66 protein-coding genes and 12 pseudogenes (1 of these 78 cut by a window edge) are annotated in these 111536 nt (G+C 69.5%); 34 read left to right on the top strand and 44 right to left on the bottom strand.

Translation table 11 applies throughout. From position 1 onward, the window contains the following. Positions 1-300: 300 nt before the first annotated feature. The 3 genes and pseudogenes from BJ965_RS40280 to tap all read right to left on the bottom strand — a co-directional run bounded on the left by BJ965_RS40280 (position 301) and on the right by tap (position 3309). On the bottom strand, positions 301-435 hold the full coding sequence (locus BJ965_RS40280) for a hypothetical protein (protein ID WP_313667821.1): 135 nt from the start codon (positions 433-435) through the stop codon (positions 301-303). A gap of 63 nt (positions 436-498) precedes the next feature. Continuing rightward, positions 499-1050 (bottom strand): annotated as a pseudogene (gene tpg, locus BJ965_RS39780) (telomere-protecting terminal protein Tpg); the annotation flags it as partial. Between the two features lie 12 nt (positions 1051-1062). Beyond that, positions 1063-3309, bottom strand: a pseudogene (gene tap / locus BJ965_RS38585) (telomere-associated protein Tap). A 758-nt stretch (positions 3310-4067) separates the two neighbouring features. Between tap and BJ965_RS39775 the strand changes: the two are divergent. The 7 genes and pseudogenes from BJ965_RS39775 to BJ965_RS38560 all read left to right on the top strand — a co-directional run bounded on the left by BJ965_RS39775 (position 4068) and on the right by BJ965_RS38560 (position 9522). Beyond that, positions 4068-4685, top strand: a complete 618-nt coding sequence (locus tag BJ965_RS39775) for a hypothetical protein (RefSeq protein ID WP_246546283.1) — start codon at positions 4068-4070, stop codon at positions 4683-4685. Next, positions 4661-4945 carry a hypothetical protein gene (locus BJ965_RS39770; RefSeq protein ID WP_246546280.1) on the top strand — a complete coding sequence of 95 codons (285 nt, stop codon included), beginning with the start codon at positions 4661-4663 and terminating at the stop codon, positions 4943-4945. The genes BJ965_RS39775 and BJ965_RS39770 overlap by 25 nt, the downstream gene beginning before the upstream one ends. Before the next feature lie 160 nt (positions 4946-5105). After that, entirely contained in the window at positions 5106-5861 is a 756-nt protein-coding gene (locus BJ965_RS38575) for a TnsA-like heteromeric transposase endonuclease subunit (RefSeq protein ID WP_184906738.1), read from the top strand. Beyond that, a complete protein-coding gene (locus tag BJ965_RS40275; protein ID WP_313666662.1) occupies positions 5858-6106 on the top strand; it encodes a hypothetical protein in 249 nt (82 codons plus the stop codon). Before BJ965_RS38575 ends, BJ965_RS40275 begins: the two co-directional genes overlap by 4 nt. Before the next feature lie 76 nt (positions 6107-6182). Then, on the top strand, positions 6183-7982 hold the full coding sequence (locus tag BJ965_RS38570) for a Mu transposase C-terminal domain-containing protein (protein WP_313666663.1): 1800 nt from the start codon (positions 6183-6185) through the stop codon (positions 7980-7982). 86 nt (positions 7983-8068) lie between these two features. Next, positions 8069-9036: pseudogene (locus BJ965_RS38565) on the top strand (TniB family NTP-binding protein). A gap of 252 nt (positions 9037-9288) precedes the next feature. After that, positions 9289-9522 carry a hypothetical protein gene (locus BJ965_RS38560; RefSeq protein WP_184916553.1) on the top strand — a complete coding sequence of 78 codons (234 nt, stop codon included), beginning with the start codon at positions 9289-9291 and terminating at the stop codon, positions 9520-9522. Between the two features lie 270 nt (positions 9523-9792). On the opposite strand, the gene BJ965_RS38555 is transcribed toward BJ965_RS38560, so the two are convergent. From BJ965_RS38555 to BJ965_RS38540, 4 genes are all read right to left on the bottom strand, one after another. Beyond that, positions 9793-13449 carry an ABC transporter ATP-binding protein gene (locus tag BJ965_RS38555; RefSeq protein WP_184918040.1) on the bottom strand — a complete coding sequence of 1219 codons (3657 nt, stop codon included), beginning with the start codon at positions 13447-13449 and terminating at the stop codon, positions 9793-9795. A gap of 83 nt (positions 13450-13532) precedes the next feature. Beyond that, the gene (locus BJ965_RS38550; RefSeq protein WP_184916550.1) at positions 13533-36761 is read right to left on the bottom strand and encodes a non-ribosomal peptide synthetase; all 23229 of its coding nucleotides are present in this window, start codon (positions 36759-36761) and stop codon (positions 13533-13535) included. Further along, positions 36761-52804, bottom strand: coding sequence for a non-ribosomal peptide synthetase (locus BJ965_RS38545; RefSeq protein ID WP_184916547.1), 16044 nt, complete (start codon positions 52802-52804; stop codon positions 36761-36763). Before BJ965_RS38545 ends, BJ965_RS38550 begins: the two co-directional genes overlap by 1 nt. A gap of 155 nt (positions 52805-52959) precedes the next feature. After that, positions 52960-53175: an MbtH family protein gene (locus BJ965_RS38540; protein ID WP_313667698.1), complete on the bottom strand. Its 216-nt coding sequence runs from the start codon at positions 53173-53175 to the stop codon at positions 52960-52962. 407 nt (positions 53176-53582) lie between these two features. On the opposite strand from BJ965_RS38540, the gene BJ965_RS38535 reads away from it, so the two are divergent. After that, positions 53583-53891, top strand: coding sequence for a hypothetical protein (locus BJ965_RS38535; protein WP_184916544.1), 309 nt, complete (start codon positions 53583-53585; stop codon positions 53889-53891). Here BJ965_RS38535 and sbnA read toward each other — a convergent pair. The 6 genes from sbnA to BJ965_RS38505 form a co-directional block, all read right to left on the bottom strand. Next, entirely contained in the window at positions 53873-54871 is a 999-nt protein-coding gene (sbnA, locus tag BJ965_RS38530) for a 2,3-diaminopropionate biosynthesis protein SbnA (RefSeq protein WP_184916540.1), read from the bottom strand. The two genes, BJ965_RS38535 and sbnA, sit on opposite strands and share 19 nt — an antisense overlap. 14 nt (positions 54872-54885) lie before the next feature. Further along, on the bottom strand, positions 54886-55923 hold the full coding sequence (sbnB, locus tag BJ965_RS38525; protein WP_184916537.1) for a 2,3-diaminopropionate biosynthesis protein SbnB: 1038 nt from the start codon (positions 55921-55923) through the stop codon (positions 54886-54888). A 29-nt stretch (positions 55924-55952) separates the two neighbouring features. Next, positions 55953-56942 carry a TauD/TfdA family dioxygenase gene (locus BJ965_RS38520; protein WP_184916534.1) on the bottom strand — a complete coding sequence of 330 codons (990 nt, stop codon included), beginning with the start codon at positions 56940-56942 and terminating at the stop codon, positions 55953-55955. Positions 56943-56948: 6 nt separating this feature from the next. Continuing rightward, a complete protein-coding gene (locus BJ965_RS38515; protein ID WP_313667696.1) occupies positions 56949-59537 on the bottom strand; it encodes a non-ribosomal peptide synthetase in 2589 nt (862 codons plus the stop codon). A gap of 84 nt (positions 59538-59621) precedes the next feature. Then, complete coding sequence (locus BJ965_RS38510) at positions 59622-61574, bottom strand: AfsR/SARP family transcriptional regulator (RefSeq protein WP_281402964.1); 1953 nt, start codon at positions 61572-61574, stop codon at positions 59622-59624. Between the two features lie 128 nt (positions 61575-61702). After that, entirely contained in the window at positions 61703-62860 is a 1158-nt protein-coding gene (locus BJ965_RS38505) for a cytochrome P450 (protein ID WP_184916528.1), read from the bottom strand. Between the two features lie 427 nt (positions 62861-63287). On the opposite strand from BJ965_RS38505, the gene BJ965_RS38500 reads away from it, so the two are divergent. The 7 genes and pseudogenes from BJ965_RS38500 to BJ965_RS38470 all read left to right on the top strand — a co-directional run bounded on the left by BJ965_RS38500 (position 63288) and on the right by BJ965_RS38470 (position 69663). Then, on the top strand, positions 63288-63536 hold the full coding sequence (locus tag BJ965_RS38500; RefSeq protein WP_184916525.1) for an acyl carrier protein: 249 nt from the start codon (positions 63288-63290) through the stop codon (positions 63534-63536). After that, positions 63533-64762: a beta-ketoacyl-[acyl-carrier-protein] synthase family protein gene (locus tag BJ965_RS38495; protein ID WP_184916521.1), complete on the top strand. Its 1230-nt coding sequence runs from the start codon at positions 63533-63535 to the stop codon at positions 64760-64762. Before BJ965_RS38500 ends, BJ965_RS38495 begins: the two co-directional genes overlap by 4 nt. 60 nt (positions 64763-64822) lie before the next feature. Next, positions 64823-65662, top strand: coding sequence for a phytanoyl-CoA dioxygenase family protein (locus tag BJ965_RS38490; RefSeq protein ID WP_184916518.1), 840 nt, complete (start codon positions 64823-64825; stop codon positions 65660-65662). A gap of 29 nt (positions 65663-65691) precedes the next feature. Beyond that, complete coding sequence (locus BJ965_RS38485; protein ID WP_184916515.1) at positions 65692-66903, top strand: cytochrome P450; 1212 nt, start codon at positions 65692-65694, stop codon at positions 66901-66903. A gap of 195 nt (positions 66904-67098) precedes the next feature. Further along, positions 67099-68022: a thioesterase II family protein gene (locus BJ965_RS38480; RefSeq protein WP_184916510.1), complete on the top strand. Its 924-nt coding sequence runs from the start codon at positions 67099-67101 to the stop codon at positions 68020-68022. A gap of 70 nt (positions 68023-68092) precedes the next feature. Continuing rightward, positions 68093-68539: pseudogene (locus tag BJ965_RS38475) on the top strand (helix-turn-helix domain-containing protein); the annotation flags it as partial. A 314-nt stretch (positions 68540-68853) separates the two neighbouring features. Then, complete coding sequence (locus tag BJ965_RS38470; protein ID WP_184916506.1) at positions 68854-69663, top strand: hypothetical protein; 810 nt, start codon at positions 68854-68856, stop codon at positions 69661-69663. An 882-nt stretch (positions 69664-70545) separates the two neighbouring features. Here the strand turns inward: BJ965_RS38470 and BJ965_RS38460 are convergent. From BJ965_RS38460 to BJ965_RS38445, 4 genes and pseudogenes are all read right to left on the bottom strand, one after another. Next, positions 70546-70902: pseudogene (locus BJ965_RS38460) on the bottom strand (leucine zipper domain-containing protein); the annotation flags it as partial. Positions 70903-71029: 127 nt separating this feature from the next. Beyond that, positions 71030-71434 (bottom strand): annotated as a pseudogene (locus tag BJ965_RS38455) (ATP-binding protein). 29 nt (positions 71435-71463) lie between these two features. Then, positions 71464-71796 (bottom strand): hypothetical protein, encoded by a 333-nt coding sequence (locus BJ965_RS38450; RefSeq protein WP_184916502.1) that lies wholly within the window; start codon positions 71794-71796, stop codon positions 71464-71466. Positions 71797-71804: 8 nt separating this feature from the next. Next, entirely contained in the window at positions 71805-73679 is a 1875-nt protein-coding gene (locus BJ965_RS38445) for a polymorphic toxin-type HINT domain-containing protein (protein WP_184916499.1), read from the bottom strand. Between the two features lie 649 nt (positions 73680-74328). Between BJ965_RS38445 and BJ965_RS39765 the strand changes: the two genes are divergently transcribed. Beyond that, on the top strand, positions 74329-74604 hold the full coding sequence (locus BJ965_RS39765) for a hypothetical protein (protein ID WP_246546270.1): 276 nt from the start codon (positions 74329-74331) through the stop codon (positions 74602-74604). A gap of 266 nt (positions 74605-74870) precedes the next feature. Here the strand turns inward: BJ965_RS39765 and BJ965_RS38435 are convergent, their stop codons facing one another. After that, positions 74871-75320 carry a hypothetical protein gene (locus BJ965_RS38435; RefSeq protein WP_184916496.1) on the bottom strand — a complete coding sequence of 150 codons (450 nt, stop codon included), beginning with the start codon at positions 75318-75320 and terminating at the stop codon, positions 74871-74873. A gap of 178 nt (positions 75321-75498) precedes the next feature. On the opposite strand from BJ965_RS38435, the pseudogene BJ965_RS40575 reads away from it, so the two are divergent. Then, a pseudogene (locus BJ965_RS40575) lies at positions 75499-75735 on the top strand (AbiJ-related protein); the annotation flags it as partial. 26 nt (positions 75736-75761) lie between these two features. On the opposite strand, the gene BJ965_RS39760 reads toward BJ965_RS40575, so the two are convergent. After that, a complete protein-coding gene (locus tag BJ965_RS39760; protein ID WP_246546269.1) occupies positions 75762-76190 on the bottom strand; it encodes a hypothetical protein in 429 nt (142 codons plus the stop codon). On the opposite strand from BJ965_RS39760, the gene BJ965_RS39755 reads away from it, so the two are divergent. Further along, positions 76189-76449, top strand: a complete 261-nt coding sequence (locus BJ965_RS39755; RefSeq protein ID WP_246546268.1) for a hypothetical protein — start codon at positions 76189-76191, stop codon at positions 76447-76449. The genes BJ965_RS39760 and BJ965_RS39755 overlap by 2 nt on opposite strands. Before the next feature lie 66 nt (positions 76450-76515). Here the strand turns inward: BJ965_RS39755 and BJ965_RS38425 are convergent, their stop codons facing one another. The 6 genes and pseudogenes from BJ965_RS38425 to BJ965_RS38400 form a co-directional block, all read right to left on the bottom strand. Next, on the bottom strand, positions 76516-76806 hold the full coding sequence (locus BJ965_RS38425; RefSeq protein ID WP_184916490.1) for a hypothetical protein: 291 nt from the start codon (positions 76804-76806) through the stop codon (positions 76516-76518). After that, a complete protein-coding gene (locus BJ965_RS38420) occupies positions 76794-77543 on the bottom strand; it encodes a hypothetical protein (protein ID WP_184916487.1) in 750 nt (249 codons plus the stop codon). The genes BJ965_RS38425 and BJ965_RS38420 overlap by 13 nt, the downstream gene beginning before the upstream one ends. Positions 77544-78093: 550 nt before the next feature. Then, positions 78094-80307 carry a tetratricopeptide repeat protein gene (locus tag BJ965_RS38415; RefSeq protein WP_246546267.1) on the bottom strand — a complete coding sequence of 738 codons (2214 nt, stop codon included), beginning with the start codon at positions 80305-80307 and terminating at the stop codon, positions 78094-78096. A gap of 313 nt (positions 80308-80620) precedes the next feature. Further along, positions 80621-81001, bottom strand: a complete 381-nt coding sequence (locus BJ965_RS38410; RefSeq protein WP_184916480.1) for a hypothetical protein — start codon at positions 80999-81001, stop codon at positions 80621-80623. Between the two features lie 262 nt (positions 81002-81263). Continuing rightward, a pseudogene (locus BJ965_RS38405) lies at positions 81264-81431 on the bottom strand (mycothiol transferase); the annotation flags it as partial. A gap of 38 nt (positions 81432-81469) precedes the next feature. After that, positions 81470-81850 (bottom strand): hypothetical protein, encoded by a 381-nt coding sequence (locus BJ965_RS38400; protein ID WP_184916474.1) that lies wholly within the window; start codon positions 81848-81850, stop codon positions 81470-81472. Positions 81851-82073: 223 nt separating this feature from the next. On the opposite strand from BJ965_RS38400, the gene BJ965_RS38395 reads away from it, so the two are divergent. Then, a complete protein-coding gene (locus BJ965_RS38395) occupies positions 82074-82217 on the top strand; it encodes a hypothetical protein (protein ID WP_014677538.1) in 144 nt (47 codons plus the stop codon). Positions 82218-82655: 438 nt separating this feature from the next. Further along, a complete protein-coding gene (locus BJ965_RS38390) occupies positions 82656-83069 on the top strand; it encodes a DUF6086 family protein (protein ID WP_313667687.1) in 414 nt (137 codons plus the stop codon). A gap of 41 nt (positions 83070-83110) precedes the next feature. On the opposite strand, the gene BJ965_RS38385 is transcribed toward BJ965_RS38390, so the two are convergent. Further along, positions 83111-84652, bottom strand: coding sequence for an ISL3 family transposase (locus BJ965_RS38385; RefSeq protein ID WP_221513315.1), 1542 nt, complete (start codon positions 84650-84652; stop codon positions 83111-83113). Positions 84653-84847: 195 nt separating this feature from the next. On the opposite strand from BJ965_RS38385, the pseudogene BJ965_RS38380 reads away from it, so the two are divergent. Then, positions 84848-85276: pseudogene (locus BJ965_RS38380) on the top strand (transposase family protein); the annotation flags it as partial. 556 nt (positions 85277-85832) lie between these two features. On the opposite strand, the gene BJ965_RS38375 reads toward BJ965_RS38380, so the two are convergent. Both BJ965_RS38375 and BJ965_RS38370 read right to left on the bottom strand, forming a co-directional pair. After that, on the bottom strand, positions 85833-86405 hold the full coding sequence (locus BJ965_RS38375) for a hypothetical protein (RefSeq protein WP_184916471.1): 573 nt from the start codon (positions 86403-86405) through the stop codon (positions 85833-85835). Positions 86406-86693: 288 nt separating this feature from the next. Further along, positions 86694-87227 carry a DUF7822 domain-containing protein gene (locus BJ965_RS38370; RefSeq protein ID WP_184916468.1) on the bottom strand — a complete coding sequence of 178 codons (534 nt, stop codon included), beginning with the start codon at positions 87225-87227 and terminating at the stop codon, positions 86694-86696. 241 nt (positions 87228-87468) lie between these two features. On the opposite strand from BJ965_RS38370, the gene BJ965_RS38365 reads away from it, so the two are divergent. Together BJ965_RS38365 and BJ965_RS38360 are read left to right on the top strand one after the other, a co-directional pair. After that, positions 87469-87723, top strand: a complete 255-nt coding sequence (locus BJ965_RS38365) for a hypothetical protein (protein WP_184915845.1) — start codon at positions 87469-87471, stop codon at positions 87721-87723. A 641-nt stretch (positions 87724-88364) separates the two neighbouring features. Then, positions 88365-88445: pseudogene (locus tag BJ965_RS38360) on the top strand (IS5/IS1182 family transposase); the annotation flags it as partial. A 655-nt stretch (positions 88446-89100) separates the two neighbouring features. Here BJ965_RS38360 and car(A) read toward each other — a convergent pair. Continuing rightward, positions 89101-90756 (bottom strand): ABC-F type ribosomal protection protein Car(A), encoded by a 1656-nt coding sequence (gene car(A), locus BJ965_RS38355; protein ID WP_184916465.1) that lies wholly within the window; start codon positions 90754-90756, stop codon positions 89101-89103. Between the two features lie 345 nt (positions 90757-91101). Continuing rightward, positions 91102-91281, bottom strand: a pseudogene (locus BJ965_RS39750) (GTPase HflX); the annotation flags it as partial. A gap of 187 nt (positions 91282-91468) precedes the next feature. On the opposite strand from BJ965_RS39750, the gene BJ965_RS38350 reads away from it, so the two are divergent. Next, positions 91469-91864 (top strand): hypothetical protein, encoded by a 396-nt coding sequence (locus BJ965_RS38350; protein WP_313667684.1) that lies wholly within the window; start codon positions 91469-91471, stop codon positions 91862-91864. Between the two features lie 669 nt (positions 91865-92533). Here the strand turns inward: BJ965_RS38350 and BJ965_RS38345 are convergent. The 4 genes from BJ965_RS38345 to BJ965_RS38330 form a co-directional block, all read right to left on the bottom strand. Beyond that, positions 92534-92920: a DoxX family protein gene (locus BJ965_RS38345; RefSeq protein ID WP_184916462.1), complete on the bottom strand. Its 387-nt coding sequence runs from the start codon at positions 92918-92920 to the stop codon at positions 92534-92536. 82 nt (positions 92921-93002) lie between these two features. Then, a complete protein-coding gene (locus BJ965_RS38340) occupies positions 93003-93452 on the bottom strand; it encodes a carboxymuconolactone decarboxylase family protein (RefSeq protein WP_184916459.1) in 450 nt (149 codons plus the stop codon). Positions 93453-93559: 107 nt separating this feature from the next. Further along, entirely contained in the window at positions 93560-94441 is an 882-nt protein-coding gene (locus BJ965_RS38335; protein WP_184916456.1) for a sigma-70 family RNA polymerase sigma factor, read from the bottom strand. Next, positions 94438-94878, bottom strand: coding sequence for a hypothetical protein (locus BJ965_RS38330; protein ID WP_184916453.1), 441 nt, complete (start codon positions 94876-94878; stop codon positions 94438-94440). The genes BJ965_RS38335 and BJ965_RS38330 overlap by 4 nt, the downstream gene beginning before the upstream one ends. Here BJ965_RS38330 and BJ965_RS40570 point away from each other — a divergent pair. Further along, the gene (locus BJ965_RS40570; RefSeq protein WP_376777967.1) at positions 94784-95332 is read left to right on the top strand and encodes an AAA family ATPase; all 549 of its coding nucleotides are present in this window, start codon (positions 94784-94786) and stop codon (positions 95330-95332) included. The two genes, BJ965_RS38330 and BJ965_RS40570, sit on opposite strands and share 95 nt — an antisense overlap. Positions 95333-95515: 183 nt before the next feature. Then, entirely contained in the window at positions 95516-96145 is a 630-nt protein-coding gene (locus tag BJ965_RS38320) for a class I SAM-dependent methyltransferase (protein WP_184916444.1), read from the top strand. A gap of 116 nt (positions 96146-96261) precedes the next feature. Here the strand turns inward: BJ965_RS38320 and BJ965_RS38825 are convergent, their stop codons facing one another. The 3 genes from BJ965_RS38825 to BJ965_RS38310 all read right to left on the bottom strand — a co-directional run bounded on the left by BJ965_RS38825 (position 96262) and on the right by BJ965_RS38310 (position 98392). Continuing rightward, a complete protein-coding gene (locus BJ965_RS38825; RefSeq protein ID WP_313667682.1) occupies positions 96262-96510 on the bottom strand; it encodes a hypothetical protein in 249 nt (82 codons plus the stop codon). 148 nt (positions 96511-96658) lie between these two features. Next, the gene (locus BJ965_RS38820) at positions 96659-97519 is read right to left on the bottom strand and encodes a site-specific integrase (RefSeq protein WP_221513314.1); all 861 of its coding nucleotides are present in this window, start codon (positions 97517-97519) and stop codon (positions 96659-96661) included. A 48-nt stretch (positions 97520-97567) separates the two neighbouring features. Continuing rightward, the gene (locus BJ965_RS38310) at positions 97568-98392 is read right to left on the bottom strand and encodes an IS5 family transposase (RefSeq protein WP_184907242.1); all 825 of its coding nucleotides are present in this window, start codon (positions 98390-98392) and stop codon (positions 97568-97570) included. Between the two features lie 334 nt (positions 98393-98726). Between BJ965_RS38310 and BJ965_RS38305 the strand changes: the two genes are divergently transcribed. Then, on the top strand, positions 98727-99062 hold the full coding sequence (locus BJ965_RS38305) for a hypothetical protein (RefSeq protein ID WP_246546266.1): 336 nt from the start codon (positions 98727-98729) through the stop codon (positions 99060-99062). Between the two features lie 929 nt (positions 99063-99991). Here BJ965_RS38305 and BJ965_RS38295 read toward each other — a convergent pair. Next, positions 99992-101083, bottom strand: a complete 1092-nt coding sequence (locus BJ965_RS38295; protein ID WP_246546264.1) for a tyrosine-type recombinase/integrase — start codon at positions 101081-101083, stop codon at positions 99992-99994. Between the two features lie 358 nt (positions 101084-101441). On the opposite strand from BJ965_RS38295, the gene BJ965_RS38290 reads away from it, so the two are divergent. The 4 genes from BJ965_RS38290 (at position 101442) to BJ965_RS38815 (ending at position 103691) form a co-directional block, all read left to right on the top strand. Then, a complete protein-coding gene (locus BJ965_RS38290; protein ID WP_246546262.1) occupies positions 101442-101762 on the top strand; it encodes a hypothetical protein in 321 nt (106 codons plus the stop codon). A gap of 655 nt (positions 101763-102417) precedes the next feature. Next, positions 102418-102945 carry a hypothetical protein gene (locus BJ965_RS40270; RefSeq protein ID WP_313667680.1) on the top strand — a complete coding sequence of 176 codons (528 nt, stop codon included), beginning with the start codon at positions 102418-102420 and terminating at the stop codon, positions 102943-102945. Then, positions 102942-103295, top strand: a complete 354-nt coding sequence (locus BJ965_RS38280; RefSeq protein ID WP_184916439.1) for an ASCH domain-containing protein — start codon at positions 102942-102944, stop codon at positions 103293-103295. The genes BJ965_RS40270 and BJ965_RS38280 overlap by 4 nt, the downstream gene beginning before the upstream one ends. A gap of 84 nt (positions 103296-103379) precedes the next feature. Then, positions 103380-103691 (top strand): hypothetical protein, encoded by a 312-nt coding sequence (locus tag BJ965_RS38815; protein WP_221513313.1) that lies wholly within the window; start codon positions 103380-103382, stop codon positions 103689-103691. Here BJ965_RS38815 and BJ965_RS38275 read toward each other — a convergent pair. Together BJ965_RS38275 and BJ965_RS38270 are read right to left on the bottom strand one after the other, a co-directional pair. Beyond that, entirely contained in the window at positions 103684-104016 is a 333-nt protein-coding gene (locus BJ965_RS38275; protein ID WP_184916436.1) for a hypothetical protein, read from the bottom strand. The genes BJ965_RS38815 and BJ965_RS38275 overlap by 8 nt on opposite strands. A gap of 335 nt (positions 104017-104351) precedes the next feature. Further along, positions 104352-104738 (bottom strand): hypothetical protein, encoded by a 387-nt coding sequence (locus tag BJ965_RS38270; RefSeq protein ID WP_184918018.1) that lies wholly within the window; start codon positions 104736-104738, stop codon positions 104352-104354. Between the two features lie 864 nt (positions 104739-105602). On the opposite strand from BJ965_RS38270, the gene BJ965_RS40265 reads away from it, so the two are divergent. After that, positions 105603-105917 (top strand): hypothetical protein, encoded by a 315-nt coding sequence (locus BJ965_RS40265; protein WP_184916432.1) that lies wholly within the window; start codon positions 105603-105605, stop codon positions 105915-105917. A 475-nt stretch (positions 105918-106392) separates the two neighbouring features. Here the strand turns inward: BJ965_RS40265 and BJ965_RS38260 are convergent, their stop codons facing one another. Then, positions 106393-107076, bottom strand: coding sequence for an NADPH-dependent F420 reductase (locus BJ965_RS38260; RefSeq protein WP_184916429.1), 684 nt, complete (start codon positions 107074-107076; stop codon positions 106393-106395). 74 nt (positions 107077-107150) lie between these two features. On the opposite strand from BJ965_RS38260, the gene BJ965_RS38255 reads away from it, so the two are divergent. Next, the gene (locus BJ965_RS38255) at positions 107151-107531 is read left to right on the top strand and encodes a winged helix-turn-helix transcriptional regulator (RefSeq protein WP_184916426.1); all 381 of its coding nucleotides are present in this window, start codon (positions 107151-107153) and stop codon (positions 107529-107531) included. A gap of 5 nt (positions 107532-107536) precedes the next feature. Here the strand turns inward: BJ965_RS38255 and BJ965_RS38250 are convergent. From BJ965_RS38250 to BJ965_RS38240, 3 genes and pseudogenes are all read right to left on the bottom strand, one after another. Further along, a pseudogene (locus BJ965_RS38250) lies at positions 107537-108330 on the bottom strand (IS5 family transposase). A 177-nt stretch (positions 108331-108507) separates the two neighbouring features. Then, positions 108508-109737 (bottom strand): IS110 family transposase, encoded by a 1230-nt coding sequence (locus BJ965_RS38245; protein WP_184916423.1) that lies wholly within the window; start codon positions 109735-109737, stop codon positions 108508-108510. 452 nt (positions 109738-110189) lie between these two features. After that, positions 110190-110951, bottom strand: a complete 762-nt coding sequence (locus tag BJ965_RS38240; protein WP_184918015.1) for an IS5 family transposase — start codon at positions 110949-110951, stop codon at positions 110190-110192. A gap of 254 nt (positions 110952-111205) precedes the next feature. Here BJ965_RS38240 and BJ965_RS38235 point away from each other — a divergent pair, with 254 nt between their 5' ends. Continuing rightward, on the top strand, positions 111206-111536 hold the 5' portion of the coding sequence (locus BJ965_RS38235) for a VOC family protein (protein WP_184916421.1). The gene runs 98 nt beyond the window's last position; the window shows 331 of its 429 coding nt (coding positions 1-331); its start codon is at positions 111206-111208; its stop codon lies beyond the right edge, outside the window.

Raw genomic sequence — 111536 nt, 5'->3', positions numbered from 1 at the left:
CGGTGGGTGCGGGGGGTCCGCTCGGCTGGGACAAGCTCACCACCGTGCAGCAGTGGATGTGCGAGCACATCCTCGCATCGAGGCCGCCCTGACGACGAGAAGCCGAATGTCGCGCACCTCGCAGGCCGACAAGTGGGCCCTCATACTACGCCGCCGCCAAGCAGTACTACGAACGCGAAGGGCACCTGCGCGTACCCCGCAAAACATCGAACAGATCGTCATCCACGGGCGACAGGAACATACGGCAACGACGAGGACCAGGAGCAGCGCCAGCTCCGACTCGGCGCATGGGGTCGGGAATCAGAGATCCAGAGCCGCGACGCTGTCGCCGGACCGGATCGAACAGCTGTCCGCCATCGGCATGCGCTGGACATGATCTGTCCCTTTGCTGGCGATGCCATGTTCGCTCACCGAAAGTTTTTCGGCACGGATCATCCTGCGGAGGATGGTGCGGGCGGCGGTCAGGTCGTCTTCGAGGGCGGTGATGCGAGATCTACAGTCGAACTCGAGGTGCTCGATGTCGGTGAACCGGACCTCCTCCAGCTGTCCGGCCGGCGGCCGTTGTCCTGGAGTACACCTCCTTGAGCGCTTCGGCGGCGATCTGCTGAAGCTGCTGGTCGCTGGGCGCCGGCTTCCTGGGCGTCGAGAGGCGGGCGGCGTACTGCGGCGGCAGCGCCCACGGTCAGATGCCGGAGGCGGTTCCTGGTCCGTCGAGCCGATGGGCGCGGTGTAGCCGAGGCGGGCGCGGGTTGTCGATGACGATGCCGCCGGTCGTCGGCCGCCCGCTGCTTGGCCTTGGCGCGGATTGCGGCTGCCAGCGGGCCTTCACCTCGCGCTCAGGCGGGCGGCCGAGGTCGGGGCGAGGCTTTTTGATCTGGTCCTTCACGTACCGCCTCGACGGTGCGCTGGGAGAATGCGCAGCAGCTGGGCGACCGCTGGTGCTCTTGAGCTGCTTGACCAGGTACCGCATCTGCGCGGGTGCGCTCTGGGCGCTGGGCGGGTGAACGCCTTGTGCACCGCGGCTTCCAGGCGCGTCCCGAACAGGCTCATCGTCGCCCTCTCCTATTCTCCGTTGTCGACGTCGGTGACGGTGCCGTCCTTGATGTACCGGCGAGGTTGAGTTCGGGGGCGTTGAACCGCTCGCGGACCTCCTCGCCCCACAGGACGCTCTGAGTGGCCCTCCCACTTGACCAGGCCCGGGTTGATGCCGAGCTTGAACCCGCCTGGCAGCGGCTTGCCCTCCCGGTAGGGCAGGAAGTCCAGCGGCGACGGCCCGTTGGCCGCGTAGACGACGCAGTCGGACAGGATCGCGACCGGTACTGCCCGGTGGACGCCGCGTGCTTGACGATCTTGCGGTGCAGGTTGATCCGGGTGCGGGAGATGACCGCCGCGCGGATGTCCGGCCGCCATGTCGGACGGGACAGCGCCGCCACGGCTGCCCGGGCTTCCAGCCCTCACCGCGCGGGCGCTCGCGCAGCTTGCCCAGGCCGCCCTTCACCGTCGCCTTGACCGCCGAGACGACGATCGCCAGCTCCGGGGGCACGCTCCTTGTAGCCGTCCATCGCCGCCAGGAAGTCGGCCGGCTCCATGTCGGCGTGCACACCGAGGTCGGCCATCGTGGCGAGATAGGCGTCGCGCAGCCGTTGTACCAGCCGTCCAGGTAGCGGCCGTTGTCGTACCGGACGTACGCCTCGATCGGGCGCACCTCGTAGCCGAGCTCCACCGCGTACGCGACGGTGGGCGTGGCGTACCAGGCCGGGCCCTCGGTCGCTCGCCCTTCGGCGTGAACGGGCTGGGTAGCAGACTGGCGTCCAGGTCCGCCCATTTGTCCTTGCCGACCTTCACCCGGACAGGTCGACGTGGGACAGGTCGACCAGCCACGAGCCGGGCAGCTTCGGGTCGAACACCGGCGCCTTGACGTGCGTCGGCGCACCGAGGCCGACGATCAGGCCGTTGGCGCCCGCCGCGAAGGCCACGTTCACGTCGATGCCGACCAGGTGCAGGAGGGTGCACTCAGCATCCGTCATCGGCCGCGCCCAGTCGTACGCCTCCTCGAACAGCTTCTCCGCAGGTCCCCGCACGTGGAACCGCGGCAGATCTTTGAGCAGCGGGTGCCCGTCGGGGGCCTCGCACGGCGCGCAGTCCACCGGGTCCTTGCCCAGCGAGCCGGGGTTGTGCTCGGAGTGCCGCTTACCCGTCGCGTCGGGCTCGGAGGCGCGGGTCGGCGGGTGCAGCGCCGTCATCAGCTCCAGGCCGGTCACGGCCGTTGAGCCGCGCGGCGTCATCACCCTCGATGCGTACATGCCAGGACGCGGGCGAGTTCGGCTGGCGGGAGCTGTGCGGCGTGGCCCCAGTGCCGGGTGTCCAGCGCGTTCCACGACGGGATGCACAACTGCACACAGGCCCCGCTCCGAACCGTGGGCCGGGCGGTAGATCCTCGCCCACGGCCCGAACCCGCGCTTCGTGAGCCTCCAGTCGGCGCGGGTCAGTTGCTTGATGACCTTGTGGGCTCGGGAATCCGCCCGGCATGCCGCTCCTCTTCGGTGAGGGCGACGGGGAGGCCGTAGCGCTCGAGGGCGGCCTCGGTGAGCACGAGCAGCGGGTCGGCGTCCTTGCCCGGCCCGGACAACTTCGGCGCCCGAGCCTGGCTTCCTTGAGCGTCCACTCCACCAGGGAGGGGATGCCCTTGGCGGGCACGTCCAAGACCAGGCCGCCGACGCAGTACGCGTATGCCTGGCCGTCGGCGTCGACGTCGACGACCGCCAGCGGCCCGTTCTCAAACCGCGAGTCGCTCTCTCTCGCCGGGGGTCGCGGCCGGGGCCGCCTTCCTCGCGGCCGGGCGTCGCGACGCGGACGACGTCGTCCTGGTGGTGCGCGCCGGACGCGATGTCGCAGCCGGAGGCAGGCGTTGTCGGCGGAGCGGGTCCGGGTCGTCTGCCCGGTCGTCATGGCCGCAGCCTCGGGCGCCGCGTCTGTGGGCACAGGCTGCGCCTGCGGAGCCGGGGCGGGCGCGCTCACAAACGTCTCGGGAACGGCCGTGTCCTTCGCGGGCGCCGCAGGGTTGGGGTCAGCGGGGTAGAGCTCCGCGAGCTTGCCGAGCAGTCGCGCGTACGCCTCGCGTTCCGGCGGGCGGGGCTCGGTCTTACCGGCCTCCCAGCCACTGACGGTTGCCCGTCGAACGTCCAGGGCTGAGGCCACTTCGTCCAGCGTCAGACCGTGTGCCTGGCGCAGCCGCTTACGTTCCGCCGGCGGCGGCAGCACAGACCGGGACGCAACCAGCGCATCGACCGCGTCGAACAACTCGGACATGGAACACCTCCGAGCAACACCCTAGCCCATGACCGTACAGATACCGTACGTTTGGCGTGCGAAGCACGTACCCATCGCGTACGAAGTGCGTTTGAGGTAGACGCCGATGCTGGAGTCCTGCCCTGCGCCCCCCGTCCTCGCGCGGCGGGGTCCGTGCGCCGCAGCCGATGGGGGGACTAGCAGAGACAGCTCCGTGCGAAAGCGCCCGCCGAGACGGCGAACACGAGACCGTGGTGGAGTGACCCCTCACTCCCGCCGCCTACTGCGGCCCGCTCCCCTACGGGGGAGAGACGACCTCGTCGCTGATCTGCCGCATCGCGAGCCGCTACGGGATGGAAGCGAAGGTGCTGCGGGCATGCTGGAAGTGGCGCAACTACCCGCCTGGGGCACGAGGGCGGAGGCGCACGGGCCGACGCCGAGGTGCTGCTGAACGCAGCCGGACGCCAGCTCCTGGCAGGCATATGCGGCGTCGAGGAAGACGTGCTGGCACGGGCGTTGCCGTCCTGGGAAGAAGGGGACACCAAGCTGCGCGCCGAGGATGGCGATCCGGTGGGGCTGTGGCGGATCGGTGGCGCGGTGGCCGGGCCGGTGGCGTTTGGCTGCCGGCTGTGTACGGCCCGGCGTACGGGGACGGCTCTGCGGGCGGTGCGGTACGCGCCGCGGTGGGAGCGGGCGTGTGTTCGGCATGGGCGGTGGCAGCTGGACGCGGACGCCAACCAGCCTCTGAGCACCTCGATCTGCGTGGTCTGCCGGAGGTTGTGGCGGCGCAGCGGCGGTGGGCCGGTGTGGCGCGGCGGGCGGTGCGGGCCGGTGCGGAGTCGGAGCGGGTGTTCTCGCTGGCGCAGGCGGTGGTGGCCCGGTGGTGGGAGCAGGCCCTGCAGTGGGAGCGGGAGACGATCTGGCCGCGGCGCCTGCACCAGGTCGCGGGCGGGGATGCAGGCGGTGCTCTGGAGCGGTGGCGGATCGTGGGGCGGGACGCGGTCGTCTTCCCGGAGGTGGTGGCGGTGGCCGACGCTTTGCTGGACCCGGCCATGGCCGAGCTGGTGTGGGCTGACAGCGGTGCCGGGCGGCCGCGGGCGCTGCCCGCCGAGGGGATGTTCTGCCGCAGGCTCGGTGAGCGGCTGGGGCGGGGGTGGCTGGGGCCGCTGGCCGCGACGGACCACGGCGGGCCGCTCATCGCGTGGATGGGCAGCGTGATCCGCCTTCGCCGCGGCGCCGGCGGGCCGCCCGGGTACGACAACGACCCGTGGTGGCTGCGGCAGGAACACCAGAGCGCGACCATGGCCGGGCAGCTGCGGGTGCTGGGCAAGGAGAAGAAGGCGCCGGTTCGGGGACGATGTGGCGGGCTGCGGTGCCCGCCGAGCAGCGCAGGCTGATCACCAGCGCTATCGACAGCGCCGAGGAGCAGCTGCTGCAGCTGCGCGGGGTACAGACCGGTCCGACCGCCGAGGTCGCCCGGCGGCTGCTGCGCGGGCTCGGTCACAGTGCCGGCCTGATCGAGAACGCCTGGAAACGGACCGCCCTGGCGGCGGTGAACGGCGGGGTGCCGCTTGAGGAGGTGGCCCGGTGGGTTGACGTGCCCGTTGAGGTGCTCAGGCAGATGCTGACGGCGGGCAGGCAGGAGACCGGCGGCTGAGAGCGATGCGTCGACGGGCAGGTCGGCTGTTAGCTGATACGGCACTCGTTCGTGGCAGAAATACTGAAAACGGGAGCCTGTGCCGGCGGGAGCGGCTTGGCTGGCGCGGGTGACCAGCACAGGAGCGGCCCGGCCCCGGAGCCGGGCAGGGCGGGCAGACGTGGACCAGGGCAGCGGGTTCGAGGCGGTGTTCCTTGACCCAGTGGGGCAGGCGGTCCAGCAGCGGTGGGCGGATGCCGCCATGACCGTGGCGTTCGAGGAACTGCCGCCGGTATCGGCGTTCCCGGTGGTCCCGGGACGCCGCTGGGGGCCGGGACTTTGGTGGTCGGCGACCACCGGGCGGCACGTAGCCGCCGGGTCCAACGCGATGCGCGCCCAGCTGATGGTCCTGGACCGCGACCCGGACGTGACCGGCCTGGCGGGGCGGCCGGTGCGGCTGCTGTGGCGTAATCCCCGCGGGCAGGTGCGCTCCTGGGTGCCGCAGCTCTTCGCCCGTCGTACCGACGGCACCGCGCTGCTCGCCGACTGTCCCAGCCACGCGGGCGCCGACGGCGAACGCGCCCGGGGCGCCGCCAAGGCCGTCGCGGAAGCGTGCGCGCACATCGGCTGGAGCTACCGGCGCCTGACACCGCTCGACGACGTACTGGCCGCCAACCTGAAATGGCTGGCCGGCTACCGCCATCCCCGCAACGCCGGCCAGCCCGGCCTGATGCCCGCTGTCTTGGAGGCGTTCACGCGGCCGCGGCCGCTGATCGAAGGCGCCAGCGCGGCCGGCGACCCCATCAAGGTCCTGCCCGCCGTCTTTCACGCCCTGTGGCACGGACAGCTGACGGCCGGCCTGGACACGCCGCTGCACGAACGCGTCCCCGTCGGCCCGCGGGACTGGAGCGGCCCCCAGACCGGAGATGCCGGGTGAGCGCGCGGCGCCATGCCCGGCCGGCCGTGAAGGTCGGTGCTCACATCCGCTTCCGTGGCACGAAGTGGCAAGTGGTCGCCCTGTCGGGACAGGACATCCACCTCGTCGGCCCGGACGGCGGCGGCCAGGCCGTGCTCGCCGGGCACCTGTTCGCCGACCCCGGCTTCACCGTCGTCGGGGCCGATGCGCCTCAGGCGGCACCGCAGTGGGGGCTGTTCGAGACCGCCCCCTGCCGCGGCGCGTGAGAAGGCGCTGGCCTGGCAACGACACGTCAGGAAAGTCGAATGCGGCCTGCCTGGCGGGCCCGGCAGCGAAGGAGCAGTGCGCGAGCAGTACGACCCCGAGCGGTACACGCTGGCCGAACGGGAGCAGGCCAAGGCCCAGGAGCTGACCGCGCTCGGATTCGGCCGGGTCTCGCGCACCACGGTGCAGCGCATGCGGCTCGCCTACCGCAAGCAAGGCCTGTGGGGGCTGCTCGACCACCGCACCACCCGCGCCTCCAGCCCCACCGGCCGGGCCGACGAGCGGGTCGTCGCCGCCGTCCGCGAAGCGCTGCGCCGCCGCCGCGGCCGCTCCAAGGGCACCATCAACGGCCTGTTCCCGCTGATCAACCAGATCCTCGAGGACCGGCACGGCCCCGGCACGGTGCCCGCGCCGTCCCAGGCCAAGCTGTACCGGCTCGTCACCAATCTCGCCCGGCCCGGCGAACTGCCCTCCGGACCCGTCCGGCACGTACCGGCGAGCGTCGACGGGCGGGCGTTCACCCCGGCTACGGCACTGCGGCCCGGCGAGCAGGTCCAGGTCGACACCACCCGCCTGGACGTCCTGGCCCTCTTCGACGACGGGCATCTGGCCCGGCCCGAACTGACCATTGCCGTCGACGTCGCCACCCGTGCCATCCTCGCCGCCGTGCTGTGCCCGAGTGCGACCAAGGCCGTGGACGCCGCCCTGCTGCTGGCGGAGATGGCCGTCCCGCACCCCGCCCGCCCCACTTGGCCGGACATCCTGCGCATGGACCACGCCCCCGCACTCCCCCACCAGCGGCTGGCCGCGCTGGATGCGCGACTGGCCGCCGCGGCGGCCCGGCCCTTCGTCCTGCCCGAGACGATCGTCGTCGACCGCGGCGAAGTTTTCGTCTCCGCCGCGTTCACCGCCGCCTGCGAACACCTCGGCATCAGCGTCCAGCCCGCCCCGCCGCGCGCTCCCACCGCCAAAGGCATCGTCGAGCGGACGTTCGGCACCATCAACGCCCTGTTCTGCCAGCACCTGCCCGGCTACACCGGATCCGACGTCACCCGCCGCGGCCCCGACACCGAGAAAGACACCTGCTACAGCGTCCCCCAGCTCCAGGACCTGCTCGACGAATGGCTGGTGCACTACCACCACCGGCCCCACGAAGGCCTGCGCCAACCGATGATGCCGAAAAAGGCCCTCACCCCCAACCAGATGTGGGCCGCGCTGGTCGCCGTCGCCGGGTACGTGCCCGTCCCGCTCACCGGCAGCGACTACCTCGAGCTGCTGCCCGTGCGCTGGCAGGCCATCACCCCCGCCGGCATCACCATCCACCACCGCACCTACGACCACGATCTCCTCGCCCCCTACCGCGGCCAGGCCTCCCCCGTTGCCGGCCGGGGCAGGAAATGGGAAATCCACTACAACCCCCACGACGTCCGCCAGATCTGGATCCGCCTGCCCGACGGCGAGCTCACCGAAATCCCCTGGATCCACCGCGACCACGTCCACCAGCCGTTCAACGACCACACCTGGCAGCACATCCGCACCCACGCCCACCACAACAACCACGACGACAGCCAGCAGCATGAAGCCGGCCTCGCCGACGCCCTCGACCAGCTCATGCGCCGCGTCCACAGCGGCCACGCCACCACCACCGAACAAGCCCTCCTCGCCCGCGCCACCACACTGCCCATTGCCGCCGCACGGCACCCGCAATACGCCACCGGCCCCATAACCGGCGAGCCGGCGCAGCACGGAGAGTCGGCGCAGCACGGCGAGGACGACAGCACCGACGACCTCGACGACCTCCCCGAGGACGACACCCGCCCCGCCGCGGCCGAAGGATTCGGGCTCTACGACGCACACGAGGAAGCCGACAAGTGGTGAACACCCGCCCCCACCCCGCAGCGCAGTACCCGAGCAGCGCACCCGCCGACGCGGGCAGCGAGGGTACGGCCGAGCCGTCCTGGCCCCTGACCACCTGGCGGGGCTGGCACCGCTTCGCCACCACCAACCCGCCCGCCCCGCCCCAGCCCGACGACCCGCCCCGCAGCCTTGAGGAACGCCTCGCCTACCACTCCGCGTTCGTCACCATCCGCACCCCGCCATCAGCCAGCTCGCCACCCAGGTCCGCACCCTGATGATCCTCGGCCGCCACCAGCAGACCACCGCACGGCCCTCCCTCATCGTCACCGGACCCGCCGCAGCCGGGAAAACCACCGCCCTGCTCAACGTCGGCCGCGCCTGCCACCTCGCCCACACCCGCAAAAACCCCGCACCGCCCGGATCAGCCCACGCCGCGGCCCCCGTGGCGTACGTCCTGGTCCCTCCCGGCGCCACCGCGAAAACCCTCATCACCGAATTCGCCCGCTACCTCGGCATCCCCGTCACCACCCGCATGACCCAGACCCAGATCACCGACGCCGTCAGCCACACCTACACCACCGCGGGCGTCCAACTCGTCCTCATCGACGAAATCCACCGCCTCAACCCCCGCACCACCACCGGCGCCCAAACCGCCGACCTGATCAAAGACCTCACCGAACGCCTCCCCGCCACCTTCGTCTACGCCGGCATCAACGTCACCGACACCCCCCTGTTCAGCGGGACGCGCGGCGCTCAGCTCGCCGGACGGGCCACGCTCATCACCTGCGGCCCCCTCCCCGCCCGCCACGGCACCCGCCAACCCTTCCGCGACGTCATCACCGACATCGAAAACGCCCTCGACCTCCACCACCACAAACCCGGCACCCTCCTCCGGCACGCCCCCTACCTCCACCAGCGCACCGCCGGCCGCATCGGATCCCTCACCCGCCTCATCCGCCAAGCAGCCATCACCGCCATCTGCGACGGCACCGAACGCATCACCAAAACCACCCTCGACGCGCTACAACTCGACCACCTCGCCGAACAACACAACCGCCCCACCCGCAACCGCTAACCCCGACCCACCAACCAGGCAAAACAGCGCTGACCAGCACAAACACCAACCGAGTCTTTACACGCTAGAACTACCTACAAACCAACCGAGCCACCCCCCACACACACAACACATAAGCCCAGCTCACACACCCCGCCCACCCCGCCCCAACCACCCACCCCGCCTCTCAACAAACCCACAACACCCCAGGCCAACAAACACCCGACCCACCAACAAACCCCCCTCCGAGCGTTAGGGCCCTCCACATACTTCGTGACGTGCCCCGCCTGCACACGGGCCCAGTGGACCACCCTGAAGCGCCCATGGCGCTGCCGCGCCTGCCGCGCACTGCTGGAGAAAGAACAGGTACACCGGCCCGTCGACCGGTTCGTCAGGTTCATCGAGACCACCACCCGAACAGGACTCTTCGCGATGCCCGACCTGGGCGAGCCCCTCACCGACGCGGAACTCGGACTCACGGACGGTCCTGAGGACGACTGGTCATGATGGCACGTCCCGGGTGGGGCGCGGGGATGGGCCAGCCCCAGCGGTGACCAGCGCAGCCAAGGTGTCCCGGCTGGGCAAGCGCCCGCCTAAGACCGCGTAGATGGTCGATTTCGGCAGTCCCTGCACATCAGCGATCTGTTCGAGCCGTCGGAGGCACAGGTCTCGGTCAAATGCGTGACGATCCCCTTCTGGCGGGTGATCTGCCGGCGTAGTCAGCCGTCGGGCCGTAGGGGGGACAACGGGCAGGACGAGAGCGGCGGTCCGCCCCCGTCAGTGCGCCAGCCACAGACGGGCGTAGGGGCCGTTGCGAGCGAGGAGGTCCGTGTGGGTGCCCTCCTCAGCAATGGCGCCATCCGCCAAAACGACTATGTAGTCCGCGCGGGCGGCGGTGGTGAGTCGGTGGGCAACAATCAGGGAGGTGCGACCCTCGGTAAGTCGGGCTACAGCATCGGAGACAGCTGCTTCGGTCACCGGGTCCAGGGCCGAGGTAGCTTCGTCGAGGAGGAGCACATCTGGCAAGATCAGCTGGGCGCGAGCGAGGGCTATGAGTTGGCGCTGGCCTGCGGACAGGGTGCGGCCGCCCTCCCCGACGGGGTGCCGGTAGCCACCAGGGAGCCGGGAGAGCAGCTCGTGAGCTCCGACGGCGCGCGCCGCGGCCTCCACCTCGCCCTCGGCCGCTCCAGGACGACCGTACGCGATGGCGTCGTAAACCGTGCCACCCGTCAGGTGCGGCTCCTGCGGAACAATGCCGAGGCGCCGCCGGTAGTCCCCGAGTTCCAGCGTGCGCAGGTCATACCCGTCCACGCGTACGGCACCCGCAGTGACATCGTAGAACCGGCCAACCAGCTTCACGAGTGTCGACTTGCCCGCGCCAGTCTCTCCGACCAGAGCCACGGTCCGGCCGACCGGGATGCTCAGGCGCACCCCGTCCACCGCGTCGCGCGTCGCACCGGGGTAGCGGAAGCGTACGTCTTCGAAGTCGATCGCACCCTTCAACTGGGTTACGGGGAGTGGCTGTGAGGCTCGGGGAGTGCCGGTAGGGGTACCGAAGAGGTCCAGGATGCGGCTGAGCCCGACCGACGCCTGCTGATAGCCGTCGAAGACCTGGGAGAGTTGCAGGACGGAGGAGAACAGGACATCCACGTAGAGGAGAAACACCACGAGCATGCCCATGGTGAGGCCGCCGTCACGGGCTCGGTCCGCGCCGAAAGCCAGGACGCATGCGGCGGTCGCGCCCGGCAGGAGTTCCACGAAACCGAAGTAGCCCGCCGCGTGCCGCTGGGCGCGCAATCGGGCCGTGCGGTAGGCGGCACTCTTGTCGGCGAACCGGTCGGCGCCGCGCTCCGTCTGGCAGAAGACCTGGGCGATGCGCAGGCCCGCGACGTGCTCCTGCAGCTCCGCGTTGACCGCGCCGGACGTGTCGCGGGCGGCACCGTATGCTCCCGCGGCCACCCACCGGAACAGCGCCGTCGCGCCGACCAGGGCCGGCAGGCCCGCGCACACCACCAGGCCGAGCCGCCAGTCCAGGACGAGCAGCACGGTCAGCACGGAGAGGGTGGAGATCACGCTGACGGCCGCGGTGGCGAAGCCGGTCTGGGCGAACGCCGCGACCGACTCCACGTCCGCGGTCATCCTGGTCATGATCCGGCCGGACAGCTCGCGTTCGTAGTACGCGAGGTCGAGGCGCTGCAGATGGGCGAAGCCGCGCAGCCGCAGCACGTAGCGGAGGCGCTCGCCGAGGAGGCCGTTCGTCCTGATCTGGGCCATGCTGGCCGCCCAGCCGACCAGCACGATGGCGACGGCGGCCACGGAGGTCGCCAACACCACGCGGGACGCGGCCTGTTGGATGCCGTCGTCGATGCCCGTGCGGATGAGCAGCGGAACGAACACGCTCACCAGGGCGTCGAGCAGGACGAACACCGCCCCCAGGACGAGCGCGCGCCGGAAGGGGCGCAGCAGACCGCGCAGGCCGAAGCCGGGCTCCGCTTCGGGGGCGGGCGCGGTGGCGGTGGGAGCGAGTGCGGCGAGCTGCGGCGGGGCGGCGGCGTCCCGCTCCAGAGCTTCCGTGGCAAGGGCCGGGCCGGTGTCGAAGGGCAGCAACTCGTCGTACGGAGCGGCCGTGTGGGCTGCTGCGTCGTGGTGTCCGGCTGCCTCCTCGTCGTTCGGGGCGGCGGCGGACGCGAACAGGTCCCGGTACGCCGCCGAGCGAGCCATGAGTTCGTCGTGCGTGCCGGTGTCGCCGACCCTGCCGTCCTCCAGGAGTGCTATGCGGTCGGCGAGTTGGAGGGTGGAGCGGCGGCGGGCGACGAGCAGGGCGGTCCGGCCCCGCATGACCTGCCGGAGCTCGGCGTGGATCGCCTCCTCGGTGCGGGAGTCGACGGCCGAGGTGGCGTCGTCGAGCAGCAGGACGCGGGGGTCGGTGATCAGAGCCCGGGCCAGTGCGACCCGCTGCCGTTGGCCGCCGGAGAGGGTGAAGCCCCGTTCGCCGACCGTGGTGTCGTAGCCGTGGGGCAGTTCACGGATGAAGCCGTCGGCGCCAGCCGCCGTGGCCGCCGCCGTGATCTGGGCGTCCGTGGCGTCGGGGCGGCCGTAGGCGATGTTGTCGCGCACGGTGCCGGAGAACAGGAAGCTGTGTTCCGGGACCAGGCCGATTGCAGACCGCAGCGAGTCCAGGGCCAGGTCCCGCACGTCGCTGCCCCCGACGCGCACCGCTCCGCCCCGCACGTCGTAGAAGCGCGACAGCAGCAGCGAGACCGTGGACTTGCCGGAACCGGGCGCACCGACCAGGGCGAGCGTCTCGCCCGGCCGGACGGTGAGGGAGAGCCCGCTCAGCACGGGGCGTGCGTCCGCGTGTGTCTCCCCGTCGTGGTGCGCCTCGGCCCCCTCGTATCCGAACGTGACGTCGGCCAGCTCGATACCGAGAGGACCCGGCGGCAGCTGTCGCGCGTCGGGGCGGTCCGTGATGCCGGGGCGGGTGTCGATCACTTCGAAGACCCGGACGACGCTGGCCCGCGCCTGGTGGAGGCTGGTCACCACGGTGGCCAGGCCGCGCAGCGGCGAGACGATCTGGGCCACATAGGTGGAGAACGCGACGAACGTGCCAAGGGAGATGGCGCCGCGCGAGGCCATCCAGCCCCCGGTGGCGAGGATGCCGACCTGGCCCAGGAGCGGCAGGGCCTGCAGGGTCGACCCGTACAGAGCGTTGAGGCGTACGACCCCCTGCCGCGCGGTGAACAGGGCGTTCGCGACGGCACCGAGCCTGCGCAGCTCACGGTCCTCCTGCCCGAACCCCTTGACCACGCGGACGCCGGCGACCGCGTCGTCGACGACCGAGGCGACGGCCGCCTCGCGCTGCCGCGCCTCCAACGTGGCTGGGTACAGGCGTCTGCTGCTGTGCCAGGCCGTGTAGAGCAGCGGCGGCAGGACGAACAGCATGACCAGGGTGAGCAACGGCGACAGGGCCAGCATGACGGCGAGGGACAGGACGAGGAGCAGAACGCTGCCGAGGATGGTGGGCAGCATCGCGAGCAGCCCCTGCGCCATGGACAGGTCGTAGATCGACCGGCTGACGACCTGGCCCGTTTGCAAGGCGTCCTGGCCCGCGCCGTCCAGGCGGGAGAGCGCGGTGAAGGTGCGCATCCGCAGGTCGTGCTGGACGTCGCAGGACAGTCGCGCCGCCAGACAGCGCTGGGCGGCGCCGGCGCCGAAGCGCGCGCAGCCGGCCGCCAGGAGCACCAGCAGACAGGGCAGCAACGGGAGTTCGTCCGCGAGGATCACCCGGTCGACGATGGCCCGGGAAATCAGCGGCACGGCCGCCGCGGCCACGATGGCGGCCACGGTGGCGCCGAGGGTGAGGGCGACGGTGCGTGGGTAGCGGCGGCAGCAGCCGAGGAGGCGCCGTATCGGCGTACCGGAAGCGGCGGACATGTCAGGCATGCCGGAAGTGCTGGGTGTGCCAGACGTGCCGGACACGTCGCTGCGGCGCGGCTCCCGCCGTTGAGTGGAGGAGGTCACCGGCCTTCCTCGTTCCCGGCAAGCCCCTGAGCCTCGCCCGCGAGCCGGTCGGCGCCCGCCGCGAGTGCGCCGAGCTTCGCCGCCACCGCGCCGGAGATCTCCTTGAGCGGACCCGACATGACCATTTCGAGGTGCGTGCAGTCCACGGAGTGGTCGGTGATGTGTCCCTCCACGTACGGGGCCCACAGGGCGTGGGCGTCGAGCCGGTCGGGGCGGCCATGGGCCGCCGTGAAGAACTCCATGTCGCCGCGGAAGACCGCGGGGCGGAAGCGGGCGGAGACCCTCATGCCGTTGGCGCAGACGGCCACGACCCGGGCGAGCGTCTTCTCGTCGAGTCCGGCGAGCGCGCCGCCCTGGCGGCGCAGCAGCTGCGCGGCCTTGGCGAGCGGCGGCACGGTGTCGTCGCGCAGGTCGTCGTCAATGCCCATGTCGTGCAGGAGTCCTTGCAGAATGGTCACCTCGTCCAACCCGTCCAGCTCATCCGGCTCGTCGTCGCGCGGCCCGTCCGGCTCGTCGTCGCGCGGGTAGCCGTCGAGAAGTCCCAGGTAGGCGACCGTCGCACCCTGCTCCTGTAGGGCCGTCGCGACGGCGTACGCGGCGAGCGCTCCGAAGGACCAGCCGAGGAGGTGGTACGGACCCGAGGGCTGGACCTTGCGGATCTGCTCCGCGTAGTCGGCGGCCATCTCCTCTAGGGAGCCCGGCAGCCGCTGCTCCTCCGCGATACCGCGCGCCTGCAGTCCGTACACCGGCTGGTCGGGGCCGAGGTGCTGCAGCATGCCCACGTAGGCCCAGCTGAGACCGCTCGCGGGGTGGACGCAGAACAGCGGAGGCCGATTGCCGTCGGCACGCATAGGCATCAGCACGGCCAGGCCGTCGCCCATGTCGTCGCCGTCGAACCGCTGGACGAGGCGCGCAACGGTGGGTGCCTCGAACAGCGCCCGCAGCGAGACCCGCACGCCGAACACCGTTCTGATGCGGTTGAGCAGGCGAATGGCGAGCAGCGAGTGGCCACCGAGGTCGAAAAAGCTGTCGTCGATCCCGACCCCGGTCACGCCGAGGACCTCCGCGAACAGGCCGCACAGGGCCTCTTCCTGAGGGTTGCGCGGGGCGCGCCCGGTGCCGGCCCGCACCTCGGCGGCGGGCAGCGCCCGCCGGTCGAGCTTGCCGTTCGGGGTGAGGGGGAAAGCGTCCAGGGCCACCAGGGCCGCAGGCACCATGAAGTCCGGCAGGGCGGAGGCGAGGCGACCCCTCAGCTCGGCGAGGTCGAGCGCCGTGCCGTCGGCGGGCACGACGTACGCGACCAGACGCCGGTCACCGGGCCTGTCCTCGCGGACCACGGCGGCGGCGCGGGCGATCTGCCACTGCGCTGTCAGCACCGCCTCGACCTCGCCGAGTTCGACCCGGAAGCCCCGCAGCTTGACCTGCTCGTCGACGCGCCCCAGGAACTCCAGGTCGCCGGCGCGGCGCCAGCGCATGAGGTCACCGGTGCGGTACATGCGAGCGCCCGGGGGCCCGTACGGGTCGGCCACGAACCGTACGGCCGTCAGGCCGGGGCGGCCCGCGTATCCGCGCGCCAACTGGTCCCCGGCGAGGTAGAGCTCGCCGGGAACGCCCACGGGCACCGGCCGCAGCCGGTCGTCGAGGACATACGCGCGGACGTTGCGCACGGGGCGTCCCACCGGCAGGTACGCGTCACCGCGGCCGTCGGCGCCCGGGGCGGCGATCCGCGCCTCGTGGTGGGTGACCTGGACCGTGGACTCGGTGGGTCCGTACAGGTTGACGCACGGTACGTGCCACGTTTCCTGGGCGAGCTCTGCCAGGGCGGCGGGCAGTGGTTCGCCGCCCACGAACAGCCGCCGCAGCACGGACGTGCCGCCCGCCGCGACGGCGGCGGCGCACAGCTCGGACAGCAGGGAGGGCACGACCTGGACGACGGTGATGCCGTGGTCACTGATGTGATCGGCCAACTGGTGGGCGTCCGTGGCCACTTCGTCGGACACCATGTGGGCGGCGGCCCCAGTCAGGAGCGGCAGCCAGGTCTCCCACACCGCCGCGTCGAAGCTGAACGCGGTCCGGACGAGCACGCGGTCCGTGCCGTCCAGCGGGTATTCCTCGGCCATCCAGCGCAGATGGCCGGTGACCGCCGCGTGTGTGACCGTGACGCCCTTCGGCTGGCCCGTGGAGCCCGAGGTGTAGATCACGTACGCGGGGTGGCCGGGCAGGAGGGGGCGCGGCCGGTGCGCGTCCGACACGTCCGATCCGGACTCGCGGGCGACCGCCGCGGCCACGTCCTCCAGTACAGATGCAGCGCGCGGTACGCGGTCCCGCTCGGCCGCTGTAGTAAGCACCACCGCGGGCTGGGCGTCCGCCAGCATGTGCGCGATGCGCTCGGCCGGGTACCGCGGGTCCACGGGCAGATAGGCCGCCCCCGCCTTCAGCACCGCCAGCATCGCCACGAGGGTGTCCGCGGAGCGCGGCAGCACCAGGGCCACCGTGGCCTCGGGTCCCGCGCCCTGCCCGATCAGGTACCGAGCCAGGCGGTTCGCGCGCACGTTCAGCTCCGCGTAGCTGAGTTCAACTCCCTCAAACAGTACGGCCGTTGCTCCAGGTGTCCGCGCCACCTGGTCCTCGAAGAGGTCGACCAGGGTCCGCTCCGTGACGTCCTCGCTAGCACCCTGCCAGCCGGTCAGCAGTTCCTCGTGCTCCTGGGCGGACAGGATCTCCAGCTCCCCGACTAGCCGGTCGGGGTCGGTCACCGCGGCGGACAGCAGCCGCCCGAACCGCTCAGCGATCCCCTTGACCGTCACCCGGTCGAACAGGTCGACCGCGAACTCGAAGGCGCCGTTGAGCCCTGCTTCCCCGCCGTCCGCATCCTGCGTCTCGTACACGCTCAGCGACAGGTCGAACTTCGCCGTGTCGGCGGGTGTGCCCTGCTGCTCCAGTGTCACATCGGACAGCTGCATGTCGGCACGGGCGTTGTTCTGGAAGGTCAGCATGACCTGGAACAGGGGGTGCCGGGAGGTGGAGCGGGTGGGATTGACGACCTCGACGAGGTGCTCGAAGGGTACGTCCTGGTGTGCGTACGCGGCCAGGTCGGTCTCGCGGACTCGCTCCACCAGTTCGCGGAAGGTGGGGTTGCCGGAGACGTCGGTGCGAAGCACGAGAGTGTTCACGAAGAACCCGACCAGGTCGTCGAGCGCCTCGTCCGTACGGCCTGCCACCGGAGAACCGATGGGAATGTCTGTGCCCGCGCCGAGCCGCGACAGCAGCGCGGCGAAGGCTGCCTGCACCACCATGAACACGCTGGCGCCCGACGCGCGGGCCAGCTCGGTGAGGCGCCCGTGCAGCTCCGCGTCGAGGGCGAACTCCACGAGCTCGCCCCGGTACGAAGACGCCGTGGGCCTGCTCCGGTCGGTGGCCAGGTCCAACTGCTCGGGCAGATCGGCCAGTTGGGTCTGCCAATACGCAAGCTGTCGGCTCAGCAGGCTGTCCGGGTCGGACTCGTCGCCGAGCAGCTCGCGCTGCCACAGCGTGTAGTCGGCGTACTGCACCGGCAGCGGCGTCCACTCCGGAGCGCGGTCGGCGCTCCGTGCCTCGTACGCCTCGGCGAGATCCCGCGCCAGGGGTGCCAGGGACCAGCCGTCACCGGCGATGTGGTGCAGTACCACCACGAGGACGTGCGCGGCACCGTCCACCGCGAACAGGCAGGCGCGCAGCGGCGGTTCGGACGTCAGGTCGAAACCGCGCGACGTCTCGGTGGCCACCGCCTCGGCGAGCTCCGCCCCGGGGACCGGTACCGCCATCAGGGGCGGGCAGGCATCGCCGGCGTCCAGGAGGTGCTGGTACGGGGTGCCGTCGGCTCCCTCGGGGAAGACGGTCCGCAGCGGTTCGTGGCGGGTGATGACATCGCGCAGAGCCGCGGCGAGGGCATCACGGTCCAGAGTTCCGGCCAGACGCAGGGCGATCGGGAGGTTGTACGTCGATGACGCCTCGCCCTCCAGACGGTTCAGGAACCACAGCCGACGCTGGGCGAACGACAGCGGGACCTCGGCCGGGCGCTCCATCGCCACGAGCGCGGTGCGGGCCGCGCCCGCCTGCGCCACGCGCTCGGCGAGCTGGACCACCGTGGGCCCCTCGAAGAGCGTGCGCAGAGGCAGTTCCACGCCCAGGCGGGTGCGGATGCGGCTGATCAGCCGGGTCGCCAGCAGGGAATGGCCACCCAGGTCGAAGAAGCCGTCGTCGATCCCGACCTTCTCCACGCCGAGCACCTCGGCGAAGGCCGCGCACAGCACCTGCTCGTGGCCGTTACGCGGACCACGGCCCACACCGACCGCCCCGTACTCGGGGGCGGGCAGGGCACGGCGGTCCAGCTTGCCGTTCGCCGTCAGCGGCAGCGCGTCCAGCACCACGACCGCCGCCGGGACCATGAACTCCGGCAGACGGCCGCTCAGGAAGCCGCGTACGTCGGTGGCGTCGGCCTTTTCGCCTTCGCGGGGCACGACGTAGGCGACGAGGCGTTTGCCGCCGGGCTGGTCCTCGCGGGCCACGACCACGACCTGGGCGACATCCGGGTGCGAGGCGACGACTGCTTCGACCTCGCCGAGTTCCACGCGGAAGCCACGAATCTTGACCTGGAAGTCGGCGCGGCCCAGGAACTCCAGCGTGCCGTCAGCCCGCCAGCGGGCCAGGTCACCGGAGCGGTACATACGCTCACCCGGACCCGCGAACGGGTCGGCGGTGAACCGCTCCGCCGTCAGACCCGGACGATTGAGGTAACCGCGCGCCAGCTGCGCACCCGCCAAGTACAGCTCACCCGCCACACCCACCGGGACCGGGCGCAACCACTCATCAAGTACGTAAACGCGACTGTTGGCCACCGGGGTGCCGATCGAGGGCAGCACCGGCCACTCCGCCGGATCACCCTCCAACGACAGGGCCGTCACCACGTGGGTCTCGGTCGGACCGTAGTGGTTGTGCAGCCGCCGCCCCGGCACCGACGCGAAGAACTCCCGCACCGCACCATGCAACGCCAGCGCCTCACCGGCCTGCGCCACATCCGTCAGCTCAGGGAGCGACAGACCGAGTTCGCACGACGCCTCCGCGACGGCCTCGATCACCAAGTTCGGCGCGTACAGCTGGTTCACGCCGTGCCGGTCGAGCCAGCGGACCAGCTCGGCGGGGTCCTTGCGGACGTCCTCACACGGCAGCGCGAGGATTCCGCCCGACCACAGGGCCGTGAAGATCTCCTGTGCCGCGACGTCGAAGCTGATGGAAGTGAAGTGGGCGGTGGTCACCCCAGACGTCACGCCGGACGTCACCCCGGGCACGCGGCCTCGGTGGTGCCAGGCAAGGAGGTTGGCCATCGCCCCGGCACGGAACATCACGGCCTTCGGCCGCCCGGTCGATCCGGAGGTGTACATCACGTACACCGGGTGCTCCGGCCGCAGCCGTACGCCACCGCGCTCCGCCGCCGACAGATCGGCATCCGCGTACCCGGTCACCGTCTCCGTCGCGACCTCGACGCCCCGACCCGCCAGGCACTCGGGCAGCCGCGCCAGCGTCTCCTCCGAGCCCAGCACACACACCGGGTCGGCGTCCTGGAGCATGTAGTCGATGCGCTCGGCCGGATAGGCCGGGTCGACCGGCACGTATGCCGCCCCCGACTTCACCACCGCCAGCAAAGCCACCGGCAGCCACTGCGAACGCGGCAGCATCAACGCCACCACACGCTCCGGACCGGCACCCCGCTCGACCAGCAAACGCGCCAGACGATTCGCCCGCGCGTTCACCTCGGCATACGACAGCTCCACGCCTTCAAACACCACGGCCGTCGCCTCAGGAGTCCGCGCCACCTGCGCCTCAAAACCCTCCGGCAACGACACCCACGGAACCTCGACCTCCGTGGCGTTCCGAACCTCCAGCAGCTCACGCCGCTCGACGTCCGACAGCACCTCCAGCTCGCCCACCGGGCGGTCGGCATCGGCCACCGCCGCGGCGAGCACCCGACGGAACCGCTCCACAAGGCTCTCCGCCGTCGCCCGGTCGAAGAGGTCGGTGGAGAACTCCAGGACGCCGGCAAGGCCGTCGGGCCGTCCATCGGAGGCGGTGCGCTCGGCGACGCTCAGGAACAGGTCGAACTTGGCGGAGCCTATGGCCGTGAGGCTCTTCACATCGAGGCCCGGCATGGTGAGCTGGGCCTTCTCGTTGTTCTGGAAGGTCAGCATCACCTGGAACAGCGGGTGACGCGACATCGAGCGTTCCGGGTTGAGAACCTCAACGAGGTGCTCGAACGGCACGTCCTGATGGGCGTACGCGGCCAGGTCGGTCTCGCGGACCCTCTCCACCAGCTCGCGGAAGGTGGGAGCGCCGGAGAGGTCCGTCCGCAGTACGAGGGTGTTCACGAAGAAGCCGACGAGGTCGTCCAGCGCTTCGTCCGTACGTCCGGCGATCGGGGAGCCGATCGGGATGTCCGTCCCGGCCCCGAGCCGCGACAGGAGCGCGGCGAAGGCCGCGCGCACCACCATGAACACACTCGCGCCGGACCCCCGGGCCAGCTCTGTCAGGCCCGCGTGGACCTCCGCGTCCACGTCCAGCGCCACCTGGTCGCCCCGGAAGGACGCCACCGCCGGACGGGGGCGGTCGGCTGGGAGTGCCAGCTGCTCGGGCAGATCGGCCAAGTGGCTCTTCCAGTAAGTGATCTGACGGTTCAGCAGGCTGTCGGGGTCGAACTCGTCGCCGAGCAACTCCCGCTGCCACAACGCGTAGTCGGCGTACTGCACAGGCAGCGACAGCCACTGCGGAGCGTGCCCGGCGACCCGTGCCTCGTACGCCTCCGCCAGATCCCGCGCCAGCGGAGCCATCGACCAGCCGTCACCGGCGACGTGGTGCAGCACCACGACCACCACATGGGCTCCGTCGGGCAGGGCGAACAGGGCGGCCCGGAGCGGCGGTTCGGACCTCAGGTCGAAGCCCTGTCCGGCCATCGCCGCGATCGCGCCGTCGACGTCCTCCTCGCCCATCTCCCTGACCGGCATGTCCACCGTGGCGTCCGTCGCGTCGAGGACATGCTGGACCGGCACGCCGTCCTCGCCCTCGGGGAAGACCGTGCGCAGCGACTCATGGCGCACGACGACGTCCCACAGCGCGGTCCGCAGCGCCTCCCGGTCCAGCGCGCCCGCCAGGCGGAAGGCGAGAGGCACGTTGTACGTGGCGGCCTCAGCGCCCTCGAAACGGTTCAGGAACCACAGACGCGACTGGGCGAAGGACAGGGGCACTGTCTCCGGGCGCACGGCCGGCGCAAGGGCGCGCCGTGCCGCTCCGGCGCCCGCGATGCGCTCCGCGAGTTGCGCCACCGAGGGTGCGTCGAAGAGGTCCCGCAGCGGCACCTCGACGCCGAGGACGGTGCGGATCCGGCTGACCACGCGGGTCGCGAGGAGCGAGTGCCCGCCGAGGTCGAAGAAGCCGTCGTCGATCCCGACCCGGTCCAGGCCGAGCGCCTCGGCGAAGATCGCGCAGAGGGCTTCCTCGCGGCCGTCGCGGGGGCGGCGCTCCGAGGCCACGTACCGCGGTGCAGGCAGCGCGCGCCGGTCGAGCTTCCCGTTGGGGGTCAGCGGCAGCTCGGGCAGGGGCACGACTGCGGCCGGGACCATGTAGTCGGGCAGAAGCGCGGCGACGGAGCGCCGCAGGTCGCCCGGTTCCACTGACGCCTCGCCGTGTGCGGGCACGACGTACCCGACCAGGCGCCTATCTCCCGGGCGGTCCTCACGGACCACCACGGCCGCCTGGGAGACGTCCGGGTGGCGGGTGAGGGCGGCCTCGATCTCGCCCGGCTCGATGCGGAAGCCGCGCACCTTGACCTGGCCGTCCGCACGTCCGGCGTACTCGAGGCTGCCCGCGGCGTTCCAGCGGGCGAGGTCGCCCGTGCGGTACATCCGCGAACCGGCGGGACCGTAGGGGTTGGCCACGAAGCGTTCGGCGGTGAGGGCCGGGCGGCCGAGATAGCCGCGGGCCAGGCCGTGACCGGCGATGTACAGCTCTCCGGTGGTGCCGGAGGGCACCGGCCGCAGGGCCGCGTCGAGGACATAGGCCCGGGTGTTCGCGAGGGGGCTCCCGATGGGCGGAGTGGCGATGGGCTGGGTGCCGGGGCCGGTGGGCGCGGTCACCTCGGCCAGGGTGGAGACAATGGTGGCCTCGGTCGGGCCGTACTCGTTGACGACGGCGGCGGCATGCGCGCACAGCATCTCGGCGAGGTCGGCGGACAGCGGCTCACCGCCGGTCACCACCCGCAGCCCGCGGACCATGCCCGGATCGTGCGTCACCAGCATCTGCCACAGCGACGGCGTCGCGTTCAGGACGGTGGCTCCGGCATCGCGGATCAGCCGACCCAGCACCGCGGGGCGGGACACGTCGTCCCGGTCGGCCAGCACCAGGCGGGCACCGGAGACCAGCGGCAGCAGCACCTCCATGGTGGCAACGTCGAACGCCGCCGTCGTCACGGCAAGGAGCCGGTCGTCCGGTGTCAGGGGAAGCCGTTCGCGCAGCGCGACCAGCTGGTTGGCAAGGGCCGCGTGCGCAACGACCACGCCCTTTGGGGTGCCCGTCGAACCCGAGGTGTAGATCACGTACGCCGCGTCATCGGGCACCGGTCCGTACACCTGCGGCTCGCCGTCCGCATGGTCGGCAAAGCCGCCCGCCATCTCGTCGGGGCCGAGCACCAGCTGCGGTGCGGCGTCCTCACTCATGAACTCCACGCGCGAGGACGGGTGTTCAGGGTCGATGGGAACGTAGGCGCCCCCGGCCTTCAGCACGCCGAGAAGGGCCACGACCAGGTCCACCGACCTCGGCAGGGTCAGCGCCACGCGCCGCTCGGGTCCGACGCCACGCTCGACGAGCCAGTTGGCGACCCGGTTGGCTCGGACGTTCAACTCAGCGTACGAAAGGGCAACTTCGCCGTGCACCACGGCCGTGGCGTCCGGTGTCGCGGCGGCCTGGCGTGCGAAGAGAGCGGGCACGGTGAGGTCCGGGACCGGGGCCGCGGTGTCGTTCAGGCCGTGCAGCAGCCGCTCACGCTCGCCCGGCCGGAGTACGTCGGCGGTGCCGATCCGCAGCCCGGGGTCGCCGACCACCTGCCGGAGCAGGCCGTGGAACCGCTCGGCCATGGCCTCGACGGTCTCGTGGTCGAACAGGTCGGTGGCATAGCGGAAGGCGCCCATGAGCCCGTCCGCGGCGCCGTCGACCGTGCGCCGCTCGCCGAGCGTGACGGCCAGGTCGAACTGAATGACGTCCATGGGCGTCGCGGTGGCGGACACGGTGAGTCCCGGCAGGGCCAGTTCGGCCTGCTCGTTGTTCTGGAAGGCGAACATCACCTGGAACAGCGGGTGGTGGGACATCGACCGGACGGGGTTGAGGACCTCAACCAGCTGCTCGAAGGGCACGTCCTGGTTGGAGTGGGCCCCCAGATCGGTCTCGCGCACGCGGTCGATCAGTTCACGGAAGGTGGGATCGCCGGACAGATCGGTGCGCAGCACGAGGGTATTGATGAAGAAGCCGACGAGATCGTCGAGCGCTTCGTCCGTACGTCCGGCGATCGGCGAGCCGATCGGGATGTCCGTCCCGGCCCCAAGGCGCGACAGGAGCACCGCCAGGGCCGCCCGCACGACCATGAACTCGCTGGCGCCGCAGGCACGGGCGAGATCCGTGATTCCCCGGTGAAGATCCGCGTCCAGCGTGAACGGCACGAGGCCGCCGCGGTTGGTGGGGACGGCGGGGCGAGGCCGGTCGACCGGCAGCTCCAACTGCTCGGGCAGGGCGTCCAGTTGCTGCTTCCAGTAGGCGATCTGACGGCCGAGCGGGCTCTCCGGGTCGGACTCCTCGCCGAGGGCGTCCCGCTGCCAGAGCGCGTAGTCGACGTACTGGACCGGCAGGGGCTCCCACTCCGGGGCACCGCCCGTGGCCCGGGCGGCGTAGGCGGTGGCCAGGTCGCGCGCGAGGGGGACCATGGACCAGCCGTCACCTGCGATGTGGTGGAGGACGACGACCAGGACGTGGGTGGTGTCGTCGATCGCGAACAGCTCGGCGCGGAAGGGACGTTCGGCGGTCAGGTCGAACCCTCGTTGCGCCGCCCGGGCGATCGCTTCGGCGACCTCGTCTTCGCAGATCGGCCGGGTCGGGAGCGTGATCCGCGTGTTCTCGGAGACTCCCTCGGCGGCGCTCCCAGGTACGGGGAGCACGTTCTGGTAGGGGGTGCCGTCGGGTGCCTCCGGGAAGACGGTGCGCAAGGTCTCGTGGCGGGCCGTCAGGTCGTCGATGGCCGCGCGCAGAGCGTCCCGGTCCAGTGTCCCGGTGAGCCGCAGGGCGATGGGGATGTTGTATGTGGCGGCCTCGGCGCCTTCGAGACGGTTGAGGAACCACAGGCGCCGCTGGGCGTACGACAGCGGGACGCGGGCGGGACGCACGGCGGGACGCAGCGCGGCCCGTGCGGTGTCCGCCTGCTCGATGCAGCGCGCCAGCCGCTCGGCCGTGGGGCCTTCGAAGAGGGCACGCAGCGGCAGTTCGACGTTCAGGACGGTGCGGATGCGGCTGATGACGCGGGTGGCGAGCAGGGAGTGCCCGCCGAGGTCGAAGAAGCTGTCGTCGATGCCGACGCGGTCCGCGCCAAGCACCTCGGCGAAGATCTCGCACAGGGCGCGTTCACGTTCCGTGCGCGGGGCACGGAAGGCCACGACCGTCGCGTAGTCGGGGGCGGGCAGGGCGCGCCGATCGACCTTGCGGTGGGCGGTCAGGGGCAGCTCGGGCAGGGTGACCACGGCGGCCGGGACCATGAACTCGGGCAGCAGCTCACCTACGTACTGCCGGATCTGGCCCGGTTCAACGGTGGCACCCGACGTCACCGGCACGACGTAGGCGACCAGGCGTTTGTCGCCCGGACGGTCCTCACGGGCCATCACCGTGGTCTGAGCGACCTCGGGGTGGGACAGCAGCGCCGCCTCGATCTCGCCCAGTTCAATGCGGAAGCCGCGGACCTTGACCTGCTCGTCGGCACGGCCGACGTATTCGAGCTGGCCGTCGCGGCGGCGGCGCACCACGTCGCCGGTCCGGTACATCCGCTCCCCCGGGCCCGCGAACGGGTCCGGCACGAACCGCTCCGCCGTCAGAGCCTGACGGTTCAGGTAGCCGCGGGCCAGTTGCGCGCCCGCCAGGTACAGCTCGCCGGGGACGCCTGCGGGGACGGGACGCAGGCGGTCGTCCAGGACATAGGCGCGGGTGTTCCACACCGGCCGCCCGATCGGCGGCACACCGGTCATGTCTGGCGTCAGCGGCTCACTGGACGTGGACGCCACCGTCGCCTCGGTCGGACCGTAAATGTTCACCATCCGACGCCCACGCGACCATGTGCGGGCCACCTCCGCCGAACACGCCTCACCCGCCACCACCAGCGTCAACCCCGACGGAAGCCCGCCGGACTCCCCCAGCACCGGCAACGTCGCCGGCGGCAGCGTCGCATGCGTCACCCCGAACTCCGAGATGAGATCCGAGAGTTGTGCACCCGGGACCAGCCGCTCCGCCGACCCCAGCACGAGAGCCGCACCGGCCAGCCACGCCGGCCAGATGTCCGCCACCGCAGCGTCAAAGCTCGGCGACGCGAACTGCAACAACCGGCTCCCGCCGTCCACCCCCAGCCGCATGATGTGATCCCGGGCCAGATTCACCACACCCGCATGCCCGACCACCACACCCTTCGGCCGACCCGACGAACCCGACGTATAGATCACATACGCCGGGTGATCGGGCCGCAGCGCGGCACACCGCTCCCCCTCCACCAGATCCGCACCGGACTCGGACACCACCGCATCTGCGACGTCCTCCAGGAGGAGCATCTGGCAGTTCTCCGGCACGACGGCACGTACGGACGCGTCGGTGATCACCACTGCGGGGGCGGCGTCCGCAAGGACGTACGCGATGCGCTCCGCCGGGTACTGCGGATCCACCGGAACGTACGCGGCACCCGCCTTCAACACCGCCAGCAACGCCACCAACAACTCCGGCGACCGCGGCAACACCAACGCCACCAGACCCTCAGGCCCCACACCCCGGCTGATCAGGACTCGGGCGAGGCGGTTCGCCCGTGTGTTCAGCTCGGCGTAGGTGAGGTCGACGTCCTGGAAGAGCACGGCCGTCGCCTCCGGCGTCCGCGCCACCTGCTCCTCGAACGCCACCGGCAACGACACCCACGGAACCTCAACCCGCTCCCCCTGCCAACCCGACAGCAACTCCCCGCGCTCGGAAGAGGACAGGACCTCCAGCTCGCCGACCGGTCGGTCGGGGTCGGTCACCGCGTTGGACAGCAGCCGCCCAAAGCGCTCGGCGATCCCCTCGACCGTCACCCGGTCGAACAGATCCGTGGCGAACTCGAAACCGCCCACCAGACCGGCCGGCGCACCCTCACCGTCGAACCGCTCTGTCAGCCCCACTGAAAGGTCGAACTTCGCAGCGGCGCCGTCGCTCTGCTCCGTGCTCAGCGAGAGGCCGGGCAGCTGGAGATCGGGCTGGTCCTGGTTCTGGAAGGCCAGAGCCACTTGGAAGAGAGGGTTCCTGGCCATGGAGCGGACCGGGTTGAGAACTTCGACGAGGTGCTCGAAGGGCACGTCCTGGTTCGCGTAGGCCGCCAGATCTGTCTCGCGGACGCGGTCGATCAGCTCACGGAAGGTGGGGTCGCCGGAGAGGTCGGTGCGAAGGACGAGGGTGTTCACGAAGAAGCCCACGAGGTCGTCCAGGGCCTCGTCCGTGCGACCCGCCACGGGCGTGCCGATCGGGATGTCCGTCCCCGCGCCCACCCGCGACAGCAGGGCCGCGAACGCCGCCTGCACCACCATGAACACACTCGCGCCGGACTCGCGGGCCAGCCCGGCGAGACGGCCGTGCAGCTCCGCGTCCAGCGTGAACGCCATGCTGTCGCCACGATAGGAGGCGACGGCGGGGCGTCGACGGTCCGTTGGCAGGTCCAACTGCTCGGGCAGATCGGCCAGTTGGGTCTGCCAGTAAGTGATCTGCCGGCCGAGCAGGCTGTCCGGGTCGGACTCGTCGCCGAGCAGCTCGCGCTGCCACAGCGCGTAGTCGGCGTACTGCACCGGCAGCGGCGTCCACTCCGGAGCGCGGTCGGCGCTCCGTGCCTCGTACGCCTCCGCCAGATCCCGCGCCAGCGGCGCCATCGACCAGCCGTCACCGGCGATGTGGTGCAGTACCACGACGAGGACGTGAGCGGCGTCGTCTACGGCGAACAGCCGTGTCCGCACCGGCAGATCGACTGTCAGGTCGAAGCCGCGCGAGACCTCGGCTGTCACCAGCGACGGCAGGTTCCCCTCCGACACACTGGTGACCACCAGGCGCACGGATGCCTGCTCGGGGTCGACGACCGCCTGGTACGGGGTGCCGTCGGCTCCCTCGGGGAAGACGGTCCGCAGCGGTTCGTGGCGGGTGATGACATCGCGCAGAGCCGCGGCGAGGGCATCACGGTCCAGAGTTCCGGCCAGACGCAGGGCGATCGGGAGGTTGTACGTCGATGACGCCTCGCCCTCCAGACGGTTCAGGAACCACAGCCGACGCTGGGCGAACGACAGCGGGACCTCGGCCGGGCGCTCCATCGCCACGAGCGCGGTGCGGGCCGCGCCCGCCTGCGCCACGCGCTCGGCGAGCTGGACCACCGTGGGCCCCTCGAAGAGCGTGCGCAGAGGCAGTTCCACGCCCAGGCGGGTGCGGATGCGGCTGATCAGCCGGGTCGCCAGCAGGGAATGGCCACCCAGGTCGAAGAAGCCGTCGTCGATCCCGACCTTCTCCACGCCGAGCACCTCGGCGAAGGCCGCGCACAGCACCTGCTCGTGGCCGTTACGCGGACCACGGCCCACACCGACCGCCCCGTACTCGGGGGCGGGCAGGGCACGGCGGTCCAGCTTGCCGTTCGCCGTCAGCGGCAGCGCGTCCAGGGCCACGATCGCGGCCGGGACCATGAACTCCGGCAGACGGCCGCTCAGGAAGCGGCGTAGGTCGGCGGCGTCGGCCTTTTCGCCTTCGCGGGGCACGACGTAGGCGACGAGGCGTTTGCCGCCGGGCTGGTCCTCGCGGGCCACGACCACGACCTGGGCGACATCCGGGTGCGAGGCGACGACTGCTTCGACCTCGCCGAGTTCCACGCGGAAGCCGCGGATCTTGACCTGGAAGTCGGCGCGGCCCAGGAACTCGACCGTGCCGTCGGCACGCCAGCGGGCCAGGTCACCGGAGCGGTACATGCGTTCACCCGGACCCGCGAACGGGTCGGCGGTGAACCGCTCGGCTGTTAGGGCCGGGCGGTTGAGGTAGCCGCGGGCCAGTTGTGCGCCGGCCAGGTAGAGCTCACCGGCTACGCCGACCGGGACCGGGCGCAACGACTCGTCCAGTACGTAGACGCGGCTGTTGGCCACCGGGGTGCCGATCGACGGCAGCACAGGCCACTCCGCCGGATCACCCTCCAGGGAGAGTGCCGTGACGACATGGGTTTCTGTGGGGCCGTAGTAGTTGTGCACCCGCCGCCCCGGCACCGACGCGAAGAACTCCCGCACCGCACCATGCAACGCCAGCGCCTCACCGGCCTGCGCCACATCCGTCAACCCAGGCAGGCCCACGCCGAGTTCAGCCGCCGCCTCGGCGACCGCCTCCACCATCGGCATCGGAGCGAACAGCTCGCCCACCTCGTGCTGGGCGAACCAGCGGACCAGCTCCGCCGCGCCCCGCCGAGTCTCGTCACGCGGCACCATCAGCGTCTTGCCCGACCACAGCGCCGAGAACATCTCGTGTGCCGCCGCATCAAAGCCCAGGGCGGCGAACTGGCCTGTGCGTCGTCCCGCTCCGCCGGGGAGCACCTGGGCGTGCCAGGCCAGCAGGTTCACCATCGCGCCCGCCGGGAACACCACACCCTTCGGGCGTCCCGTCGATCCGGAGGTGTACATCACGTACACCGGGTGCTCGGGCCGCAGAAGCACACCACCGCGCTCCGCATCGGACAGATCGGCATCCGCGTACGCGTCCGAGGCCCCGGCGAGCGCCTGGGTCGTGGGCTCGTCCAGTACCACCTGCGCCCGGCCCCCCAGCACCGCCTCGTCCAGCGCCCCGGCCGACACCACCGCCACCGGATCCGCATCCTGGAACATGTACGCGACCCTGTCCGCCGGGAAGGCCGGGTCCACAGGCACATACGCCGCCCCCGACTTCACCACCGCCAGCAAAGCCACCGGCAACCGCTCCGAACGCGGCAGCATCAACGCCACCACACGCTCCGGACCAGCACCCTTCTCCACCAGCACACGCGCCAGACGATTCGCCCGCGCATTCAGCTCCGCGTAGGTGAGCTGAATGTCCTCGAACACCACCGCCGTCGCCCCAGGCGTCCGCGCCACCTGCCGCTCAAAACCCTCCGGCAACGACACCCACGGAATCTCAACCCCGGTCGCATTGCGAACCTCCAGCAGCTCACGCCGCTCAGCCTCCGACAGCACCTCCAGCTCGCCCACCGGGCAGTCGGCATCGGCCACCGCCGCGGCCAGCACACGACCGAACCGCTCCACCAGCCCCACAGCCGTCCGCCGGTCGAACAGGTCGGTGGAAAACTCCAGGACTCCTGCCAGACCCGCGGGCTCGCCGTGGGCATCGCGCAGCTCGGTAATGTTCAGAATCAGGTCGAACTTGGACGACCTCGTCTCCGTCATCTCGCTGGTGAGCGTGAGCTGCGGCAGACGGAGTTCGGCCTGGTCGTTGTTCTGGAAGGCGAGCATCACCTGGAACAGCGGGTGACGCGACATCGAGCGTTCCGGATTGAGGACCTCCACCAAGTGCTCGAACGGCACATCCTGGTGCGCGTACGCCGCCAGGTCCGTCTCCCGCACCCGCTCCACCAGCTCACGGAACGTCGGATCACCTGACAGATCCGTCCGCAGCACCAGCGTGTTCACGAAGAACCCGACCAAATCGTCCAGCGCCTCATCCGTACGCCCCGCGATCGGCGTACCGATCGGGATGTCCGTCCCCGCGCCCATCCGCGACAACAGTGCCGCGAACGCCGCCCGCACCACCATGAACACACTCGCACCCGACTCGCGCGCAAGGCGGACGAGGCCCTGGTGCAGTTCCGCGTCGACGGCCACCGGGACGGCGCCGCCACGATGCGAGGTGACCGCCGGGCGGGGGCGGTCCGCCGGCAACTCCAACTGCTCTGGCAGAGCGGATAGTTGCTGCTTCCAGTAGGTGAGCTGACGGCTGATCATGCTGTCGGGGTCGGACTCGTCGCCGAGTACGTCCTGCTGCCACAGTGCGTAGTCCGCGTACTGCACAGGCAGCGGCTCCCAACCCGGAGTGCGGCCCGCGGTGCGTGCCTCGTAGGCCAGCGCGACGTCACGGGCCAGCGGTGCCATCGACCAGCCGTCGCCCGTGATGTGGTGCAGGACGACGACCAGGACGTGCGTGGTGTCGCTGAGTCCGAACAGCGATGCGCGCAAGGGGGTTTCGGCGGTCAGGTCGAACCCGTGCCGCGCGGCCTGGGCGATCGCTTCCGGGACCTCCTCCTCGCCGATCTGCCGTACCGGCATCTCCACCATGTAGTCCGTCGCGTCGAGGACACGCTGGACCGGCACGCCGTCCTCGCCCTCGGGGAAGACCGTGCGCAGCGACTCATGGCGCACGACGACGTCGGACAGGGCCGCGCGCAGGGCGTCGCGGTCCAGCGGGCCGGTGAGCCGCAGGGCGATGGGCATGTTGTACGTGACGGACTCAGGGCCCTCGAAGCGGTTGAGGAACCACAGGCGGCGCTGCGCGAACGACAGCGGGATCTTCGCGGGGCGGCGCGCCGGGACCAGCGCCGTGCGGGCGCCCTGCGCGTCTGCCATGCGCGCGATCAGCTGCGCGACGGTCGGCGCCTCGAACATCGCGCGGGGCGGGACCTCCATGCCGAACACCGCACGGATGCGGCTGATCACACGGGTGGCGTGCAGCGAGTGGCCGCCCAGTTCGAAGAAGCTGTCGTCGATACCGACCCGCTCCACGCCGAGCACCTCGGCGAAGACCGCGCACAAGACTTCCTCGCGGGCGTCACGCGGGCCACGTACGCGCCGCGCCTCGACGTAGTCGGGGGCGGGCAGGGCACGCCGATCGACCTTGCGGTGGGCGGTCAGGGGCAGCTCGGGCAGGGTGACCACGGCGGCCGGGACCATGAACTCGGGCAGCAGCTCACCTACGTACTGCCGGATCTGGCCCGGTTCAACGGTGGCACCCGACGTCACCGGCACGACGTAGGCGACCAGGCGTTTGTCGCCCGGACGGTCCTCACGGGCCATCACCGTGGTCTGAGCGACCTCGGGGTGGGACAGCAGCGCCGCCTCGATCTCGCCCAGTTCAATGCGGAAGCCGCGGACCTTGACCTGCTCGTCCGCCCGCCCGACGTATTCGAGCTGACCGTCGCAGCGGCGGCGCACCACGTCACCCGTCCGGTACATCCGCACCCCCGCCCCCGCGAACGGGTCGGGGATAAAACGCTCCGCCGTCAGCGCGGGACGGTTCAGATAGCCACGCGCCAACTGTGCGCCGGACAAATACAGTTCACCGGCCACTCCGGTTGGCACTGGCCGCAACGACGCGTCCAGCACATAGGCGCGGGTGTTCCACACCGGCCGCCCGATCGGCGGCACGCCGGTCATGTCTGGCGTCAGCGGCTCACTGGACGTGGACGCCACCGTCGCCTCGGTCGGACCGTAGATGTTGACCATCCGGCGATTACGCGACCACGTACGAGCCACCTCCGCCGAACACGCCTCACCCGCCACCACTAGCGTCAACCCCGACGGAAGCCCGCCGGACTCCCCCAGCACCGGCAACGTCGCCGGCGGCAGCGTCGCATGCGTCACCCCGAACTCCGATATCAACTCCGAGAGTTGTGCACCCGGAACCAGCCGCTCCGCCGACCCCAGCACCAGCGCCGCACCGGCCAGCCACGCCGGCCACACATCCGCCACCGCCGCATCAAAACTCGGCGACGCAAACTGCAACAACCGGCTCCCGCCGTCCACCCCCAGCCGCATGATGTGATCCCGGGCCAGATTCACCACACCCGCATGACCGACCACCACACCCTTCGGCCGACCCGACGAACCCGACGTATAGATCACATACGCCGGGTGCGACGGCGACAGGGCACAGCTCCGCTCCTCATCCCGGACATCCGCACCCGACTCCAAAGCCACCGCATCCGCTAGGTCCTCAAGGACCAGGCTGTTCAACCCATTTGGTACGACATTGGAGACGGCCTGCGAGGTCAACGTCACCGCGGGGCGGGCGTCGCCGAGCATGTACGCGATGCGCTCCGCCGGGTACTTCGGATCCACCGGAACGTACGCAGCACCCGCCTTCAACACCGCCAGCATCGCCACCAACAACTCCGGCGACCGCGGCAGCACCAACGCCACCAGACCCTCAGGCCCCACACCCCGACCCGCCAAAACTCGGGCCAGACGATTCGCCCGCGCATTCAGCTCCGCATACGACAGCTGAACGTCCTCGAACAGCACCGCCGTCGCCTTAGGCGTCCGCGCCACCTGCTCCTCGAACACCACCGGCAACGACACCCACGGAACCTCAACCCGCTCCCCCTGCCAACCCGACAGCAACTCCCCGCGCTCCTGGGCGGAGAGGACCTCCAGCTCCCCGACGTGGCACTCGGGATCCGCCACCACCGCGGCCAGCACACGGCTGAACCGCTCCACCAATCCCTCGACCGTCACCCGGTCGAACAGATCCGTGGCGAACTCGAAGGCACCGACGAGCCCCGCCGGGCCGCCGTCGTCCCCGTGCTGCTCGTGCACGCCCAGTTGGAGGTCGAACTTCGCGGCGCCGTCCCCCGTCGACTCGCTCGTGAAGGTCAGCCCGGGGAGCCGGAACTCGGCCTGCTCGTTGTTCTGGAAGGTCAGCATCACCTGGAACAGCGGGTGGCGGGACAGCGACCGCTCAGGGTTGAGGATCTCGACGAGGTGCTCAAAGGGCACGTCCTGGTGCGCGTACGCGGCCAGGTCCGACTCGCGGACCCGCTCCACCAGCTGACGGAACGTCGGGTCACCGGACAGATCGGTACGCAGCACTAGGGTGTTGATGAAGAAGCCGACCAGATCGTCCAGCGCCTCGTCCGTACGGCCGGCGATCGGCGAGCCGATCGCGATGTCCGTCCCGGCTCCGAGCCGCGACAACAGCGCGGCGAACGCCGCCTGCACCACCATGAACACACTCGCACCCGACTCGCGCGCAAGGTCGACCAGGCCCTGGTGGATCTCCGCGCCCACCTCGAAGACCAACCGGTCGCCACGGTGCGAGGCCACCGCCGGGCGGGGCCGGTCGGTCGGAAGCTCCAACTGCTCGGGCAGGAATGCCAGTTGGTTCGTCCAGTACGCGAGCTGCTGACCGAGCAGGCTGTCGTGGTCGTTCTCGTCGCCCAGCAGCTCCCGCTGCCACAGTGCGTAGTCCGCGTACTGCACCGGCAGCGGCGCCCACTCCGGAGCCCCGCCGGCCGCCCGCGCCTCGTACGCCGCCGCCACGTCCCGCCCCAGCGGCGCCATCGACCAGCCGTCGCCAGCGACGTGGTGCAAGACGACCACGAGGACGTGCTGGTCCTCGCCCAGCGCGAAGAGCCGGGCCCGGAAGGGGATCTCGGCGCTCAGGTCGAAGCCCTGGTTCGCCACGGCCGCGACGGCCGTCCGGACCTCCGCTTCGGCGATCTCCGCGACGGGCAGGGGCAGGCTGACCTCTTCGGGGGCCACGATCTTCTGGTACGGAGTGCCTTCCGCGTTCTCCAGGAGGAGCGTCCGCAGGCTCTCGTGCCGTGCGACGACGTCCTGGAGCGCGAGTCCGAGCACCTCCCTGTTCAGCTCGCCGGAGAGGCGGAGCGCGATGGGCACGTTGTACGTGCCCGACGCCGGTCCCTGGATGCGGTTCAGGAGCCAGAGCCCGCGCTGGGCGGGTGACAGGGGGATCTCCGCGGGGCGCGGCCGAGGTGTCAGCGCGGCACGGGCGGCTGCGGCGTCCTCGACCCGGCCCGCCAGTTGGAGCACGGTCGGGCCTTCGAAGAGGGCACGCAGCGGCAGTTCGACGTTCAGGACGGTGCGGATGCGGCTGATGACGCGGGTGGCGAGCAGGGAGTGCCCGCCGAGGTCGAAGAAGCTGTCGTCGATGCCGACGCGGTCCGCGCCAAGCACCTCGGCGAAGATCTCGCACAGGGCGCGTTCACGTTCCGTGCGCGGGGCACGGAAGGCCACGACCGTCGCGTAGTCGGGGGCGGGCAGGGCGCGCCGATCGACCTTGCGGTGGGCGGTCAGGGGCAGCTCGGGCAGGGTGACCACGGCGGCCGGGACCATGAACTCGGGCAGCAGCTCACCTACGTACTGCCGGATCTGGCCCGGTTCAACGGTGGCACCCGACGTCACCGGCACGACGTAGGCGACCAGGCGTTTGTCGCCCGGACGGTCCTCACGGGCCATCACCGTGGTCTGAGCGACCTCGGGGTGGGACAGCAGCGCCGCCTCGATCTCGCCCAGTTCAATGCGGAAGCCGCGGACCTTGACCTGCTCGTCCGCCCGCCCGACGTATTCGAGCTGGCCGTCGCGGCGGCGGCGCACCACGTCGCCGGTCCGGTACATCCGCTCCCCCGGGCCCGCGAACGGGTCCGGCACGAACCGCTCCGCCGTCAGAGCCTGACGGTTCAGGTAGCCGCGGGCCAGTTGCGCGCCCGCCAGGTACAGCTCGCCGGGGACGCCTGCGGGGACGGGACGCAGGCGGTCGTCCAGGACATAGGCGCGGGTGTTCCACACCGGCCGCCCGATCGGCGGCACACCGGTCATGTCTGGCGTCAGCGGCTCACTGGACGTGGACGCCACCGTCGCCTCGGTCGGACCGTAAATGTTCACCATCCGACGCCCACGCGACCATGTGCGGGCCACCTCCGCCGAACACGCCTCACCCGCCACCACCAGCGTCAACCCCGACGGAAGCCCGCCGGACTCCCCCAGCACCGGCAACGTCGCCGGCGGCAGCGTCGCATGCGTCACCCCGAACTCCGATATCAACTCCGAGAGTTGTGCACCCGGAACCAGCCGCTCCGCCGACCCCAGCACCAGCGCCGCACCGGCCAGCCACGCCGGCCAGATGTCCGCCACCGCAGCGTCAAAGCTCGGCGACGCAAACTGCAACAACCGGCTCCCGCCGTCCACCCCCAGCCGCATGATGTGATCCCGGGCCAGATTCACCACACCCGCATGCCCGACCACCACACCCTTCGGCCGACCCGACGAACCCGACGTATAGATCACATACGCCGGGTGCGACGGCGACAGGGCACAGCTCCGCTCCTCATCCCGGACATCCGCACCCGACTCCAAAGCCACCGCATCCGCTAGGTCCTCAAGGAGCAGCACCTGGTGGTTCTCCGGCACGACGCTTCGTACGGACGCGTCGGTGATCACCACGGCGGGGGCGGCATCACCCAGGACGTACGCAATGCGCTCGGCCGGGTACTTCGGATCCACCGGAACGTACGCAGCACCCGCCTTCAACACCGCCAGCATCGCCACCAACAACTCCGGCGACCGCGGCAGCACCAACGCCACCAGACCCTCAGGCCCCACACCCCGACCCGCCAAAACTCGGGCCAGACGATTCGCCCGCGCATTCAGCTCCGCATACGACAGCTGAACGTCCTCGAACAGCACCGCCGTCGCCTTAGGCGTCCGCGCCACCTGCTCCTCGAACGCCACCGGCAACGACACCCACGGAACCTCAACCCGCTCCCCCTGCCAACCCGACAACAGGCCATCGCGCTCCGCGCCGGACAGGATCTCCAGCTCCCAGACCGGGCGGTCAGAGTCGGCGACCACGGCGGACAGCAGCCGCCCGAACCGCTCCACCAATCCCTCGACCGTCACCCGGTCGAACAGATCCGTGGCGAACTCGAAACCACCCTCCAGGCCCGCCGGCATACCGTCACCGTCGAACCGCTCGGAGAGCCCCAGCGAGAGGTCGAACTTCGCAGCGGCGCTGTCGTTCGGCTCGACGCTCAGCGCGACGCCGGGCAGCTGGAGATCGGGCCTGCTCTGGTTCTGGAACGCCAGCGCCACCTGGAAGAGCGGGTGGCGCGACATGGACCGGGCCGGGTTGAGCACCTCGACCAGGTGCTCGAAGGGGACGTCCTGGTGTGCATAGGCGTCGAGGTCCACCTCGCGTACACGATCGATCAGTTGACGGAACGTCGGGTTGCCGGAGAGGTCCGTCCGGAGCACGAGCGTGTTGATGAAGAAGCCGACCAGGTCGTCCAGCGCCTCGTCCGTGCGCCCGGCCACGGGCGTGCCGATCGGGATGTCCGTCCCCGCGCCCATCCGCGACAGCAGCGTCGCGAACGCCGCCTGCACCACCATGAACACACTCGCACCCGACTCCCCCGCCAGGGCGGCGAGACCACGGTGCACGGCGGCGTCCAGCGTGAACTCGACGTTGTCGCCCCGGTATGTCGCGACGGCGGGCCTGGCGCGGTCCACGGGCAGCTCCAGCTGCTCCGGCAGACCGGTCAAGGTACCTTTCCAGTAGGCGATTTGACGGCTCAGCAGACTGTTGGGGTCGTTCTCGTCGCCCAGCAGCTCCCGCTGCCACATCGCGTAGTCGGCGTATTGCACCGGCAGCGGCTCCCAGCCCGTAGCGCCACCACCAACCCGCGCCTCGTACGCCTCCGCCACATCCCGCGCCAGCGGCGCCATCGACCAGCCGTCACCGGCGATGTGGTGCAGCACCACCACCAAGAGGTGCTCGTCCTCGCTCAGCACGAACAGGCGTGCCCTCATGGGGGCGTCGACCGTGACGTCGAAGCCCTCGCCCCGAAAGGCCGACGCGGCGGCGGCGAGCTCCGCCTCGCCTTCGCCCGTCGACACGGAGTCCATCCCTGCCCAGGCCTGGTCCGTGTCGAGGATGCGCTGGTACGGGGTGCCGTCGGGGCCCTCGGGGAAGACCGTGCGCAGCGACTCGTGGCGCTCCATGACGTCCCTCAGCGCGGCGGCGAGCGCGTCCCGGTCCAGGGTGCCGGTCAGACGCAGCGTGACGGGCAGGTTGTACGTGGCGGCCGCGGCGCCCTCGAGCCGGTTGAGGAACCAGAGCCGACGCTGGGAAAAAGACAGAGGAATCATCAGTTCTCCTTGGGGCGCGGCATGCGCCGCAGTGCGGGCCGCTGCGACTTCTGTGCGGTTCCCAGCTGTTCGGTCAACGTGGCCACGTTCGGTGCTTCGAAGACGGCGCGCAGTGGCAGCTCGGCGCCGAGGCGGGTGCGGATGCGGCTGATCAGGCGGGTGGCGAGCAGGGAGTGTCCGCCCAGCTCGAAGAAGCTGTCGTCGATGCCGACGCGCTCCACTCCGAGCACTTCGGCGAAGATCTCGCACAGGGCGCGTTCACGTTCCGTGCGAGGCGCGCGGAACGCCGCGACCGTGGCGTAGTCGGGGGCGGGCAGGGCACGCCGGTCCAGCTTGCCGTTCGCCGTCAGGGGCAGGGCGTCCAGGACCACGACCGCCGCCGGGACCATGAACTCCGGCAGCCGCTCACCGACGTACCGGCGCATCTCCCTGTTCACCAGCTCCGTGTCGCGGACCTGCTCGGTGGAGTCGGTGTTCGACGGGACGACGTAGGCGACGAGGCGTTTGCCGCCGGGCTGGTCCTCGCGGGCCACGACCACGACCTGGGCGACATCCGGGTGCGAGGCGACGACTGCTTCGACCTCGCCGAGTTCCACGCGGAAGCCGCGGATCTTGACCTGGAAGTCGGCGCGGCCCAGGAACTCGACCGTGCCGTCGGCACGCCAGCGGGCCAGGTCACCGGAGCGGTACATGCGTTCACCCGGACCCGCGAACGGGTCGGCGGTGAACCGCTCGGCTGTTAGGGCCGGGCGGTTGAGGTAGCCGCGGGCCAGTTGTGCGCCGGCCAGGTAGAGCTCACCGGCTACGCCGACCGGGACCGGGCGCAACGACTCGTCCAGGACGTAGACGCGGCTGTTGGCCACCGGGGTGCCGATCGACGGCAGCACAGGCCACTCCGCCGGATCACCCTCCAACGACAGGGCCGTCACCACATGGGTCTCGGTCGGCCCGTAGTAGTTGTGCACCCGCCGCCCCGGCACCGACGCGAAGAACTCCCGCACCGCACCATGCAACGCCAGCGCCTCACCGGCCTGCGCCACATCCGTCAACCCAGGCAGGCCCACGCCGAGTTCAGCCGCCGCCTCGGCGACCGCCTCCACCATCGGCATCGGAGCGAACAGCTCGCCCACCTCGTGCTGGGCGAACCAGCGGACCAGCTCCGCCGCGCCCCGCCGAGTCTCGTCACGCGGCACCATCAGCGTCTTGCCCGACCACAGCGCCGAGAACATCTCGTGTGCCGCCGCATCAAAGCCCAGGGCGGCGAACTGGCCTGTGCGTCGTCCCGCTCCGCCGGGGAGCACCTGGGCGTGCCAGGCCAGCAGGTTCACCATCGCGCCCGCCGGGAACACCACACCCTTCGGGCGTCCCGTCGATCCGGAGGTGTACATCACGTACACCGGGTGCTCGGGCCGCAGAAGCACACCACCGCGCTCCGCATCGGACAGATCGGCATCCGCGTACCCGGACACCGCCTCGCTTGTGACCTCGACGCCCCGACCGGACAGTTTGTCGGGCAGCCGCGCCAGCGTCTGCTCCGAGCCGAGCACACACACCGGGTCGGCGTCCTCGAACATGTACGCAATCCGGTCCGCGGGATACGCTGGGTCGACCGGCACGTACGCCGCCCCCGACTTCACCACCGCCAGCAAAGCCACAGGCAACCACTCCGAACGCGGCAGCATCAACGCCACCACACGCTCCGGACCGGCACCCTTCTCCACCAACAAACGCGCCAGACGATTCGCCCGCGCGTTCACCTCGGCATACGACAGCTCCACGCCTTCAAACACCACGGCCGTCGCCTCAGGAGTCCGCGCCACCTGCGCCTCAAAACCCTCCGGCAACGACACCCACGGAACCTCGACCTCCGTGGCGTTCCGAACCTCCAGCAGCTCACGCCGCTCAGCCTCCGACAGCACCTCCAGCCCACCCACCGGCCGGCCGGCATCAGCCACCACCCCGGCCAGCACACGACCGAACCGCTCCGCCAACCCCTCGACCGTCCCCCGGTCGAACAAGTCGGTGGAGAACTCCAAGAGGCAGCCCATGCCCCCGGCGTTCGCCTCCCGCTCGGTGATCCTGAGGAGGAGGTCGAACTTGGACGACGCGGTCTCTGCGAGTTCTGCGGTGAGGGTGAGCCTGGGCAGATCGAGGACGGCTTGTTCGTTGTTCTGGAAGGCGAGCATCACCTGGAACAGCGGGTGACGCGACATCGAGCGTTCCGGATTGAGGACCTCCACCAAGTGCTCGAACGGCACATCCTGGTGCGCGTACGCCGCCAGGTCCGTCTCCCGCACCCGCTCCACCAGCTCACGGAACGTCGGATCACCTGACAGATCCGTCCGCAGCACCAGCGTGTTCACGAAGAACCCGACCAAATCGTCCAGCGCCTCATCCGTACGCCCCGCGATCGGCGTACCGATCGGGATGTCCGTCCCCGCGCCCATCCGCGACAACAGTGCCGCGAACGCCGCCCGCACCACCATGAACACACTCGCACCCGACTCCCGGGCCAGCTCGGCCAGGCCCGCGTGGATCTCAGGGGCGACCTCAAAGGCCACTTCCTCGCCCCGGAAGGACGCCATCGCCGGGCGGGGGCGGTCCGTGGGCAGCTCCAACTGGTCTGGCAGGCCGGCTAGTTGACGCTTCCAGTACGCGAGCTGGCGGGCCAGCAAGCTGTCCGGCTCGGACTCGTCGCCGAGCAGCTCGCGCTGCCACAGCGCGTAGTCCGCGTAGTGCACCGGCAGCGGCTCCCACTCGGGAGCGCGGCCCTCGGCCCGTGCCTCGTACGCCTCCGCGACGTCACGCGCCAGCGGTGCCATCGACCAGCCGTCGCCCGCGATGTGGTGCAGCACGACCACTAGCACGTACACGTCCTCGGCCAGGGTGAAGAGCCTGGCGCGCAGAGGGACGTCGGCCGTCAGGTCGAAGCCTCGCTCGACCTGCTCCATCACCAGATCCTGGAGGTGCTCCTCCGTCACCGGGGTCACGTCGAGGGCCGGCCAGGCACCCTCGCCATCGGTGATCTCGTGGAGTTCGCGGACCTTCTGGAACGGGACGCCGTCCGCGCCCTCGGGGAAGACCGTGCGCAGCGACTCGTGCCGGACGACGACGTCCCGCAGCGCCGCCGCCAGCGCCTCGCGGTCCAGTTCGCCGGTGAGCCGCAGGGCGACGGGCATGTTGTACGTGGCGGCCTCGGCGCCCTCGAAGCGGTTGAGGAACCACATCCTGCGCTGGGCGAAGGACAGCGGGACCTCGGCGGGGCGGTCCATGGGGGCCAGTGGCGCCCGCGCGTCGCCGGCCTCCGCCAGCCACTCCGCGAGCCGGGCGACGCTCGGCGCTTCGAACAGGGCGCGCAGCGGAAGCTCCACGCCGAGCACCGTGCGGACCCGGCTCACCACGCGGGTGGCGAGCAACGAGTGTCCGCCCAGGTCGAAGAAGCCGTCGTCGATGCCGACCTTCTCCACGCCGAGCACCTCGGCGAAGACCGCGCACAAGACTTCCTCTCGGCCATCGCGGGGCGCGCGGCCCGATCTCCCTCGCAAGCCCTTGAGGTCGGGGGCGGGCAGGGCCCGGACGTCGAGCTTGCCGTGGGCGGTCAACGGGAGGTCGGCGAGGACCACGACCGCGGCCGGGACCATCTGGTCGGGGAGGCGTCCGGCGAGGGACTTCACGACGGCGTCGGGGGACGGTGCCGTGCCGGGTGCGGGGACGGCGTAGGCGACGAGGCGCTTGTCCCCCGGCTGGTCCTCGCGCAGCAGGACCGTGGCGTGGTCGATGTCCGGATCCTGGGTGAGGGCGGCTTCGATCTCGCCGGGTTCGATGCGGAAACCGCGCAGCTGGATCTGCGCGTCCGCGCGCCCCACGTAGGCGAGGGTGCCGTCCGTCCGCCACTTCACGAGGTCGCCGGTGCGGTACATGCGCTCGCCGCCGGCCGTGAACGGGCAGGCCACGAACCGCTCCGCCGTGACGGCGGCGCGCGCGGCGTAGCCGCGGGCCAACTGAGCCCCAGCGACGTAGAGTTCGCCGACCACGCCGACCGGCACCGGGCGCAGCCCTCCGTCCAGGACGAAGGCACGGGTACCGCCCTGAGGGCGGCCGATCGGCACTCCGGACGGCGGCAGTGCCTCGCCGGGGCTCACGCGGTGTTCGGTGACGTTCACGGTCGTCTCGGTCGGCCCGTAGGCGTTAACGACGTGGGCCTGCGGGTGGCGGCGGCGCCACTCCGCCACGTCCGACCCGGCCAAGGCCTCGCCGCCCAGGACCAGTTCGGCCGTCGGCGAGAACTCGTCCGGCAGGGTCAACAGCAGCGGTACGTGGCTCGGCGTCGCCTTCATGAAAGTCGGGGCCTGGCGCCGGCGCGCCGGGTCCGAGGCCTCCGGTGTCCGCAGCAGGTCGGTCACGCGGGCACGTCCGCCCGACACCAGGGGCAACAGCACGGACGCCACCGTCATGTCGAACGTGACCGGTGACTGCCAGGCCACCACGCCCGACGCCTCCGGGTGGGCCGCCCGCGCCCAGCCCAAGTAGGCGGTCAGCGAACGGTGTTCAACGACCACGCCCTTCGGCTGGCCCGTCGATCCGGAGGTGTAGACGACGTACGCTGCGTTTTGCGGGCGCGGGCCGAAGCTGCCCGTGTCGCCCAGGTCAGCCGTGTCGGCAGTGTCGGCGGTCTGCTCGTCCACGAGGACACGCGCCAGGCCGCTCGGCAGCGGCGCCGTTGTCCCGGCTGTCGTCACCGCGCACACCGGCCGCATGTCCTGGCACATCAGGGCGATGCGCCGCGCCGGATACTCCTCGTCGACGGGCAGGAAGACCGCTCCCGCCTTCCACACGGCCACCATCGCCACCACGAACTCCGCCGAGCGGGGCAGCGCCACCGCCACCGCGCGCTCGGGCCCGGCTCCCCGGGTCACGAGGACCCGCGCCAGTTGCTCGGCCCGCGCGTCCAGTTCCGCGTACGACAGGGCGTCGTCCCCGCACTCGACCGCCACGGCGTCCGGCACCCGCGCCACCTGCTCGGCGAACAGGTGGAGCGCCGTGGCGCCCGCCGCCAAGTCACCGCAGGGCCCGGTCAAGGGCTCGCCGTCCGCCCCCGCGCTCCACTCGTCAAGGACCAGGCGCCGCTCGCGCGGCGACAGCAGCTCCGCCGATGTCACCGGGCGCTCCGGATCCGTGACGAACGCACGCAGCAGGCGCTCGAACCGGCGGGCGATGCCGTCGCCGGTGTCGCGGTCGAACAGGTCGACGCAGTAGGTGAGTTCGCCGGTGATGCCGTCAGGACGGCGGTTCGCGTCGAAGGACTCGTTGAGGCTGACGGACAGGTCGAATTTGACCGCTTCCAGTTCTGCGGGCTCGCTGGCGAGGACGAGGCCGGGGAGTTCGAGGCGAGGGGGGCTGGTGTTCTGGAAGGCCAGCATCACCTGGAACAGCGGGTGCCTCGACAAGGAGCGGACGGGGTTCAGGACGTCCACGAGGTGCTCGAACGGCACGTCCTGGTGGGCGTAGGCCCGCAGGTCGGCTTCCCGTACGCGCTCGACCAGTTCGCGGAAGGTGGGGGCACCGGACACGTCCGTGCGCAGCACCAGCGTGTTGACGAAGAAGCCGACCAGGTCATCCAGCGCCTCGTCCGTGCGGCCCGCCACCGGCGAGCCGATCGGGATGTCCGTGCCGGCGCCGAGGCGCGACAGGAGGGCCGCGAACGCCGCCTGCACCACCATGAAGACGCTCGCGCCGCTCTCGCGCGCGAGAGTGGTGAGGTCCTGGTGGAGCCGTGCGTCGAAGTGGACGGGCACATGGGCGCCGCGGTGGGTGGCCGCGGCGGGGCGGGGCCGATCCGCCGGAAGCTCCAGTTGTTCGGGGATTCCGGACAGGTGGTGCGTCCAGTACGCGACCTGCCGGCCCAGCACGCTCGTGGGGTCGGAGCCGTCGCCGAGCAACTCCCGCTGCCAGATCGAGTAGTCGGCGTACTGCACCGGCAGCGGCTCCCACTCCGGGGCGCGGCCGTCGGCCCGCGCCTCGTAGGCCTCCGCGACGTCCCGCGCCAGCGGCGCCATCGACCAGCCGTCTCCCGCGATGTGGTGGAGCACCACGAACAGGACGTGCGTGGTGTCGTCGAGGGTGAACAGCTGGGCGCGCAGCGGTAGTTCGACGGTGACGTCGAAGCCGCGGGCGGTCTCCCGGGCCAGGGCCTCGGAGAGCACCGCCTCCGTGACCCGGGTCAGCGGAAGCTCGACGCCGGCGTCGGCCGGGTCGACGATCCGCTGCCGGGGGGTGCCGTCGGGGCCCTCGGGGAAGACCGTGCGCAGGCACTCGTGGCGGGCGACGACGTCGCCGAGCGCCGCCGCTAGGGCGTCGCGGTCCAGGGCACCGGTCAGGCGCAGCGCGATGGGCATGTTGTATGTGGCGGCCTGGGCGCCTTCGAGACGGTTGAGGAACCACAGCCGCTGCTGGGCAAAGGACAGGGGCAGGTCCGCCGTGGGGGTCCTGCGGGTCAGCACGGCGCGGGCGCCGTCGGCGTCGGCGAGGCGGCGGGCCAGCCGGGCCACGCTCGGCGCCTCGAACAGGGCGCGCAGCGGCAGCTCCACGCCGAGCACCGTGCGGACCCGGCTCACCAGGCGGGTGGCAAGCAGCGAGTGGCCGCCCAGGTCGAAGAAGCTGTCCTCGGGGCCGACCCGGTCCAGGTCGAGGACTTCGGCGAACAGTCCGCACAGCACGTCCTCGTGCGCGGTGCGCGGTGCCCGGCCGTGCGGGGCGGCGGAGAAGTCGGGGACCGGCAGGGCCTTGCGGTCGAGCTTGCCGTTAACGGTCACGGGCAGCGCGGCCAGGACGACGACAGCGGCGGGCACCATGTACTCCGGCAGCCGGGCGCCCACGAACTGTCGCAGGTCGGCCGGTTCGACGGTGGTGCCAGCGGCGGGGACGACGTACGCGACGAGGCGAGGGTCGCGGCCCTCGCCTGTGTGGACGGTGACGACGGCCTGTGCGACGGCCGGGTGGGCGGCGACGGCCGACTCGACCTCGCCGAGCTCCACGCGGAAGCCGCGGATCTTCACCTGGAAGTCGGTGCGCCCGAGGAACTCGATGTTCCCGTCGGCCCGCCACCGCACCAGGTCCCCGGTGCGGTACATGCGCCGCCCAGCGGGGTCGTACGGGTTCGCGACGAACCGGTCCGCGGTCAGCCCAGGCCTGCCCACATAGCCGCGGGCCAACTGCACGCCGGATACGTAGAGTTCGCCGGGCACGCCCGCCGGGACCGGCCGCAGCCGCTCGTCCAGGACATAGGCGCGGGTGTTCCACACGGGCGCGCCGATCGGCACGCTCGGGGCCCCGGGCTCGTGGCGGACCACCCAGCGGGTGACGTCGATGGACGCCTCGGTGGGGCCGTACAGATTGAACAGTCCCGAGTCCAGGGTCTCGCGGAACTTCTCCGCGAGTTCGAGGGAGGTGGCCTCGCCGCCGAGGATCACCGTGTGCAGCGTCGTGCACGTGGAGGCGGTCGGCTCCGCGAGGAACACGGCGAGCATGGACGGCACGAACTGCAGCGTCGTGACCCGCTGGGCGCGGATGACCTCGACGAGATAAGCGGGGTCGCGGTGCCCGCCCGGATCGGCGACTACCAGGGTCGCGCCGACCTGCAGGGCCCAGAAGAACTCCCAGACGGAGACGTCGAAGCCGGTCGGCGTCTTCTGCAGGATGCGGTCGCCGGCCCGCTGCGGATGTTTGGCCTGCATCCACGCGAGGCGGTTCACGATGGCGTCGTGCGGGATCAGTACGCCCTTGGGGCGGCCGGTGGAGCCGGAGGTGTAGATCACGTACGCGGGGTGCGAGAGCTCCAGGGGCGCGGCCCGGTCGGCGTCGCCCAGGTCGGTGGCGGGCCGGTCGGCGAGCGAGGCACGAAGGCCTGGATCGTCGAGGACGAGGACGGGCAGGTCGCACGGCAGCAGGTCCATGGTGTCGGCCGCGGTGAGGACGCACACGGGGCGCGCGTCGTCGAGCATGTACGCGATCCGGTCGGCCGGGTATTCGGGGTCGACGGGAAGGTAGGCCGCGCCGGCCTTCACGGTGGCGTACACCGCGACGACCTGGTCGACGGACCTGGGCAGGGCGAGCGCGACGAGCCGCTCCGGGCCCGCCCCCTGCTCGACGAGCAGGCGAGCCAGCCGGTTGGCGCTGGCGTTGAGTTCCGCGTAGGTCAGTTCGATGTCCCCGTGGACCACGGCCGTCGCGTCCGGGGTGCGCGCCACCTGCGCCTCGAACAGGACCGACAGGGGCGCCTGCCGCACCGGGGTGTCGGTGCTGTTCCACTCCTCGACGATCCGCCGCCGCTCCTCGGGCGCCAGTACGTCGAGGGCCGCGACGGGCCGGTCCGGGTCATGGACCACACTGCGCAGGACACGCTCGAAACGGGCCACCAGTTCCTCGGCCGTGTCCCGGTCGTACAGGTCGGTGGCGAACTCCAGTACGCCCGCGAGGCCCGCCTCGGCGCCGGTGTCCGTGCGCGACTCGTCGAGATAGACGCAGAGGTCGAAGCGGGCGGCCGGGGCGGCGGCCGGTTCGGGGGCGACGGTGAGGCCGGGGAGCCGCAGCTGTGGTTCCTCGACGTTCTGGAAGGCCAGCATCACTTGGAAGAGCGGGTGCGCCGCCATCGACCGGACCGGGTTGAGCACCTCTACGAGGTGCTCGAAGGGCACGTCTTGGTGCGCGTGCGCGGCCAGGTCGGTCTCGCGGACCCGGTCGAGCAGTTCGCGGAAGGTCGGGTCGCCGGACAGGTCGGTGCGGAGCACGAGCGTGTTCACGAAGAACCCGACGAGATCGTCGAGCGCCTCGTCCGTGCGCCCGGCCATCGGCGAGCCGATCGGGATGTCCGTCCCGGCCCCGAGCCGCGAGAGCAGCGCAGCGAACGCCGCCCGCACCACCATGAACACACTCGCGCCGGACTCACGGGCCAGGTCGGCGAGGCGTGCATGCAGCTCGGCGTCCAGCGTGAACGTCACGCTGTCACCGCGATAGGAGGCGACGGCGGGGCGCTGACGGTCCGTGGGGAGCGTCAACTGGTCAGGCAGATCGCTGAGTTGGGTCTTCCAGTAGGCGAGCTGACGACTGAGCAGGCTGTCGGGGTCGCGCTCGTCGCCGAGCAGCTCGCGCTGCCAGAGTGCGTAGTCGGCGTACTGCACCGGCAGCGGTTCCCACCGCGGGGCCCGGCCGGCAATACGCGCCACGTACGCGGCCTCCAGGTCGCGTGCCAGGGGTGCCATCGACCAGCCGTCACCGGCGATGTGGTGGAGCACGACGGACAGCACGTGCGTGGTGTCGTCGAGCGTGAAGAGCCAGGCTCGCAGGGGCAGTCCGTCGGTCAGGTCGAACCCGCAGCCCGCGGCCTCGGCCATACGCGCGGGCAGTTCGGCGGCAGTCACGGGGAGCACGTCCAGCCGCACGGTGGCCCGGTCGACGTCGAGGACGCGCTGGAAGGGGGTGCCGTCGGTGCCCTCGGGGAAGACGGTCCGCAGCGATTCATGGCGGCTGATGACATCACGCAGAGCCGCGGCGAGGGCATCACGGTCCAGGGTTCCGGTCAGGCGCAGGGCGATGGGCAAGTTGTACGTGGAGGTGGCCGAGCCCTCGAATCGGTTGAGGAACCAGAGCCGACGCTGGGCGAACGACAGGGGCACCTCCGCAGGGCGTGCGGCGGGCGACACCGCGACACGAGCGGCCGCGCCGTCGGCCTCGATCCGCTCGGCGAGCTGGACCACGGTGGGCCCCTCGAAGAGCGAGCGCAGGGGCAGCTCCACGCCCAGCCGGGTGCGAATGCGGCTGATCAGGCGGGTCGCCAGCAGGGAGTGGCCGCCCAGGTCGAAGAAGCTGTCGTCGATCCTGACCTTCTCCACGCCGAGCACCTCGGTGAAGGCCGCGCACAGCACCTGCTCATGACCGTTACGCGGACCACGGCCCTCATCGGCTGCCCCGTACTCGGGGGCGGGCAGAACGCGCCGGTCCAGCTTGCCGTTCGCCGTCAACGGCAGCGCGTCCAGGACCACGACCGCCGACGGCACCATGAACTCCGGCAGCCGCTCACCGACGTAGCGGCGTATATGCGGCGTATCCACGGTGGCCGTGGCGGCGTTCGACGGGATGACGTAGGCGACGAGGCACTTGCCGCCGGGCTGGTCCTCACGGGCCACCACTGCGACCTGGGCGATGTCGGGGTGGGTGGCGAGGACTGCTTCGACCTCACCGAGTTCCACCCGGAAACCGCGGATCTTCACCTGGAAGTCGGCCCGGCCCAGGAACTCCACCGTCCCGTCAGCCCGCCAGCGGGCCAGGTCACCCGAGCGGTACATACGCTCACCCGGACCCGCAAACGGATCCGCCACGAAACGCTCCGCCGTCAGGGCCGGGCGGTTGAGGTAACCGCGCGCCAGCTGCGCACCCGCCAGGTAGAGCTCACCGGCCACGCCGACCGGGACCGGGCGCAGCGAGGCATCCAGGACGTAGACACGGCTGTTGGCCACCGGAGTACCGATCGACGGCAACACCGGCCACTCCGCCGGATCACCCTCAAGGGAGAGTGCCGTCACCACGTGGGTTTCGGTGGGGCCGTAGTAGTTGTGCACCCGCCGCCCCGGCACCGACGCGAAGAACTCCCGCACCGCACCATGCAACGCCAGCGCCTCACCAGCCTGCGCCACATCCGTCAACCCAGGTAGATCCAGGCCGAGTTCGGCGGCTGCTTCGGCGACCGCCTCCACCATCGGCATCGGAGCGAACAGCTCACCGACCTCATGCTGGGCGAACCAGCGCACCAGCTCCGCCGCGCCCCGCCGTGTCTCATCCCGCGGCACCACCAGCGTCTTGCCCGACCACAGCGCCGAGAACATCTCATGCGCCGCCGCATCAAACCCCAGGGCGGCGAACTGACCCGTCCGCTTACCCACACCGCCAGTGAGAATCTGCGTATGCCAGGCCAGCAGGTTCACCATCGCGCCCGCCGGGAACACCACACCCTTCGGCCGCCCCGTCGACCCAGACGTGTACATCACATACACCGGGTGCTCCAGCCGCAGCACACCACCACGCTCCCCAATGGACAGATCCGCATCCGCGTACGCGTCCGAGGGCCCGGCGAGCGCCTGGGTCGTGGGCTCGTCCAGTACCACCTGCGCCCGGCCCCCCAGCACCGCCTCGTCCACCGGCCCGGCCGACACCACCGCCACCGGATCCGCATCCTGGAACATGTACGCGACCCGGTCCGCCGGATAGGCCGGGTCCACCGGCACGTACGCCGCCCCCGACTTCACCACCGCCAGCAAAGCCACCGGCAACCACTCCGAACGCGGCAGCATCAACGCCACCACACGCTCCGGACCAGCACCCTTCTCCACCAGCACACGCGCCAGACGATTCGCCCGCGCATTCAGCTCCGCGTAGGTGAGCCGGACGTCCTCGAACACCACCGCCGTCGCCTCAGGCGTCCGCGCCACCTGCGCCTCAAAGCCCGCCGGCAACGACACCCACGCAACCTCAACCCCGGTCGCATTGCGAACCTCCAGCAGCTCACGCCGCTCGACGTCCGACAGCACCTCCAGCCCACTCACCCGAACATTCGCATCAGCCACGGCCCCGGCCAGCACACGGCCGAACCGCTCCACCAGCCCCTCGACCGTCCCCCGGTCGAACAGGTCGGTGGAGAACTCCAGGAACCCCGTCAGACCGGCGGGCACGCCGTCGCCGTGCTGCTCGGTGATGTTGAGGAGCAGGGCGAACTTCGCCGTCCGGGTGTCAAGTTGGTCGATCTTTGTGGTGAGGCCGGGGAGTTCGAAGTGGGGCGCAGCGTTGTTCTGGAAGGCGAGCATCACCTGGAACAGCGGATGGGAGGCCATGGAGCGGACCGGGTTGAGCACTTCCACGAGGTGCTCGAACGGCACATCCTGGTGCGCGTACGCCGCCAGGTCGGTCTCGCGGACCCGCTCCACCAGCTCACGGAACGTCGGGTCGCCCGACAGGTCGGTCCGCAGCACCAGCGTGTTCACGAAGAACCCGACCAGGTCATCCAGCGCCTCATCCGTACGCCCGGCGATCGGCGTACCGATCGGGATGTCCGTGCCTGCGCCCATCCGCGACAGCAGAGCGGCGAATGCGGCCTGCACCACCATGAAGAGGCTGGCGTCGCTCTCCTGGGCCAGGGCGGCCAGAGCCCGATGCGTCTCGGGGCCGATCTCGACCGGCACGCTCTCGCCCCGGTGGGAGGACAGGGCCGGGCGGGGCCGGTCCGCGGGCAAGTCGAGATGCTCGGGAATGGCCTCCAAAGCCTTTGCCCAGTAGGCGAGTTGATGTGAGAGCCGACTCTTGGGGTCGTTCTCGTCGCCGAGGATGCGGTGCTGCCACAGGGTGTAGTCCGCGTACTGGACCGGCAGCGGCTTCCAGTCCGGGGACTTTCCCGCCACCCGCAGCTCGTACGCCGTCACCAGGTCCCGTGCGAGCGGGACCATCGACCAGCCGTCGCCCGCGATGTGGTGCATCACCAGGAGCAGCACGTGCTCGGTCGCGCCGAGGGTGAAGGCCGTTGCACGCAGTGGCAGTTCGAGGGTCAGGTCGAAGGTGTCGGCGGCGGCGCGGGTGAGCAGGTCCGGCAGGTCGTCGGCGGTCGCGGAGGCTGTGGCCAGGAGGTCGGCGGGGATCTCGTCGGGGTCCAGGATCTTCTGGTAGGGCGCTTCGTCCGGCCCTTCCGGGAAGACGGTGCGCAGCGACTCGTGCCGGACGACGACGTCGCGTAGCGCGGCGGCCAGCGCCTCGCGGTCCAGGTCGCCGGTGAGGCGTACGGCGAACGGCATGTTGTACGCGGTCGACGCCGGTCCTTCGAGGCGGTTGAGGAACCACAGCCGACGCTGCGCGAAGGAGAGCGGGAGCCAGTCGGGTCGTTGCGCGGGGACGAGGCCGACGCGGGTGGCCTGTTCGGCCGCGTCGACGCGCCGCGCGAGGCGGGCCACGGTGGGCGCCTCGAACAGGGCGCGTACCGGCAGTTCGACACCGAGTTCGGTGCGGACCCGGCTGAGCAGCCGGATCGACGTCAGGGACTGGCCGCCGAGCTCGAAGAAGCTGTCGTCGATGCCGGGCGTGTCGACGCCGAGGACCTCGGCGAACGCTCGGCAGAGGGTTTCCTCGCGTGGGGTGCGCGCGGTGCGCCGGGCCGTTGCTGCCGCGGGGGCCGGGAGCGGCAGCGCCGCGCGGTCCAGGGTGTGCCGGGCGGTGACGGGGAACGCATCGAGCACGACCACGGCCGTCGGCGCCTGTGCCTCGGGCAGGCGTTCGGCGGCGTGGAGCCGGATCGCCTCCGGGTGGGCTTCGGTCCCGGCCGGCGGCACGACATAGGCGGTGGTGACGGCGGTCCGGGCCGTGTCCTCGCGGACGACGGCCACCGCCTGACCGACGTGCGGGTGAGCGGCGACGGCGGCGGCGACCTCCGTATGCCAATCGGCGACGCTTCCGAACTCCACTGCGCGGCCTACGAGCTCGAGGCTTCCGTCGGCACGCCAGCGCGCGAGGTCGCCGCTGCGGTACATCCGCTCCCCCCGCGCGCCGTGCGGGTCGGCGACGAGGCGCTCGACGGTCCGCCCGGGACGGCCCGCGTAGCCGCGCGCCGACTGCTGCCCGGCCACGTACAGTTCACCGGTCACGCCGACGGGTGCCGGGCGCAGCGAGGCATCCAGGACGTACACCCGGGTTCCGGGCACGGGCCTGCCGATCGAGGCGCTACCGGGCTGAGCCGCGGTCTCGGCGTCCCCGGCCGTGGCGTGCACGGCGGTTTCCACCGGCGCGTACCCGGTGCACAGGGTGGCGCCGCCCAGTACGTCACCGAAGCGTGCGGCGAGATGAGGTGAAAGGGGTTCGCCGTCGCAAACGACGGTGCGCAGGGAGGGGTACGTCTCCGTGCCCGGCTCGTCGAGGTGGGCGAGGAGGGCGGCGAGCACGGTCGGGGTGGTGTGCAGGGCCGTGATCTGCCGGGTGGCGATGTCCGCGGCCAGGTCGGCGGCGACGCGGGCCGAGTCGCGCGGGGCCGCCGCGCGGTCGGGGACGACGAGCGTCGCACCGCCGCCCAACGCCCAGTGGCACTCCCACAGCGGCGAGGTCCCCTGCAGGACGCGGTCGCCGGGGCCCTGCGGGTGGCGGGTTCGCAGCCAGGCGAGTTGGTTGGCGAGTGCCGCGTACGTGGTGATCAGGCCCGTCGAACGGCTCACCTGCGCGGGGTGTGAGGGCAGCAGCGGCGCGGTGCGGTCCGCGTCGGTGACGTCGGCGTCCGACCGGTCGGCCAGCGCCTCCTCGGTGCGGGGCTCGCCCAGGCTGATGCGGGGCCGGGTCGGGGCCACCGGCCCTGGCGCGTGTGCGGAGGTGAGCACGCACACCGCCCGCGCCGCCTCCAGGACGTCAGCGTACGCGTCGGTCCCCCCGTCGGCCTCCGGGTCCAGCACCAGGCACGCCGCCCCCGCCTTCGCTACCGCGAGCAGCGTCACGGGCCAGTCTGCGGACCGGTTCCTGACCACGGCGACGGTGCGCTCCGGGCCCGCGCCGTGCTCGATGAGGAGCTGGGCGACCCGGTTGGCGCGGGCGTTCAGCCGCCCGTACGAGAGGACAGCGTCCTGCGCGAGCACCGCGGGCGCGTCCGGGGTGCGCTGCGCCAGCTCGGTTATCCGCTCCGCCGGCGCCGCGGTCCACTCCTGCGCGGCCGTGGCGTTCCAGGCGTCGAGGAGCAGCTTCCGTTCCTGGGCTGGCACCACGTCCAGCTCGCCGACGGCGCGGGCCGGCTCGGCCAGGGCCGCGGCCAGGGTGTGCTCGAACCGGGCGAGGTGCCAGGTGAGTTCGTCGGTGGTGTACAGGGTCTCGTTGCCGTCGAGGTGGATGACGAGCTGTTCGCCGCGTGCCGTGCCGTAGATGTCGAAGGCCAGGTCGTCGAGGGGGCCGTTGCCGAGGTTGAGAAGCTGGCCGGGGTGCCCGTCGAAAGTGAGACCGTCCTGGAGGCCCATGATGTTGACCAGCGGCCCGAAGGAACCGGTGGGGTCGGGGGACGGCGCGAAGTGGCGCTGGAGGTCCTCTTGGCGGTACCGCTGGTGGCGCAGCGCCTCCTTAACTGCCTGGGTGGTGCGCCCGATGAGCTGCCCGAAGTCGTCATCCGCGCGGACGACGAGCCGGAGCGGCACGACGTTCGCGGTCATGCCGGGGGTGCGGCGGGCAGTGAGGGTGACGCGGGCGGTGACGGGGAAGCCGAGCGTGACGTGGTCGGCGCCCGTCATGCGGTGCGCGTATAGCGCGACGGCGGCCGTGAGGACCACGGACCAGTGGGTGCGGGCGGCGCGGGCGGCGGCGACGAGGTCGTCGTTCAGGTCCGCGGCGAGGCGGATGGTGGCGCGCAGGGAGGAACCGCGCGAGGTGGCGGTGCGGCGCGACAGGCTGAACCGCGCGGGGCGGTCGGCCAGTTGGGTTTCCCAGTACGCCCGGTCCTCGGCGAAGTCCGGTGAGGAGCGGTACTCCTCGTCCTCCTCGACGAGTCCGGCGAGGGTCCCGAACGTCGGTTCGCCGCAGGGACGTCGTTCCGCGAGGGCGGTGTAGATCTGCGCGACACGGCGGGTGAACAAGGAGGCGCCGTAGCCGTCGATGACGGCGTGGTGGGCACGCGTGTACCAGAGGTGGCGGTCAGGCGAGAGGCGGAACAGGGCCAGGTCGTAGAGCCGGTCGGCGAGCAGGTCGACGGACCGGGCGCGGTCCTCGCGCATCCAGCGCAGGGCGGTCTCGGCAGGATCGGGCTCCGCCGACACGTCGTGGCACGTCAGGGCATCATGAGGGACGGGCATGGGTGTCTGCCACACGCCGTCGGCGTCCTCGGTGAAGCGGACGCGCAGGGCCTCGGCCTCGGTCAGGGCCGAGCCGACGGCGGCCCTGAAGAGGTCCGCGTCGACCGCGCCACGGATGTCGATGCACTGCGCGAGGCTGAAGTCCAGGTCGGTGAGCCCCTGCTGGTGGGCGAACCAGACACCGTGCTGCGCGGCGGACAACGGTCGACGAGTGGCTTGAGCGTCAGACACCTGCTACCTGCCCCATGAGTTGTGAACGACGGAAAAGGGAGGAACGGAAGGAAGGGGGAGGAAAGAGAATCAAGCCAGGGCGGGCGCCACCGCACGGGTGGCCCGCCCTGGCTCGGCTTCCTTCCTCAGGCGTGCGTGTCCATTGCGTCCCGGAGGGATTTGGGCCGCATATCCGTCCAGTTCTTCTCGATGAAGTCGACACAGGTGTTCCGGTCTGTCTCGTCAAGCACGGTCCGCCAGCCCTTGGGCACCTCGATGAAACTGGGCCACAGCGAGTACTGTTCCTCCTCGTTCATGAGGACGAGGAACTTTCCCTCGGTGTCGTCAAAGGGGTTCGTCACACCACAACCTCGATTTCGATAGTGGGGCCGGTGACGTGGAGAACGCGGCCCCGCAGCTGGCTCGACAGTGTTCACAAGCCCGAGGAGCCCACCCCATCACGGGCTTTCATCACTTCGATATCGTGTGGTCATTCCTGGATTCTCACGTGCGATCGAGGGTCTTCTCCGGGGCCTTCGGAAGCTATCCTTTAGCCTCCATCACACGAACTGCCCTGAGACCGAGGGGAGCATCAGTGAAGCTGCACGACCTTCTGGGAACATCAGATGGGTGCGCAGTACCCGATTCCTTTGCCCTGTACGAGATCGCGGTCGGCCACTCATCGGCCGCGTCCTCCGTCAAAGCGGCCATGAGCGCCGGAGAACTCCGCCTCGTGATACCCGCAGTCACATTTGCGGTTTCCTGTGCCATGCGCACTTGTTGGGACGAATACTGCACGAAATCCCATCAGTCGGGCGTCGGTACGGCCGTGCAGGGGCTGCTCGGCCCCGGCGGCGTCGAACTGCTGGAGCTGACCCCGCAGGACGCGGCGTCAGCAGGCAAGCTGTACGCCAGATCGGTGGACCGGCACATCGAGGGTCCGGAAGTCCTCGCGGCCTGCCACTCCTCGTACGCGGCGGGCGTGCGCAACGCGCCGCTGCTCTCCACGGGCCGCGCCTCGTACTGCTACGCGGCCACCCTGGGCGAGGACGAACGGAGTCAGATCCGGTTGATCTGACGCACGGTCGGATCCGGCCGCCCGGCCCCCAGCGCCTCGCGGCCGTAGATCCCTTCCACCCAGTTCTCCTGGTAGACGGTGTCGAGATAGCGCTCGCCCATGTCCGGTGAGATCGCCACGCAGGTGAGTCCGGTGCGCCTGTGCTTCGCATCGAGCCACTGTCTGGCGCCGCTGACCACGGTGCCGGTGGACCCGCCGAAGACGAATCCGCCCCCGGCGAGGCGATGGCACATCCGCACCGTCTCCCGCTCCGGCACGAGGATCACCTCGTCGACGAACTCCTCGTCCAGCAGGGGCGGTCGGACACCGGAGCCGAGCCCGGGAATCATGCGCGGCCCCGGCGGATGCCCGAACGCCACGGATCCCACGCTGTCCACGGCCACGATGCGTACGTCCGGGCGGTGTTCCCGGTACCAGCGCGCGCACCCCATCAGCGTGCCCGTGGTGCCCGCCCCGACGAACAGCACGTCGAGGTCCGGGAAGGCGCGGTCGACGGCCGGCGCGGTGTGCCGGTAGTGCGCTCGCCAATTGGCCGCGTTCTCATACTGGTTGAGCCACACGTACCGGTCGTCCGCCGCGCACAGGCCGCGCACGTGACGGATGCGGGCGGCGAGGAATCCGCCTTCGTCGTCTGGTTCGGTGACGGTGTGCACCGTGGCGCCGAGCACCGTCATGAGGCGCTTGGCCGCCAGGTTGCAGCGGGAGTCGGTGACGCAGACGAAGCGGTGGCCTTTGGCAGCGGCGATCACGCTGAGCGCGATGCCGAGGTTTCCCGACGAGGACTCGACCAGGACGGAGTCCGGCGCGATGACGCCGTCCCGTTCGGCGGCCTCCACCATCTCCACGGCGGCCTTCTGTTTGATGGATCCGGTGAAGTTGAAGCCCTCACACTTGAGGAACAGGGGCATTCCGAGTACGGCACCGAGATCGACGTACAAGTCGTCCTGGTAGAACTCCTGGGGCGCCGAGATGACCGGCACGTGGCCTCCCTGCCTCAGCCGTAGCGTCGCATCTCGTGGAAGAAGCCGTCGACGACGTGCAGTTCGCCGGCCGCCGCGATCGTGTCGTAGATGTGCCTGCCGAGCACCAGGTCGAGCACCCCGAGGCCGAACGGCGAGAATACGACGGGTCGTTCGGTGCCCGGCCGCAGTGTGCCGGTCAGGACGTCGTGGAGCGTTCCGTCGATGAACTCCCGGTTGCCCACGCCTTGTTCGGCCAGGTGCGGGGAGGTGTCGGCCTTGAGGCAGTGGTCGATGTCGTCGACGATGTTGGTGGCCGCGAGCACCACCTCCGGTGCCAGGTCGCGCAGCGACAGATGCAGCACCAGCGGGTTGTGCGCGAACCAGTCGGGTTCGGTGACGTGCGGTGTCCCGGCCACCGTCGCGAAGACCACCAGGTCCGAGGAGCGGATCAGCGACTCGGCGTCGTCGTGCATCGTGACCGGCCCGGTCTCGCCGGCGCGGCGCAGATAGTCCCCGAACCCGGCGGCGTGCTCCGGGGAGAGGTCGTGCACGCCGATCTCGTCGAACGACCAGCCCGTGCCCGCCAGATACGCGTGGACGTAGCGGGCGATGAGGCCGGCGCCGAAAAACCCGATCCGGGCGGGGCGGCCGCCGCGGGCCGCCGCGATCCGGTCCGCGGCGAGCGCCGCGGAGGCCGCGGTGCGCGCGGCGCTGATGATGGAGCTCTCCAGGCAGGCGAGCGGGTAGCCGGTGTCGTGGTCGTTGAGGATGAGGACCGCGGAGGCCCGGGGGATGCCCCGCTCGACGTTCGCCGGGAAGCTGGAGATCCACTTCAGGCCGTCGGTGGGGACGTCGCCGCCCACCGAGGCGGGCAGGGCGATGATGCGGGACGACGGCCGGTCGGGGAAGCGGAGGAAGTACGAGGGCGGGTTCACAGTCTGTCCTTCGCCGTGCCACCGGTAGGCGGCCTCGATGAGGTCGACCACCTCCCGGTGCCGGCCGTCGAGGATGTGCTGCACCTGGGCCCCGGAGATCACGGAGAACGACGGTGTCGCGTACTGCTCGGGCATAGAGAAGCTCCCTGAGGGTCCCTGGGGTGTCAGCCGGTCGTCGCAGGCCGCGCGTGGCCGGGCAAGCGCGTCGGGTCGCCGAAGAGTGCGACGACGTCGCGTTCGCCTTCGTAGGCCTCGCGGCTGTGCGCCATGCGCAGGTTGTCCACGACGAGCACGTCGCCGGTCTGCCACGGCTCGCGCGCGGTGGCCGCCGTGTACGTGGCGTTGATGGTCTCGATCACGGATTCCGGGATGGCCGTGCCGTCGCCGTACCGGGTGGTGAAGGGTAGCGCGTTCGGGCCGTAGAGGGAGAGCAGGTACTCTCTGACCGCCGGGTCCATCGTCAGCTCGTTGAGGAACGCGATCTGGTTGAACCAGAGGCGCTCCTCCGACGCGGGGTGCCGCACGACGGCCGACCTGCGCTGCACCGTGTGCAGCGAGCCGTCCGCCATCCACCGGTGGTCCAGGGCGTGCTGCCGGCAGTAGGCCGACACCTCGTCGGCGTCCTCGGTGCCGAACGCCTGAGGCCAGCCGAGGCCGACGTCTCCGTAGTGCCGGGCGAGCAGCCAGCCGTCCCGTTCGAAGGGCTCGACCAGTTCGGCGGGCAGGGCGTCGAGGACGGCCCGCGCGTCGGCCACGCCGGTGGCGCCGCCGCTGCGGGGTGCCCGCAGACAGCCGAAGAGGGCGGTGCCGGGGACCTCGGCCGCGTAACTCAGCTCGTGGTGCATGCACATCGGCTCGTCGACCGGCCACAGCGACGCCGAGTACACGCCGTGCCCCAGGTCGTCGCGGGCGGCGAAGCTCTCGCGTTCGCGCATCGGCGTCACGTCGAGGGCGTGCGCCACGGCGGCCAGGTCGGCCGGGGTGGCCAGGCCGAGGCCGCGGACGAGGACCGCGCCGTGCCGGCCGAGCGCTTCGCGTACATCCTTCGCGGGCACGTCGCGGCCGGGTGATTCGAGAATCGGCGTGCGCCCCTCCCCGAGGACGAGGCGGGAGCCGTCGGGGAGTGTTTCGCCGTGCGAAGTGGTGTCGGTCATAGGGGGTCAGCCGTCCGTCCTCGTGCTGTCGGGCGCTGCGTCCGCGGCCTGGTGCGTCGCGGCCTTGGCGCCACGGCCGTCGAGGAGCGCCGCGATGTCGGCGAGCCGCGGGGTGTCCCGCAGTTCCCGGGGGGAGAGCGCGCGGTCGAGCGCGATGGCCAGGCGGACGAGGGAGAGCGATGTGCCGCCGAGGCCGAAGAAGTCGGCGTCGCGTCCGATCCGCTCGGCGGGCACCTTGAGGACCTCGGCCCACAGCGCCGCGAGCCTCCGCTCGGCCGCTGTCTGCGGTGCCGTGCCGACGGTGTCCCCGGTGCCCGGCTCGCCGTCGTCCGTGGCCCGTTCACCGGCGACGCGGGTCAGGGCCTTGCGGTCGGTCTTGCCGTTGCCGGTCAGCGGCAGCTCGGGCAGGCGGTGGAAGCGGCTCGGCACCATGTACGCAGGCAGAGTCTCGGCGAGCGCCGCCACGAGCGCGTCCGCGTTCAGTTCCGTGGAGCCGGTCCAGAAGGCCACGAGTCGGCTGGCGCCGCCGGTGCCGGTCACGACGACGGCGCTGTCGCGCACGCCGGGTATCGTCAGCAGTCGGTTCTCGATCTCACCGATCTCGATGCGGAAGCCCCGGATCTTCACCTGCGCGTCGCGGCGTCCGAGGAACTCCAGGCGCCCGCCGATCAGCCAGCGCCCGATGTCGCCGGAGCGGTACAGGCGCGCGCCGGGGACGTACGGGTCGGGGACGAAGGCGGCACGGGTGCGCTCCTCGTCGTTGACGTAGCCGCGGCCCACGCACACACCGGAGAAGACGATCTCGCCGGGCGAACCGAGCGGGACGGGCCGCAGCGACTCGTCGACCACGTACACGCGTACGTTGGCGACGGGCCTGCCCAGGGGCACCGACGCGGCGTCCGGGACGCCCGTCATCACCTCGTGGTTCGTGTCGTCCGATGTCTCGGTGAGCCCGTACGCGTTGACCAGCGCCTTGTCCGGGAAGGCCGCGAACCAGCGCTCGGTCAGCTCCTTCTTGAGCGCCTCGCCGGTCGCCGACACACAGCGCAGCCGCGGCAGCGGGCGCGGTGCGTGGTCGAGTTCGGTGAGCATCGTCTCCAGGTAGGAGGGCACGACCTGGAGGACCTCGACGCGCTCCTCGGCGAGGGTCTCGACGAGGCGCGCGACGTCCTCGACGGCCGACTGATCGACGACGACGGTGCGCCCGCCGACCGTGAGGGCCGCCACGAGCTGCCACAGGGAGATGTCGAAGCACTGGGGTGCGGTCTGCGCCACCGCTGTGCCCGCCATGATGCCGAGGTCGTCGATCTTGGCGAGGACGTGGTTGAGGAAGCCCGCGTGCTCGCACACGGCGCCCTTCGGCGTTCCGGTCGAGCCGGACGTGAAGTAGATGTACGCGCTCTGGTCCGCGGCCACCGGTACGCCGGGGTCGGTGTCCGGACCGGCGCGGAGGGTGTCGAGATCGTCGACGCGTACGCCGGGCAGGCGTGCCGACGCCTCGTCGAGGCCGCGGGAGACGCCCCGCCGGGTGAGCGTGTGGCGGCAGCCGCTGCGCTCCAGCATGTCGGTGACACGGTCGGCGGGGAACTGCGGCTCCACGGGGAGGTAGACACCGCCCGCCTTGAAGACGGCGAGGACGGCCGCCAGCCACTCCAGGTCTCGCTCGGCCACCACGGCGACCACGTCCTCGGTGCGCAGCCCGGCGTCGAGGAGGGCGTGGGCGACCTGATTGGCGCGCTGGTTGAGCCGACGGTACGTCCACGGTGTGCCGTTGTGAACGGCCGCGACGTCGTCGGGGCGCTGCCGCACCTGCTCCTCGAAGAGCTCGTGGACGCGCAGGTCGGGCAGTTCCCTCGCGGGACCGGCCAACCCCACTGTCTGGTAGGCGACTTCGTCGGGAGTGAGGGGGCTCCACGCATGGTGGTCCGTGTCCGGTGCGCTGCTCAGCGCGTCCAGGGCGGCGAGCAGATATCCCGCGATCCGGCCGGCCTGGTCGGCACCGACGGACTCGGTGCGGTGGCGGAGCACGAGCGCCGGCTGGTCGCCGTCCTGGGACAGGCCCACCGCGAGGACGGTGTCCGGTGCGAGGTCCCCGGCCGCAGGGGCGCGGCCGGGCACGAACAACGCGTCGTAGAGCGGGCCGCTCCCGCCGGTCCGGCTCTCCTCGGGGAAGTCGAGGAGGTGGCGCAGGACATCGGCCCGGGTCCGGGCCGTGTCGTCGAAGATCCGGGCCCAGGTGCCGTCGTTGACGGACACCCGGCAGGGCACCGCGTCCCCGGCGTCGGCGGCCGACGGCGGCAGCAGGCCGATGACCACCACCTGGTCGGAGGTGACCTGCGCCAGGACCTTGACGCAGGCGGTGAGGACCGCGGTGTCCAGGGACGCCCCGGACCGCTCGCATAGGCGCCGCAGCGCGTGCACGACCGGCTCGGGGACCGCGGCCCGCCAGACGGCGGTCGCCTCCGGGCCGTCATGCGGCACGGGGTCGCCGACGGCTCCGACAGGGTCCGATGAGCGCTCCGGCCACCGGGGCAGAGCGGTGAAACCGCCGCCGGTGAGCACACGCTGCCAAAACGCCAGAGGCGCAGTCTCCACACCAGTACCTTCCGTGCGCGCAGCCACTCCTGCGGAACCGTCGCTTCCTTCACAAGACGCGCAAGACGCTAGATGCCGCCTTTATCAGTGGGATATCGACAGACCCGTCAGATGCATCCCGGAGAGGCGGTTGAGCGCGGCCTGCCGGGTCTGGTCGGACTCCTCGGCCAGCGCCCGCTCGCGGGCGAAGGGCCGCACCAGCCCATGGAAGGCGTAGCGCAGCGCCCCGCTGGCATCCGTGCCGACCACGGTCAGCAGATGCATGTCGAAGAGCTGCTCCATCGCGTCCTCCGCCGCCACATGGTCGACGGCGAGCAGCACGGCTCCGGCGTGGGCCGTGAAGTCCGGCGCGTCCAGCAGGCCCAGCATGCGGCACATGCGGGCCGCCTCCTCGGGCAGCCTGCGATAGCCGCGCTCCAGGCCCTGCCGCACCTCGAGGCCGCCGGCGCTGAGTTCGTCGAGACGGCGGCTCCCTTTGGCCAGCCGGTGCACCAGATGCCGTACGGACCAGTGGGGTTTGACAGCGAGCCGGCCGGCGGCCGCCCGCAGTGCGAGGGGCAGCCTGCCGCACAGGCGGCCCAACTCGTACACGGCCGAGGTGTCTTCGAGGACGCGCCGCTCACCGATGATCCGTGCCACGAGCTCCACCGCCTGCGCGTCGGGCAGCGGGCCGAGGTCGACGCGGACCGCGCCGATGCCCACGGCCATCGGGTCCTGCCGCCCACCGGTGGTCGCCACGACCCGCGAGGGGCCGCAGCCGGGCAGGAACGGCTGGATGTGCACCAGGCTGCAGGCATTGTCGAGGACCACCAGGACGCGCCGGTCGGCCAGCAGGCTGCGGTAGAGCGACACGCACTCATCGGGGCGGTCCGGGACCAGCTCCGCCGCGACGCCGAGGACCCGCAGGAAGCGGCCGAGCAGCGCGTGCACCGTGGCGGTCGGCTGTGTCCACTCGTACTGGGACAGGTCGGCGTAGAGCTGCCCGTCGGGGAAGTGCCGCAAGACGCGGTGCGCCCAGTACGCGACGAGGCTCGTCTTGCCTACTCCGGCGGCGCCGGCGACGACGCCCGCGCGTGGCCGGGAGGTGCTGGAGGGCCCTCCGTCGCCCGCGTCGGCCACCAGGGTGTCCAGAACGGCGAGTTCCGCCTCGCGTCCCAAGAACTCCGGTACAGCAGCGGGCAGTTCCGCTGGCAGGGCGCGCCGCCCGGACCGAGGCTCGCCGTCGCCGCGGAGGGAGAGTTCGGGAGCGTCCTGGAGGACGGCACGGTGCAGCTCGTGGATGGACGCGCTCGGCTCTATCCCTATCTCCTCGACGAATCGTCTGCGCCAGTTGCGGAAGCCCTCCGCCGCCTCCGCCCGGCGCCCGGAACGGTATTGTGCGAGCATCAGGGTGTGCCGCAGCTTCTCGTGCAGGGGCTGGTCGTCGGCTAACGCCGAGAGTTCGGGCAGCACCTCCTGGTGGCGGCCGAGCGCAAGCTCCGCGTCGAACAGTGCTTCGTAGGCGGCTAGGCGCTCCGCCTCTAAGCGCGTCGCCTCGTCCTCGACCACCTGCCCCGCGACACCGGACAAGGCGGGCCCGGTCCACAGGTCCAAGGCCTTCCGGTACAGCCCGACGCCCTCGTCGACGCGGCCCAGACGGATGCTCTCGGCGGCCTCCGCGCAGACGGCAGCGAAGTCGCGGGCGTCGAAGGTGCACACGCTCGTCAGGATCCGGTATCCGGGGTGGGTGGTCTCTATGACCGGGTCGTCGAAGAGCGCCGACCGGAATGCCTTGCGTAACGCCCCGACACAGATGGCCACTTGGGTCCGGGCCGTGTTCGGCGGCCGGCCCCCCCACACCGCGTCTACGAGGCTGTCCACGGAGACGACACGGCCCCCTGCCAGCACGAGCATCGCGAAGATAGTGCGCTGCCGTGGGCCGGCTATCACAACAGGATGTCCATTGACGGTCGCCGACAGAGCGCCCAGAACCCTTATTGCGATTGTTTCGTGCGTGACTTCGTCCGCGGCCTCGTGCGCGGCATCGGAAGAAGTCATGCAATCACTCCCCAAATCCACCCTGTTACCCCCGTCGCAAGTGGAACTACCTGATCACTATAGGCACACCGTTCATCCGGGACGGGGGTGGGTTTCGCGTATGCGCGGCAGGCCCTTCAGCGGGCCGTTCACCAGTGCACCCGAAGGGACTTGAGGCCTCGGGTCGCAGCGGCGGGCTTCCAGTCGAGACCGTCGATGTCTTCGGCGAGCTCGAGGTGCGGGAAGCGGTCGAGGGTCAAGCGGATGACCGTCGCCAGCTGCAGTCGGGCCAGCGGGGCGCCGAGGCAGCGGTGCACTCCGCGACCGAAAGTAAGGTGGGGGTTTCCGGCGGGGTTTCCGGAATCGTCGCGGGTTCGGTTTGCGCCCATGAGGAATACCAGGACCGGTTCTCCCGGTGAAATGGTGACATCCGCCAACTGGACGGGTTCGGTGACCGCGCGACTGAAGCTGAGGGGCGCCGAGGGGTTGGTGCGCAGAAGTTCCTCGACCTCGGCGGGGACGAGATTCGGGTCGTCACGCAGGGCGGCGGTGCGAGCAGGGTCGTGCAGCAGGCTGAGGAAGGCGAGGGTGATCTGGTCGGCGGTGGAGTCGTAGCCGGCCATGAGGAGCGCCAGGGAGAGGGTGACGAGCTCACGGTTCGTCAGCTTCCCTTCCTCGTCAGCCGCTTGGATCAGGGCGCTGATGAGGTCGCCGCCGGGCTCCCGGCGTTTGCTGCCGATGAGTTTCGTCATGTAGTGGGTGATGAGGAACGCCCGGGTGCGGTTCTCGGCGCCCTCTCCGTCGAGGTCGAAGAGGACTGGCACCCACTCCCGGAAGCTCTCGCGGTCGGCCTCGGGGACGCCGAGCATGTGGCAGAGCACGCTGAGCGGGAGCGGTGCGGCAAGACCGGCGACCAGGTCAGCCGGCTGCCCGCCTGCGGCCATGGCGTCCAGGAGCTCGCTGGCGCGGGTCTCGATGAATGGGCCGAGAGCGCTGATGCGGCGCCCGGTGAAGGCCCCCGCCACGATTCTGCGCAGCCGGGCGTGCGCCCTGCCGTCGAGGCTGACTATGGAGTCGGGTGACGGGTCGATGCTGGCCACCTTCGGCACGTCGGGCGCGACGGCGGCCGCGCGGCTGAACCGCGGGTCGGCGAGCACTTGGCGGGCGAGGCGGTAGTCGGAGACCGCCCAGACACCCACGCCGTTCGGCATGTGCATCCACTGGACGGGGGATGCGCCCTCGGGGTCACAGGGAATGGGCAGCGGGCCGACCGGCAGCCCGTCGAGCACATCTCTGGAATTCGACATCCCTGCACATCCCCCCATCGTGACACGTCGCTGGGCACGATGCACCCGCCATCTATCACTTCGTTTTCATTCATATATCGCTGGATGAAACCGGAACAACCCTGAAGCCGGTCAGGCCTGGTGAAAGGAGCTGGCGACCGATAACGCCGAATACTTCGGCACATTGCCGCTTGCCACGACGGAGATCCGTGGCCTAGGGTCGCGATTACCGTGACCGGACCAGGTCTGAGGCGGCAGGATACGACCGAGCGCAATTTCATGGTTGCACAAAGACTCGTGCGCGAATTGTCGCGGCTGCCCCATACCCGTGCCCATTTCCGTCCACATCACGGAATGCTGGAGTTCCATCGAAATTCCAACCGGAACCCGCATGCACCGGAAGTCGATGACGCGCATCCTGTCGGACCATTCTCGGAAGGAACCCCCGATGTCCAGTACCCATGACGAGATCGTCCAGCGCCTTTCGGATGCGCTGGGCATTGACAAATCGCTCATCACCCCCGACATCACCTTCGTCGAGCTCAAGATCGACTCGTTGGCGCTCGTCGAGTTCTCCGTGATCCTGGACGAGGAGTACGGCGTGCCGCCGCTGCAGCTGACGCCGGACAGCACCATCGGGGAGGCGGTGGCTCTCGTGGAGGCGGCGATGAGCAGCCGGACCGAGGCCTCCTCATGAACGCCTCCTCAGCAGTGGCCGTGACCGGCCTCGGCCTGGTCTCCCCGCTCGGCATCGGTGTCGAGGCCAACTGGGCAGGGCTGCTGGCCGGCGCATCGACCGCCGCCACCGACCCCCTTCTGGAAAGCCTGTCCGTCGACTTCTGCTGCGCCGTGCCCGGCTTCGACGGGGACGCCCTGCTCGGCCGCGCGCTCTCCTGGCGCCTTGAGCCCTACGCGAAGATGGCTCTCGTCGCCGCCCGGCAGGCCGTGGCCGACGCCGGGCTCGCCCCGGAGTCCTGGGACGGGGCGCGGGTCGCGGTGATCCTCGGCGTGGGCGGCACCAGCACCCAGCACTGGGACAGACAGTCCAGGCACTTCGCCGCCGAGAGTCACTCCCGTGTGTCGCCGCTGTTCATCTCCCGTTGCCTGACCGGCATCACGGCCGGCGAGATCAGCACGGACCTGGGCGCGTTCGGCCCCAGCCTGAGCGTCAGCACGGCCTGTGCCTCCGGCGCCACGGCCATTGGCCTCGGGCGGGATCTGCTGCGGGCCGGCAGTTGCGACATCGCCGTCGTCGGTGGCGCCGAATCCGGCCGGGCGCGGATCGCCAGCATCGGCTTCAGCCGCATGGGCGCGCTGTCGACGCGCGGCGCGGCTCCCGCCGAGGCCTCCCGCCCGTTCGACGCGGAGCGGGACGGCTTCGTGCTCGGCGAGGGCGCGGGCATGCTCGTCCTGGAGCGGGCCGAGGACGCGCGGGCCCGCTCGGCGCGCGTGCGGGGCCATGTCGCCGGGTACGGCGCCTCCGCCGACGCCCACCACTACACGACGCCCGATCCCGAGGGCCGCGGCACGGAACTCGCCACGCGCACGGCCCTCGCCGATGCCGGTCTGACGGCGGCCGACATCGGGCACATCAATGCCCACGGCACCGCGACGCCGCTCGGTGACGTCGCGGAGGCGGGCATGCTCACCCGCGTGTTCCCGCACGCCCCGCCGGTGACGGCCACCAAGAGCCTGACGGGACACACCCTGGGCGCGGCCGGAGCCCTGGAGGCGGCCTTCACCCTGCTGACCTTGGCGAACCAACAGGTGCCGCCCACCGCCAACTTGGAGCGGGTAGACGACGCGGCGGCCGAGCTCGACCTGGTGGCCGACAAGCCCCGGGACGTGTGCACCACCAGCGCCCTCAGCACGTCCTTCGGCTTCGGCGGTCAGAACGCCGCCCTCGTCCTCACCTCGGCCTGACGCGCACCGGCCCCGCACGGCCCGCGCCCCTTCCCTCTGTCACCCAGGAGATTCGTGTCCATGGCCAGCACCGCGGCAGACACTGCCGTCACCTCGCTCGCCGACCTCAAGTCCGCCTATGAGAAGGACGGCTGGTGCGAGCCGCCGTTCCGCTTCAGCGACGACGCCGTCGCGCTGCTGCGGGAGCGCGTGCTCTCCATCAGCCGTGAGCAGCGGCCCGAGGTCGTGCACGAGAAGGACAGCGGCACGGTTCGTGCCATCCACGGCTGCCACGCCTTCGACGAGGTGTGTGCGGCCCTCGTCCGCCTGCCCCGGCTGGTGGAACTCGCCGAGGAGCTCACCGGCGGGCCCGTCTACGTCTACCAGTTCAAGGTCAACCTCAAGCAGGCGCACGAGGGGGCGGCCTGGCCGTGGCACCAGGACTTCGCGTTCTGGCACGAGGAGGACGGCATGCCGAGCCCCGACGCCGTCAACATCGCCGTCTCCCTGGACGATGTCCACGCGGGCAACGGACCGCTCACCGCCATACCGGGCTCGCACCGGCTGGGTCTGCTCGACCTTCCCGAGGGCCGCACGGACGGCGCGGAGTCCGACTGGCGCTCGCATGTGTCGGCCGACCTCGCCTATACCGTGAACGACGACCGGGCGCAGGCCCTGGCCGACGAGAGCGGCCGCAAGGTTTTCACGGGGCCGCGCGGCTCCGTCCAGGTCTTCCACCCGAGCATCGTCCACTCCTCGTCCAACAACCTGTCGGCAGACCGCCGGGCGCTGCTACTCATCACGTACAACGCCGTCGCCAACTCCCCCGCGCGCCCCACCCGCCCCACCTTCCTGGTCTCCCGGGACACCACACCGGTGGAGCACCGCGCCGACGAGCGCCTCGACTTGGTGTCGTACTGAAGCGCCGAGCAGAATTGCGAGACATCCGCATGGCGACCGAACCGATCCGACCAGCCGAGCAGCAGCCGCAGATCAACCTCGTGGACCCGGACCTCTACGCGACGGGCGACCCGTTCATCCAGTGGCGCTGGCTCCGCGCCCACGCGCCCGTGTACTGGCACGAGCCGACCGACCTCCCCGGCTTCTGGGCCCTGACGACGTACGACGACGTCCGTACCGCCTACCGGGACGCAACCACGTTCAGCTCCGCCCAGGGCATTCTGCTACGCCCCGACAGCCACGGCGCCGACCCCGGCGGCGGGCGCACCCTCGCGCTGACCGACCCGCCTCGCCACAAGCAGCTGCGCGGACTCGTAGACGAGTGGTTCTCGGTCCGGTCGGTGCGCGCCATCGAGAAGGACATCCAGGAGGTGGCGCATCGTGTGGTGGGCGAGGCCCTCGAACGGGGCACCTGCGACTTCGTCACGGACATCGCCGCCCGCGTCCCGCTCTATGTGATCTGCAAGATGATGGGGATCCCCAGCGCCGACTGGGAACGGCTGTTCACTCTGACCAGCGACGCTTTCGGGGCCAGCGACCCACTGACGCAGCGCCTCGCGCACCTGGACATCCTCGGGTACTTCGACGCCCTGCGGGCGGACAAGGCGAAGAACCCCACGGACGACCTGGTGAGCGTCCTCGCAACAGCCGAGATCGACGGCGAGCCCCTGACCCCGGACGACGTGATCCTCAACTGCGACAACCTTCTCGTCGGCGGTACCGAGAACACTCGCATCGCCGCGTCCGGGGGCATGCTGGCGTTCTTGCACCACCCCGGCCAGTGGCATGCCCTCAGAGATGATCCAGCCCTGTTGCCCTCCGCGGTCGAGGAGGTGCTGCGCTGGACCTCGACCGCGACGCACATCATGCGCACCGCGACGAGGTCGGTGGAGATCCACGGACGACACATAGCCGCCAACGACCGCGTTACGCTCTGGCTGCCCTCAGCCAACCGCGACAAGTCGGTATTCCCCGATCCCGACCGCTTTGACATCCGCCGCAGCCCCAACCGCCACCTGGCACTGGGCTTCGGGGAGCACTTCTGCGTCGGCAGCATGCTCGCTCGCGTCGAACTACGTCACCTCTACAACGAGTTGCTTGCTCAGTCAATCAACGTCGAGCTTGACGGCGAGCCGACCCTGCTGAGCTCCATCGTAGTCAATGGCCCTGAACAACTGCCCGTCTCCTTGACCTCAACGTGACAGGAACGCCACCGCCGCTGCCGCCTTGCCCAACTTGACAAATGTTGATGGCGGGAGCGACGCCGACCCCCGTAGCCCTATCACCAGACTTATCTTCCGGTCCCGGTCAAGCGGCTGCGGGAGAGCCCGCCCTCACTCCAGCAGCGGTTCGCGAAATGGATCAGCAAGGCGGATCCTTCTCCGACATGCTGATCGATGTCGGCGGAGCGGGCCTCGATCACGCCGCCCTACACAAACCGCGAGACCAAAAGGGAGGACGCACTCGTGGGCGACTGGATACGTCGCTTCCATCCCGCACCCAACGCTGGAAGCCGTCTGCTCTGCTTTCCACACGCAGGAGGTTCGGCCAGCGTCTACCACGCGCTCTCGGCCGCCGTCGCCGGCAACATAGAGCCGCTAATCGTGCAGTACCCAGGCCGCCAGGAGCGGCTCGGAGAGCCATTTGCCGAGCGAGCCGAGGAGGTGGCCGCAGCCGTGCTCGCCGCGCTTCCGGCGCCTGTCGATGGAACGCCGACGATCCTGTTCGGGCATAGCATGGGCGCGCTCTTGGCATTCGAGACCGCGCGACGCCTGGCGGCCGAGGGACGAGCGCCGGCCGCCCTGTTCGTCTCCGGTCGGCGCGGCCCCTCGCTACCGCAGTGGCCCGTGAGGAGGAAGCCAGTGAGCGAGATGTCCGACGCCGAACTCATCGAAAAGATAAAACAATTGTCCGGGACGGCCGGCGAACTGCTGTCCTCCCCCGACTTCCTGCCCCTCTTCCTTCCGCCAGTACGCGCCGACTACCGGATCGTGGACAACTACGTCTACCGGAGCGCGCCCCGGCTCGACTGCCCTGTGACGGTCCTGGCCGGTGACAAAGACCCAGGTGTCACAGTCGAGGGCGGACGGGCCTGGGAGAGCGAAACACGGGCTGCTTTCTCCTTTCACTTGTTGGCAGGGGGCCACTTCTTCCTCGACGATCACCTGCCGTACCTCGCCGACCTCATCGCCTCAGTGCTGCCGGAACGGAACGCTGGACAGCGCGCCTGCTCCACGTCCAGGTCCGATCGCGCGGACTCCCGCAAGGGTTCGACCAGATCCACAACCGCTCGGACCGCCGCTACGGACGGTGGAGTCTGAAGGCATGCGTAGTTACCTACTGCCGCAGCAGGCAGTTTGACCTGTTGTGATGTGACGCGCTGTCCCAGTGCTGTGCCGGGCGGCGCGTGGCCGCCACCCTGTCCGAACGGCCGAACGAGTACGTGTACGCGACATCGGCGATGACGAAGACAGGCGGCTGCTTCGGATCATCCGCCGGGGAACCGGGTCGGTAGTGACCTGGCGGTATGCCCAGATGGTCGTGCTGTCCGCCCAGGGCATGCCGGTGGCGAAGATCGCCGAGGTCACCTTCACCAGCGCGGAGCGGATCCGGGATGTGATTCCACAATTCAACGCCGACGGCCTCGACTCGCTGTATCCGAAGTACAAGGGCGGCCAGCCCAAGACCTTCACCCTGCCCGAGAGCCGCGAGATCAAGAAGATCGCGAAGTCCAAGCCGCCCGAACACGACCTGCCTTTTTCGACTTGGAGCCTGACTAAACTGGCGGACTTCCTGGTCGCAGAGGGGATGCTCGACGACATCAGCCATGAGGGCCTGTGCATCTGCTCCGCAGCGCCGACGCGAGCGCACCCCTCAGAGCTGACGCCCCAGGCGGTTACCGGGCAAACGTTGCCTGCTACGGCAGCAGCTATCCGGACCACGCAGTCATAGCAAAATCCCATACCGATCACTACATTCCGAGACGATCACTAAACCTGCACCTCAGATCCTCTCCGGATCCCGAAGCTCCCCCTGAAACCCAGCTCAGAGCTGCTCCACACCACAGCAAAAAATCCTGAAACGATCACTAAATTCCCAGGTCAGCGCATCATCCATCTAGTGATCGTTAGCGGATTTGTCACAGTGGCGGGATGCTTGCATCTGCCGATCAGAGGGCCCTGGACTTGCTGGACGCCCATCTGGAGGCGCTGTGGGACGCGACGGGCGACGCGCTTTCGCCGGATCCGTTCAGCCTCGCGGCGGGAGAAGGGGGCGAGCTCGTCCATTGGACCCTGGACCGGCTCCGGAGCGTGCCGCGCGAGCCGAAGGACGCCTTCTCCCGTGAAGTCGGCGGCCTGCTCGCAGAGTTCCGCTCCCGTCGCAGCCCCTGGAACGCGGCGGCGCTGCGGCTGCTGTACGACACGTACACCTTCGTGTCAACCGGCCCTCGACGGCGCGAGGCCTGGGCGCACGACGTCCACGCCGTGTTTCACCGGACGGTCACCGATCCCCGCGGCTGGGTCCGGCTGGACCGGGACCGCGCCAACCCCGCGCGCCGGACGGTGCCCGCCCACCCCTTCGCCCCGCTGGACCCAGCGAATCTTCCGGCCCACCTGTACCCCCTGGAGGCAAAGTCGGCGGTCACCGCGCTGGCCATCATGGCCGAGGAATGGCAGGCGGAGCCGGCCCCCGTCCGCTTCCGCCCGGACCGGGACACCCTGTTGGCGGATGCCCGGTGCCTGCTCGAGCGGTACGGGCCCGGTGCGCGCTACTGGACCAACGCGACGGCCGCCGCATCCGATCCGGCCCCGGACTTTCTCGCGTCGGGCCTCCAGAACACCACGTCCCACTGCTTCCACACCTGCGAGTACATCGCCGGCCTCGACATATTCGAAGACCTGGGCGTGATCGCGGTGAACGAGGAAGAGGTAGGCGTCTTCTGGTCCTTCGGGGCGTACTGAGACCATCACGCTGCTGCGACGCGGCAGCTTGCTCATGACCGGCGGAGCGATCGCGGGCCTGTGCGACGACAAAGGTGGCAGGGCGCAAAGCCCGGTGGCGGCGGCTTCAACCGGCGCATGATCAACGGAAAGCAGAACGAAGGAGGCGACAGAACTCTCGGTTGCTTCTACCTGTACAACCGCCCGAACCCAGACCGCCAGGTCAGGCTGAATTGCCGAGAGGCCGCCGTGCTTCAGCCCACAGCCGCTCGAACTCCTCCGCTGAGATCTCGGCCGCCTGCGGCTGGTTCCGCCAGCCGTCCACGGGGTCTTCAGCGAGAACTCCGTACTACCGTTCATAGCGGCCCATCGCTGCGAGATCGGCATGATCATGCAAGTGCAGAACTTCTTCCAGAGAGGCTGCCGTCACCGGTCGCGAGTCCCGCCCCCGGACCTCAACGTGTCGCGCCGCCGTCCCAGCCCTCGGCATCGGCCTCAAAATACGGCCACAGATCTTCGTCCTCGTAGTAGGTACGGAACCAGGTCGCCATGCCGCCATCCTGGCCCACGACCTTGACCAAAGAGACAGGGGCACCGCCCCAGCGCGCTGGTCAGGCCGACGTGAGAGGGCACGAGGCACGTCGCGGAGCGGCGTTGCTCGAGACACCTCCAAGCCGGTGGCCAGCCGGTTCGTATGCTGACCGCATGGGCGTATGCATGGAGGTCCTGATCGTCGACCGGGCCCATCTGGAGTCGGTGCCGGTGGGACAGCGGGAGGACCTGGTCGAGGAGGCCGCGTTCGGCCCGGACGGGGCGTACGACTACAACCTCCCGCCGGGGTGGACATGGCCCGACCCCACGCAGGCCCGGCGGTGGGCGCGCTACGAGTTCCTCGACACCATGCCGGTCCAGGAAGGACAGGCGGTTCAGGCTGTGACGAATCAGGACGCGGTGCACGGTCGAGGCGTGCAGGCCCAGGATCGGTCCGATGCAGGCCGGGCCCAGCTTGCGGTCCTGCCGAAGACGGCACACGCGGGCCTCGATCGCCCCCGGCGTGCGGTGCGGTGTCGTGCGCGGACGGCTGGATCGGCCGTGCAGTCCTTGCTCGCCTTCGGTCCGCCAGCGGCGCATCCACTTGTGAGCGGTGACACGGGAGATGCCCATCTCGGCGGCGACATGCGCGACGGGACGTCCGGTGCGGACACGTTCGACAAGCAGCCGCCTGCCGTGAACGGTCAGCCGGGCATTACGGTGGGACACGAAGACCTCCGTGCGGTGCAGTCCTAGACAGCTCCACCACACCGGAGGTCTTCGCCATGATCAAGCCCGGCCAGTGTTAACAACGCTCGTGATCAATACAACTAGCGCCGGCGGGAGCGCTGCCCTGCTACTGAGGGCGGCGTCCGGTGACGTCCCCGCCCAGGTCGTCGGGCAGGGCGATGCGGGCGGTGATGCGTTTACCGACCGGCTCCCGCTGGACCTCGAAACCCTGCGCGATGGCCATGACGATCTCCAGGCCATGCTGCCCGACTCGGCCCGCGTCGGCGGCCCGGGCCACCGGCAGGACGGGGTCGCTGTCCCACACGACCACTTCCACCAGGTCCCCGGCGACGCGCAGCTCCATCAGCACCGGCCCTGGGGCGTACTTGCGGGCGTTGTGACCAGCTCGCTGACCACCAGCTGGGTCAGTTCCATCGCACGCGGACACCGGCAGGCCGGGCTCGGCCTGGACGCGGGTGAGGAAGTCAACGCGCGGTGCCCTTCGCCACCGGCCGGTGGCGAAGGGCACCATGGTTCACCCGGGCTCCCAGGCCGCCGCGATCATGCCGCAGCCGTACGGTCTCCCTTCGGGGTGTTCATGAGCCAGCAACCGCCCCCGGCCGGTGCCCAGTGGACACCGTCCAGCGCGGCCACGGCTCTTTCCAGGACCTCGTCGGCGCTTCCGGGCCACGCCTCGAAGCCGCCATCGCTGAGCTCTCCGACGATCATGAAGCCGTCCCGCACCAGATGGGTGAGGACCTCGATCGCGACGGCCCTGAAGTCGCTCCGCGACCGCTCGGCCGCTTCGCGTGCGAGCCCGATCAGCCTGTCCACGGGTACCCAGTCGCCGAGCCCCTCCACGAGGAGCTCACGCACGATGACGTCCCTATTCATCCGGACTCCTATTCATCGGGAAGGTGTACCTTCATGCCCTTCCCCCCGACGGGGAAGATGTCGATCGTCTCCCCGCCGGACCTCGACGAAGTACGCCACTGGATGACCGTGCCGTCCGCCAGCTTGTACACCTCGGGGATCTTGGGCCCGCGTGCGGGCAGGCGCTCCGCGCCAGCGGTCCACTTCTCGAACGCCTTGCGCATGTCGGCGACGCTGGACATCTCACGGACGTGTGACTGCTTGCCCTTCGGGAGGGCGTCGAACTCCGACTTCCACACGCCGCAGCCGTTGGCGTTGTGGACGAGCAGCGGGGTGGTGCCCGCTACCACGTAGTACGTGTGCAGGTCCGCGACGGTGAGGTTGTGGACCGTCCGGTCCTGCGCCGTCCACGCGGACACCGCGCTGACCGGTACGTGCGTCCCCGCGCTCGTGCGCAGCCACATGCCCGGCCGCAGGTCGCCCGCGGTGCCCCACACCCCGAGGTCCTCGATCCAGAAGGGGTGCCCTTCGGTCGCGGTGACCGAGGAGGTGCCGTCGTCCGTGCGCGCCTCGGCCGTGACGAGTTCCTTGTCGCCGTGACCGGTGATGAGGGCCGTGACGGGCTCGGACTGTGTGCGCCCGCTCTCCGGGTCGGTGGCGAGCACCTCATCGCCCACGCGCACCCGCTCGATGGGCAGGTGCGTGCCGTCCGCCATCAGTACGGGGGTGCCGGCCGGGAAGCTGTTGCAGGGGACGGCTCCCTCGCCCTTGCGAGCCTTCTTGACGTCCTCTGCCGTCAGAAGCTTGCCGCCGGCCCTGAGCCAGTGCAATACGGAGAGGCCGCCCAGCGCCCGCTCCTTGGCGCTGAGCTTGTCACCGGTGGCCAGGTCCTTGCCGACGACGGCCTCGACGACGCCCTTGCCGTCGCCGATGCCCGGCAACAGGTCCAGCAGGAGGGACATCCGGCGCTGCTGCTCGGCGTCGTCCAGGCCCGAGGATCCGGTGCCCCAGGTGTCACCGATGTGGGAGAAGTCGAAGTCGATGTCCGGTATCTCGCGCAACTTCTGCGCGCCCTTCTTGATCCCGGGTACGTGCTTGTTCGCCTCCTTGACGCCCTGGTTCGCCTGTGCGATGCCCGCGTTCATCTCCTTCATGCCCTTGTTGGCCTTGGAGATGCCCTTGTTCGCCTGTGCCAGGCCCTTGTTGACCTCCGCGACGCCCTCGTTCATGGTCCGCAGTCCGCGGTCCATCTGGGCGAAGCCTTCGTTCATCTGGTCGAAGGCCGCGTTGAGCTCGGCGAGGTCCTTCTCGAAGTCGAAGATGGGCTTGGCCGCGGGGTACTTGGGTGGTGTGTAGTCCGGGTAGTAGTCGCCCAGCGCGATGGTGAGGATGGTGACGGCGAGGAGCGAGTCGCTCTGCGTCCCCAGCAGGTCGGTCGCCCTGCCGAGGTTCTTGCCGACCTTGTCCAAGTGCGGTTTGGCGCTCTGGAGGGTCTTGACCGCCTGTTCCAGCAGCTTCAACTGTTTTTGCGGGTCGGGTTCCTTGGCCGGGTCCAGCAGGTCCTGCGGCTTGAGTGCGTGCAGCGCCTTCAGGTCCTTGTCCAGCGCAGCGAAGCCGGCACCGTGGTCCTTCATGGCGTCCTGTGTGATGAACAGGAACAGACCCACTCCGATGCCCAGTTTCACGGCGTTTCCCGCGAACTCCTTGTAGCAGCGGGGCCGTTCCAGCAGTGGCAGGCCGTCACAGTTCGCGTACTGACGCACCTTGGCGACGATGGTCGCCAACCGTTCCACGCTGTTGTCGCTGGCGGACGTGGCCGCTGCGGCACTGCCCATGGATCCTGCGAAGAGGACGGACAACGCGACGATGAACGTCGCGAGCCTCGATCTGAGATTGTTGTACATGACTTCCTTGGTCAGGGCCCGGCGGGTCCCCCGGCCGGCCCCTGCTCCCCGTGACGCTCTCGGTAGGGAGAGCCGTCTTGTTACTGGCGCGTAGCCATATGGTCCGGAGCACCTTAACGCATCCCCTCAAACGGCTTGCGGCCCGGCCCTCGCCACCGGCGGCGACGGGGCGCCGAGCCAGGGGTCCGCCCGGTCCGATGCCGTTGCGGGCCGTCGCGCGGCTACCGGCGGGAAATGCCCGACGGGGCCTGCCGGTTGAGCGCGGCGACATCGTCGGTCCTGCCCGTCGCCGCCCCCGATCACCGAGACGACGGCTGTCCGTCGCCCCCCTCAACGGCGGGACTCCAGGGCCGTGGCGCGCTCACGGTGCCGGCCGCCGCCCTCTCCCGGAGGCGCGTCGTCGTCGCTGCCGCACGGACGATCACGACGTTCACGGGTACGGAGAGCGGACGGCGGATCCACCCTCGCCCCGGTGGCCCGAATATCGCCGGCCGCCCGGAAAAACCCGCGCGAAGCAAGATCACCGCATAGAGGTAATGCCACGGGCCACGGTAGGGCTCTCATGATCGGGTATACCCACCCGCTCGCCGAGGACCGCCATGCAGCAACGGCGAAGCGCAGATCCCCGTCCCTAGCACCAAGCGCTTCGATGTCGCCGCCGCCCTGCGGCGGCTGGCCGCCGACCTCTCCCGCCGTACACCGGCCGTGGAGACCCGCCCGCGCCGCCCAGGCCGGGCAGCGCCTGGAGGTGGTGTGCCGGCGGCTGCGGAACGAGCCGGACGCCGCCGCCCACGTCGACAAGATCGCCGACGGGCCGGGCCGCGGACCGCTGACCGAAGGCCAGATGGACCTCGACGGCGCGCTCGTCTTCGCCTGCCTGCTGTACCTGACAGGTCACCAGGAATCCGTCCAGTTCTGGTGGTAGCTCGCTGCCGGCGCCGGCAGCCGGGCGGCCGCCTGCTGTCTGCACCTGCACCACCTGGCACTCGGCGAGACCCGCGCAGCGTGGCACTGGTTCCACGAGCTCACCCACTCCATGGCCGACACCACCCCGCCAGACGCCGCCTTCCTCGAGGGCCTGGAAATCGTCGCCCGGTACGTACGCCACAACGGATCCCGCGCACTCGCTCCCAGCGGTCGCCTGGATCCGACTCTGCCGGGCCAAGCTGTGAAAAGGCCGGCCTCGGTGCCCTATACGGGCCAGAACTGGAGGACGTGTTCCTCTACCTCGTGGGCAGCGGTGAGGAGGCGGCCCTTCCAGTGGAAGGGCGGCTCGAGCCCGGGCCTGTTGAACAGGTCATCCGGCGGCGGGTCCTGGAACATGTCGTCGGGATCGGTTCCCGTCGTGAAACTGGCCGGGGTGTCGGTGGCGGTGCAGGTGAAGGTCTCGGTGTGCCTCCATTGCCCCGGCAGCGGATCGGGCTCCTCGTCGTAGACGAGGAAGCTGATCTTGACCGGCTCCCACTCGCTCGACCCTGCGGTGATAGTCAGGCAGCTGTTGCTGTTCGTGGCGGTGATGCGGGTGTCGGAGGTCATGGAGGGCAGGGCGATGCCCTCGGGTTCTCCCATGTCCACGACGTAGAAGGCGTGGTTCAGTGTGGCCATTCCGGTGTACTCGTTCACCGGCGGGATCTCTGGCATGGGCGTTGCTTTCTCTCTCACGGCGGCAGGCCCCTCGCGCCGCGGGGCGTGAGGGGCCTGCCGGTGCCTCGAGCTGTCGGAGCTGGTCCAGCACCACGACCGGTTCCTGCGGCTGCTTGACCGATTCTGGATAGCCGAGGACTCGGGCCTCTCCTTCGAGGAGCTGGAGGGCCTGCTGGTGAACGGAACGCGTCCGGTGACACTGAGAGATCGCATCGAGCGGCACGTCTTCCGCAACCCCGGGGACTGGTCCACTGAAGACCTTTTCGACAACCTCGGGGTGTTCGAGGCCGGGGACGCCCGGCTCGCCCGCTTCCTTGAAGGCCTGGTATCAGCGGACGTCCTCCTTGACGAGCACCTCCAGGAGAAAACCGTCGGCACCATCAACGATCATCTCCGGACTTCCGGGGTTGAGTTGAGAGTGACCGGCAACGATGGCGGCTATCCCGTGTTCACCGTGGTGGCACCCGGCGGCCGAAGAACATCATCTTTGCCTCGCTCACCAAGCCCGACATCCGCTTCCGGTCCTCGGTGGACAACGACATCGAGATCGTCGGAGGCAACCCGGACGACACCCTCGTCTACGACCGTGAGGTCCCCATCGAGGGCCTGCGCTGGCGTGATCTGCACGCCTGGTGGCAGGACGGCCGGGAGATCAGCAGTGAGACCGAGGCCAGAGGAGCCCTGTACCAACGACTCCTCAAGAGCCTGCCGGACAACTCGGAGGGCCAGAAGAACCTCTTCATCGCCTACCACCAGATCCTCGGCCCCTCCTCTGGGGACCCGGCTCTCCTGCCCGAAGTGTGGCTGCACTGGGACCCACAGGACCGTCAAGGAGCGCGGTCCCGAGGCGTTGCTGCGCTCCCGCATGGATTTTCTCCTGCTGCTGCCTCACGGACAGCGCGTCGTCCTGGAGGTCGACGGATCCCAGCACTACACCCGCGACCGCGGCCGCACGCCGGATACGGGCAAGTACGCGGACATGGTCGCCGCTGACCGAGATCTCAAGCTCAGGGGGTACGAAGTGTTCCGCTTCGGCCACGACGAACTGCGGCATCTCGATGCCGCCCAGGCCCTTCTGCGGCAGTTCCTCCCGGACATGTTCCGCCGCTTCAAGGTGAGCAACTGACGCCCTCGGAGTCGGTGCAGGATGCTCCGCACAGGCCAGCGCGCCAGACCGATACTGCCGGGCTCCTCAGGCCAGAGGCAACTGGCCGAGTGGCCGGCCCCGATCGGTCTGCGCCTCCAGCTGAGCGGCCACGTCCGGGCCCCGTGTGAAGACGGGACCGTCCCAGTAGGCCGGAACCGCCACAGGCGTCAGGCACACCGCGGTGCCGTGGACGCGTGCGGCGTCGAAGAGTGCCTGCAGCATCTGCACGCCGGCCAGGTCGAGCGCACCGAGACGGGCATGCCACGTCTGGGTCTCCGTGTCGTACGAGGCGATCGGGCGGAGCCTGTCGAGTTGCTCGCCCGTCACTGACGACAACCGGCCCCACGGTCGATGTATCCAGTCTCGTTGTCGGACACGAGACAGGTCCGGTAGGGCCCCAGGTTCTGTCCACTGCGATCCCAGACCACGCTGCTGGCCAGGAATGGCGCACCGACGTCATCCACGTGGACGGTCCCCGTCGTTTCTCCCGATCTCACCTGGACGGCCAGCCTCCACCGGCACTGGCGTCGGGTCAGGGCCAGGACTTCATACACGACCGATTCGCCCTCGCCGAGTTCGTAGAAGTTCTTCGAGAAATAGGGCCTGGGGTCGAGGGAACCGTCTTTGAGGACAGCCTTCGCGTCATGCTTTCCGTGATCCAGGTCGACAGCAAGCGACTGGATCTCTCCTCCGCCCTCCAGACCATGCTGCATGATCCCGGCGGTCGGAGCAGGAACGCACTCGACGCTATCCGCCTTCATGCCTTCGATCAGAGTCGGCTCCCCCCTGGCACCGCGCAGCACCAGACGGATACGAAGAGAGAAGCCACTCTCACTGACGCGCACACCCCCAAAGGAACGTGCAAGGTGCTCTGCCCCCTCAACGTCGAGAAAGTCGAGAGACTTGATCTTGCGGACCCGATCGGGCTTCAGGTTGCTGTCGAAGACCCACGTCGCGCCATCCAGATCCGGATCCCATGACGCTTGCGCGCTGGTATGGAGGAGGGGGGAAGCTGCCTCCTGCACGTAACTCTGCAACGGCGAAATCAGCAGGAAGACCAGACCAACCGCCATGCCACCGATAAAGCCGTTACTCCTCAGTGACGCCCTGGAGCGGGCCGCCGCCGAGGCCGCGCCCCGACCTGCACGGCGTACGCCCGCACTCCCGCGTACACGCAGGGAGCGCCGTCCCCGCACCGCGTCCCCGTCGGTGCTGTCGTGACCCGACACCGCTGTTTCCCCCTCCGACAGGTGCTTTGCCTCGATCCTGCCTGCACAGGGCATCCGTCATCGTCCGGTGACCGAAGATGACGAAGGGGGGCGATTCATGCGACACAACAGACTGGACGACGACCGAACAATCTCGCGCGGTTTCCACACGAATCCTCGCCACCCACCGACGCGGCGCCGACTCCAGCACGAGCAACGCAAGACACTGATTTGCCCGTTCGGCGCCCTGTTCGGGCCGACCCTATTGATCGTCCGGTCCCAGGGCACCGGCCACCCGCCTCCCAGACCGCCGCTCTGCCCGCCGGCCGTAACCCCGCGTCCCTCGCGAACACCTGCTCGCTCAGCTCTCGGTAGCGCCTCGCTCCTCGGAGACGAGGGAGTCCGCGGCAGTCGGTCAGCGTCGACGTGACCGGTGTTCCCGTTGCCACTGCCTCAGCGTGGCAGCCATCTTCACGGTCTCGGGATGCGAAGGGGGAAACAGCCGCCGGCGATCGGCAACGACCGTCTCCAGCAGACCGATCCCTTCCGCACGACGGCCGGCCTTCCAGTACGCGTTGGCGAGATGAGCCCGGCTGGAGACGGTGCTGGGGTGCTGGGGCCCGTGGAGGCGCGTCCAGTCGGCCACGTTGGGCTCCAGCAGAGTGATGGCCTCCCGGCTGCGTTCGTCCTCCAGGTAGCAGGCGGCAAGGCTGCCCCGTGCGGCGAGGGTCTCCGGGTGATCGGGCCCCAGTTGGCGCTCGCGGTCGGCGATGACCCGCTCCATCAGGCGGATCGCCTCGTGGGTGCGCCTGGCGAGTTGGTAGGACTGGGCGAGGACGTACCGAACGGTGAGCGTGTTGGGGTCGTCGGCGCGACCGCGGCCCTTGTTGATGCGCTCCAGCATCTGGATCGCCTCGTCGGTGCGGCCCACATGCCAGTAGCAAGGAGCGAGATTCACCAGGGAGTTCTCGAAGTCAGGGTGGCCGGTGCCGAGATGCCGCTCACGGTCCGCGGCGGCCTGCTCCAGCACGGCGAGGGCCTCGCTGATGCGACCGGCCTGCTGGTAGGAGACGCCCAGGTTGGCCCGGGCGATGAGAGTGGCCCGGTGCCGGCTGCCGAGCTCCTGCTCACAGTCGGCGAGGCCGCGTTCCTGAAGGGCGATGGCGTCCTTGACGCGGCCTGCCGCCCCATAGGCGGAGGCCAGGTTGTTGCGGGCCAGCAGGGTGTGACGGTCCCCCTGCCCCAGACGCCGTCCGGCCTGTTCGGTCAGATCCTCCCAGTAGACGAACGCCGTGGTGAAGGCGCCCGCGTCCAGCAGGCTCTTGCCGGTACGCCACAGCAGCAGGCGCGCATCCTCGTCGGCCCACACGGTGTCCTCGGCGCATGCCGCCAAGGCACTGGTGTTGGAGCGCAGCACGGCAGCGAGGTCCGGATCGGTCTGGTCCAGCTCCGGCCACAACTCCTCCAGCCCTTCCGCGGTCGCACGCACGGTCGCGGACACATCTCGGCCGGGCACCGTCTCGCGCGCGGCCCGGGCGGTCAGTGCGTGCAGCCGCACCGCGCGCGGGCCATGCGCCGAGTCGTCGGTGATCAGCCCGTAGCGGTGCAGCAGACGCAGCACGGCGCGTGCCTGTTCCGGACCGGTCGTGGGTCGTCGCCACAGCAGGCGCCGACGCGGTTCGCGATGGGCGCGCAGATAACGCAGCACTGCTCCGCAGCGCCACAAGTCGCGAGGATGGCCTGCGGGGTCGAGGTGAGCTATCAGGCGTAGCGCGGGCACCGCGAGCCCGACCGGCTCAGCTCCCTGAGCGGCATCCAGGGACAGCAGCAGCGCCGCGGCGACCTGCCGCCCGTGCCCGTCCCTGCCCGCGCCGGCGGGCAGCACTTCGTCGAGCAGCCGGTGACGATCCTGGAACAGCCGCAGGTACTGCCCGCACCCCACATCCTCATTGATCATGTAGGCCGCGGCGTGCGACAGCGCCAAGGGCAGCAACCCCAACGTGGTCGCGAGTTCGGCCTGCGTACCGTCCCGCAAGTGGTCGGCTCCCGCCTTTGTCAGCCGGCCCTCCAGATAGGCGACGGCCTCTGCCGAGGTGTAGCCCTCGACTTCCACCTTCGCGCGGCCGTCGAACAGCTCGGCGTCCCTGCGGCGGGTGGTGGCCAGCACACGGCCACGGCCCTGCAAGGAAGCCGGCGGCCACCAGCCCGCGAGCGCCTCGGGGTCGCCCACGTCGTCGAGTACGACCAGCCAACGGCGCTGGGTACCGGCCAGCCAGTTCAGAAACGCCCGAGCGTCGGCTTCGGCGTCCTGCCCGTCCGCACCGCGTGCCTCCACCCGGCGGGCGGCAGCGGCGTATTCGGCGACCACCTGGCCGGGGTAGGCCGCGTTCACCCATACCACCAGGTCGGTGCCACCGTCGAGCGCCTCCCAGGCCAGCTTGGCGGCAAGCTGGGACTTGCCTACTCCGCCACCACCGCGCAGCACCTGGGTGAGAACCACCGTGGCGTGCCGGTTTCGCTCCCTCTCGATGCGTTCCCGAACCTCGGCACGTTCCTGGAAGGGCAGTGCTGTCGTCGGCGGGCTCCCCACCACCTGCGGCCATTGAAGCGGCTCGGAGGGGGCCTGCATTATGTTGACGACACCCGAGACGGCCCAAGCGTTGGGGCCCTTGGCGCTGGCATTCCCGGTACGACGTACCGAGGCCCCCCGGCCTGGCCCGGGACCCCGCAGACCGGTCACCGCGGTGGCGCCGTCCGTCGCCAGGGCATCTCCCGTCTGCTCCGCCACAGCGGACGGCTCGCCGGATCGCGCGTCGGGCGGGACGGCGGGCTGCTCGCACCGCGGTCGTCCCTTGCCCACCGCCTTGCCGCCCCGCTTGCGTTTACGGCCGCCAGTGCCACGCCCCATGTCTTTCCCCCCTCGCGCCCGTCCTCCGCCCGGCCTACTCGCCGAAGTCGACCCCGGTGCTGGCACGGCTGCCCTCACCCCGTGCCACGGCGTCGCCGGTCCGCTCGGCCCGTGCCGATCCACCCGGTGCACCGGCCGGTCGACGCACACCGGTGGAGGCGATACCGCCGTCCTCGACCTCTGCCCGCCCCGTCGCCACCGCGACGCTCAGGTCCCGGGAGCGCCGCGCGGATCCGGATCCGTCCGTCGCCCGTTGGAACAGAGCCCACACCAACGCCGCCACGCCAGTGGCCGCCTGCACGGACGCACCGGTCAGCTGCCCCGCGTCCGGACTGCCCAGCAGCCACACCAGCGGCGTTGAGACGATGACGAGCACGGCAACGGTCAGCACCGCTGTTGTCCAACTCCTCGACATGACATCCCCCTCGTACGGCGACCCGCCGGCCGCCATGTGAAGCCCAGAACTACCAGAACCGCCGATCCGGCCGCGCCACTTTCCCAAAAACCACTTCCCCGACAGGCGGCATCATTTACGGCACCACGCGTCACACCAGGTGATGCGCCACAACCGGCGGGAGCCGACGCTGGCGCGGGAGACGAAGCCGGCGATGCGGGCCCACATCTGTGGCCGAAGCACACGCGGATGGGTCCGGGAGCGTTGAGGCCCCCGGCAGAGATCAGCGGCCGGTCGAGCCGTCGATGAGTTCCCGGAGGACGTCCGCGTGCCCCGCGTGACGGCCGGTCTCCTCGATCATGTGGGCGAGTGCCCGACGGAGGCTGGAGCCGGGGCGTCCTCGCAACGTTCGAGGGACCGGCCTGCCCGGATCGGCGCACCCGTCGAGCACTTACTGGCCTGCGGCATTGACGGAGGCCTGCGAGCGGATCACAGCGACACCTCGCCCGGCAGTAGCTGGGCCCGCACGATTTTGGACCGTACGTCCTCTGAGATGGAGCAACTGACCGTCGCGCCCAGGAGGCGGGCGTACTTCAGGCCCCTTCCCTCTTCACCGTTGATGGCGGCCTTGCTGAGCGGGACATCCGGGCGCGGGTCTTGCACGTCGATCAGCAGTGCCTCGTCCTCGGTCACGGCCAGTCGTACGGTCATTCGCGCGAGAGCCGCGTCGGCGGGCCGGGCGTACACGGTGGCCTTGTACGCGAGCCGGGACAGCACCTCGATCGCCGTGGCGATGTCACCGGGCCACCTCAGTAGGGTCAGCCGCATGCGGGCGTCGCCCCGGAGTCGGCGCAGGCTCGCCGGGGTCATGGCGTAGGGCTGGGACCATAGAGACGTCAATAGAACATGACGCCGTTGGTGTCGGCCTTCCATCCGGAAGGGCACGGAGCTGTCCGGGCGGTACGGCGTCTGAGCTGGGGGTTTCCCATGCCAGGGTGCGAATTTTCGCGAGAGTTGCGGGGCTAGCCCTCGCGTACCGCAAGGTGCGGCATGACGCGGACGGACCGCGTCTCACCCGGCCTTGGAGTTCAACGTGAACGGTCTCGACACCCGCACCGCTGTACTGCTGCTGGCGGGCGCCGGTGGCACGTACATCGCCTTTCTGCACCCTGCTGTCGGAGCCGCGCTTCTTGTGGGGCTGGCGGTGGTCGGCCTGCTCCACACCCTGCTGCGGTGATCCTTTCCAGCAACCGATGAGTTATCGGGCCTCGGTCACGTCCTGCCCGTAGCTCAAACCACTGACGCTCATGAGGGTCTCCGTCAAGATGCCCCCGAGGTCCACGCCGGACGTGGATGGGGGCAACGGATCTGCGACCGCGGCGTTGGCGGTGGAGACCGTGAAGCCGAGGGTCGCAACCGTGAAAGTGAGAGCTGCAAAGGCGCGCTTTGTCTTGGTCATGCATGACCAACGACGCGGGGCGCTGACGGCAACGCCCGGTTACGGGTCCGCCCGAGGACAGCGCGGACGGATGCCAATCCGTGTGCGTCATGGGACACCCTGCGCCGCTGAAGCAGCCTGGTGGCTTTGTACACGAGTTGCGGTTCTGGCTCACTTTCCGTGGAGGGTTGACTGACCGTAATGTCGACCTCCTATGACCAGCAGTGAGAGGCTGACGTGAGCCAGTACTACGACTTGGGCGACCGAACCCTGTGGAACCCGTCCAACGGGGCGTCCCGGCTGTTCATGAGCCAGGTCACCGTCTATCAAGCCGAAGTGGGGCTGCCGTCCGGCATCGGCCCCATGGAAGCTGATGAGTGTCAGATCGACCCCATCGCATTCGCAACGTTTGTCGACGCCTTGCTCGCCTGGCATAGCAAAACCAGGCACGCCGTCATGGCCACACTGTCCGAAGGGTTCGTTGCCACGGTGCTGGCCTTGGCTGAGATAGCGAACATCGAGGTGAGCTGGCAGGCGGCCAAGCGCGCCGAAAGCCACTATCTCAAGACGGCTTCGGATCCCCATGCAAAGGAGTGGACAGCCGCACTACAGCAGAAGTCGCGGGAGCTCGTCCGGCACATGGTGCCCTGAGCCTCATCCGCCAGCACCTCTGGCAACTCGGGAACGTGGCACTACGTGTAGAGCAGGACACGCTTGCGGAGGAGATCGAAGCCGGCTCGGCCGAACATCTGGCGCTTGAGCATCTTGATTCGGTTGACGTGTCCTTCAACAACACCGGAACTCCAGGGCAAGGTGAGGCCAGCGATGACGGCGTCGCGGTCTCGTTCGATGCCTGCGGCGAGGCTGTGGAGACTGGGCAGGTCGTCCTGGCGGACTGCGTCGAGCCACCGCGGGAGCCGTTCGCCCTGGCGCTCGGTGAGCATCCGGGCGAAGGACCGCACGTGACCGGCGAGTGCATCGAGCTCGGGACACTCAGCCAACACGGCCTTGAGCCGAAGCTGTTCGAGCTCGGTGAGGGTTTCCGGACGGCTGAGAATCCATCGGGTCACCACCCGGGGTGCTGGCGGCCGCGCGGTGACCGGACGGGGTGAGGTGCGCTTCTTCCTGATGTAGGCGCTGACGATGCCATAGCTGCCCTGGTAGCTGAGTGGGATTATCTCCTCCCAGAGCTTCCAGGCGTTGGTGCAGCCTTCGTCCCAGCGCTCGTCGAGGTAGGGCTTGTACTCGTCAAGGGTGGAGGTCCGGTTGTACTGCCACTGGCCGCGGAAGAGGTCTTCGGGTCTCGCTGCGTCGGCAAGGCTCTTGACGGTGCGGTGGGTCATGTGGAGCTGGCGGCCGATCGCGCGGCGGCTGTGGCCGGCTTCCAGCATTGCGTGGACGGTGGCGTGCCTGGCCCGGATGCGGTTGGCGAACCGCTGGCTCTGCCACGGCGAGTCCAGTGTCTCCTCGGGGGACTCCTCGGCCCTCTGATCGACAGGCTCGGGGGCCAAGACGCGTAAGCACTGGCGGTGGCGGGCGACGGCTCGCTCGGTGGCCTCGCCGCGGTTGTTCCACAGGTGCCACCTGTCGGCGACCTGGACCGCTTGGGGCGCCCCGGCCGTGGCGCCCTCCGCGAAGAAGGGAGCTCGATCTCGGCAGACGACCTCGATGCTGGGCCGCTCAGCGAGCCACCTGGCCAGGCTGGATGCTTCACGATCAGGCAGAAGGTCCACGGGGCGTCGAGTCTCGACGTCGACCAGGACCGTGCCGTAGACGCGGCCCTTTCGCGTGGCGTACTCGTCGACGCCAACCACCCGCGGGGCCGGAGGCGGCTCGGGCAGTGCGGCGACCAGCCGCAGCACGGTGCTGCGGCTGACGGGTACTCCGAAGACCTGGGCCATCCGTGCACCGGCCCGGCCTGCGAGCGCGAGGCCGACCGCGGCCAGCACCTGACGCAGGCGCTCGCTCCGCCGACTGTGCCGGCGGGTCAGCCCCAGCACCTGCTCGACGAACGTCAGCCGTCCGCACGAAGCATTCGGGCAGAAGAACCGGCGGACGTGCAGACAGACGATCACCCGCCGCCCCGCAGTAGGCACATCGGCTGGGAACCGCAGGTAGGAGCTGTGTACCCGGCTCGACCAGCTCCCGCAGTCCGGACAGTCCGAGCCGATCGTCGTCACGCGGATCTCGATGCGTTTCGCCTCGTTGTTCACGTCTATCGACAGCACTGCCACGTCCGCGATCGACGAACAGCAGTTCCTTCAGCCGCAGCGCCGTTTCCTCCATGACGCCGAACTGTCAGCCACATCAAGGTCACCAGTGATTGTTTTCGGGCAACGTCCCAGCGGCTCACCCGAGCGGTCAGCGATCACTTACCGTGCACGCCTCACGGAAAGTGAGCCAGAACCCCTAGAGATCAACGAAGCCACGTGCGCGACCGGCAGGTCGGCGCCTCCTCCCGCAACTACCGCTTCTCGGCGAACGTGCAGGTCATCATCGATGCTGACACACGCCTGGTCGTCGCCTCGGCTCGGCCGGCGCCCGGAAACAAGGCCGATGCCCACGTCTGGCGGGAGTCGGACCTGCCGGCCGCGGCGGCCGGGACGACGGTGATCGCGGATGGCGCCTACCTGGGCACCGGTCTGATCGTCCCGCACCGCCGACGAGCCGGACGCCCCCTCCTGCGCGGTCAGGAGGAGGACAACGCCGAACACCGCCGGGTCCGTGCCCGCGTCGAGCACACCTTCGCCCGGATGAAGAACTGGAAGATCCTTCGCGACTGCCGTCAAAGGGGCGACGGCCTCCACCACGCCGTCCAGGCCGTCGCCACCATGCACAACCTCGTCCTGGCTGGGTGAAACAGCAGGTCAAGCACAACTCCGGCCTGCCCGAGCCCGACCTTCTGCAACACCCTTTAAGCCGTGTCCGCAAAGTCGGGGCAGCCACATTCGTAGGCAGGCGATGGTGACCAGGGCTTCGTAGTGGCGGGCGCGTTCCCGTCGGCCGACCAGCGGCGGAAGCGCTCGTAGAGCGTCTTCCACGGTCCATACCGCTCGGGAACGACTTCAGCATCCCGACGCAGGCCGCCGCCTTCGTCGTGACCGAGGCCCCGCTCGACGATCTCGCTGCCCTCCCGCAACGTCGCGTTGAAGCCGCGAGGCGGCTGCTGCTAGATCTCGCTCACCAGTTCGCAGTCGCGCAACTGCGTCCCGGGCGAGCACCGGGTGGTGAGGTTGCCGGCACGGCTGACGTCCCAGACGACGAGCAGCCGTCCAGGGCGGCGCCGGCTCAGGCGGTGCCCCGATGGACGAGTCGTGCCCAATGCCGCCGCCCCCATACGACGAGCACGTTCTGGGCCCGCTCAGCCACCCGCTTGGCGGGGATTTCGCCCGTCCACACGGCTCCCATCGGCAGTCACTGATGGGGGCCGGGCAGCACGAACCGTCGAGTGCGCCGTCGCGCCGAGTCGTCGAGGAAGGCACGAGCTTCGACCGTGAAGTGGGTGATCCGGGTATGGAGGTTGGCGGTGTCCTGCTCAAACTGCTTTTGTACGTCTCCGAAGGCGAAGGCCGGCAGCAGCGTCTGAGCGACCTGCGCCAGTCTTTCCGCTGCGTCCGCAGCTTCCTGCGCGTACACCGCGAGCATCTTGGGGCCTTCCAACTGCACGACGGGCAGCGTCTCGGCTATGGGTTCAAGGGAGATCCACGCGCGACGACGCACAACCTCGCGAAGCAGGGCCTGCCGGTCAAGCTCCAAGCCGTTGTTGTCGGCCTGAGCAGCGCGCGCCAGGTCCGCGAACCGTGTCGCTCGCTCGTACTGCCGGGCGGCTTTCAGAAACGCCGCGTAGGCGTCGCGTTGATGCTGTCGCCGTACCGCATCCACCGGGCCGCGTCTCGCGCCGCTCGCCTGCGCACGACCGGCCGCGTACGCCGCCGCAGCTGCCAGCACAGCCACCAACGCCTGCAACAGCTCCCCCGAGACACTCACGGCAGCATCTTCGCGCCTCACCCGCCCTCCGCGTAGCCCGTTTCCGACATCCATCGCCCCCGGTCTGGCTCGCCGCCCTGCCTCCTGGCCAACAGCGTCGATGAAGGCTCACCTCTCAGCGTCGAGCCGGTGAGGGGCCGCGCCAGAGATCGAGGGCGAACGGTGCGTCAGATGACGAGTTCCGGCCGACGCAGCGCCGCGTCCCTGCAGGCCGCCTTGGGATCCGCCCAGGCTAGGTCGTGTCTTCCGGATCGGGCAGGAACGCCCGGCACCCGGCCGCGGACCCGGTCAGTTGGGGAAGGAGAAGTAGAGCGCCTCGCTGTAGAAGGAGCCGAAGTGCCTCTGCCAGTCGGCTCGGACCGAGGCCAGCCAGTCGTCGTTCTGGCCGGCGATCGCCGCCTCGGCCTGGGCGACGGCGTCGGGGATGTCCTCGGACGCCAGACGCCGCACGCTCGCTGCCGGATCCTCGCCCGTCATCGAGACGATCTCCCCGGTCTCCAGGACGAAGTACTTCGCCTGCTGCTTGTCGAGGTGGGCCGTGGTCGTGGCAACGCATCGGGCGAACTCGGCGTCGTCCTCCAGGCCCTTGCCGACCGCGCGCAGGAGGCCGCGCAGCAGTGCCGCCCCGTCGGCATAGTCCGCGGCGATGCCGATCGGAGGGTTCCAGATCATGGACGGAACGACCGTCGTTCCGCGCCCCGCCATGAGCTTGTGCGCGAGCGGGATATCCCAGTTGTGCTCGGATATGCATCGGATCCGCTTGGGGATCTCCGCCTCGTTCGGCGTCGAGTCCGCAGAGTAGAGGTAGGAACGGTTCGCCATGGATGGCGACGCTAGCACCGGGGGCCGACAACGCAGACGCCGTCGGAATCGTCCAGAGCCGGCCAGAGTGCGCGGCAGGGTCGCGGCCCGGGTCCGCCCCAGGTCCGGGCGTAGTTCAACAGGTTATAGGAGCGGTCCAAGCTGCTCTGCTGCATCCGGGTGGACCCTCGCGCCGGCCGCAACCGGCTTCCCTCCACGCGAAGTCCCCCTCCACAACCCAAGCGTTGAAAGGACCCTGCCCATGACCCACACCACCGCGCCTGACCGACCGTCCTGGGCACACGACGACTTCCTGCTGCCACCGCCCAACCCCGCTCAGCGCCTCAACCTCACCCTCGCCCCGCGGGATGCGCACCGCCTGGAACTCCACGCGGCACTGACCACCGCCGGCGTCGCCCCCATGCCCGGCGACCGCGAGGCCATCGACCACCTCAGCACCCTGCCCGACCACATCCACACCGCACTGCACCGCTGGCTCACCCACACCACCCAATAGCCAGCCCCCACCTGGGACGGCCGCGGAGGTGGGCCGCCCTCTTCACGTCCGCCTCGACCTGGCGCCGTGCGCTGCCCTGCTCGACGGCGTAGTCGCTGATCGCCGCCTGAAACGTGCGGGCAGCATCGACCCAGGCTTCCAGACGGCGTGCCAGGCGGTGCGCTAACAACTGCTCAAGCTCATGAGCGGCGTACGTCTGATGCGGCAGTGGGCCGGGGGTGGCGTGGTCGTGACCCTTCACCCGGCGCGCAGGTCAGGTGGGTGACGGCTTGGCCCGATGCCCCGTCGACGGTTCGACACGAAGGGCACGATCAGCCCGCGCTGTCAGGGTGTGGTGATCCAGTGCTGTCGCTAGCAGGGCGGCTTCGTCCGGGGTGGCGGGACGAGGGAAGAAGAGTCCCCCAGAGCGTCTGCAGCGAACAGGAAAGCCCTCATCACAACCGGTAGAAGCCGGGCAAGCAGAATCACAGAACCTCCCCTGTCCCGCACCCGCGCAGCATTTGAAACGGGGAGTTCTCACCGTCCCCTCCCTCCGTCCTGCCAAATGGACGGTCCTCGGATATCGCTCGCGCGGGCAAGTGGAGCGGGACGAACCACGTTCCAGTGCCGCATCAGGCAACGTTCACCCTGTCGACCACGGCGACTGCCGCCTCAAAGGCGACGGCGTCCACCAGGCCATGCGCGGCATCACCCGGATGCACAACCTCGCTCTCGCGGGATAGACACGCGGGCCGCACAGCGGCCCACCTATGCCCGAGGCAACCAGAAGATCATTTACGGCAGACCTTAAGAGGGGGCGGCGCTACTTCACCCCTCGGTGCGGAACGGGTGACCGCCGTCGTCGATCCGTAGCGTGCCCGAGCGGGGGCCCTGGGTCCATCTCAGTTCCAGGTACCAGCGCACCTCGCTCTTCGACGTGTGCGCGGTGACGTCCAGGACCAGGGGGGTCCCGGCGGACGCGTCGTACAGGAAGCCGGGCCTCAGCCGGCGGCGAGGGCCGTCCCCCCAACGGGGACGGCCCTCGCCGCCGGCTGATGAGCTGGAGACGGCCGTCAGCCCTGCGGCTTATTCATCCGCCGCAGCTCCGTGTCCCACTCCGAGGGCCGCCAGTCCTGGCCGGGTCGTCAACGTGGTGACGTCGCACGAGAGGGACAGGCATCTGGGACTCCTCGCTGCCTGGGCGCTGCCTTGGCCCATCAGGAGGCCGCGGTCGCCCTCGCTACCGTGTTCGACTGCTTCTCCTGCCTGGCTCTCGCCGTACCGCCGTCCGCCTTGGAACGGCAGCCCTTTTCCGGGCGTCTGGCGGGGCGGTCCGCCTCTGACCGTCCGGAGAGGCACACCCCGTGGTATCGCCCCTCCCTTGCACGGCCCGGTCGATCAGGCGGTGGTGAACTCGGCGACGTGCCCGTCCCGCAGCTTCAGGTGGGCGCCGTTGAAGCGGGACCGCATGCGCCGGTCGTGGGTGACCACCACGACAGTGCCCTGATAGCTGGTCAGAGCCTCCTCCAGTTCCTCGACAAGCGCGGGCGAGAGATGATTGGTGGGTTCGTCCAGCAGCAGCAGATCGACCGGCTCGGCCACCAGCCGGGCGAGTTCGATGCGCCGCCGCTGCCCGTACGACAGGTCCTGCACCCGATGCCGAAGGTCGTCCAGGCTGAACAGTCCGAGGGAGAGCAGTACCTGGGTGTGTTCGTCGATGTCGCCGACCCGTCCGCTGCTGAACGCCTGGAGGACGGTCATCCCCTTCTGCCACGGTGCCTGTTCCTGCCGCAGGTGTCCCACCCGGCCCGACACCCGCACCGAACCGCTGTCGGGTGCCAGCTCTCCGGAGAGCACCCGCAGCAGCGTCGTCTTACCTGCCCCGTTGGGGCCGGTGATCAGCAGCCGTTCACCAAGCCCGAGGCGCAGGGAGTCGATGCCGAGCCGGTCGCCGACCCGAACGCCGGTGAGTTCGGCCACCGTCTCCTGAGGCTGTGCGGCCTCGGTGGTGATCTCGGCGGTGAAGGTGAGCGGCTCGGGCGGGGACGCGACCGGGTTTTCGGTCAGCCGCACGACCCGTTCCTTGGCGTTGCGGATCCGCACCATCGCCCCGTGGCCCCGCCCGCGCATGCGGAACTGCCCGGCGCCGAAGACGGCGAAGGGCAGCTTGCGCGGAATGGCGTCCAGGCGCGCCACGTTGGACGCGATCAGCTCGCGGCTGCGGTCCAGTTCGGCGCGCCACTGCTCATACTCCAGCAGCCGGCGCTGCCGTTCCGCCGCCTTGGCCGTCAAGTAGCCCTCGTAGGCGTTGCCGTAGCGGGCCACCTTGCCGGAGTCGACCTCCAAGATCGTGGTGGTCAGACGGTCGAGGAAGAGCCGGTCGTGGGTGACGGCGACGACGGTGCCTTTGTGCTTGCGCAAGTGTTCCTCCAGCCAGCCCACCGCCCGGTCGTCCAGGTCGTTGGTCGGCTCGTCCAGCAGCAGCAGCTCGGGTTCCGAGGCCAGCGTGGCGGCCAGGGCGAGGCGCGAGCGCTCGCCCCCCGACAGGGTGCCCAGCCGACGGCCGCGTTCCAGCCCGGGCAGCCCGAGCCCGTGCAGCGCGATCTCCACCCGGGAGTCGGCCTCGTAGCCGCCGCGGGCCTGGTACCGGTCGACCAGCGAGGCGTAACTCTCCAGGAGGCGGGCGAGTTCGGGGTCCTGGCCCGCCTCGTAGGGCCGTTCGGCCAGCTCGGCCTCGGCCCGGCGCATGCCCTCCTCCAGCTCCCGCAGGTCGGCCAGGGCCAGATCGACGGCGTCTTGGACCGTGGCATCCAACGGCAGCTCCAGCGTCTGTGCCAGATAGCCGACGCCACCGGGCGCGACCACCGTCAGCGCACCGTTGTCCGGCTGTTCCTGCCCGGCAATGAGCTTGATCAGCGTGGACTTGCCGGATCCGTTGTCCCCGATGACACCGACCTTCTCGCCCGGCTTGATGGTGAAGCCGATCCGGTCGAGCACGACGTGCTCCTGGTAACGCTTGGTGATGTCATGCAGAGCGAGTTGCGCTGTCGACACGCAGAAGTCCTCCTGATCGGCACTGGGTTATGTGATGTCGCCGCACACACAACAGACCGTTAGGAAAAGCAGACAGTCGAATAGATCAGACCGTCGAGAACGGTTCCGTTCGGCTGAAACAGCGCATGGCGAAGGAATCGCAGCGCGTCCGTCTCCTCAGGCGTGCACGGCAGGACGCGGTGACGGAGCCAGGCTCGACATCCCACGCCCTTGCGGAACACACGTACCGATCACAGGGAACCCATACCGCCACCGTAGACGACACGAAGCTGCACCGGCAACCGGTCCGGCCGGAACCGGGCGGGAGGGCCGGTCCTTCCTCCGGCCCTCCCACTCGGGTCCCGGTTCCGCGGCCAGCAGCCGGGACAGCACGTCCGGGTCGGCGGCGTCCGCCTTGTTGACGACCACGACCTCCCTGAGCCCGCCCGCACCGACCTCCGCCAGGACCTCCCGGACGGAGGCGAGTTGCGCCTCAGGCTCCGGGTTCGAACCGTCCACTACGTGCAGCACCAGGTGCGCGTCCCCACCTCATCGATGGTCGGCACCGGTTCGTGCCGGAGATCCCGTTCAGCTGGAGCCGGATCTGGCAGCGGGCGCACATGAGCGATGACGGCATGCCGAACCCACACTGGCCTGCGGGCTAGAGCCTGCCGGACGGGTCGTGTGGTCAGAGTGCCGTGGCCTAGGTTTGTTGCTAAACGAAGGGGGTCGCGTGCCGCGCGATACGGCCGAAGCAGGGGCGGGGATGAAGGGGATCACGTTTCCTGCCTGGCATGGAAAGCACTACGTGACCCTGGCTGAACTACTGGTCCGCCTCGGCAGCTTCGGCCTGGACCTGACGTGGCGCGTCGAATTTGACGAGATCGTCGATCCTCGCTGCGTCGAGATTGAGAGACGGTCTGCTGACGCCGGCATGGACACATTGACGCTTTTGTCGCTGACGACCCCCTTCCTCCAGCTGGTCGACGCCGAAGCACGTGGGACCGCCGACGACAGGGTGATGGTCGTCCTGACCGAAGTAGACAGCTCGTTGTGGGACGTCAGGGCTGTCGACGAGCGCGTGCTCAGCGAACTTCGCCGCCACTATCCGGAGGCAATGGACCTCTGAGCGGGGTGTTTTACTCCAGGCTAAGCCATAGGCGGATGGCGGCCACGGTGACCGTCCCATGGAAGACGTACGCCCTCGTGTCGCAACGCGTGGCGACAGCTCACAGCGCACCCGTGTGGAACGCGCCGGCCGCGGCCTCGCCCGCGTGTCGGCGGTCTTCCTGCGTCACGGCCCCTACACCCACCATCACGCCCGCCGACGAAGGCTACTTCGACCTCGCCACGCTCTACCGCAACGTGGTCAAGGAACTCGCCGCGCTCGCGGAGGCCGACGTCCTCCAGGTGATGGTCAAGGGCACCGACTGGATGCCCGGGAGCCTCCTGGTCGACGGCGCCCTCCAGGGAGCAACTGGCCAACATCCGGCGCATCTACCCGCCGGACAAGGAACGGCTGGGATGCCTGGCCCTCGGCATCGCACTGGTCGACTGACCCCAGCGAACGAGGCCCCCGGCCGCGCCCCTCCGACGAGGGCGCGGCCGGGGGTCCTTTTGCGTTCCTTGGCCGCATCCGCGCCGCTCTCGTCCTGCTCCTTACCACCACCGTCCTCACGCACCGGCGCTCACCTTCTCGCCGCGGTGGTGTGCACTGATCAACATCAGGCGCGAAGCGACCTACGCTGGTGGCCGCATAGGCCCTGACCTGTTTCATTGGTGCCCCGTGGCGGGCCGGTCAGCCGGTGAAGGGTTCCAGTGCGAAGCGGCCGACCGCCACGAAGGCCGTCAGAGCGAGGTAGCCCCCGTCCAGCAGTGCGGCTTTGGGCTCGCCGCGGCGGACCCGCAGGATCACGGCGCCGGTCATGATCAGGGCCAGGCCGGCGGCCGCCAGCGGCACCAGGATCGGCGCGATGCCGAGTAGGGCGGGCAGGACGAGGCCCGCTGCGCCGAGGATCTCAAGTGCTCCGATGGCCTTGAGGGTGCCGGGCTTGAAGTCGAGGACCCAACGCGCGGCATCGGTCATCGCAGCCATCTTCTCCCGAGGGACGAACAGTTTCCCGAGGCCGGAGAACAGGAAGACGGCGGTCAGCAGGCCGGTGGTGATCCACAGTGCGGTGTTCATGAGTCTTGTCCTTGGCGATGTCTTCGGTGGCGGAGGCGGGCGGCGGACCCGGGGCCGTCCCGGGTCCGCCTGGGGGGGCGTGTCAGCCGAACTGGCCGGGCTGGTACTCGCCGCCGGGCGTCCGGGTGATCACGTTCAGCCGGTTGAAGGCGTTGATCGCGCAGATCAGGGCCACCAGGGCCATGAGCTGGTCCTCGTCGAAGTGCTTCGCCGCGTTCGCCCACGCCTCGTCGGTGACGCCGCTGGAGTCGGCGAGGCGGGTGCCCTGCTCGGTGAGTTCCAGCGCCGCCCGCTCCGCCTCGCTGTAGACGGTCGTCTCCCGCCACGCCCCGACCAGGTTGATCCGCACCTGGCTCTCGCCGGCGGCCGCCGCGTCCTTGGTGTGCATGTCGAGGCAGCCGCCGCAGCCGTTGATCTGGCTGGCGCGGATCTTCACCAGTTCCTGCACCGCCTTCGGCAGCGTCGAGTCGGTGATGACCGTGTTCGACGAGATGATGTACCTGGCCCACTTCGCCCCGACCTCGTTGGCCATGGGGTTGATCCGGGTTTCCGTCGCGGTCTCCTTCGTCTTCCGGATGCTTGCACCCCTACGACGAAGCCCCTCGCGAAGACGTAACAACCCCATGCGCTCGACGTGTTCTACTCGGGACGCTCGGGCAGGCCCATGGCGTCCAGACGCTTGCGGTCGCTCACGGTCAGGAGCTCGACGATCCGGCCGTCGACCACGGTGCACGCCGCCACGCCGAGCACCTTGCCGTTCGCACCCCAGGACACGAACCCGGGCTCGCCGTTGACCAGCACCGGGAGCACCGCGGTCATCGACCGGGCCCCGCGCAGGACCGGACCGGCCACCTCGGCCGCCCCGACCGTGGTCATCACGCCCTGAGGGTGGTACGTGCGCCAGGTCACCTGCGGATCGAGCAGCCGGACGAGCCCTTCGAAGTCCCCGTTCCGCGCGGCGGCGAGAAACGCGTCGACCACCGCGCGCTGCCGCGTCGGCTCCTCCTGCGGCAGCGGCGTGCCCCGCACCTTCCGGCGGGCCCGGCTCGTGAGCATCTTGGTCGCGTCGGTGGACCGGCCGATGAGCTCGCCGATCTCGGCGAAGGGCACCGCGAACATGTCGTGCAGGACGAACGCCAGCCGCTCCGTGGGGGTGAGCGTGTCGAGCACCACCAGCAGGGCCAGCCCGACCGATTCGGCGAGCACCGCGTCGTCCTCGGGCGCCGCCCCGTCGTCCACGGTCACCAACAGCTCGGGCAGCCGGTCCTCGTACGACAGCACGGCCCGGTTCTTCCGCGACCGCAGCACATCGAGGCAGACCCGGCCGACCACGGTGGTCAGCCAGCCGGCCAGGTTGTCGATCGCCGCCGCGTCATGCCGCGCCAGCCGGATCCACGCCTCCTGCACCGCGTCCTCGGCCTCCGCCCGCGAACCGAGCATCCGGTGCGCGACCGCCACCAGGCGCTCACGCTGCTGCTCGAAGGCTCCCGCCAGCACGTCGGTCGGACCTGATCCGGTCATGTCGTTACCTTCCTCCCGCGAACTCCGTCATGACCATGACGGGCCCGATGACACCGAGGTAACCGTTCGGCAGCGGCCTGTTGTCGGCGAAGGAGCTGGTTCTCGGTTGTCGCCTGGTGCAGGGCGCCGACGAGGGCCTCGGCGTCGGCTTTGAGCCGGGCGATCTTCTCGGCGTCAGCTGCCCGGAGTTCCTTGAGGCGGCGGGCCTGTGTGCCTAGACGTCGTTCGCTGTCCGGGGTGCCGCCGCACGCTCGGACCTCGGCGTAGAACTCGTTCTTCAGGTCGGTGTGGCGCTGGGTGAGCGCGTTGCGTGGGACGCCGGCTTCGAGGGCGAGGGCGACGATGGTCAGCGCGCCGTCGCAGCGTTCGGGGCGTCCGTGCAGGATGCGGTCCATCGCGGCGCGGATGCGGTCGCGTTCGTCCGGGGTGGGGCTCATGAGGGCGGCTCCTGGTAGTGGCGGTCGTGAGCAGTACGGACGCCAGCCCGGCACCCAATCCACCCCTGCTCGATCGGCTCCAACACGTCGATCCAACAGGGAAGACGACGCGGGCGACCAGTCCCTCACCCCGGCCGCCGTGGCAGAGCAGAACATCCTGCTGGAGATGCATCCAAGCGAGGGGACCACCCTCTATCTCGCATCCACGAACGTGGAGTCGCGCGTCCGGGCCGGGATCGTTCAGCGGGCCCGCCGCCACGGACGCCCCATCGTCGCCCTCCGCTTCCTTCCCCACCTCGACACCTGCCGGGTCCGCAACCGCACGAGGCCGGCCACCCGGCAGGTGCCGGACGACATCCTCGCCTGGCAGCACTCCCTTGCGCGTGCAGCAACCCCGCAGACCCTGATCACGGAGGGTTTCACCGCCGCGCATGACATCGCTACGCCTCTCTAAAGCCAACTCCGCAGGGAGGAACAGGTAGCACGTGTGCCTCCCGCTGAAGGCCCTCGGTTCCTGCCTTCTCCGAACTACCGAGGCGTCCCGTGGTCAGGTGACAGGACGATCAGTCCTGCGGGGAAGGGGCCGGTATGGGGCCGGAGAACTGCTGTGAACGGCGCGGGTGTTAGCTTCCCTCCCGTGTTAAAACACCAGGACGAGACCAGGGCGGCCTACGACGGGGTCGTCGAACTGTATGCGTCGATGTTCGCTAATCGGTTGGAGACGCAGCCGTTCGCGCGGAACATGATCGGCACCTTCGCCGAGCTCGTGCGTGGCACGGGAAACCTGCGGGCAGCCGACGTCGGGTGCGGGCCCGGCCATTTGACGGCCATGCTGCACGACTTGGGGTTGGACGCCTTCGGGCTCGACCTCTCCCCGGCTATGGTCGCCCACGCCCGGCGGGCCCATCCGGCGCTGCGGTTCGACGAAGCACGAATGGAGGCCCTGCCCGTCGAGGACGGCGCGCTCGGCGGAGTGCTGGCCCACTACTCGATGATCCATACCCCACCTGAAGAATTGCCCGCGCTGCTCGCTGAGCAGGTGCGTGTCCTGGCACCAGGAGGCCTGCTCCTGGCGTCCTTCTTCGGAACCGAGGGGCCGGATCCTGTCCGCTTCGACCACAAGGTGGCGCCTGCCTATAGCTGGCCGGCGGAGCAGTTTGCCGAGTTGCTGGCCGGGGCCGGACTCGTCACGGTGGCTCGGTTGCTCCACGACCCAGCGTCCGAGCGGGGCTTCCTCGACACCCACCTGCTGGCCCGCCGCCCGTAGAACGTGGCCCGTGGCCGGGGTCGGGGTGGTGTAGATCATCCGCGTGGACGAAGCTCGTCCACGCGTCGCGTTCTGTGGCGGTGTCCGCTGAGCACGCCGGATTGACAGCCGTTCAGTCACGCAGGCCCCGGCGGGGTGGCCGCCGCAGTGGTGCGAGCAACGATCTCCCGGAAGGTAGGAATTCCCAGGTCGACAGACTCCTGCTTCCGGGAGATCTGGGCGTCGAGTTGGGCAAGCTTCTCCTCGGCGTGGGTCAGGCTGCTCTGCAGCCCCTCGATCTCGCCGAGCCAGCCTTCCCTTTCGGCTTCCAAGATGCGCGTGAGGAGGTTGTCGCGGATTTCGACAAGCCGGGGACGCTCTGTCACGTGGACGATCAGGACGGGGCATCTGACACAAGCGTGTTCGTGAGCACAGTCAGTTCCGTATGCGCGGCCGCAGTCGCCCAGGGCGAGCTTACGGCGCTCAAAGTGCCCGAGAAACTCTCCCCACTCCTCAGGTGTGACGGTGCGGTATTCATCGGCAGGCCGCAGAGCCCGGGCGCCGGGCGATGAACGCTCGGTGTGCCTCGATGGCATCAGTGGGGTAGATCGCGGCGTATCCCATCGTCGTTCCGATGTGGTCGTGACCAGCGATGACCTGGGCGATGTGAGGCGGCAGGCCGTTGAGGATGGAGTCCGTGATGAAGATCCGGCGGAAGTCGTGGGGCTGAAAGATGAGTGGGTCACCCGCGCTGTCCGTCAGACCTGAGGCCAACAAGGTGACGTCAAGGCCCCGACGGATCGTCGCTCGTGACAGCGGACGCAGGTAGCCACCAGAGCGATCCTGGAACAGGAGAGGCATCGGCGGGTTCCAGACCCGCTCATAATGGTCATAGCTACGAAGAACAGGGACTCTCCCGTCCGAGCCTCGGACTCGAGAGACGACCGCGCTCAACACATCCGCCAGCTCCGGCGCGACCAAGACAAGTCGCTCTTGGTCGGTCTTCGACGGGGCGATCTGCAACAGCGGAACGGTCTGTCCGGTGGTGGGGAGCTTGTAGCTGACGATGCTGTGATGCCCCAGCTCGAGGAGTTCCTCGATACGAATGCCGGTGTGCCGCAAGATCTCGATGGCAGCCCACCCCCAGAATGCGCTGCGCTCCTCACCCCCGAATGAGCGCCGGGTGCCCTTCGCATCCCAGGCGTGGATCGGGCGCCCGTCAGCGCATTTACTGAAGCGCGGGACTCTGAAGGTCTCACCAAGCACTCTGAAATCCGAACCGAGCGGGGCAGCGTTGAGTGCATCGAGACGTGCTGTGGCCTCTTTCAGCAGGCGGTGAGCCGTCTTCACCAGCGTGGGCAGCGCCGGCAGGCGCTCGCGAGTACGTTGGTCCATGCGGGCCTTTAGTGAGCGTTTGGTTCTCAGTTGTCCGTTTCATTTGGCTTAGCTGTCGCGCCAGTTGGTGGTGTTTTCGTGGGTGAGGCGGCGGGTCATGAGGTTGATGGCGGCGAGTTGGATCATGGCCGCTGAGCGGTGGGGGTGGGTTTCGTAGTCGCGGGCCAGGCGGCGGTGGTGCATGAGCCAGCCGAGGGTGCGTTCGATGACCCAGCGGCGGGGCTGGACGCGGAAGCCGCGGGTGGTGGGGTCGCGTTGGACGATTTCGAGGTCGATGCCGAGGTGGGCGGCTTGTTCGATGGCTTTGGTCTTGTAGCCGTTGTCGCCCCAGGCTTTGGTGATGGTGGGGTGGCGCTCGCGGATTTTGGTCAGGAGTTGGGTGCCGGCGGCGGAGTCGTGGACGCTGGCGGCGGTGACGGCCACGGCCAGTAGGAGGCCGAGCGTGTCGGTGACGATGTGCCGTTTGCGTCCGATGATTTTCTTGGCGGGGTCGATGCCTTGGCTGGTCAGGGGGACGGTGGCGGAGGTTTTGATGCTCTGGCTGTCGATCAGGCAGGCGCTGGGCTCGTTGGTGCGGCCTTCGGCCTGGCGGATTTTGCCGCGTAAGAGGCCGGTGAGCTGGTCAAAGATGCCGTCGGCTTCCCAGTGGGCGAAGTAGCCGTAGACGGTCTGGTGGGGTGGGAAGTCGTGGGGCAGGTAGCGCCAGGGGATGCCGGTGCGGTCGACGTAGAGGATGGCGTTCATCAGGGCGCGTAGGTCGTGGGTGGGTTTGCGGATGCCGTAGCGGGCTTGGCGCCAGGCTTCGAGGGTGGGGCGGATGAGTTCCCAGCGGGCGTCGGACAGGTCGCTGGGGTAGGGCCGTGAGGGCTGCATGATGCCTGGGTATGCGGTGGCGGCCGGTCTGAGCAGGGCGTGGGCGGGGGCGTTGGGTGCATCGGGGCGTGCGTTCTCGATCTCGGGTGAACCGGTAAGTTTCTGAATGAGACAGGAGCTTTGGTAAGGAACCCGGCGCATAACTGGTCTGCTGATTGCCGCAGAAGCCGTATTTCCGGCGGATCGCTTGGTTCGGTGCTCACGCCGGGTCGCTGACAAATCACTATGAACCGCCCAATAGGCGTATCAAACGCTCACTTAGACGTCATCTCATTTGGTGAGTCTGTGCGACGATTCGACGGCCAGTGAGAAGCATGAGCGGGGGCGAAGGTCGATGGAGTACGTCAATCTCGATGCGCAGGTCGGCGACGTGTCAGGGGCCTTGGACCCGGCTCGCTACCTGAGCCACCTGCCTTCGATTTCAGGTGACCTGCCGCCCGGCGCCCGGGCTTTCGCCACGGACGCGGACCACTACGACTTCCGCAGCAGGCGATGTGTGAAAGACCTGACGCTCCGGGCCGTCCGGGGTGCTGGCGGTGAGGAGGTGGAGGTCGAGTTCCAGCACAACTGCTGGAAGCACGACCAGGACCTGCTGATCCGCTACGCGGGGGTGTCCGGCTTCATCGTCGACCCCGTTGACGACGAACGAGGGACGGAGCTCGGGGCTTGATTCTCGACGAGATCCTCCCGCACAGGGACGGCTGCAGCCACGAGATTGCCTGCTGGGACGGCACACTCACTCTTGTCTGCCGTGATCTCCAGGCAACCTGGACTGAGACCGTTTGCTCAAGCCAGGCGTAGGCGCGAGAGGTCATGGGGATTGTTGAGCGGCTGGTGCCGGATGAGTTGTGGGAGCTGTTTCAGCGGGTGGTGCCGGAGGTGCCGTCGCGGCCTCAGGGTGGTGGTCGGCGTCGGCATGGCGACCGGGAGGTGCTGGCCTGTTGCGCGGATTCTTGCTTTGCCAGAGCAGCAGGTCGCCGACGACGATGTCGTCGATGGCGCCGCCTCGGCAGGCCATGATCTCCGCAATGGTCTTCAGTCCGGACGAGACATTCGCAGCCGAGATGTTGGTCGGCAGTGAAGCCCTCAAGCGGGCGAACCCCTCGGGGTCGCGTGTGGTCTCCAGAGCCGGCCGAAGATGCCGCGATCTTGACCCGATGAGGAATTCCGGGTCGGGTCTGACGGCATCCGCGCAGAGCAGCGACAGCAGCCCGACGAGGAGCGTTTCACGGCGAGATACTCGCCCTTCCGGGCGGGCCCAGGCTGCGAAGGCATCCCTCCACCCCTACGACGCAATGTGCTGGCCGTGGGCAGGGCTCCTCTGCCAGCGCTGTTGCCAGGTTTCTCCCGGAAAGGCCATTAGCCAGTCGAGGAGGAGGCGGGCCCCGAACATTCGATTCGCCTGGGCGCTGGGTTCCACAGCTCGTAGCGGTGGGCGAGCCAGCCGCTCAAGGACCTCTTCACGCGTGACCGCGGTCGCTTCCCACGTGCTTGGTCTTTCCCGATGCGGGAATCGGCTCATCAGCTTGAGCTCTTCGGCGCCCACCATGCTGGTGACCCGCGGAACGAAGCTCGAGCCGACGTGAGTCGCAGTGCTCGTCATGACGCGTCCCGACCGAAGAGGATGGACAAGGAGTCGGGGTTGTAGGACGGCTCGTCAACAGGCACAGGGGTCGCCTCGCGTCGCTTCTCCTGGCGGGCGTGGTGGGCAAGGCCGGCTCTGATGACGTCGTCTCTGGTCGGACGGTTGTAGATGTCCAGGGTCGACAGGTACTTGTGGCCGAGGATCTTCTGCACGTAAACCGGCGGCATGTTCGGGTCATCGAGCATCAGGAACGTCGCCGTGTGCCGCAGATCGTGAAGGGTCCAGTTAGCGCCCAGGAGATCGTTGGCGCGGTTGAACATCATGCGCGCCGCGTCGTACTCCAGCGGCCGCCATGGGCGCCGCAGCGTCCACCACAGCGGATGATGACGGCCCCGAGGGACGCCTTTCTTCCAGGCGGACTCTTGGTAGAGCCGCAGCCAGACGAACGCGTCAGGGGTGGCGGCCAGGTCCTGGTAGTCGCGGGTGCCCTTGCGAATCACACTGACGGTCTGCTCGCCGACAATCGCGCCGCCCTGCTTGACCGTGAGCAGCTCCTCGGCGCGGGCGCCAGTGGCGACCCAGAAGGCCAGCAAGGCGCGGTCACGATGAGAACGGAGCCCGGCGAAGACCTTGGTGTACATCTCGTCGGGAATCCGCCGCGGAACCCGCTGCGGAACGGTCGGCCGGTAGAGCCCCGTGCGTCGGATGCGGTGCTTCTTCCCACCATCACGCTGTGTCCCGAGCTGGGACAAGCGGCGCCCACGGACCAACGGGAAGGGGTTCACCAGCAACGAACCGGTGCTTTCATTCAGATGGAAGTTGTAGAACTCCCGCAGCACCGTCTCGCAATGAGCCCGGGTTGCCGGCGAGTACTTGGCCCCGACCGTGGGCTTACCAGTCACCGGATTCGGTGTCCCCGGCGCTGGCCTGCCACTGCGAGGCGGCGGGACCTTGGAGAGAGCCTTGCCGCGATGGCGCCAATGGATGCGCGTCGGCTTGTCCGCCACCTTCATCCACAACATGAAGTCCCGGGCGTCTTCCCGGGTCGCACGGTCCCACTCGATCCCGAGCGCCCAGAGGAACCGAAACCAGCGCAGCAGATCCATGCCGTACGAACGTGGCGTCAACGGCGAGCTGTCCCTAGCCATCAGCTCCTTGAGGTAGAGCGCAGCGGGCGCAACCGGCCTCCCGCGTCCATCCAGCACCCTGTACGGCTCCCAGGGATCTCCCGTCTTCAGTAACTGGCCTGACTCAGGCAGGACAAAGTTCCTCAGGTCCCTTCCGGACCGCTGCTCATCAAGCACCTCGGGAAGCTAGCAGATACCTGGTCTGACCTGCGAAGACAGCTGAGTTAGTTCGGTTAACAGGCCTGGAATGCCACGACGGCACCCCCGCCGACCCCGCCACCTACCTCACCCCGCCCGGCCACGCCCTGGCGGTCTGACCGCGAAAGGACCCGCCCGCATGTCGGCACCGACCACCCCGCACACCGCAGACCAGACCATCTCGACCACGAACAAGAATCTGGACGACGCCTGCCACGACGTCGAAGCGAAGATCAGCCGCACCGACAACAAGGCCTCGCTGCTCCTGGCCTTCAACGGCGCGGTCCTCGCGGGACTCGCCAGCGCCGCCGACAAGGACTTACCGCGGCCCGCCCAGCTCGTCGGCGGCTGCGCCGTCCTGACCCTCGCGGCCTCGGCCGTACTGCTGCTCCTGGTCGTACGCCCCAACCTCGGAAGCAAGGGCGCGTCCGGCCAGCGCGGCCGGTTCCGCCTCCTGTGACCCCACTCCCCCGGCCCGGCTGTCCCCCGGGACCGGCCCACGCAGTCACAGCAGCTCACTGACATGAGAGGAGGCATCAGCATGACGCTCATCAGTCCGAACACCGTCCTCGCGAACGCCCTGGCGAACGTGGAGGACGTTCTCGCCCCGCGCATCCGCGCCAGCAAGCCGCAGCGGATCGCCTTGGTGGTGGGAACTCAGATCAACGGCGCACCGCGCGCCGGCACCTCGCTGGTGCAGTCGATGGCGTTCGCCACGGCCGCCCGGCTCCACGACCGCCACGGCCTGCGCGTGGAGGTCCGGTTCTCGGCGCTGGACAACACGCCTCATGAGCTGGTCACCCACCACCTATCGGGGAACCGCTACCAGCGGGCCTACGCCCAGGCCTTCGGTACGGACGGCATCGCCCGCCTGGTCGGCGCCCTCTACCAACCCCTGTTCGACGCCCTCTCCAAGCGGCTGGCCGTGCCGTACGGCGTGGAGACCTACTCGCAGCAGCAGGCGACCGGCCTGTTCCGGGAGACGTGGCTGCGGGTGCTGCCGCGCCTGGAGGCCGCAAGCCTCTGGCTGGCTCCCTCCACGGGAGTGCCGCACCTGCGGGGTGCCCTGCCCGCACTCCTGCGGGTGGGCGGAGAAGTACGCGCAGCACACCCGTGTGGAAGTCGCCGGCCGTGGCTTCGCCCGTGTGTCGGCGGTCTGCCTGCACCACGGCCCCTACACGGCCACCATCACGCCCGCCGGCGGCGGCTACCTCGACCTCGCCACGGTCTACCGGAACATGGTCAAGGAACTCGCCGCGCTCGCGGAGGCCGACGTCCTCCAGGTGATGGTCAAGGGCACCGACTGGATGCCCGGGAGCCTCTTGGTCGACGGCGCGCTCCAAGCCGTGGGCCTGACCCGGGGCCGGCTGCCGGCGCGCCTGTACTGCCCGATGATCGTGGCCGAGACGGGCGCCAAGCTTTCCAAGAGCCTCATCCGATCTGGGGAGGCGGCGTTGCCCGCGGGCGCCGAACCGTGGATGCTCGACACCCGGAAGTGGCCCGGCACCGTGGGGGAGTTCGCGGACCGCCTGCTGAACCTGGCGGGACTGCTGCTGTCCCACCCCCGGCACTTTTTCCGCTCGTACTCGGCTGCGGAGCTGTCGCGGCTGATGTCCTTACCCGCAGGGAGCCCGGCTACATGAGCACCACCTCAGCCCGCGTCATCGAGCTGAACCTGTACCCCCAGTACTTCGATCTCGTGGCCGCCGGCCGCAAGACCCAGGAGGTCCGGGTGAAGTACCCGAAGTTCGACGGCCTGTCGGTCGGTGACCTGATCCGGTTCGCGGTGAAGGGCACCGACCGGTCATGCCTGACGCGGGTGACACGCGTTGCCGAGTACGCCTCATTCGAAGAACTCCTGGATGCCGAAGGGCCCTCCCAGGTGAACCCCGAGGCGACCCGTGAGGAGCAACTGGCTAACATCCGGCGCATCTACCCGCCTGAGAAGGAACGGCTGGGGTGCCTGGCCATCAGTATCGAGCTGGTCGACTGACCCCAGACAACGAGGCTCCCGGCCGCCCCCTCCGACGAGGGGCGCGGTCGGGGGCCTTTTCGCGTTCCGTGGGCTTCCCACCTGATGCGCCACAGCGCACGAGGATTCGGTACCTGCTGCGCTACGGCGCAGCTGATCAAGAAGAAGCCCAGCAAGACGAACCAAGACACGTACCCGTACACCCGCGAAGGCCAGGGCCCGGGCGGCGAGCGCACCGTCTGGCACGAGGTGGACGAGGACTACGCGGCCGAAGCTCTGCCCGCCCTGGAGCGGGCGAACCAGCACCGAGAGTCAGCGGCTCGTGCCGACGGATCACAGAGCGTAGAGAACTCCATGATCACGGCATCCGTGCCTGTGCTGCATCGGACCCTGCCCGACCTGACAGCCGTCAGTTAGGGGCCGCGAAGTACTGCACCCGGAACGTCCTGTCGCTTGGCGCATCGATGTTGCACCAGATCTCTATGAGGTTGCTTGAGGGGACGACATTGCTTACCTGCATTCTGGCCTGGCCCTTCACCGGCCCTGCCGCACCCATTTCGGTGATCGAGGCCACAACGGTGTGGTCCTTTGTCATGCCGCCGTGCGGGATGCCAAGCCAGAATTGGCCGTGACCTCTAATGTTCGGGGTCTCTACCCGTTCCAGCCCGTCCTTGGCCAGTCCGGCCTTGGTCGGTTCCACCTCGATGGTCACCGTGCGCATTTCTTCATCGACTGAGCTCACGAGATTCTCCCATCTGTGTTTTCAACCTGCGTAGCTCTGATTGGCGGTTTGAGTGTTCCGCTGGTCAGGCAGGTAAGGGGGCCCGGTGTCGGCTGAACGGTCACTGCACCTCCAACCACTCCTTATCCGACGCCAAGGTGAGACCGGAGGACCGTTCGATGGGCGGCGAGTTGCGGACCGGCTTTCTGTATGCTGCGGATCTGTTTACGGAAGGGCAGCCATGGCAGGGATTCGGCGTAGTCGCATGATGCCCGGTATGTGTTCACATGAGTTCCTGGAGTTCCTGGATCACTGCCGAGCTGGCGGATCGCCATGAACCGCGCAAGCGCTGTGAGTCATGCTGTCGCGTAGCCTCTGACTGCGACTAGCCGGTAGCCCTGCATAACGAGCTCGTTGAACTTCTGCTGGTACTGATCTGCGGTCAAGCCGTGGAATGCTGCGAACGGCACCCCGTCCCGCTGCTCGAAGATCGCGGCGAAGTGGTCTGCATCCCCCGCCGCGTAACCACTCACCTCAACCGGCCGGTACCCCTGCCCCACCAACTCATTGAACTTCTGCTGATATCCATCCGAGCTCAGCCCATGCACGGCATGCCACGACGGACCGGACCTTTTCTCGAAGATGGCAGCGAAGTGGTCACCGGCAGCCGTCAAGGAACCCGTCGACGACATGGCGCAGGATATTCCATCCTCACCGACCTCGCAGAAGCCGTTAAGCAGCATGAATGTGACATTCGCATCGTTCCCCCCCCGATGTGTAGCACCGAGTAGCCCTTAAGAGCGCCGCCGGCCTCGGCTGTGGGTGTCACACTCGCATCATATTCATTGGATCCGACGAAAGGATTATCCCAGTGAATGCGCATTTCGCCCACGCGCACTCCGTCGATATCCTCGATTTGGTACGTGACCGATCCCTCGGTGCCGGTTGCCAATCCGCTGGACTCGGACACCCATTCGCCTGAATCGCCAATCATGAGAGGGGGCTTGACTGCCCACACGCCATGACTGAGATTCATGGCGGCGCGCCTAAGGTTCACATGCTCCCCTATGCGATCTGCAATCCACCACAGCGTGGCTTCACTGTCCAGCCTGACGTGAGTCGACCTGGCGGCCATAACATTCCCTTTCCCCGCCCGTTATGGGCATTGTCAAGGCTACGCTTCACTAGCATCCTTCGCTCGGTGGAGCGGGCAATCAAGTTGCCCCGGCAAGAATTTAAGGAGGGTGATATTGAAGTCCCAACTGTCAGCCCCGACTGCGAAGCCGAATCCGCCCTCGATGGCTTGACTGCTTATGGTGCCTGCTACCCAGTTAAGGGCTTCAGCGTTGTCGTGTGGGGCCTGGTTCATGGCGGTCCGTCAGCTCGGCGGCGTCCCCGGAACGTGATAGACCCGTACCCCCAGCGAACACCGCTGGGGGTACGGGCCTTCGTGCGTTTCAGGCCAGCCTCAAGCTGATTGATGCTCCTGCTGCGACAGCTCCTGGAGAAGCGCGCTGTACTCGGCAGGATGCTGATCACGGAGGATACGCAGCCACCCACGAGCACCCTCCACGAACACCTCCTGCTCCATCTTCAGATGCAGGTGAGTGACTACGGAGAAGGCGTCGTCGTATGGCAGCCGACGAGGCTGCCCGGACTCGCTCCGGGCCCCTTCCACGGTCTCCTGGGTATTAACGCCGTTAACGGTCGACGCCACCCTCGGCGGCGACCCGCTGTCCGTCGCCTTCAACCCGCACCTGCTGCTCAAGACGCTCCAGCAGGTCGACGGGCCGGTCGTCCAGATGTACTTCACCGCCCGCACCAAACCCGTCCTCCTACACACCCCCGACCAGGCCGACACCTTCCGCGGCATCGTCATGCCAGTCCGTCTCCACAACGGCACCACCCAGCCCACCCCGTAGAGCAGCACACAACGCCGAGATCAGAAGAGGCCTGTGCACCCGCTAGGGGACGGCACAGTGCGCCTCCGTCACTCCACGGCCCCTGAGACCGACGGCCCGGGCCGACCCAGTGACCCGCCCCCCTTTGCCGCCGACCGCCACTCCCGGCCGCTGCTCGCCTTTCACGACACCACCGAAGGAGCAGCCCGCATGCGCCCCACGACCAGCACTACTGCGGCCGCCCGGTTCGCCGCCGTCTACGCCCTGTTCACCGCCTCCCATGAGGTCGCGGACTACTGGGTTAACGGGGCGGAGGCCGTGTCCACCTTCCTTCGTGTCTCGGTCAACGGCTGGTCCCCGATCCTGAGTTGTGCTCGCTGGCGTTCGGCGGTGTCTCGGTTATCCATCATCAACGCCTCGGCCCACAGTGCATCCCTGGGGGTGACGAGCGCAGTACGTCGGGAGCCGTCTTCGGCGCGGTGCTGTTCGAGAACCTCTAACGGAAAGCCGCCGTGCCGCCCTCCGCTTCCTGGTGGCTCGGTCCGGCCGCGTATGCCAGCGGAGGGGCGATTGCCTGGGCATCCGCTCCCTCGACGACCCACAGCGCGATGAACAGCGCGGCAGTCGCTTCCAGGAGTCCTGCACGTTCCAGACCGCCGCCAGCCACGGGTTCACAGCCCACGTCCCGCACCAACTCGCGTACACGCACGAGAGCCGTCTCGTCGTCCCCGCAGACCGGAACGGCCAGTGGTCGCCCATCGAAGACAGGCGGCCGCATCCGCCACACGTCCTCGTGGCAGAGGTTGAAAGCCTTGACCACGTGGGCTCCCGGTGCTGCCGCAGCCAGTTGCTGCGCGGCTGAGGGGCCTCCTTCCGTCAGCAGCCGGAAGCCCGGCCCGACCGGGTTGGAACAGTCGAGCAGCACCTTGCCCTCCAGGACCGCGTGCAGGTCCCGTGCCACTTCTACTCCGGCCCCGAAGGGCAGCGCGGCCAAAACCACCTGGCCGAACTCGGCCGCCGCGCGCAGACTGCCAGGCTTCGCGCTGCCTCCGATGCGCGTCGCGAGCCGCTCCGCCTTGTGTGCGTCCCGCCCCCCGATGGTCACGTCGTGCCCGGCCCGCACCCAGTGGGTGGCGAGCGCGTCGGCCATGTTGCCCGTGCCCAGTACGCCGATTCTCATCACGTGGTCCCTCTCCGTACCTGCTTCAACCGTTCACACCGACGCTAGAAGGCCGTTCGGGCACCATTTGGTACGTGACGACCGACGCCTTCCTCGCCGACTGCCGCGCCCGCCTCGCCTTCGACCTGCTCTCCAACACCTGGAACGCCGTGGTGCTCTGGGCACTGCGCGACGGTCCCAGGCGCCCGGTCGAATTACGGGAGCGGATCGGGGGCATCAGTTCCAAGGTCCTCACCGAGACTCTGCGCCGGCTGCAGTTCAACGGACTGGTCGACCGGCAGGCAGATCCCGACGCGCCATCACGGATCGAGTACCAACTCACCGCTTTGGGAAAGACCTTGCTGGCTCCCATCGACGCCGTCGGCGCATGGGCCTTCGAGTATGGCGATGAGGTTATGGCCGCCCAGGAAGCAGCATGCACTCCAGACCCGCAGTCCCCTCGTCCAATTTGTTAGACGGGTCAACAGCGTGAGCCCAGACGTCGCCAGCGGATGAGTGCACATCCCAGGGTGAGGAAGGCTTCGTGGATGTCGTCGCGGATCTCCCAGCGGATCCGCAGGCGGCGGAACCAGTGCAGGTGCGCGAAGATGCGCTCTAGGACCCAGCGTTGGGTGCCCAGACCAGAGCCGTGCTCGGTGCCCCGGCGGGCGAATCAGCGGCTTCACACCGAGATCCCAGACCAGGCGGCGGTACTTGTCATGGTCGTAGCCGCGGTCGCCCAGCACCGTGTCCGGGCGACCCCAGGGCCGACCCTTGCCCCGCACCGGCGGCACCGCTTCGAGTAGCGGTATGAGCTGGGTGACATCGCTGCGGTTGCCGCCGGTCACCGTGGCCGCAAGCGGGATGCCAGCGGCATCTGTGATCAAATGGTGTTTGCCAGCGGTTCTGCCCCGGTCAACAGGGCTTCGGCCCGTCTTGGAACCCCCCTTTAAAGCCCGATGTGGGAGCCGTCGACCGCCGCCCCGGAGAAGTCCAGGGCGTTCGCGCTGCGGAACTTTGCAAGGAGGACCTCGTGCAGCCGGGGCCACACCCCGGCCTCGGACCACGCGGCCAGGCGGCGCCAGCAGGTCATGCCCGAGCCAAAGCCGAGTTCCTGCGGCAGATGCTCCCACGAGATCCCGGTGTGCAGGACAAACACAATGCCCTGGAAGACCAGTCCGTCCGGGTGCCGCTTGCGTCCCGGGTACCGGATCTGACGCTCCACCTTGGCAGCAGCGGCTCGATCACCGCCCACAGCTCGTCTCGACTTCCCACGCTTCGGCCGCGCCACCCAACACCCCCGGTTCATCAGTCCCGCAGTGATCCAACCTCCTCGAAGATCATTTCGTTAGGGGTTCTAAGACCGTGTCCTACGTGGTGAGGCGGAGAAGTCGTTTGTAGCAGCAGAGGGCGGCGGCGAGGCCGAGAAAGACACCTCAGGCACTTAGCGTGTCAAGCTGCGGCGGCGAGGTCGACGGGGAAGGCAGTGTGTTCGTCGAACGGTTTGCGGTGCTGGAGGCAGTGGTAGAGCTGGCCGAGCATGCGGTTGAAGAGGTTCCTCTGGGCGGCTGCGTGCCAGTCTCCGTGCTCGTCGCGGCGCCTGCGGTAGTGGGTCTTGGCGCCTGGTGAGGCGGTGATCGCGGAGAAGGCCCAGAGGTAGCCGGCATGGTTGAGCCGGTCGTTCTTCACCCACCGGCGCGTGATGCTCGACTTCTTGCCGGAGGCTCTGGTGATGGGGGAAGCCCCGGCGTATGCCTTCAAGCCGCGTGCGTCGGCGAAGCGGTTGCGGTCGTCTCCGATCTCGGCGAGCACCCGGGCGCCGAGCTGGATGCCGAGTCCAGGGAAGCTGAGGATGATCTCAGCGTCCGAGTGCTGAGGGAAAGCTTCCTCCACCGCCTCGGACAGATTGTCGGCCGCGGCGCAGGCGGCCTCCAGCTGGACCAGGAGTGCGAGCATCTGCTTGCCGAGCGCGTCCTCGACCAGCGGGGGCTGGTGGGCCCAGTCGGCGCGGAAGACGTCCCGGAGTCGTTCGGCCTCGGCTTCGATGCCGCGTTGGCGGCCGGCGCGCTTGAGCGCGGCCTGCAGCTGCCTGAGTGTCAGCCGCGATGCTCGTGCTGGTGTCGGAGCCGCCCTGAGGAGCTCTTGCGCTTCTCGACGGCACAGGCCGTTCTTCCAGGGCTCGAAGGCGGCCAGCGCGGATGGATAGTACTCGCGTAACAGGGAGCGGAGCTGGTTGGAGATCTGCTGCCGGTTCCACGTGGCGTCCTGCTGAGCCCTGGCGAGCACGGCCAGGGCGCGGGCCAGGTCGCTGTCCTGCGGCAGCGGCCGGTGTGCGTGCATGTCGGTGCGCAGGACATTGGCCAGGACCAGGGCGTCTCCGGGATCGGACTTCTTGCGGGAGACGCTGTGCCGGTCGCGGTAGCGGGCGGCAGCCATCGGGTTGATGGCGAAGACTTGCCGCTTCCCAGTGCGCAGCACTGCGACGAGCAGGCCACGGGAGGTCTCGATCGCGACCGGGATCGGGTTCTCCGCGGTGTCGCCGTACTCGGCGAGCAGGTCCAGCAGGATCTTGTATCCGACCGCGTCGTCGGTGATGTGCCGTTTGGCCAGTAACCAGCCACTGTCGTCGACCAAGGCGACGTCGTGCGTGCGTTCGGCCCAGTCAATACCGCAGTAGATCAAGGTCTTTCCCCTCCGCTGTGCCGTTTCTGCTGGTCACGAGCTCATGCGGGCCACGCAGCGACCTAATCCCAGGACTCAGCCCTGTGGCCGGTCCGCCACCTCAGTAGCTGTTCGCGGCACCAGCTCGCCCCGCGGGCCTCGGTCTCTTCGGGAGCTCGGTCAGCTCGGGCCCAGGGAGAGGTCACCGCGGGGTGGGCTCGCTCCACCAACACCAACGAGTGAGCCAGGTGCGGGTGTTGACGCTCGACGGCGCTGGACGGCGCCGATCTTTCTCCAGGCATCAAGGCCGGCCAGGTACAGGCGTTCGTCCAGCACCGACGAGCACCAACATCCGCGCTGTGGTGGTGGCCACGAGGACGCCGAACCGTGCTCGATCTATCAGAGAGCATCAAGGCTTGGTCGGGCACAGGCATCAGCTCGGCGTCCACGGAGCCACCACTACTAATCCCGGATTAGGCCAGGTAGTTGCGGGGATGGCGCTCGTAGCGGGGGCTGAGCCTGCGGTAGCCGGACAGCCACGACATGGTGCGCTCGATGACCCAGCGGCGGCGCCCTAATCGTTCGCTGGACTCGATTCCTTTGCGTGCGATGCGTACGCCGATGCGCTTGCCGCGGAGCCACCTGCGCAGGTCAGCCCGGTCGTAGGCTTTGTCCGCGTGTAGGCGCTGGGGGCTTGAAGTAGCGGCCGCGGTGGGGGCGTGTCTCGTTTGGTGACCCTCGATCATGGGCTTGAGCCCTTCGCTGTCGTGGGTGTTGCCGGCCGAGACGCCGACGAGGAGGGGCAGTCCGTTCGCGTCCGACAGGATGTGCATCTTGGAACCCGGCTTGCCCCGGTCCACGGGGCTCGGACCTGTGTGTTCGCCCCCTTTTTTAGCCCTGACATGGGCGGTGTCGAGGACGACGCGGGTGACGTCGATGAGGCCGGCGTCGTCGAGGCGGTGCAGCACGGCCTCGTGCAGCCGGCCCCAGACACCGGCTCTGGACCAGATGAGGAACCGGCGGTGGGCGGTCGACTTCGATATCCCGAAGCAGGGCGGCAGTTGGCGCCAGGCGCAGCCACTGACCAGGACGTAGACGATGGCCGCGAACAGCGTCTCATCAGGCGTGTCCTGCGTTCCGCCACCCTGCGGCCGCACCCTAGACGGCGGGATCAGCGGCTCCGCAATCTCCCACAGCCCGTCCGGAACAATCCAACTCCATGTACCCCGCCCTATACCGAGGTCAACGACGCCTCACCACGTAGGACACGGTCTAAGGGTCGTCCCGTAACTGATTTTTGACATGTGGGTAGTTGGACAGCGCTGATCCTGGTGGGTTGGTGGGTTTCGCCGCCAGGGTCCCGTCGTCCTCACGGGCTGTCCGGTTTGATCGCTTGATGTCCGAGATGACCCAGCGTCTGATGGGGTTGCGGGCAGACCCTCGGAGGCGTGAACGGCAGGATCCCAAGTCCCCTTGGTACGGTGCATCGGTGTCCGCGATCAAAAAGTTCCAGGTCACCTTTGACTGCGCAGAACCTGAGCGTCTCGCTCGTTTCTGGTGCGAGGTGTTGGGGTACGTCGTACCGCCGCCACCGGAGGGGTTTGCCACTTGGGATGGTTACAGGCGCTCGCAGCCGCCTGAGCAGCGGGATTCTTGGTTCGCCTGCATTGATCCCTCAGGTGTGGGCCCGCGGCTGTACTTCCAGCGCGTCCCCGAGGGGAAGGCCGCCAAGAACCGGGTGCATCTCGATGTGCGGGTCGGCACCGGGCTGGTGGGAAAAGAGCGCCTCGCCGCACTCGAGGCCGAATGCGCACGGCTTG

It is taken from the genome of Streptomyces luteogriseus (genome assembly GCF_014205055.1).
GTDB classification, from domain to species: domain Bacteria; phylum Actinomycetota; class Actinomycetes; order Streptomycetales; family Streptomycetaceae; genus Streptomyces; species Streptomyces luteogriseus.
This window is presented reverse-complemented; position numbering and strand designations above follow the sequence as displayed.

Bases quoted from the DNA above. Each gene is read 5' to 3' on its own strand.
- BJ965_RS40280 (WP_313667821.1), bottom strand. From the start codon at position 435: ATGATCCGTGCCGAAAAACTTTCGGTGAGCGAACATGGCATCGCCAGC.
- BJ965_RS38555 (WP_184918040.1), bottom strand. From the start codon at position 13,449: ATGTCCGCCGCTTCCGGTACGCCGATACGGCGCCTCCTCGGCTGCTGC.
- BJ965_RS38550 (WP_184916550.1), bottom strand. From the start codon at position 36,761: ATGATTCCTCTGTCTTTTTCCCAGCGTCGGCTCTGGTTCCTCAACCGG.
- BJ965_RS38535 (WP_184916544.1), top strand. From the start codon at position 53,583: ATGCGCACTTGTTGGGACGAATACTGCACGAAATCCCATCAGTCGGGC.
- sbnB (WP_184916537.1), bottom strand. From the start codon at position 55,923: ATGCCCGAGCAGTACGCGACACCGTCGTTCTCCGTGATCTCCGGGGCC.
- BJ965_RS38520 (WP_184916534.1), bottom strand. From the start codon at position 56,942: ATGACCGACACCACTTCGCACGGCGAAACACTCCCCGACGGCTCCCGC.
- BJ965_RS38510 (WP_281402964.1), bottom strand. From the start codon at position 61,574: ATGACTTCTTCCGATGCCGCGCACGAGGCCGCGGACGAAGTCACGCAC.
- BJ965_RS38505 (WP_184916528.1), bottom strand. From the start codon at position 62,860: ATGTCGAATTCCAGAGATGTGCTCGACGGGCTGCCGGTCGGCCCGCTG.
- BJ965_RS38500 (WP_184916525.1), top strand. From the start codon at position 63,288: ATGTCCAGTACCCATGACGAGATCGTCCAGCGCCTTTCGGATGCGCTG.
- BJ965_RS38495 (WP_184916521.1), top strand. From the start codon at position 63,533: ATGAACGCCTCCTCAGCAGTGGCCGTGACCGGCCTCGGCCTGGTCTCC.
- BJ965_RS38490 (WP_184916518.1), top strand. From the start codon at position 64,823: ATGGCCAGCACCGCGGCAGACACTGCCGTCACCTCGCTCGCCGACCTC.
- BJ965_RS38485 (WP_184916515.1), top strand. From the start codon at position 65,692: ATGGCGACCGAACCGATCCGACCAGCCGAGCAGCAGCCGCAGATCAAC.
- BJ965_RS38480 (WP_184916510.1), top strand. From the start codon at position 67,099: ATGTCGGCGGAGCGGGCCTCGATCACGCCGCCCTACACAAACCGCGAG.
- BJ965_RS38470 (WP_184916506.1), top strand. From the start codon at position 68,854: ATGCTTGCATCTGCCGATCAGAGGGCCCTGGACTTGCTGGACGCCCAT.
- BJ965_RS38450 (WP_184916502.1), bottom strand. From the start codon at position 71,796: ATGAATAGGGACGTCATCGTGCGTGAGCTCCTCGTGGAGGGGCTCGGC.
- BJ965_RS38445 (WP_184916499.1), bottom strand. From the start codon at position 73,679: ATGTACAACAATCTCAGATCGAGGCTCGCGACGTTCATCGTCGCGTTG.
- BJ965_RS39765 (WP_246546270.1), top strand. From the start codon at position 74,329: ATGTCGCCGCCGCCCTGCGGCGGCTGGCCGCCGACCTCTCCCGCCGTA.
- BJ965_RS38435 (WP_184916496.1), bottom strand. From the start codon at position 75,320: ATGCCAGAGATCCCGCCGGTGAACGAGTACACCGGAATGGCCACACTG.
- BJ965_RS39755 (WP_246546268.1), top strand. From the start codon at position 76,189: ATGGATTTTCTCCTGCTGCTGCCTCACGGACAGCGCGTCGTCCTGGAG.
- BJ965_RS39760 (WP_246546269.1), bottom strand. From the start codon at position 76,190: ATGCGGGAGCGCAGCAACGCCTCGGGACCGCGCTCCTTGACGGTCCTG.
- BJ965_RS38420 (WP_184916487.1), bottom strand. From the start codon at position 77,543: ATGGCGGTTGGTCTGGTCTTCCTGCTGATTTCGCCGTTGCAGAGTTAC.
- BJ965_RS38415 (WP_246546267.1), bottom strand. From the start codon at position 80,307: ATGCAGGCCCCCTCCGAGCCGCTTCAATGGCCGCAGGTGGTGGGGAGC.
- BJ965_RS38410 (WP_184916480.1), bottom strand. From the start codon at position 81,001: ATGTCGAGGAGTTGGACAACAGCGGTGCTGACCGTTGCCGTGCTCGTC.
- BJ965_RS38400 (WP_184916474.1), bottom strand. From the start codon at position 81,850: ATGACCCCGGCGAGCCTGCGCCGACTCCGGGGCGACGCCCGCATGCGG.
- BJ965_RS38370 (WP_184916468.1), bottom strand. From the start codon at position 87,227: ATGGCGAACCGTTCCTACCTCTACTCTGCGGACTCGACGCCGAACGAG.
- BJ965_RS38365 (WP_184915845.1), top strand. From the start codon at position 87,469: ATGACCCACACCACCGCGCCTGACCGACCGTCCTGGGCACACGACGAC.
- BJ965_RS38345 (WP_184916462.1), bottom strand. From the start codon at position 92,920: ATGAACACCGCACTGTGGATCACCACCGGCCTGCTGACCGCCGTCTTC.
- BJ965_RS38340 (WP_184916459.1), bottom strand. From the start codon at position 93,452: ATGGCCAACGAGGTCGGGGCGAAGTGGGCCAGGTACATCATCTCGTCG.
- BJ965_RS38335 (WP_184916456.1), bottom strand. From the start codon at position 94,441: ATGACCGGATCAGGTCCGACCGACGTGCTGGCGGGAGCCTTCGAGCAG.
- BJ965_RS40570 (WP_376777967.1), top strand. From the start codon at position 94,784: ATGGTCAGCGCGCCGTCGCAGCGTTCGGGGCGTCCGTGCAGGATGCGG.
- BJ965_RS38330 (WP_184916453.1), bottom strand. From the start codon at position 94,878: ATGAGCCCCACCCCGGACGAACGCGACCGCATCCGCGCCGCGATGGAC.
- BJ965_RS38820 (WP_221513314.1), bottom strand. From the start codon at position 97,519: ATGGACCAACGTACTCGCGAGCGCCTGCCGGCGCTGCCCACGCTGGTG.
- BJ965_RS38310 (WP_184907242.1), bottom strand. From the start codon at position 98,392: ATGCAGCCCTCACGGCCCTACCCCAGCGACCTGTCCGACGCCCGCTGG.
- BJ965_RS38305 (WP_246546266.1), top strand. From the start codon at position 98,727: ATGGAGTACGTCAATCTCGATGCGCAGGTCGGCGACGTGTCAGGGGCC.
- BJ965_RS38295 (WP_246546264.1), bottom strand. From the start codon at position 101,083: ATGGATCTGCTGCGCTGGTTTCGGTTCCTCTGGGCGCTCGGGATCGAG.
- BJ965_RS38290 (WP_246546262.1), top strand. From the start codon at position 101,442: ATGTCGGCACCGACCACCCCGCACACCGCAGACCAGACCATCTCGACC.
- BJ965_RS38280 (WP_184916439.1), top strand. From the start codon at position 102,942: ATGAGCACCACCTCAGCCCGCGTCATCGAGCTGAACCTGTACCCCCAG.
- BJ965_RS38815 (WP_221513313.1), top strand. From the start codon at position 103,380: ATGCGCCACAGCGCACGAGGATTCGGTACCTGCTGCGCTACGGCGCAG.
- BJ965_RS38270 (WP_184918018.1), bottom strand. From the start codon at position 104,738: ATGCTGCTTAACGGCTTCTGCGAGGTCGGTGAGGATGGAATATCCTGC.
- BJ965_RS38260 (WP_184916429.1), bottom strand. From the start codon at position 107,076: ATGAGAATCGGCGTACTGGGCACGGGCAACATGGCCGACGCGCTCGCC.